This window comes from Nocardioides conyzicola, assembly GCF_039543825.1.
Taxonomy (GTDB): Bacteria; Actinomycetota; Actinomycetes; order Propionibacteriales; family Nocardioidaceae; genus Nocardioides; species Nocardioides conyzicola.
Window position 1 is genome coordinate 336719 of sequence record NZ_BAABKM010000005.1, and the last position, 111951, is coordinate 448669.

113 protein-coding genes and 1 tRNA gene (2 of these 114 only partly in view) are annotated in these 111951 nt (G+C 71.6%); 29 read left to right on the forward strand and 85 right to left on the reverse strand.

Going from position 1 to position 111951, the window contains the following annotated elements:
* On the reverse strand, positions 1-282 hold the beginning of the coding sequence (gene polA / locus ABEA34_RS23275; protein ID WP_345524147.1) for a DNA polymerase I. 2385 nt of this gene lie to the left of the window's left edge; only the first 282 of its 2667 coding nucleotides appear in the window; it begins with the start codon at positions 280-282; its stop codon lies off the left edge, out of view.
* A gap of 42 nt (positions 283-324) precedes the next feature.
* On the opposite strand from polA, the gene ABEA34_RS23280 reads away from it, so the two are divergent.
* Positions 325-765: a PaaI family thioesterase gene (locus ABEA34_RS23280; protein ID WP_345524148.1), complete on the forward strand. Its 441-nt coding sequence runs from the start codon at positions 325-327 to the stop codon at positions 763-765.
* Here the strand turns inward: ABEA34_RS23280 and ABEA34_RS23285 are convergent.
* Positions 762-1337 carry a GNAT family N-acetyltransferase gene (locus ABEA34_RS23285; RefSeq protein ID WP_345524149.1) on the reverse strand — a complete coding sequence of 192 codons (576 nt, stop codon included), beginning with the start codon at positions 1335-1337 and terminating at the stop codon, positions 762-764. The two genes, ABEA34_RS23280 and ABEA34_RS23285, sit on opposite strands and share 4 nt — an antisense overlap.
* Before the next feature lie 138 nt (positions 1338-1475).
* Between ABEA34_RS23285 and ABEA34_RS23290 the strand changes: the two genes are divergently transcribed.
* Together ABEA34_RS23290 and ABEA34_RS23295 are read left to right on the forward strand one after the other, a co-directional pair.
* Positions 1476-2198, forward strand: a complete 723-nt coding sequence (locus tag ABEA34_RS23290) for a DUF554 domain-containing protein (RefSeq protein WP_345524150.1) — start codon at positions 1476-1478, stop codon at positions 2196-2198.
* 150 nt (positions 2199-2348) lie between these two features.
* On the forward strand, positions 2349-3698 hold the full coding sequence (locus ABEA34_RS23295) for an ABC transporter substrate-binding protein (protein WP_345524152.1): 1350 nt from the start codon (positions 2349-2351) through the stop codon (positions 3696-3698).
* 175 nt (positions 3699-3873) lie between these two features.
* On the opposite strand, the gene ABEA34_RS23300 is transcribed toward ABEA34_RS23295, so the two are convergent.
* The 6 genes from ABEA34_RS23300 to ABEA34_RS23325 form a co-directional block, all read right to left on the reverse strand.
* A complete protein-coding gene (locus ABEA34_RS23300; RefSeq protein ID WP_345524154.1) occupies positions 3874-4659 on the reverse strand; it encodes an ABC transporter ATP-binding protein in 786 nt (261 codons plus the stop codon).
* Positions 4656-5642 carry an ABC transporter ATP-binding protein gene (locus tag ABEA34_RS23305; protein ID WP_345524155.1) on the reverse strand — a complete coding sequence of 329 codons (987 nt, stop codon included), beginning with the start codon at positions 5640-5642 and terminating at the stop codon, positions 4656-4658. The genes ABEA34_RS23300 and ABEA34_RS23305 overlap by 4 nt, the downstream gene beginning before the upstream one ends.
* Positions 5635-6810, reverse strand: a complete 1176-nt coding sequence (locus ABEA34_RS23310) for a branched-chain amino acid ABC transporter permease (protein WP_345524156.1) — start codon at positions 6808-6810, stop codon at positions 5635-5637. The genes ABEA34_RS23305 and ABEA34_RS23310 overlap by 8 nt, the downstream gene beginning before the upstream one ends.
* A gap of 15 nt (positions 6811-6825) precedes the next feature.
* On the reverse strand, positions 6826-8145 hold the full coding sequence (locus ABEA34_RS23315) for a branched-chain amino acid ABC transporter permease (RefSeq protein WP_345524157.1): 1320 nt from the start codon (positions 8143-8145) through the stop codon (positions 6826-6828).
* Positions 8146-8296: 151 nt separating this feature from the next.
* Positions 8297-8890, reverse strand: a complete 594-nt coding sequence (locus ABEA34_RS23320) for an ANTAR domain-containing response regulator (protein WP_345524322.1) — start codon at positions 8888-8890, stop codon at positions 8297-8299.
* Positions 8891-8959: 69 nt separating this feature from the next.
* Positions 8960-9148, reverse strand: coding sequence for a hypothetical protein (locus ABEA34_RS23325; protein WP_345524158.1), 189 nt, complete (start codon positions 9146-9148; stop codon positions 8960-8962).
* 108 nt (positions 9149-9256) lie between these two features.
* Between ABEA34_RS23325 and ABEA34_RS23330 the strand changes: the two genes are divergently transcribed.
* Positions 9257-9329: transfer RNA gene (locus tag ABEA34_RS23330), tRNA-Leu, on the forward strand.
* Positions 9330-9367: 38 nt separating this feature from the next.
* Positions 9368-9559 carry a PLDc N-terminal domain-containing protein gene (locus tag ABEA34_RS23335; protein ID WP_345524159.1) on the forward strand — a complete coding sequence of 64 codons (192 nt, stop codon included), beginning with the start codon at positions 9368-9370 and terminating at the stop codon, positions 9557-9559.
* A gap of 39 nt (positions 9560-9598) precedes the next feature.
* Here the strand turns inward: ABEA34_RS23335 and pyk are convergent, their stop codons facing one another.
* The 8 genes from pyk to trpC form a co-directional block, all read right to left on the reverse strand.
* Positions 9599-11068 (reverse strand): pyruvate kinase, encoded by a 1470-nt coding sequence (gene pyk / locus ABEA34_RS23340; protein ID WP_345524160.1) that lies wholly within the window; start codon positions 11066-11068, stop codon positions 9599-9601.
* Between the two features lie 63 nt (positions 11069-11131).
* Positions 11132-12598: a glutamate synthase subunit beta gene (locus ABEA34_RS23345; RefSeq protein WP_345524161.1), complete on the reverse strand. Its 1467-nt coding sequence runs from the start codon at positions 12596-12598 to the stop codon at positions 11132-11134.
* Entirely contained in the window at positions 12591-17141 is a 4551-nt protein-coding gene (gltB, locus tag ABEA34_RS23350) for a glutamate synthase large subunit (RefSeq protein WP_345524162.1), read from the reverse strand. Before gltB ends, ABEA34_RS23345 begins: the two co-directional genes overlap by 8 nt.
* Positions 17142-17332: 191 nt before the next feature.
* Positions 17333-18295 carry a prolipoprotein diacylglyceryl transferase gene (gene lgt / locus ABEA34_RS23355; RefSeq protein ID WP_345524163.1) on the reverse strand — a complete coding sequence of 321 codons (963 nt, stop codon included), beginning with the start codon at positions 18293-18295 and terminating at the stop codon, positions 17333-17335.
* Entirely contained in the window at positions 18292-18894 is a 603-nt protein-coding gene (locus ABEA34_RS23360) for an SCO family protein (RefSeq protein WP_345524164.1), read from the reverse strand. Before ABEA34_RS23360 ends, lgt begins: the two co-directional genes overlap by 4 nt.
* Positions 18887-19663, reverse strand: coding sequence for a tryptophan synthase subunit alpha (trpA, locus tag ABEA34_RS23365; RefSeq protein ID WP_345524166.1), 777 nt, complete (start codon positions 19661-19663; stop codon positions 18887-18889). Before trpA ends, ABEA34_RS23360 begins: the two co-directional genes overlap by 8 nt.
* Complete coding sequence (trpB, locus tag ABEA34_RS23370) at positions 19660-20907, reverse strand: tryptophan synthase subunit beta (protein WP_345524167.1); 1248 nt, start codon at positions 20905-20907, stop codon at positions 19660-19662. Before trpB ends, trpA begins: the two co-directional genes overlap by 4 nt.
* Positions 20904-21686, reverse strand: a complete 783-nt coding sequence (trpC, locus tag ABEA34_RS23375) for an indole-3-glycerol phosphate synthase TrpC (RefSeq protein ID WP_345524168.1) — start codon at positions 21684-21686, stop codon at positions 20904-20906. The genes trpB and trpC overlap by 4 nt, the downstream gene beginning before the upstream one ends.
* A 130-nt stretch (positions 21687-21816) precedes the next feature.
* Between trpC and ABEA34_RS23380 the strand changes: the two genes are divergently transcribed.
* The gene (locus tag ABEA34_RS23380) at positions 21817-22161 is read left to right on the forward strand and encodes a DUF4190 domain-containing protein (RefSeq protein WP_345524169.1); all 345 of its coding nucleotides are present in this window, start codon (positions 21817-21819) and stop codon (positions 22159-22161) included.
* A gap of 15 nt (positions 22162-22176) precedes the next feature.
* On the opposite strand, the gene ABEA34_RS23385 is transcribed toward ABEA34_RS23380, so the two are convergent.
* From ABEA34_RS23385 to ABEA34_RS23410, 6 genes are read right to left on the reverse strand one after another with little or no spacing between them, the layout of a single operon-like run.
* Positions 22177-22620 carry a DUF2752 domain-containing protein gene (locus ABEA34_RS23385; RefSeq protein WP_345524170.1) on the reverse strand — a complete coding sequence of 148 codons (444 nt, stop codon included), beginning with the start codon at positions 22618-22620 and terminating at the stop codon, positions 22177-22179.
* Between the two features lie 7 nt (positions 22621-22627).
* Positions 22628-22834, reverse strand: a complete 207-nt coding sequence (locus tag ABEA34_RS23390; RefSeq protein ID WP_345524171.1) for an HGxxPAAW family protein — start codon at positions 22832-22834, stop codon at positions 22628-22630.
* 41 nt (positions 22835-22875) lie between these two features.
* A complete protein-coding gene (locus tag ABEA34_RS23395; protein ID WP_345524172.1) occupies positions 22876-23421 on the reverse strand; it encodes a Trp biosynthesis-associated membrane protein in 546 nt (181 codons plus the stop codon).
* Between the two features lie 22 nt (positions 23422-23443).
* Positions 23444-23812: a phosphoribosyl-AMP cyclohydrolase gene (gene hisI, locus ABEA34_RS23400; RefSeq protein ID WP_345524173.1), complete on the reverse strand. Its 369-nt coding sequence runs from the start codon at positions 23810-23812 to the stop codon at positions 23444-23446.
* Complete coding sequence (locus tag ABEA34_RS23405; protein WP_345524174.1) at positions 23809-25629, reverse strand: ABC transporter ATP-binding protein; 1821 nt, start codon at positions 25627-25629, stop codon at positions 23809-23811. The genes hisI and ABEA34_RS23405 overlap by 4 nt, the downstream gene beginning before the upstream one ends.
* Entirely contained in the window at positions 25626-27428 is a 1803-nt protein-coding gene (locus tag ABEA34_RS23410) for an ABC transporter ATP-binding protein (RefSeq protein WP_345524175.1), read from the reverse strand. Before ABEA34_RS23410 ends, ABEA34_RS23405 begins: the two co-directional genes overlap by 4 nt.
* A gap of 112 nt (positions 27429-27540) precedes the next feature.
* Between ABEA34_RS23410 and ABEA34_RS23415 the strand changes: the two genes are divergently transcribed.
* Together ABEA34_RS23415 and ABEA34_RS23420 are read left to right on the forward strand one after the other, a co-directional pair.
* Positions 27541-28170 carry a TIGR03085 family metal-binding protein gene (locus ABEA34_RS23415; RefSeq protein WP_345524176.1) on the forward strand — a complete coding sequence of 210 codons (630 nt, stop codon included), beginning with the start codon at positions 27541-27543 and terminating at the stop codon, positions 28168-28170.
* Between the two features lie 25 nt (positions 28171-28195).
* A complete protein-coding gene (locus tag ABEA34_RS23420) occupies positions 28196-28363 on the forward strand; it encodes a hypothetical protein (protein WP_345524177.1) in 168 nt (55 codons plus the stop codon).
* 15 nt (positions 28364-28378) lie between these two features.
* On the opposite strand, the gene hisF is transcribed toward ABEA34_RS23420, so the two are convergent.
* From hisF to hisD, 7 genes are read right to left on the reverse strand one after another with little or no spacing between them, the layout of a single operon-like run.
* Complete coding sequence (hisF, locus tag ABEA34_RS23425; protein ID WP_345524178.1) at positions 28379-29140, reverse strand: imidazole glycerol phosphate synthase subunit HisF; 762 nt, start codon at positions 29138-29140, stop codon at positions 28379-28381.
* Entirely contained in the window at positions 29137-29871 is a 735-nt protein-coding gene (gene priA, locus ABEA34_RS23430) for a bifunctional 1-(5-phosphoribosyl)-5-((5-phosphoribosylamino)methylideneamino)imidazole-4-carboxamide isomerase/phosphoribosylanthranilate isomerase PriA (protein WP_345524179.1), read from the reverse strand. The genes hisF and priA overlap by 4 nt, the downstream gene beginning before the upstream one ends.
* Before the next feature lie 15 nt (positions 29872-29886).
* The gene (locus ABEA34_RS23435) at positions 29887-30210 is read right to left on the reverse strand and encodes a hypothetical protein (protein ID WP_345524180.1); all 324 of its coding nucleotides are present in this window, start codon (positions 30208-30210) and stop codon (positions 29887-29889) included.
* Positions 30207-30842 carry an imidazole glycerol phosphate synthase subunit HisH gene (gene hisH, locus ABEA34_RS23440; protein ID WP_345524181.1) on the reverse strand — a complete coding sequence of 212 codons (636 nt, stop codon included), beginning with the start codon at positions 30840-30842 and terminating at the stop codon, positions 30207-30209. Before hisH ends, ABEA34_RS23435 begins: the two co-directional genes overlap by 4 nt.
* On the reverse strand, positions 30839-31438 hold the full coding sequence (hisB, locus tag ABEA34_RS23445) for an imidazoleglycerol-phosphate dehydratase HisB (protein WP_345524182.1): 600 nt from the start codon (positions 31436-31438) through the stop codon (positions 30839-30841). The genes hisH and hisB overlap by 4 nt, the downstream gene beginning before the upstream one ends.
* A complete protein-coding gene (locus ABEA34_RS23450) occupies positions 31435-32529 on the reverse strand; it encodes a histidinol-phosphate transaminase (protein ID WP_345524183.1) in 1095 nt (364 codons plus the stop codon). Before ABEA34_RS23450 ends, hisB begins: the two co-directional genes overlap by 4 nt.
* Positions 32526-33827, reverse strand: a complete 1302-nt coding sequence (gene hisD, locus ABEA34_RS23455; protein ID WP_345524184.1) for a histidinol dehydrogenase — start codon at positions 33825-33827, stop codon at positions 32526-32528. Before hisD ends, ABEA34_RS23450 begins: the two co-directional genes overlap by 4 nt.
* 71 nt (positions 33828-33898) lie before the next feature.
* On the opposite strand from hisD, the gene ABEA34_RS23460 reads away from it, so the two are divergent.
* Both ABEA34_RS23460 and ybaK read left to right on the forward strand, forming a co-directional pair.
* Positions 33899-34564 (forward strand): LON peptidase substrate-binding domain-containing protein, encoded by a 666-nt coding sequence (locus tag ABEA34_RS23460; RefSeq protein WP_345524185.1) that lies wholly within the window; start codon positions 33899-33901, stop codon positions 34562-34564.
* The gene (ybaK, locus tag ABEA34_RS23465; RefSeq protein WP_345524323.1) at positions 34564-35049 is read left to right on the forward strand and encodes a Cys-tRNA(Pro) deacylase; all 486 of its coding nucleotides are present in this window, start codon (positions 34564-34566) and stop codon (positions 35047-35049) included. The genes ABEA34_RS23460 and ybaK overlap by 1 nt, the downstream gene beginning before the upstream one ends.
* A gap of 2 nt (positions 35050-35051) precedes the next feature.
* Here ybaK and ABEA34_RS23470 read toward each other — a convergent pair whose 3' ends face one another.
* The 26 genes from ABEA34_RS23470 to mraZ all read right to left on the reverse strand — a co-directional run bounded on the left by ABEA34_RS23470 (position 35052) and on the right by mraZ (position 62371).
* Positions 35052-36734, reverse strand: a complete 1683-nt coding sequence (locus tag ABEA34_RS23470) for a DUF3352 domain-containing protein (RefSeq protein ID WP_345524186.1) — start codon at positions 36732-36734, stop codon at positions 35052-35054.
* Between the two features lie 52 nt (positions 36735-36786).
* A complete protein-coding gene (locus tag ABEA34_RS23475) occupies positions 36787-37329 on the reverse strand; it encodes a hypothetical protein (RefSeq protein ID WP_345524187.1) in 543 nt (180 codons plus the stop codon).
* Complete coding sequence (gene dnaE, locus ABEA34_RS23480; RefSeq protein ID WP_345524188.1) at positions 37326-40880, reverse strand: DNA polymerase III subunit alpha; 3555 nt, start codon at positions 40878-40880, stop codon at positions 37326-37328. Before dnaE ends, ABEA34_RS23475 begins: the two co-directional genes overlap by 4 nt.
* Positions 40881-41116: 236 nt before the next feature.
* A complete protein-coding gene (locus tag ABEA34_RS23485; protein ID WP_345524189.1) occupies positions 41117-41572 on the reverse strand; it encodes a GNAT family N-acetyltransferase in 456 nt (151 codons plus the stop codon).
* Positions 41562-42455, reverse strand: a complete 894-nt coding sequence (locus ABEA34_RS23490; protein WP_345524324.1) for an RluA family pseudouridine synthase — start codon at positions 42453-42455, stop codon at positions 41562-41564. The genes ABEA34_RS23485 and ABEA34_RS23490 overlap by 11 nt, the downstream gene beginning before the upstream one ends.
* A gap of 41 nt (positions 42456-42496) precedes the next feature.
* Positions 42497-43087, reverse strand: a complete 591-nt coding sequence (gene lspA / locus ABEA34_RS23495) for a signal peptidase II (protein WP_345524190.1) — start codon at positions 43085-43087, stop codon at positions 42497-42499.
* Positions 43060-43971, reverse strand: a complete 912-nt coding sequence (locus tag ABEA34_RS23500) for a TraR/DksA family transcriptional regulator (protein WP_345524191.1) — start codon at positions 43969-43971, stop codon at positions 43060-43062. Before ABEA34_RS23500 ends, lspA begins: the two co-directional genes overlap by 28 nt.
* A gap of 154 nt (positions 43972-44125) precedes the next feature.
* Positions 44126-44869, reverse strand: a complete 744-nt coding sequence (locus tag ABEA34_RS23505; protein WP_345524192.1) for a DivIVA domain-containing protein — start codon at positions 44867-44869, stop codon at positions 44126-44128.
* 91 nt (positions 44870-44960) lie between these two features.
* Complete coding sequence (locus tag ABEA34_RS23510; RefSeq protein ID WP_345524193.1) at positions 44961-45254, reverse strand: YggT family protein; 294 nt, start codon at positions 45252-45254, stop codon at positions 44961-44963.
* Between the two features lie 12 nt (positions 45255-45266).
* Complete coding sequence (locus tag ABEA34_RS23515) at positions 45267-45764, reverse strand: cell division protein SepF (RefSeq protein WP_345524195.1); 498 nt, start codon at positions 45762-45764, stop codon at positions 45267-45269.
* Positions 45765-45822: 58 nt separating this feature from the next.
* Positions 45823-46524: a YggS family pyridoxal phosphate-dependent enzyme gene (locus ABEA34_RS23520; RefSeq protein ID WP_345524196.1), complete on the reverse strand. Its 702-nt coding sequence runs from the start codon at positions 46522-46524 to the stop codon at positions 45823-45825.
* On the reverse strand, positions 46521-47207 hold the full coding sequence (locus tag ABEA34_RS23525) for a purine nucleoside phosphorylase YfiH/LACC1 family protein (RefSeq protein WP_345524197.1): 687 nt from the start codon (positions 47205-47207) through the stop codon (positions 46521-46523). Before ABEA34_RS23525 ends, ABEA34_RS23520 begins: the two co-directional genes overlap by 4 nt.
* A complete protein-coding gene (ftsZ, locus tag ABEA34_RS23530) occupies positions 47204-48373 on the reverse strand; it encodes a cell division protein FtsZ (protein ID WP_345524198.1) in 1170 nt (389 codons plus the stop codon). The genes ABEA34_RS23525 and ftsZ overlap by 4 nt, the downstream gene beginning before the upstream one ends.
* 287 nt (positions 48374-48660) lie before the next feature.
* On the reverse strand, positions 48661-49473 hold the full coding sequence (locus ABEA34_RS23535) for a cell division protein FtsQ/DivIB (protein WP_345524199.1): 813 nt from the start codon (positions 49471-49473) through the stop codon (positions 48661-48663).
* The gene (locus ABEA34_RS23540; protein WP_345524200.1) at positions 49466-50821 is read right to left on the reverse strand and encodes a UDP-N-acetylmuramate--L-alanine ligase; all 1356 of its coding nucleotides are present in this window, start codon (positions 50819-50821) and stop codon (positions 49466-49468) included. The genes ABEA34_RS23535 and ABEA34_RS23540 overlap by 8 nt, the downstream gene beginning before the upstream one ends.
* The gene (murG, locus tag ABEA34_RS23545; RefSeq protein WP_345524201.1) at positions 50818-51903 is read right to left on the reverse strand and encodes an undecaprenyldiphospho-muramoylpentapeptide beta-N-acetylglucosaminyltransferase; all 1086 of its coding nucleotides are present in this window, start codon (positions 51901-51903) and stop codon (positions 50818-50820) included. Before murG ends, ABEA34_RS23540 begins: the two co-directional genes overlap by 4 nt.
* Before the next feature lie 11 nt (positions 51904-51914).
* Positions 51915-53177 carry a putative lipid II flippase FtsW gene (ftsW, locus tag ABEA34_RS23550; protein ID WP_345524202.1) on the reverse strand — a complete coding sequence of 421 codons (1263 nt, stop codon included), beginning with the start codon at positions 53175-53177 and terminating at the stop codon, positions 51915-51917.
* Positions 53178-53309: 132 nt separating this feature from the next.
* Positions 53310-54275, reverse strand: a complete 966-nt coding sequence (locus ABEA34_RS23555; protein WP_345524203.1) for a Mur ligase family protein — start codon at positions 54273-54275, stop codon at positions 53310-53312.
* Between the two features lie 10 nt (positions 54276-54285).
* A complete protein-coding gene (gene mraY / locus ABEA34_RS23560; RefSeq protein WP_345524205.1) occupies positions 54286-55356 on the reverse strand; it encodes a phospho-N-acetylmuramoyl-pentapeptide-transferase in 1071 nt (356 codons plus the stop codon).
* Entirely contained in the window at positions 55353-56741 is a 1389-nt protein-coding gene (locus tag ABEA34_RS23565; RefSeq protein WP_345524206.1) for a UDP-N-acetylmuramoyl-tripeptide--D-alanyl-D-alanine ligase, read from the reverse strand. Before ABEA34_RS23565 ends, mraY begins: the two co-directional genes overlap by 4 nt.
* Entirely contained in the window at positions 56738-58252 is a 1515-nt protein-coding gene (locus tag ABEA34_RS23570) for a UDP-N-acetylmuramoyl-L-alanyl-D-glutamate--2,6-diaminopimelate ligase (protein ID WP_486348348.1), read from the reverse strand. The genes ABEA34_RS23565 and ABEA34_RS23570 overlap by 4 nt, the downstream gene beginning before the upstream one ends.
* Before the next feature lie 26 nt (positions 58253-58278).
* Entirely contained in the window at positions 58279-60036 is a 1758-nt protein-coding gene (locus ABEA34_RS23575) for a peptidoglycan D,D-transpeptidase FtsI family protein (protein ID WP_345524207.1), read from the reverse strand.
* Between the two features lie 50 nt (positions 60037-60086).
* A complete protein-coding gene (ftsL, locus tag ABEA34_RS23580; protein WP_345524208.1) occupies positions 60087-60635 on the reverse strand; it encodes a cell division protein FtsL in 549 nt (182 codons plus the stop codon).
* Positions 60632-61591, reverse strand: a complete 960-nt coding sequence (rsmH, locus tag ABEA34_RS23585) for a 16S rRNA (cytosine(1402)-N(4))-methyltransferase RsmH (RefSeq protein ID WP_345524209.1) — start codon at positions 61589-61591, stop codon at positions 60632-60634. Before rsmH ends, ftsL begins: the two co-directional genes overlap by 4 nt.
* Before the next feature lies 1 nt (position 61592).
* Positions 61593-61766 (reverse strand): hypothetical protein, encoded by a 174-nt coding sequence (locus ABEA34_RS23590; protein WP_345524210.1) that lies wholly within the window; start codon positions 61764-61766, stop codon positions 61593-61595.
* A 173-nt stretch (positions 61767-61939) separates the two neighbouring features.
* Complete coding sequence (gene mraZ, locus ABEA34_RS23595; RefSeq protein ID WP_345524326.1) at positions 61940-62371, reverse strand: division/cell wall cluster transcriptional repressor MraZ; 432 nt, start codon at positions 62369-62371, stop codon at positions 61940-61942.
* 367 nt (positions 62372-62738) lie between these two features.
* Here mraZ and ABEA34_RS23600 point away from each other — a divergent pair, with 367 nt between their 5' ends.
* The 3 genes from ABEA34_RS23600 to ABEA34_RS23610 are packed head-to-tail and all read left to right on the forward strand — an operon-like array spanning position 62739 to position 67424.
* The gene (locus ABEA34_RS23600) at positions 62739-63770 is read left to right on the forward strand and encodes an AAA family ATPase (RefSeq protein ID WP_425576908.1); all 1032 of its coding nucleotides are present in this window, start codon (positions 62739-62741) and stop codon (positions 63768-63770) included.
* A gap of 1 nt (position 63771) precedes the next feature.
* Positions 63772-65037 carry a DUF58 domain-containing protein gene (locus ABEA34_RS23605; protein WP_345524211.1) on the forward strand — a complete coding sequence of 422 codons (1266 nt, stop codon included), beginning with the start codon at positions 63772-63774 and terminating at the stop codon, positions 65035-65037.
* Positions 65034-67424: a transglutaminase TgpA family protein gene (locus ABEA34_RS23610; protein ID WP_345524212.1), complete on the forward strand. Its 2391-nt coding sequence runs from the start codon at positions 65034-65036 to the stop codon at positions 67422-67424. Before ABEA34_RS23605 ends, ABEA34_RS23610 begins: the two co-directional genes overlap by 4 nt.
* Positions 67425-67437: 13 nt before the next feature.
* On the opposite strand, the gene ABEA34_RS23615 is transcribed toward ABEA34_RS23610, so the two are convergent.
* From ABEA34_RS23615 to ABEA34_RS23630, 4 genes are all read right to left on the reverse strand, one after another.
* Positions 67438-67878, reverse strand: coding sequence for a DUF3040 domain-containing protein (locus ABEA34_RS23615; RefSeq protein ID WP_345524213.1), 441 nt, complete (start codon positions 67876-67878; stop codon positions 67438-67440).
* 146 nt (positions 67879-68024) lie between these two features.
* Complete coding sequence (locus ABEA34_RS23620; protein ID WP_345524214.1) at positions 68025-68756, reverse strand: methyltransferase domain-containing protein; 732 nt, start codon at positions 68754-68756, stop codon at positions 68025-68027.
* Between the two features lie 17 nt (positions 68757-68773).
* On the reverse strand, positions 68774-69205 hold the full coding sequence (locus ABEA34_RS23625) for an SAV_6107 family HEPN domain-containing protein (RefSeq protein WP_345524215.1): 432 nt from the start codon (positions 69203-69205) through the stop codon (positions 68774-68776).
* An 86-nt stretch (positions 69206-69291) separates the two neighbouring features.
* The gene (locus ABEA34_RS23630; RefSeq protein ID WP_345524216.1) at positions 69292-69750 is read right to left on the reverse strand and encodes a hypothetical protein; all 459 of its coding nucleotides are present in this window, start codon (positions 69748-69750) and stop codon (positions 69292-69294) included.
* Between the two features lie 62 nt (positions 69751-69812).
* On the opposite strand from ABEA34_RS23630, the gene ABEA34_RS23635 reads away from it, so the two are divergent.
* Together ABEA34_RS23635 and ABEA34_RS23640 are read left to right on the forward strand one after the other, a co-directional pair.
* Entirely contained in the window at positions 69813-70286 is a 474-nt protein-coding gene (locus ABEA34_RS23635; protein ID WP_345524217.1) for a YbaK/EbsC family protein, read from the forward strand.
* On the forward strand, positions 70283-71587 hold the full coding sequence (locus ABEA34_RS23640; protein WP_345524218.1) for a phytoene desaturase family protein: 1305 nt from the start codon (positions 70283-70285) through the stop codon (positions 71585-71587). The genes ABEA34_RS23635 and ABEA34_RS23640 overlap by 4 nt, the downstream gene beginning before the upstream one ends.
* 7 nt (positions 71588-71594) lie before the next feature.
* Here ABEA34_RS23640 and metF read toward each other — a convergent pair whose 3' ends face one another.
* The gene (gene metF / locus ABEA34_RS23645; protein ID WP_345524219.1) at positions 71595-72485 is read right to left on the reverse strand and encodes a methylenetetrahydrofolate reductase [NAD(P)H]; all 891 of its coding nucleotides are present in this window, start codon (positions 72483-72485) and stop codon (positions 71595-71597) included.
* A gap of 65 nt (positions 72486-72550) precedes the next feature.
* Here metF and ABEA34_RS23650 point away from each other — a divergent pair, with 65 nt between their 5' ends.
* Positions 72551-73618, forward strand: coding sequence for a polyprenyl synthetase family protein (locus ABEA34_RS23650; RefSeq protein WP_345524220.1), 1068 nt, complete (start codon positions 72551-72553; stop codon positions 73616-73618).
* Here the strand turns inward: ABEA34_RS23650 and ABEA34_RS23655 are convergent.
* The 4 genes from ABEA34_RS23655 to ABEA34_RS23670 all read right to left on the reverse strand — a co-directional run bounded on the left by ABEA34_RS23655 (position 73615) and on the right by ABEA34_RS23670 (position 78014).
* On the reverse strand, positions 73615-74259 hold the full coding sequence (locus ABEA34_RS23655) for a response regulator (RefSeq protein ID WP_345524221.1): 645 nt from the start codon (positions 74257-74259) through the stop codon (positions 73615-73617). The genes ABEA34_RS23650 and ABEA34_RS23655 overlap by 4 nt on opposite strands.
* On the reverse strand, positions 74256-75425 hold the full coding sequence (locus tag ABEA34_RS23660) for a sensor histidine kinase (protein WP_345524223.1): 1170 nt from the start codon (positions 75423-75425) through the stop codon (positions 74256-74258). Before ABEA34_RS23660 ends, ABEA34_RS23655 begins: the two co-directional genes overlap by 4 nt.
* Positions 75426-75428: 3 nt before the next feature.
* Positions 75429-77549 (reverse strand): MMPL family transporter, encoded by a 2121-nt coding sequence (locus ABEA34_RS23665; RefSeq protein WP_345524224.1) that lies wholly within the window; start codon positions 77547-77549, stop codon positions 75429-75431.
* 93 nt (positions 77550-77642) lie between these two features.
* Positions 77643-78014, reverse strand: a complete 372-nt coding sequence (locus tag ABEA34_RS23670; protein ID WP_345524226.1) for an Rv2175c family DNA-binding protein — start codon at positions 78012-78014, stop codon at positions 77643-77645.
* Positions 78015-78135: 121 nt separating this feature from the next.
* Between ABEA34_RS23670 and pknB the strand changes: the two genes are divergently transcribed.
* From pknB to ABEA34_RS23700, 6 genes are all read left to right on the forward strand, one after another.
* Entirely contained in the window at positions 78136-80145 is a 2010-nt protein-coding gene (gene pknB / locus ABEA34_RS23675) for a Stk1 family PASTA domain-containing Ser/Thr kinase (RefSeq protein ID WP_345524227.1), read from the forward strand.
* A 42-nt stretch (positions 80146-80187) separates the two neighbouring features.
* Positions 80188-80733 carry a 2'-5' RNA ligase family protein gene (locus tag ABEA34_RS23680; protein WP_345524228.1) on the forward strand — a complete coding sequence of 182 codons (546 nt, stop codon included), beginning with the start codon at positions 80188-80190 and terminating at the stop codon, positions 80731-80733.
* A gap of 94 nt (positions 80734-80827) precedes the next feature.
* Positions 80828-81712, forward strand: a complete 885-nt coding sequence (locus tag ABEA34_RS23685; RefSeq protein ID WP_345524230.1) for a deoxyribonuclease IV — start codon at positions 80828-80830, stop codon at positions 81710-81712.
* On the forward strand, positions 81709-82602 hold the full coding sequence (locus ABEA34_RS23690) for a DMT family transporter (protein WP_345524231.1): 894 nt from the start codon (positions 81709-81711) through the stop codon (positions 82600-82602). The genes ABEA34_RS23685 and ABEA34_RS23690 overlap by 4 nt, the downstream gene beginning before the upstream one ends.
* A 221-nt stretch (positions 82603-82823) precedes the next feature.
* The gene (aroF, locus tag ABEA34_RS23695; protein WP_345524232.1) at positions 82824-83873 is read left to right on the forward strand and encodes a 3-deoxy-7-phosphoheptulonate synthase; all 1050 of its coding nucleotides are present in this window, start codon (positions 82824-82826) and stop codon (positions 83871-83873) included.
* A gap of 40 nt (positions 83874-83913) precedes the next feature.
* A complete protein-coding gene (locus tag ABEA34_RS23700) occupies positions 83914-84855 on the forward strand; it encodes an NADase-type glycan-binding domain-containing protein (protein WP_345524233.1) in 942 nt (313 codons plus the stop codon).
* A gap of 7 nt (positions 84856-84862) precedes the next feature.
* Here ABEA34_RS23700 and ABEA34_RS23705 read toward each other — a convergent pair whose 3' ends face one another.
* From ABEA34_RS23705 to ABEA34_RS23715, 3 genes are all read right to left on the reverse strand, one after another.
* The gene (locus tag ABEA34_RS23705) at positions 84863-85162 is read right to left on the reverse strand and encodes a hypothetical protein (RefSeq protein ID WP_345524234.1); all 300 of its coding nucleotides are present in this window, start codon (positions 85160-85162) and stop codon (positions 84863-84865) included.
* A 9-nt stretch (positions 85163-85171) separates the two neighbouring features.
* A complete protein-coding gene (locus tag ABEA34_RS23710; protein WP_345524235.1) occupies positions 85172-86164 on the reverse strand; it encodes a threonine aldolase family protein in 993 nt (330 codons plus the stop codon).
* 189 nt (positions 86165-86353) lie between these two features.
* Complete coding sequence (locus tag ABEA34_RS23715) at positions 86354-87694, reverse strand: class II 3-deoxy-7-phosphoheptulonate synthase (RefSeq protein WP_345524236.1); 1341 nt, start codon at positions 87692-87694, stop codon at positions 86354-86356.
* Positions 87695-87820: 126 nt separating this feature from the next.
* Here ABEA34_RS23715 and ABEA34_RS23720 point away from each other — a divergent pair, with 126 nt between their 5' ends.
* Entirely contained in the window at positions 87821-88978 is a 1158-nt protein-coding gene (locus ABEA34_RS23720) for a hypothetical protein (protein WP_345524237.1), read from the forward strand.
* Between the two features lies 1 nt (position 88979).
* On the opposite strand, the gene ABEA34_RS23725 is transcribed toward ABEA34_RS23720, so the two are convergent.
* Genes ABEA34_RS23725 through ABEA34_RS23745 form a run of 5 tightly spaced genes read right to left on the reverse strand, consistent with a single transcriptional unit; the run spans position 88980 to position 94227 of the window.
* A complete protein-coding gene (locus ABEA34_RS23725) occupies positions 88980-90434 on the reverse strand; it encodes an APC family permease (RefSeq protein ID WP_345524238.1) in 1455 nt (484 codons plus the stop codon).
* Positions 90435-90489: 55 nt separating this feature from the next.
* On the reverse strand, positions 90490-91398 hold the full coding sequence (locus ABEA34_RS23730; RefSeq protein ID WP_345524240.1) for a hypothetical protein: 909 nt from the start codon (positions 91396-91398) through the stop codon (positions 90490-90492).
* On the reverse strand, positions 91395-91916 hold the full coding sequence (locus ABEA34_RS23735; RefSeq protein ID WP_345524242.1) for a SigE family RNA polymerase sigma factor: 522 nt from the start codon (positions 91914-91916) through the stop codon (positions 91395-91397). The genes ABEA34_RS23730 and ABEA34_RS23735 overlap by 4 nt, the downstream gene beginning before the upstream one ends.
* A 42-nt stretch (positions 91917-91958) precedes the next feature.
* Positions 91959-92987 (reverse strand): 6-phosphofructokinase, encoded by a 1029-nt coding sequence (locus ABEA34_RS23740; protein ID WP_345524243.1) that lies wholly within the window; start codon positions 92985-92987, stop codon positions 91959-91961.
* A 34-nt stretch (positions 92988-93021) separates the two neighbouring features.
* Positions 93022-94227: a pyrophosphate--fructose-6-phosphate 1-phosphotransferase gene (locus ABEA34_RS23745; protein WP_345524244.1), complete on the reverse strand. Its 1206-nt coding sequence runs from the start codon at positions 94225-94227 to the stop codon at positions 93022-93024.
* A gap of 96 nt (positions 94228-94323) precedes the next feature.
* On the opposite strand from ABEA34_RS23745, the gene ABEA34_RS23750 reads away from it, so the two are divergent.
* Entirely contained in the window at positions 94324-95166 is an 843-nt protein-coding gene (locus tag ABEA34_RS23750; protein ID WP_345524245.1) for a DUF1028 domain-containing protein, read from the forward strand.
* A complete protein-coding gene (gene glpK, locus ABEA34_RS23755) occupies positions 95163-96629 on the forward strand; it encodes a glycerol kinase GlpK (RefSeq protein ID WP_345524246.1) in 1467 nt (488 codons plus the stop codon). Before ABEA34_RS23750 ends, glpK begins: the two co-directional genes overlap by 4 nt.
* 67 nt (positions 96630-96696) lie before the next feature.
* Here the strand turns inward: glpK and ABEA34_RS23760 are convergent, their stop codons facing one another.
* From ABEA34_RS23760 to ABEA34_RS23770, 3 genes are read right to left on the reverse strand one after another with little or no spacing between them, the layout of a single operon-like run.
* Positions 96697-97596, reverse strand: a complete 900-nt coding sequence (locus ABEA34_RS23760; protein ID WP_345524247.1) for a hypothetical protein — start codon at positions 97594-97596, stop codon at positions 96697-96699.
* Positions 97596-98105, reverse strand: coding sequence for a flavin reductase family protein (locus ABEA34_RS23765; RefSeq protein ID WP_345524248.1), 510 nt, complete (start codon positions 98103-98105; stop codon positions 97596-97598). Before ABEA34_RS23765 ends, ABEA34_RS23760 begins: the two co-directional genes overlap by 1 nt.
* Positions 98102-98824, reverse strand: a complete 723-nt coding sequence (locus tag ABEA34_RS23770; protein WP_345524249.1) for a lysophospholipid acyltransferase family protein — start codon at positions 98822-98824, stop codon at positions 98102-98104. Before ABEA34_RS23770 ends, ABEA34_RS23765 begins: the two co-directional genes overlap by 4 nt.
* A gap of 83 nt (positions 98825-98907) precedes the next feature.
* On the opposite strand from ABEA34_RS23770, the gene ABEA34_RS23775 reads away from it, so the two are divergent.
* From ABEA34_RS23775 to ABEA34_RS23785, 3 genes are read left to right on the forward strand one after another with little or no spacing between them, the layout of a single operon-like run.
* The gene (locus tag ABEA34_RS23775; RefSeq protein WP_345524250.1) at positions 98908-99678 is read left to right on the forward strand and encodes an alpha/beta hydrolase; all 771 of its coding nucleotides are present in this window, start codon (positions 98908-98910) and stop codon (positions 99676-99678) included.
* Between the two features lie 35 nt (positions 99679-99713).
* Positions 99714-100217, forward strand: a complete 504-nt coding sequence (locus ABEA34_RS23780) for an NADH dehydrogenase subunit 6 (protein ID WP_345524251.1) — start codon at positions 99714-99716, stop codon at positions 100215-100217.
* 30 nt (positions 100218-100247) lie between these two features.
* Entirely contained in the window at positions 100248-101492 is a 1245-nt protein-coding gene (locus ABEA34_RS23785) for an ornithine cyclodeaminase, nickel-pincer nucleotide-dependent (protein WP_345524252.1), read from the forward strand.
* Here the strand turns inward: ABEA34_RS23785 and ABEA34_RS23790 are convergent.
* The 10 genes from ABEA34_RS23790 to ABEA34_RS23835 form a co-directional block, all read right to left on the reverse strand.
* Positions 101425-102390, reverse strand: coding sequence for an ROK family protein (locus tag ABEA34_RS23790; RefSeq protein ID WP_345524253.1), 966 nt, complete (start codon positions 102388-102390; stop codon positions 101425-101427). The two genes, ABEA34_RS23785 and ABEA34_RS23790, sit on opposite strands and share 68 nt — an antisense overlap.
* A gap of 4 nt (positions 102391-102394) precedes the next feature.
* Positions 102395-104215 (reverse strand): pilus assembly protein TadG-related protein, encoded by a 1821-nt coding sequence (locus tag ABEA34_RS23795; protein ID WP_345524254.1) that lies wholly within the window; start codon positions 104213-104215, stop codon positions 102395-102397.
* Positions 104212-104880 (reverse strand): TadE/TadG family type IV pilus assembly protein, encoded by a 669-nt coding sequence (locus tag ABEA34_RS23800; protein ID WP_345524255.1) that lies wholly within the window; start codon positions 104878-104880, stop codon positions 104212-104214. Before ABEA34_RS23800 ends, ABEA34_RS23795 begins: the two co-directional genes overlap by 4 nt.
* A gap of 117 nt (positions 104881-104997) precedes the next feature.
* Positions 104998-105606 (reverse strand): hypothetical protein, encoded by a 609-nt coding sequence (locus tag ABEA34_RS23805; protein ID WP_345524256.1) that lies wholly within the window; start codon positions 105604-105606, stop codon positions 104998-105000.
* A complete protein-coding gene (locus ABEA34_RS23810; RefSeq protein WP_345524257.1) occupies positions 105606-106124 on the reverse strand; it encodes a SigE family RNA polymerase sigma factor in 519 nt (172 codons plus the stop codon). The genes ABEA34_RS23805 and ABEA34_RS23810 overlap by 1 nt, the downstream gene beginning before the upstream one ends.
* A gap of 108 nt (positions 106125-106232) precedes the next feature.
* On the reverse strand, positions 106233-107492 hold the full coding sequence (locus ABEA34_RS23815) for an HNH endonuclease signature motif containing protein (protein WP_345524259.1): 1260 nt from the start codon (positions 107490-107492) through the stop codon (positions 106233-106235).
* A gap of 741 nt (positions 107493-108233) precedes the next feature.
* Positions 108234-109175, reverse strand: a complete 942-nt coding sequence (locus tag ABEA34_RS23820; protein WP_345524260.1) for an ROK family glucokinase — start codon at positions 109173-109175, stop codon at positions 108234-108236.
* A complete protein-coding gene (locus ABEA34_RS23825; protein ID WP_345524261.1) occupies positions 109172-109558 on the reverse strand; it encodes a hypothetical protein in 387 nt (128 codons plus the stop codon). The genes ABEA34_RS23820 and ABEA34_RS23825 overlap by 4 nt, the downstream gene beginning before the upstream one ends.
* A 1-nt stretch (position 109559) precedes the next feature.
* A complete protein-coding gene (locus ABEA34_RS23830) occupies positions 109560-110753 on the reverse strand; it encodes an ArsA family ATPase (RefSeq protein ID WP_345524330.1) in 1194 nt (397 codons plus the stop codon).
* Positions 110750-111187, reverse strand: a complete 438-nt coding sequence (locus ABEA34_RS23835) for an SRPBCC family protein (RefSeq protein WP_345524262.1) — start codon at positions 111185-111187, stop codon at positions 110750-110752. Before ABEA34_RS23835 ends, ABEA34_RS23830 begins: the two co-directional genes overlap by 4 nt.
* A gap of 85 nt (positions 111188-111272) precedes the next feature.
* On the opposite strand from ABEA34_RS23835, the gene ABEA34_RS23840 reads away from it, so the two are divergent.
* Positions 111273-111951, forward strand: the 5' end (the start) of a protein-coding gene (locus ABEA34_RS23840; protein ID WP_345524263.1) for an AMP-dependent synthetase/ligase. 1121 nt of this gene lie beyond the right edge of the window; the window shows 679 of its 1800 coding nt (coding positions 1-679); its start codon is at positions 111273-111275; its stop codon lies off the right edge, out of view.

Consider the following 111951-nt stretch of genomic DNA (forward strand, 5'->3'; position numbering starts at 1 on the left):
CTCCTCGATCAGCGGCAGCTGGCTGCTGAACTCGCTCGGCGTCTTGTTGCGCTTCGCCTTGTACTCGGAGTACTCGGCCAGCCGGAACGTCTGCCGGGAGACGTCGAACGCGACCCCGACGTGGGTCGGCTGCTCGTCACGCAGCACGTTGATGAGCATCGAGGTGAAGCCGTAGACGGCGTTGGTGTGCTGTCCGGTCGTGGTCGAGAAGTTCTCGACCGGGAGCGCGAAGAACGCGCGGTAGGCGAGCGAGTGACCGTCGAGAAGCAGGAGGCGAGGCACCCCGCGACTCTATAGGCGTCCGCCGACAGGCAGGATGGCGCCATGAGTGAGCGCAACGACGAGATGAGCGTGGACGACTACATCGCCTCCATGCCGCAGGGCATGGGCGGACTCAACGAGAAGATGGGCATCGAGCTCGTCGAGATCTCGGCCGAGCGGGTCGTCGGGACGATGCCCGTCGAGGGCAACACCCAGCCCTACGGGCTGCTCCACGGCGGCGCCTCGGTGGTGCTCGCGGAGACCCTCGGCTCGGTCGGGTCGGCGGTGCACGCCCACCCGGACCGGCTCTCGGTCGGCATCGACATCAACGCCACCCACCACCGCTCGGCGACGTCCGGCACCGTCACCGGCGTCGCGACGGCCATCCACCTCGGCCGCACGACGGCGGCGTACGAGATCGTGATCACCGACGACCGCGGCAAGCGGGTCTGCACGTCGCGGATCACCTGCGCGTTGCTGCCGCGCGAGCGGTTCGACTCCTAGCCCTCGACGCCGGCCCGGCTCTTGCGCAGGGACCGGCGGGCGGCCAGCACCTGGGTGAGCTGGCGGCCGTTGCCGGCGCTGACCGGGCGTCGGTGCGCGCTGAGCCGGCTGCGGACGGCGTGGGTGGTGGCGACCCGGAGGACGGCGTACGGCCCCAGCGCGATGCGGGCCATGAAGCGGTTGGCGTCCCGGGACCCGGCGACCGCGGCCGTGGCGACGTGCGCGACTCCGAGCTCCTCGGCCCAGGTCACCGCCGAGTCCATCAGCGCGGTGCCGATCCCGTGGCGTCGGTACGGCGCGAGCACGTGCGGTGACAGCGCGCGTACGACGGGCTCGCGGTTGATCGCGGACATCGTCGTGTGCTCGAGGTGGACGGCGCCGGCGAACGTGCCGTCGTACTCCGCCACGACGATCCGCTGGCAGTCGGACGCCAGCACCTCGGCGATCACGGACTCCATGTCGAGGGCCTGGTCCTCGGGCCCGACCCGGCGGATCACGTCGTTCCAGACCTCCGCCAGGTGGCTCGCATCGTTGGGGCTCACCGAGCGGAGCGACACCAGGGAGCGGTTCATCGCACCATGCCTAAGTCCGACCTTCCACAGGTCTGCCGTGCCTCCGTGTCCCCCGAACGCGGCTTCCAGCGGTAGAGACTACGCTCAGCGTCCCCGTCCTGTCAGAGGAGTCCTGTGATCCCCGGTCTCGGCACCGTCGTGAACGTCGCTACCGTGCTGACCGGCAGCGTCATCGGCGTGCTCCTGGGCAACCGGCTGCCGGTGCGGACCCGGGACGTCGTGACCGACTCGCTGGGCCTGGTGACGCTGCTGATCGCCGCCACGTCGGCGATGGCCGTCCTGGACGACGACCTCTCGGACGCGGTCGGCGACAGCGCCCCGATGCTGATCGTGCTGGGCGCCCTCCTGGTCGGCGGCATCGTGGGCTCGTTGCTGCGCCTCGAGTCGAGGGTCGAGTCCCTGGGGGGCTGGCTGCAGGGTCGCCTGTCCGGCGCGGCCGACTCGGCGGAGCGGCACCGGTTCATCGAGGGCTTCGTGGTCTCGTCCCTGATCTTCTGCACCGGGCCGCTGACCATCCTCGGCTCCCTCAACGACGGGCTGGGCAACGGAGCGGACCAGCTCTTCCTCAAGTCGGCGCTCGACGGGTTCGCCGCGATCGCGTTCGCGGCGTCCTTCGGCTGGGGTGTGGCGGCCAGCGTGGTGACGATCATCGCCGTCCAGGGCAGCCTGACGCTGCTCGGGCTCGGGCTCGGGGACGTGCTCCCCGACGCGCAGCTCGCGGCCATCACGGCCACGGGTGGGCTCCTCCTCGTCGGCGTCGCCATGCGGCTGCTCCGGATCCGCGAGGTCCCCGTCGCCGACCTGCTGCCCGCGCTGCTCGTGGCACCGCTCCTCGTGACCGTCGTGGCCGCCCTCAACTGACTGTGCAGCATTGACGTAACGGTTCGCTAACGACAGGGTGCCGTACAACCCTGCGCCCTACGGCCAGACCTACGGTGGCATGGCTATGCCCAACCTTTTCGGGAGGGCGGGCGCGGTGTACTGCATCAACGCGACAGAAAGGTTCACCCCGTGAATCGAACCAAGACCACCTGGGTACGGCTGATGGCGGGCACAGCCGTCCTCGGCCTCGCCCTGACCGCTTGCGGCTCCGACTCTGAAGGCGACGCCAAGCCGGAAGCGAGCGACACCCCGACGGCGTCCGACTCGGCCCCTGCTGCCGACGCGTTCACCGACGACAAGTGCGCCGCGAACCAGACCAGCGCAGACTCGTTCCGCGTCGGTGGCATCCTGCCGCTGACCGGTTCGCTCGCGTTCCTCGGACCCCCGGAGATCGCCGGTGTCGGCCTCGCCGTCTCGGACATCAACGCGGCCGGCGGCGTCAACGGCAGCAAGGCCTGCCACGACGTCCAGGACTCCGGTGACTCCAGCGACATGTCGGTCTCGACTGCCTCTGCCGGCACGCTCGTCGCCAGCAAGCCGTCCGTGGTCATCGGTGCGGCTTCGTCCAGCGTCTCGCTGAACGTCGTCGACACCTTCGCCGACAACAAGATCACCGAGGTCTCCCCGGCCAACACGGCCGTCGACCTCAGCGGCTACTCGCCGTGGTACTTCCGCACCGCCCCGCCGGACGGCGTCCAGGGCAACGCGCTGGGCACCCTCATCTCCACCGACGGCTACACGAAGGTCGGCTTCCTGGTGTTCGCGGACACCTACGGCACCGGTCTGCGTGACGTCGTCGAGAAGACGGTGAAGGCCGCTGGTGGCTCCTGCACCTACGGTTGCAAGGGTGACGGCGACGAGTTCCCGCCGGGACAGACCACCTTCTCGTCCGAGGTCAGTGGCGTCATCGCCTCGAAGCCCGACGCGATCGTCATTCTGGCCTTCGACGAGACCAAGTCGATCGTTCCGGAGCTGAAGTCGCAGGGCTGGGACATGTCCAAGACCTACTTCACCGACGGCAACACGTCGGACTTCAGCAAGGACTTCGCCAAGGGCACCCTCAAGGGCGCTCAGGGCACCATCCCCGGTGCCGACCCGGACGCCACCTTCAAGGAGCGTCTCAGCGGTTGGGCCGAGGTCGGTGAGGGCGCTGCCCTGAAGGACTACTCGTACGGCGCTGAGTCCTACGACGCGACCATCCTGGCGGCCCTCGCGGCGGTCAAGGGCGGCGCGACCGACTCGCAGACGGTCCGCGACAACTACGCGGCCGTCTCGGGTGCCACCGACGGCAAGGAGTGCAAGACCTACGCCGACTGCGTCGCCCTGCTCAAGGACGGCTCGGAGATCCACTACACCGGTCCTTCGGGCATCGGTCCGATCGACGACGAGAACGACCCGTCGTCGGCGTTCGTCGGCATCTACACCTTCAACGCCGACAACAAGAACGAGCTCACCAGCACGGTCGAGGGCTCCAAGTGACCCTGATCCACTGATCAGCTCAACCGCGTGATGCGGAGGGCCCCGGACCTCGGTCCGGGGCCCTTCGTCGTTCTCACCGACGCCGCCACCGTCGTCGAGTGACGTGAAAAGGCCCCTGGGAGCTGCTCCCAGGGGCCTTTTCACGTCACTCGACGCTCCGTGCGTCGCCAGCTGCTCAGTGCGAGTCGCGCTCCTCGTCGACGTCCTTGGCGAGCGTGCCGAGGTAGAGCTCGATCACCTTGGGGTCGTTGGCCAGCTCGCGACCGGTGCCGCTGTAGGCGTCCCGGCCCTGGTCGAGGACGTAGCCGCGGTCGCAGATCTGCAGGCAGCGACGCGCGTTCTGCTCGACCATCACGACGCAGACGCCGGTCTTGTTGATCCGCCGGGTGCGCAGGAACGTCTCGTCCTGACGGACCGGGGACAGGCCGGCGGACGGCTCGTCCAGGAGCAGCACCGAGGGCTCCATCATCAGCGCCCTGGCCATGGCCAGGGACTGGCGCTCACCACCGGAGAGGGCGCCCGCGCTCTGGTTGCGGCGGTCGTGGAGGACCGGGAAGAGGTCCCACATCGCGGCCAGGCGCTCGCGGGCCTTCTTGGGCCGCAGGTACAGCCCCATCCGCAGGTTCTCCTCGATGCTCAGCGAGGGGAAGACGTTGTTGGTCTGCGGCACGAAGCCGACACCCATCTCCACCAGCTGGTTGGTGCGCAGGTTGGTGATGTCACGCTCGCCGAGCATCACCGTGCCGGAGTGCACCTTGACCAGGCCGAACATCGCCTTGAGCAGCGTCGACTTGCCGGCGCCGTTCGGGCCGATGATGCCGATCATCTCGCCCGGGTACGCGACGAGGCTGCAGCCGTTGAGGATGTTGACCCCGGGGATGTAGCCCGCGACCACGTCCTTGGCCTCGACGACCGGCTTGCGCGTGTCCGTCACGGGCTCGTCCTTCTGCAGCGACGTCATCGCAGTCCCTCCGCCTCTTCGTCGGCCTGGCGTTCGGCATCCTCGGCGGCCACCTCTTCGGCGATCTCCTCGAGGGCCTCGTCGGTCAGCAGCGCGTCGTCGCCGAGGTCGGTGTCGTGGTGCGCGCCCAGGTAGGCGTCGATGACGGCCGGGTTGGACATGACCGTGTCGGCGGATCCCTCGGCGACGAGGCGACCCTCCGCCATCACCGCGACCCAGTCGGAGATGTGGCGTACGACGTGCATGTCGTGCTCGACGAACAGCACGGTCATGCCCTCGTCGCGCAGCGACTGGATGTGGCCCAGCAGCGACTGCGTCAGGGCCGGGTTCACGCCGGCCATCGGCTCGTCGAGCATGATCATCTTCGGGTCGCTCATCAGCGCACGCGCCATCTCGAGCAGCTTGCGCTGGCCGCCCGACAGGCTGCCGGCGTAGTCGTGCTTCTTCTCGTAGAGCTTGAAGCGCTGGAGCAGCTCGTCGGCCTTGGCCTCGATCTCACGCTCCTGCTGACGCCACACGGGATGGAACATCGACTTGAAGAGGTTCTCGCCGGCCTGGTTCTGGGCGCCGAGCATCATGTTCTCGATGACGGTCATCCGGCTGAGCGCCTTGGTGAGCTGGAAGGTCCGGACCATCCCCGCCTGGGCCACGCTCGACGCCGAGGTCTTGTCGAGCTTGCGCCCGTCGAAGGACCAATGCGCCCCGGTCTTCGCCGACGTCGGCCGGTCGAAGCCCGTGATCAGGTTGAAGAACGTCGTCTTGCCGGCACCGTTCGGCCCGATCAGGGCGGTGATCAGGCCGCGCTGCACCTCGAGGTGACCCACGTCGACCGCCGTCATGCCGCCGAACTGGCGGACGATGTTGTCGACGACCAGGATCGGGTCGGGCTTGGCGGCGCCGGGGTCGGGGTCGAAGCCGGCGGTCATCGCCTGCCGGGCCGCCGGGTCGGCGAGGCCGGTCGGCGCGATCGTGTGCTCAGACATCGAATCTCAGCTCCCTCTTGTTGCCCAGGATGCCTTGTGGTCTGAAGATCACGATCAGCATCAGCGCCACACCCACGACGATGTACGAGAACTGCTCCGTCTGCTGGTTGTTCATCCAGTCGGACGGGACGTACGCCGAGAGGGTGTACTTGATGCCGATCCGGGCGGTGTAGAAGATCACCGCGCCGAGGACCGGGCCGAAGATCGTGGCCGCGCCACCGATCAGGAGCGCGGTGTAGCAGAAGAACGTCAGTGTGCGACCCATCGAGTCCGGCTGGGTGCTGGCCGGGAGCACGTAGATCATGCCGCCGATCGCACCGAAGAGACCGCCGATGACCAGCGCCTGCATCTTGATCGAGAAGACGTTCTTGCCCAGCGAGCGGATCGCGTCCTCGTCCTCGCGCACCCCTCGCAGGAGACGTCCCCACGGGCTGCGCACCAGCAGGAACACGACGAACGTCGAGATGGCCACCAGCGTCCAGGCGACCACCCGGACCCACCAGCCGTTGACGCCGGTCGACTGGCCCGGGACCGGGAAGAGGAAGAACAGCAGGAACACGCCGACGACGCTGATGACCGTGGCCGCACCGATCTTCGCGCCTCCGGCCAGGCCGGCCCTCCCCCGCAGCACGAGGACGAGCGCGACGATCAGGGCGACGAGCAGGAGCCAGCCGATGATCCGCACCCAGGCGGCGCCGTCGGCGACGTCTGCGTAGTTGAACGGGATCAGCGTGAAGCTGCCGCTGCCGAAGATCGAGAGGTTGGTGAACGGCTCGCGGTACTGGCTGCCGGGGATGCCCTGCGCCGCACCGGTGAAGTCCGACAGCAGGGACGATCGCCCGATGTATCTGAGGATCTCGGCAGCCGAGATCGTCACGATGGCCAGGTAGTCACCGCGCAGCTTCAGCGTCGGTACACCGAGCACGAGGGCGAAGATCAGCGCCGCGGCGAGCCCGAGCAGGATGCCGAGCGCGAACGGCAGGCCGTGCCACACCGAGATCGCCATGCCGTACGCGCCGAGCAGCATGAAGCCCGCCTGGCCGAAGTTGAGCAGCCCGGTGAACCCGAGGTGGATGTTGAGGCCGATGACGGCGATCGCGACAGCGGCGGTCTGCGGCGAGATCGCCTCGCGCATCATGCCGTTGAGAATTCCCTGGAGAGTGTCCATTGCCCGTCCCCTTCCTCAGCCGACCCGCTGCGGCTTGCCGAGCAGGCCCTGGGGCCGCACGAGCAGGAGCAGGATCAAGATCAACAGCGCGGTCGCGTACTTGAAGTCACCCGGCATGCCGACCACCGGCGAGACCTCCACGACCAGTCCGATGATGAGCGCGCCGATCAGGGCGCCGAACGCCGTGCCGAGACCGCCGAGCGTGACCGCCGCGAAGAGCAGCAGCAGGATCTGGAGGCCGGAGTCCCACTTGACGCCGTTGACCACCAGCGCGTAGAGCAGGCCGGACAGACCGGCGAGGCCCATGGCGACCGTCCACACGAGGCGGATCACCTTGTCGGTGTCGATGCCCGACGCCGACGCGAGCGCCGGGTTGTCGGACACGGCCCGGGTGGCGCGGCCGACGCGGGTGCGGAGCAGGGCGTAGCCGACGGCGAGGAGCACGACGATCGAGATCGCCATCGCCACCAGGGACTGGTTGGTGATGGTGACCGAGCCGAACTCCCTCACCGAGGGGTTGTCCTGCACCACGCGGACCGTGCCGGCGCCGACCAGGTACTGGTAGACGTACTGGAGCGCCAGAGAGAGACCGATGGTGACGATGATCATCTGGGTCAGACCCAGGCCGCGGCGGCGGAGTGGTTGCCAGAGCACGCGGTCCTGGAAGTAGCCGCTGAAGGCACACAGGATCACCACCAGCAGGCCGCCGAGCCAGATGTTCAGCCCGTGCACGTTGATCAGGAGGTAGCCGAGCATGCCGCCGAGCGTCACCTGCTCGGCGTGCGCGAAGTTCGACAGCCCGGTGGTGCCGTAGATCAGCGACAGGCCGACCGACGCCAGCGCGAGCAGCAGGCCGAGGCGCAGTCCGTTGACGGTGCTCTGGAGCAGCTGGTCGAACTTGCTGGTCGAGTCGCTGTACGACGCCGTACGGACCGTCAGCAGGGCCGGCATCGTCGCGCCGAACTTCGCCTTGACGGTCACGTTGTCCTTGACGACGTCGAGGTCCTTGGGGAGCGACGCCTCGTCGATCTTGACGACGTACGGACCCTCCTTGTCGACCTGGACGTTCCACTTGCCGGTCTCGCCGGTCGTGACCTCGGTGACGGTGCCGGCCTCGTCGGTGACGGTGAGCTTCACGTCGGCGAGGGGACCGTCCTCGGTGCGGATGGTGCCTGCGATGCAGGCTTTGTCCGGGCCCGGTAGACACAGCGTGTCCACGGCGTGGGCAGGGCCCGAGGAAATCAGCGCGAGCAACGGCGCGAGCAGCAGCGTGAGGATCAGCCCCGCCACCCCTCTGTGCACCGACCGCTCGCGGACGACGTGTCGAGACTTCAACTCGGTCCTCCCATCCAGAACCCGGCTGGGCTCGGACGGCAGTCTAGGGGTGAACGGTGAGTGAAGCGCCACAAGGTGGGTGTGTCCGGCCTGGTCGGCGCGAGGCTTTACCGAAGCGTGATCTCGTGGAAACGTGGAGCCGGCCGCGGCGCTAGCCCGCGAGGCCCGGGCCGTGGTCGATGACGCCCTCCGCGACCTGCCGCATCGACAGCCGCAGGTCCATCGCGGTCTTCTGGATCCAGCGGAAGGCCTCGGGCTCGGAGAGCTTGAGCTGCTCCTGCAGGACGTTCTTGGCCCGGTCGACGGCCTTGCGGGTCTCGAGCCGCTCGGAGAGGTCGGCGACCTCGGCCTCGAGCAGCGTGACCTCGGCGAACCGGCTCACCGCCATCTCGATCGCCGGCACCAGGTCGGTCTTGCTGAACGGCTTGACGAGGTAGGCCATCGCGCCGGCGTCACGCGCCCGCTCGACCAGGTCGCGCTGCGAGAAGGCGGTCAGGATCACGACGGGCGCGATCCGCTGGCTCGCGATCCGCTCGGCGGCGGCGATGCCGTCGAGGACCGGCATCTTCACGTCCAGGATCACCAGGTCGGGCCGGAGCTCCTCGGCCAGCTCGATCGCCTTGGCGCCGTCGCCGGCCTGGCCGACGACGTCGTAGCCCTCCTCGGAGAGCATCTCCGCGAGGTCCATCCGGATGAGGACCTCGTCCTCGGCGATGACGACGCGGCGGGTGGCGGTCCCGGGCATCGGCTGGTCGATCGGCTGCGTCACGGCAGCAGGCTATCGGCCCGACGCCGTCGTACGCCGTCCGGTCCGTCAGGCTGGACGCGGGGCGGCCCCGGACACGGGCAGCTCGTGCCCGTGCCGGGTCCGCACGTAGAGGTCGACCTCGTCCCGCTCGACCCGGCGGCGACTGAGCACCGTCGTGGCCGTGCGCGCGTTGCCGATGGCTCGTTCGTTGCTGGCGCGGCCCCATCCGCTGACCTGCTGCCACGGCTTCCACATGTCGACCTCCACTGCCCGAGTCCCCCGTGGACGAAACTGTAGTAGTTCGATCGACTTTAGCCAAGACCTGCACTCGGTCGGGGTCGGCTAAGGTTCTCGCGCTGTCCGGCCCCGGTATCCCAACGGCAGAGGAAGCGGTCTCAAACACCGTCCAGTGTGGGTTCGAATCCCACCCGGGGCACTGCCGGTCAACCCGACCGCACACATAGAGGAGTGGTCATGGGAACAGTCATTGGGATCATCGGTCTGATCGCGGCCATCTGGGTGATCATCGAGGTCGTGCGCTCCTCGGCGAGCACGGTCGCGAAGATCGTCTGGATCGTCTGCGCGGTGCTCTTCTCGATCATCACCGCCATCGTCTGGGCGGTCTGGGGTCGCAAGGAGTTCGGCGGCCAGAAGGCCGTCGTCTGACGCTCTGAGGTCGGGCCCGGAGCACCTCCCGGCCCGACCTCAGAGGTGGCGCTTGTACGCGGGCGCGACCTCGTTGATGGCATCGCCCATCCGGTGGATGCGCAGCGCGTTGGTGGAGCCGGGGATGCCGGGCGGGGCGCCGGCGATGATGACCACCAGCTCCCCCTCCTTGACCCGTCCGATCTGGAGCAGCTGGTCGTCGACCTGACGCACCATCTCGTCGGTGTGCTCGACCATCTGGGTCAGGAACGTCTCGACGCCCCAGCTCAGCGCCAGCTGGGAGCGGACCGCCGGGACCGGTGTGAAGGCGAGGACCGGCACGGAGCCGCGCAGCCGCGACATCCGGCGGGCGGAGTCGCCGCTGGTCGTGAAGGCGACGACGTACTTCGCCTCGACGCGCTCGGCGACCTCCTCGGCCGCCTTGGCGATGACGCCGGAGCGGGTGTGCGGGTCCCAGTCGATCTTGGCGAAGACGCCGGCACCGTCGCCGGAGGCGATGGCGTGCTCCTCGGTGGAGGTGATGATCCGGGCCATCGTCTCGACGGTGTGCACGGGGAACTCCCCCACGCTGGTCTCGCCGGAGAGCATCACGGCGTCCGCGCCGTCGAGCACCGCGTTGGCGACGTCGGAGGCCTCGGCGCGGGTCGGCGCGGGGCTCGAGATCATCGACTCGAGCATCTGGGTCGCGACGATGACCGGCTTGGCGTGCAGGCGGGCCTTGCGCACGATCTGCTTCTGCAGGAACGGCACGTCCTCGAGCGGGCACTCCACCGCGAGGTCGCCGCGCGCGACCATGAAGCCGTCGAAGGCGCTGATGACCTCGTCGAGGTTCTCGATCGCCTGCGGCTTCTCGATCTTGGCGATGATCGGGAGGTGGATGCCCTCCTCGTCCATGATCTTGCGGACGTCGTCGGCGTCCTTCGCGTCACGCACGAAGCTCAGCGCGATGAAGTCGACGGTGAGGTGCAGCGCGAACCGCAGGTCCTCGATGTCCTTCTCGGACAGGGCCGGCACCGACACCGCGACGCCGGGCAGGTTGATGCCCTTGTTGTTGGAGACCTTGCCGCCGACCAGCACCTCGGTGTGGACGTCCGTGCCGTCCACGACCCCGGTGACCCGGAGGCGGATCTTGCCGTCGTCGATGAGGAGGGGGTCGCCGACGTTGACGTCGCCGGGCAGGCCCTTGTACGTCGTGCCGCAGATCGTGTCGTCGCCCGGCACGTCGCGGGTGGTGATCACCCACGGCTGGCCGCGACGGAGCACGACCGGCCCGTCCGGGAACGTCTCGAGGCGGATCTTGGGGCCCTGGAGGTCGGCGAAGATGCCGACCCCGTGGCCGCTGGCGTCGGAGGCCTCCCGCACGAGGCGGTACGCCTCCGCGTGGTCCTCGTGGGATCCGTGGCTCATGTTCAGCCGGGCGACGTCCATCCCGGCGTACACGAGCTCACGGATCCGACGCGGCGACGAGGTCGCGGGGCCGAGGGTGCAGACGATCTTTGCTCTACGCACGTCCCTCAGCCTACCGCGACTTTGATCGTTCAAAGACCTAACTCCGGCCCCGTTACCGACTGTTCAGACGACGAGCGGCCGTTCGGTCGGCTTGATCGGCGCCGGGAGGGTCGTGGAACCGGTCAGGAAGGTGTCCACGGCGGCCGCGGCGGCCCGCCCCTCGGCGATCGCCCAGACGATGAGCGACTGGCCGCGGCCCGCGTCGCCGGCGACGAACACACCGGGCACCGAGGACGCGTAGGTCAGGTCGCGCTTGATGTTGCCGCGCTCGTCGAGGTCGACGCCGAGCTGCTCCACGAGGCCCGACTTCTCCGGACCCAGGAAGCCCATCGCGAACAGCACCAGCTCGGCCGGGATGTCGCGCTCGGTGCCCTCGATCTCGGTGAGCTTGCCGCCCTCGAAGACCACGTCGACGAGCCGCAGCGCGCGGACGTTGCCGTCCTCGTCGCCGAGGAACTCCTTGGTGGAGACGGCGTAGATCCGCTCCCCCGCCTCCTCGTGGGCCGAGGACACCTTGAAGGTCATCGGGTACGTCGGCCAGGGCTGGCCCGCCGGCCGGGACTCCGGCGGCTCCGGCATGATCTCGAGCTGCGTGATCGACGCCGCGCCCTGACGGGTGGACGTGCCGAGGCAGTCGGCTCCGGTGTCGCCGCCGCCGATGATGACGACGTGCTTGCCGGTCGCGAGGATCTGGCCCTCGACCTCTTCGCCGAGCGCGACCCGGTTGGCCTGCGGGAGGAACTCCATGGCCTGGTGGATGCCGCCGAGCTCACGGCCGGTGACGCCGAGGTCGCGGGGCTCGGTGGCGCCCATGGCGAGCACGACGGCGTCGTACCGCTCCCGGAGCTTGTCGGCCCCGAGGGCGGAGCCCACGTCCACCCCGGCCCGGAAGACGGTGCCCTCGCGACGCATCTGCTCCAGACGCTTGTCGAGGTGCTTCTTCTCCATCTTGAACTCGGGGATGCCGTAGCGCAGCAGGCCGCCGATCTTGTCCGCACGCTCGTAGACCGCGACGGTGTGGCCGGCGCGGGTGAGCTGCTGGGCGGCGGCCAGTCCGGCCGGGCCGGACCCGATCACGGCCACGGTGCGGCCCGAGAGCCACTCCGGCGGCTGGGGCCGGACCAGGCCGGACTCCCACGCCTTGTCGATGATCGAGACCTCGACGTTCTTGATCGTCACCGGGTCCTGGTTGATGCCCAGGACGCAGGCGGTCTCGCAGGGCGCCGGGCAGAGGCGACCGGTGAACTCAGGGAAGTTGTTGGTCGCGTGCAGGCGCTCGATCGCGCCCTCCCAGTCGTCCCGCCAGACCAGGTCGTTCCACTCGGGGATGATGTTGCCGAGCGGGCAGCCCTGGTGGCAGAACGGGATGCCGCAGTCCATGCAGCGGCCCGCCTGCTGCGTGATGATCGGCAGCAGGGCGCGCCCGGCGCTGCCGGGGTAGACCTCGTTCCAGTCGTGGATGCGCTCCTCGACCGGGCGGCGGTCCGCGACCTTGCGGCCTTCCTTCAAGAATCCGCGGGGATCAGCCATGGAGCGCCTCCATCATCGCGTGGGCGGTCTCGTCCTCGTCGAGGCCGGCCTCCTCGGCCTTGGCCTTCGCCTCGAGGGACTTGCGGTAGTCGGACGGCATGACCTCGGTGAACCGCGTCAGGGCCGTGTCCCAGTCGGCGAGCAGCTCCTCGGCGACCGTGGATCCGGTCTCCTCGAGGTGCGCGCGGACCAGCCCCTCGAGCTCGACGGCGGCGTTGCCGCTCACCGGGCCGAGCTCGACGAGCTCCGTGTTGACGCGGTGCGCCTTGAGGTCGAGCACCCAGGCGACGCCGCCCGACATGCCGGCCGCGAAGTTGCGCCCGGTCTTGCCGAGGACGACGACGCGGCCGCCGGTCATGTACTCGCAGCCGTGGTCGCCCACGCCCTCGTTGACCAGCCACGCGCCGGAGTTGCGGACGGCGAACCGCTCACCGACCCCGCCGCGCAGGAAGATCTGGCCGGAGGTCGCGCCGTACGCGATCGTGTTGCCGGCGATGATCTGCTCGTTGCTGTGGAATGTCGCCTTGCGGTCGGGGCGCACGACGATCCGCCCGCCCGACAGCCCCTTGCCGACGTAGTCGTTGGCGTCGCCCTCGAGCCGCAGGGTGATGCCCCGGGGCACGAACGCACCGAACGACTGGCCGGCCGAGCCGGTGAACGTGATGTCGATGGTGCCGTCGGGCAGGCCGTCGGCGCCGTACTTCTTGGTGACCTCGTGGCCGAGGATCGTGCCGACGGTGCGGTTGACGTTGCGGATCGCGACCTGGGCACGGACCGGCTCGCCGCTGTCGATCGCCGGCTGGGCCAGGGGCACCAGCTGGGTGACGTCGAGCGACTTCTCGAGTCCGTGGTCCTGCGACCTCGTGCGGTAGAGGTCCTGGTCGGGGAACGCCGAGCGGTCCGGCTGGTGCAGCACCGGGGACAGGTCGAGACCCGCGGCCTTCCAGTGGTCGACCGCGGAGCGGGTGTCGAGCGCGCCGACCTGTCCGATCGCCTCCTCGATGGTGCGGAAGCCCAGCTCGGCCAGGATCTCGCGCACCTCCTCGGCGATGAACTGGAAGAAGTTCACGACGAACTCCGGCTTGCCGGAGAAGCGCTCGCGCAGGACGGGGTTCTGCGTCGCCACACCCACGGGGCAGGTGTCGAGGTGGCAGACCCGCATCATGATGCAGCCGGAGACGACCAGCGGTGCCGACGCGAAGCCGAACTCCTCCGCGCCGAGCAGCGCGGCGATGACGACGTCACGGCCGGTCTTGAGCTGGCCGTCGGCCTGCACGACGATCCGGTCGCGCAGCCCGTTGAGCAGCAGGGTCTGCTGGGTCTCGGCGAGGCCGAGCTCCCAGGGGCCGCCAGCGTGCTTGAGCGACGTCAGCGGCGCGGCACCCGTGCCACCGTCGTGCCCGGAGATCAGGACGACGTCGGCGTGCGCCTTCGAGACGCCCGCCGCGACCGTGCCGACACCGACCTCGGAGACCAGCTTGACGTGCACGCGGGCCTGCGGGTTGGCGTTCTTGAGGTCGTGGATCAGCTGCGCGAGGTCCTCGATCGAGTAGATGTCGTGGTGCGGCGGCGGGCTGATCAGCCCCACGCCCGGCGTCGAGTGCCGGGTCTTGGCCACCCACGGGTAGACCTTGTTGCCGGGCAGCTGGCCGCCCTCGCCGGGCTTGGCGCCCTGCGCCATCTTGATCTGGATGTCGTCGGCGTTGGTGAGGTACTCCGACGTGACCCCGAAGCGGCCGGACGCGACCTGCTTGATCGAGCTGCGGCGCTCGGGGTCGTAGAGCCGGTCCGGGTCCTCGCCGCCCTCACCGGTGTTGGACTTGGCGCCCAGCCGGTTCATGGCGATCGCGAGGGTCTCGTGCGCCTCCTTGCTGATCGAGCCGTAGGACATCGCGCCGGTCGAGAACCGCTTCACGATCTCGGAGACCGGCTCGACCTCCTCGATCGGGATCGGCTGCCGGCCGGACCCGTCCGCGTCCTTGAACGCGAACAGGCCGCGGATCGTCATCAGGCGCTCGGACTGGTCGTTCACCCGCGCGGTGTACTGCTTGAAGATGTCGTAGCGGCCGCTGCGCGTGGCGTGCTGCAGCCGGAAGACGGTCTCGGGGTCGAACAGGTGCGGCTCGCCCTCGCGGCGCCACTGGTACTCGCCGCCGATCTCGAGCTCGCGGTGCGCCGGCAGGATGCCACCGCGGGGGTACGCCGTGGCGTGGCGACGCGCGACCTCCTCGGCGATCGTGTCGAGCTCGATGCCGCCGAGCTTGGAGGTGGTGCCGGTGAAGTACCGGTCGACGACCGCCTGCGACAGGCCGACCGCCTCGAAGATCTGCGCGCCGGTGTAGGACGCGACCGTGGAGACGCCCATCTTGGACATCACCTTCAGGACGCCCTTGCCGAGCGCCTTGATCAGGTTCTTGACCGCCTGCTCCGGCTCCGCGCTGACGTAGTAGCCCTCCCGGGCCAGGTCCTCGACGGACTCCATCGCCAGGTAGGGGTTGACCGCGGCCGCGCCGTACCCGACGAGCAGGGCGACGTGGTGCACCTCGCGGACGTCGCCCGCCTCGACCAGCAGCCCGACCTGGGTGCGGGTCTTCTCGCGCACCAGGTGGTGGTGCACGGCGCCGGTGAGCAGCAGCGACGGGATCGGGGCGTGCTCGGCGGTGGAGTGCCGGTCGGACAGCACGATGATGCGGGCGCCGTCGGCGATCGCGGCGGAGACCTCCGCGCAGATCTCGTCGATCCGCTCGGCCATCGCCGCTCCCCCGCCCTCGACCGGGTAGAGGCCGCGCGAGACGTGGGTGATGAAGCCCGGCATGTCGCCGTCACGGTTGATGTGACGGATCTTGGCCAGGTCGTCGTTGGAGATCACCGGGAAGGGCAGCACGACCATCCGGCAGGACGCCGGGGCCGGCTCGAGCAGGTTGGCCTCCGGGCCGATGCTGCCGGCCAGCGAGGTCACCAGCTCCTCGCGGATCGCGTCGAGGGGCGGGTTGGTGACCTGGGCGAAGAGCTGGCTGAAGTAGTCGAACAGCAGGCGCGGCTTCTCGCTCAGCGACGCGATGGGCGTGTCGGTGCCCATCGAGCCGAGCGGCTCGCCGCCGCCGTTGGCCATCGGCGTGAGGATGACCCGCAGCTCCTCCTCGGTGTAGCCGAAGACCTGCTGCCGACGCGTGACGGACGCGTGGGTGTGGATGATGTGCTCGCGCTCGGTGACGTCGGCGAGGTCGATCAGGCCAGCGTGCAGCCACTCGTCGTACGGGTGCTCCGAGGCGAGCTGGGTCTTGATCTCCTCGTCCTCGATGATCCGGTGCTCGTCCGTGTCCACGAGGAACATCCGGCCCGGCTGGAGCCGGCCCTTGCGGACGATCGTGGCCGGGTCGAGGTCCAGGACGCCGACCTCGGAGGCCAGGACGACGAGGCCGTCGTCGGTGACCCAGTAGCGCGACGGGCGCAGGCCGTTGCGGTCCAGCACGGCGCCGATCTGCGAGCCGTCAGTGAAGACGACGGCGGCCGGGCCGTCCCACGGCTCCATGACGGTGGAGTGGAACCGGTAGAACGAGCGGCGCTTGGCGTCCATCTCGGTGTGGTTCTCCCACGCCTCGGGGATCATCATCAGCACCGAGTGGGGCAGCGAGCGGCCGCCCATGTGCAGCAGCTCGAGGACCTCGTCGAAGGACGCCGAGTCGGAGGCGCCCGGCGTACAGATCGGGAACAGCCGGTCCAGGTCGCCCGGGATGACGTCGGAGGACAGCAGGGCCTCGCGGGCGCGCATCCAGTTGCGGTTGCCCATGACCGTGTTGATCTCGCCGTTGTGGGCGATGAACCGGAACGGGTGGGCCAGCGGCCAGCTCGGGAAGGTGTTGGTCGAGAACCGCGAGTGCACGACGGCCAGCGCCGAGGCGATGCGCTCGTCGACGAGGTCGGGGAAGAACGTGTCGAGCTGGTTGGTCGTCAGCATGCCCTTGTAGGCGAGGGTGCGCGACGACAGCGACGGGAAGTAGACGTCGGTCTCGTGCTCGGCGCGCTTGCGCAGGCAGAAGGCCAGCCGCTCCAGCGCCATCCCGGTCACCCGGGTGCCCGCGCCGGCCACGAACAGCTGCGCGAAGGCCGGCATCACACCGAGCGCCATCTGGCCGAGGCCCTCGGGCTCGACCGGGACGTCGCGCCAGCCGAGGACGGTCAGGCCCTCCTCGGCGGCGATCTCCTCGATCCGGCGCCGGGTCTTGCCGATCTCCTCGGCGTCACCCGGCAGGAACGCGGTGCCGACGGCGTACGCGTGCTGAGCGGGGAGCTCGAAGTCCACGACGGCACGCAGGAACGCGTCCGGGACCTGCAGCAGGATGCCGGCACCATCGCCGGAGTTGACCTCCGCGCCCGCAGCACCTCGGTGGTCGAGGTTGCGGAGCGCGGTCAGTGCCTTGGCCACGATGTCGTGGCTGGCGACGCCGGTCAGGGTCGCGACGAAGGCCACACCACACGCGTCGTGCTCGTGGCGGGGGTCGTAGAGCCCTTGGGGCGGCGGGAATGCGTGCGAGTAGGGCACCGGGCATTCTCCCGTCGTCTTCAGCGCCGCGCGGACTCCACGACGTTGTCGAGGCCGGCGCCGGCGGTTCATCAGTGCAAGGTCTTGCAGGGGACGACATTGGCCCTAGCGGAAGGAAAAGGTTAACACCCGCGGGGCGGACTTCTCGCCGCAGTTACGGCCGTGGACGGCCCCCGGACGGGTGGGTCCGGTCACTCGGTCGAGGGACGGGTGCCGGGTGGGGCGTCCGCCTCCTCGGAGGGTACGTCGGGCTCCGGCGACTCGCCACCCGTCCCGCCGTCGGGACCGTCCTCCGCGGCAGGCCCGCGGCCGTCGACGTACACCTGCTCCTCCCGGCCCGGCCACCGCCGGGCGCTGACGACGAACCAGACCAGGCCCGCGACGAAGAGGACGATCGAGGTCCAGACGTTGAGCCGGAGACCCCAGACGTCGTTGAGCTCGACGTTGTCGATGCGCAGCATCTCGATCCAGCCGCGGGCGATCGTGTAGAGCATGATGTAGAGCGCGACGACGCGGCCGTGCCCGAGGCGGAACCTGCGGTCGGCCCAGACCAGGATCCCGAAGGCGGCCAGGCACCACAGGCTCTCGTAGAGGAACGTCGGGTGGAACGTCGTGCCCGGCGGGTAGCCGGCGTTGACCGCCGTCCTGTCGCTGACCGACAGGCCCCAGGGGAGGTCGGTCGGCTTGCCGAACAGCTCCTGGTTGAACCAGTTGCCCCAGCGGCCGAACGCCTGCGCGACGAGGACGCCGGGCGCCATCGCGTCCAGCACCGGCAGCAGCCTGATGCCCTTGCGGCGCGCGCCGATGATCGCGCCGACGGCGCCGAGCGCGATCGAGCCCCAGATCCCGAGCCCACCGCGCCAGACGTAGAGCGCGTCGATCGGGTGCTGGCCGGCGCCGAAGTAGAGGTCGTGGTCGGTGATGACGTGGTAGAGCCGGCCGCCGACCAGCCCGAACGGCACCGCCCAGATCGCGATGTCCTGGATGTCCCCCGGCTGGCCGCCGCGGGCGACCCAGCGCCGCTCGCCGATCCAGATCGCGGCGACGATGCCGGCGATGATCGCGAGGGCGTAGCCGCGCAGGGGGAACGGCCCGACGTACCAGACCCCGGAGTCGGGGCTGGGGATCGACAGCACGGTGGTCAGCACGCTCACGCGGGGTCCTTGTCGAGCAGGTGGTGGATGTCGGCGGCGAAGTCGGCGGAGGAGGTCGCCTCGCTCCAGTAGACCGTGCCCTCGTCGTCGGCGTCGATCCCGGTGATGGTGGTGCCGTGCGTGACGTCGTAGCCACCCGACGGGAGCTTCTCCCCCAGCGTGATCCCGACGCCCATCGGCTTGGCGACGGAGACGATCGTGTCGAGGTCGCCGGTGAGCCCGATGAAGGCCGGGTCGAAGTGGGCGAGGTACTTCTTCAGCACCTTCTCGGTGTCGCGTGCCGGGTCCGTGGTCACGAACACGACGTCCACCCGGTCCCGGTCCGAGTCGTCGAGGCGCGTCATCGCCGAGGCCAGGTTGGACATCACCGTCTGGCAGATGTCCGGGCAGTGGGTGTAGCCGTAGAAGACCAGGGTCAGCGGCTTGTCGGTGTCCTTGGTCAGCGAGAACGGCTGGCCGTCGGCATCCGTGAGCGGAGTCGCGGCGACCTCGAACGGCGGGTCCAGGGTGGTGCCGTGCAGCCCGCCCGTGGTGCCGCCGTCGCTGCCACAGGCCGCGAGCGTGAGGAGCAGAGCCAGGGCGACGAGCGCCCTACGCACGCCGTACCCCGGCGGCGAGCTCCTCGGTCAGCGCCGTCAGTGCGGGCAGGCCGGAGTCCAGCGCGCGGACGAAGGCGGTGCCCACGATCACCCCGTCGACGTGCTCAGAGAGCTCGGCCGCCTGGGCACCGGTGCTGACCCCGACGCCGACGCCGATCGGGAGCTGGGTGGTGAGCCGGGTCCGGGCGATCAGCGGCGCCACTCCGGCAGCGGTGGCCTGGGTGGTGCCGGTGACGCCCATGATGCCGGTGGCGTAGACGAAGCCGCGGCAGTTGCTCGTGGTCATCGCGATCCGCTCGTCGGTCGAGGAGGGCGCCACGAGGAAGACCTTGTCCAGGTCTCGTGCGTCGGCGGCCGCGATCCACTCGGGCACGACCTCCGGCGTCACGTCGGGGGTGATCAGGCCTGCGCCTCCCGCGTCGTGCAGGCGCTGGGCGAACCGCTCGACGCCGTGACGCTCGACGGGGTTCCAGCTGGTCATCACCAACGTGGGGGTGCCGGTCGCGGCGACGGCCTCGACCACCCGGAACACGTCGTCGGTGCGCACGCCGCCCTCCAGCGCGTGCTGCACGGCGGCCTGGATGACCGGCCCGTCCATGACGGGATCGCTGTAGGCCAGACCCACCTCGATGACGTCGCACCCCGCGGCGACCATGGCCTTGAGGGCCTCGATCGAGCCGTCGACGTCGGGGTAGCCGGCCGGCAGGTAGCCGATGAGCGCGGCGCGGCCGTCGGCCCTGGCCTTCTCGAAGGCGGTGCTGACGCTCATTCCACGTCTCCGGTCTCGGCGTCGGCCTCGCCGAGGTGGAAGTACTCCAGCGCCGTGCCCATGTCCTTGTCGCCGCGGCCCGAGAGGTTGACCAGGATCGTCTGGCCCTGCCGCCCCTCGGCGAGCCGGAGCGCGCCGGCGAGCGCGTGGGCCGACTCGATCGCCGGGATGATCCCCTCGGTGCGCGCCAGCAGCGCCATCGCGTCCATGGCCTCGGCGTCGGTGACCGGCTCGTACGTCGCGCGCCCGATGTCGGCGAGGTAGGAGTGCTGCGGGCCGACACCCGGGTAGTCGAGCCCGGCGGAGATCGAGTGGGACTCGACGGTCTGGCCGTCCTCGTCCTGGAGCACGAACGTGCGCGCGCCGTGCAGGACTCCCCGCTCGCCGGCGTGGATCGTCGCCGCGTGCCGACCGGTCTCGAAGCCGTCTCCCCCGGCCTCGAACCCGTAGATCGCGACGTCCTCGTCCTCGAGGAAGGCGGTGAAGAGGCCGATCGCGTTGGAGCCGCCACCGACGCACGCGACGATCGCGTCCGGCAGCGCGCCGTACTGCTCAAGGACCTGCGCGCGCGCCTCGTCGCCGATCCCGCGGCAGAACTCGCGGACCATGGTCGGGAAGGGGTGCGGTCCGGCGGCGGTGCCGAAGAGGTACGCCGTGTGGTCGACGCTGGAGACCCAGTCGCGCAGCGCCTCGTTGATCGCGTCCTTGAGCGTGGCGCTGCCGGAGTCGACGGCGACCACCTTCGCGCCGAGGAGGTGCATCCGGGCGACGTTGAGCGCCTGGCGCTTGGTGTCGACCGAGCCCATGTAGACGGTGCAGTCGAGCCCGAAGTACGCCGCAGCGGTCGCGCTCGCGACACCGTGCTGGCCGGCCCCGGTCTCGGCGATCACCCGGGTCTTGCCCATCCGCTTGGTGAGCAGGGCCTGGCCGAGGACGTTGCGGATCTTGTGGGCGCCGGTGTGGTTGAGGTCCTCGCGCTTGAGCAGGATCCGGGCGCCGACCTTGTCGCTGAGGCGCTCGGCGAAGTAGAGCGAGCTCGGCACGCCGGCGTAGTCGCGCAGAATCGCGTCGAACTCCGCGAGGAACGCCGGGTCGGCCATCGCGTCCTGCCAAGCGACGGTGAGCTCGTCGAGAGCGGCGACCAGGGCCTCCGGCATGAAGCGGCCGCCGAAGCCCTCGGGCCCGCCGAACCAGCCGCGCGCGTCGGCGTCGTACGGCGTGGGCGCGTGGAGGTGGGTCGTCATGCCTGAACTCCTGTCATCGCGGCGACCGCTGCCTGCGGGTCACCGTCCTTCACCAGTGCCTCGCCGACCAGGACCGCGCGGGCCCCCTCGCCGACGAAGCGGCGTACGTCGGCGGGACCGAAGATGCCGCTCTCGGCGACCTTGACCCGGTCGTCCGGGATCAAGGGCGCGAGTCGCCCGAACGTGTCGTCGTGGATCTCGAGCGTCTTCAGGTTGCGGGCGTTGACCCCGATGAGCTCGGCGCCGAGGGCGACCGCACGCTCGGTCTCGACCTCGTCGTGCACCTCGACGAGCACGGTCAGCCCGAGCTCGCGGGCCTCGTCGTGCAGCCGGCGCAGGGTGTCGTCGTCGAGCGCGGCCACGATCAGCAGCGCGAGGTCGGCACCGGCGGCGCGGGCCTCGACGAGCTGGTAGCTGGTGACGATGAAGTCCTTGCGGAGCACCGGCGTGTCGACGGCCGCACGGACGGCGCGCAGGTCGTCGAGGCTGCCGCCGAAGCGACGCCGCTCCGTGAGCACGCTGATCGCCGCGGCCCCGCCGGCGGCGTACGCCGTGGCGAGCTCTGCCGGGTCGGGGATGTCGGCGAGGTCGCCCTTGCTGGGGCTGCGCCGCTTCACCTCCGCGATCACGCTGGATCCCGGCGCGCGCAGGTGCGGCATCGGGTCGCGCGGCGGGTCGACGTCGGCGAGCGCGGCCCGCAGGTCCGCGAGCCCGGTCTGCTCCTCGCGCTCCGACAGGTCGGCGCGCACACCGGCGACGATGTCGTCGAGCACGGACATGCTGTTCTCCCGCCGGATGGTCACCCTTGCGACGCCAGTGTTTCACGCGGCATGAAGCGGCCGACCGTGGGTAGTGTCCGCTGAACACGGCCCGGGAGACGGACCGGCCGACAATCGAAGGGCAACACCTGTGAGCTACTCCGAACCGCCTCCGCCGCCGCCGCAGTACGGCGCCCCGCCGCCGGCGTACGGCGGGGTCCCGCCGAAGAAGTCCGGCATGGCGGTCGCCGCCCTCGTGCTCGGCATCCTGGCCGTCATCCCCTGCTTCTGGGGCTGCTTCATCTTCGGCATCCTCGGCGTCGTCTTCGGACAGCTCGGCAAGAAGGACATCCGGGAGTCGGCCGGCGCGAAGACCGGCGAGGGCCTGGCCAAGTGGGGCTTCATCCTCGGCATCATCGGCATCGTGCTCGGCGTCATCTACTGGATCCTCGCCGCCAGCGGGGCGATCGACTTCAACTACAGCTCGGACATGTGAGCGACCCCTGCCGGGTCAGGGCGTGAGCCAGGACCCGGCGGGGAGGTTGCGCAGCACCGTGAAGACGGTCAGCAGCGCGAGAGAGACGTACGCGACCGGGGTGATCACGCTCATCGGCACCCGGACGGGCCGCCCCCGCCAGCGGCCGACGAACCAGACGGCCAGCCCGGCGACGATGAAGGGCAGCGCGACCACGAAGGCCAGGTTGCTGGACGCGGCACCCAGCAGGTCGCCGTGGGTGAGGTCGTTGACGGCCCGCAGACCGCCGCAGCCGGGACAGTAGAAGCCCAGCGCCGCGCTGGGGCACAGGCCCCAGCTGCCGTGCTCGTGCGGGTCCCTCAGCCGGAGGGCCAGGGTCGCGACCGCGAGGCCGCCGATCACGAAGGTCGGCGTGCGCAGGCGATCCCACCGGCTGGCGTCGGAGGTGACCCCGGGTGGCGACGGCGCGGTGGTGGTCATCGGTGGGTCAGTGCGTCGACGACGACTCGTGGTAGCCGAGCTTGGCCATCACCGCGAAGATCACGAGCGAGGCGAGGGCCAGGGCCACACCGACCCAGAAGATCGTCCAGTTGACGGGGCTGAGCAGCATCCCGACCCCGCCGACCACGAAGCCCAGCATGGCGACGGTGACGAACGTCCAGGCAGCGGGGGTGTTGCCGTGGTTGTCAGACATACAGGCTCCTCGAGCACGGGGGATGACAGTGCGGGCGCAGTCTATTCGGTGGGGTCGCGCCCCTCGTCCAGCGCCTTCCACAAATCGAGGCTGGTCTGCTCCTCGACCGGCACGACCGAGGCCGGAGCGGCACTGCCGGGCGCGTCGTAGCGGGTGCCCATCTCGGGCCAGGCCGGCGTCCACGCGACGGCGAGCACCCCGGCGACCGTGGCCAGGACGGCGCCCAGCACGGCTGCCCAGTACCACGCGGTATGACCGACGTCGGCGCCGCTGATGCCGACCAGCGCGAGCTCGTCGCGGAACTGGTCGGGGACCTGGGAGTACGCCGCAGCGGCCGCCACCAGGGCTCCGACCGCGGCGACGCTGCCGAGCACCGCGACGGCACGGCGGACCCGGCCCCGGGTCACCAGCACCACGCCCCAGCACGCCAGCACGACCAGCCCGAGGGCGGTCACGAGCGGCAGGTGGGCGTCGAAGGACACCATCTGGCTGCTGACCGCCCGGCCCGCGTCGCCCGAGCCCTCGACCGCCGGCTTCTCGCCGGCGACGGCCGTCAGGGTGCCCGCGGCCAGCCCGAGCAGGACCACGGGCCCGAAGGTACGGCGGCGATCAGCCATCGGAGGGCTGGCCGTCGGGGGCCGGGGTCAGCAGGTCGGCGTCGAAGCAGGTCCGGTCGCCGGTGTGGCAGGCGGCGCCGACCTGGTCGACCTTGACCAGCAGGGTGTCCCCGTCGCAGTCGAGGCGCACTTCCTTGACCCACTGCACGTGGCCGGACGTGTCGCCCTTGGCCCAGTACTCCTGCCGGGAGCGGCTCCAGTACGTCGCCCGCCCCGTGGTCAGCGTGCGGGAGAGCGCCTCGTCGTCCATCCAGCCCAGCATCAGCACCTCGCCGGTGTCGTGCTGCTGCACCACGGCGGCCACCAGGCCGTCGTCGGTGCGCTTGAGCCGGGCGGCGATGTCGGGGTCGAGGGTGGTCACGACCCGATTGTCCCCTGTTGCGACACCCAGCTGGCGTGCAGCCCGGCGTACACGGACCCCTCCTGCTGGACGAGCACGGCGTGCGGGCCGCGCTGGACGATGCGGCCCTGGTCGACGACGACCACCTCGTCGGCGCTCTCCGCGGTGGACATCCGGTGCGCGATGGTGACGCTGGTGCGGCCGGTCATCAGCCGCTCGAGCGCCCGGCCGATCCGCATCTCGAGCGAGGGGTCGACCGCGCTGGTGGCCTCGTCGAGGACCAGCAGGTCGGGGTCGGCCAGCTGGGCCCGCAGCAGGGCCACGAGCTGACGCTCGCCCGCCGAGAGCGACTCGCCGCGCTGCCCGACCTGCGTGTCCAGGCCCGCCGGCAACCCGGCCAGCCAGTCACCGAGACCGAGCTCGTCGGCGCCGGCGAGCATCTCCTCGGCGGTGGCGCCGAGGCGCCCGTAGCGCACGTTGCTGGCGAGGGTGTCGTCGAAGAGGAACCCCTCCTGCGGCACGAGCACGACGCTGCGTCGCAGCGAGGCCTGGGCGATCTCGCGCACGTCGATGCCGTCGAGCAGCACCGCGCCGTCGGACGGGTCCATCAGCCGGGTGAGCAGCTTGGCGATCGTGGACTTGCCGGAGCCGGTCTCGCCGACCACGGCGATCCGGGTGCCGGCCGGGATGTCGAGGTCGATGTCGCGCAGCACCGGCGGCCCGCCGGGGTAGGCGAAGGAGACGTCGCGCAGGGACACGTCGATCGGCCCCCGCGGCAGCACCTGCCCGTCCTCCCCCAGGTCGACCAGGTCGGCCGGGGTCTCGAGGATGCCGATGACGCGGCGCCAGCTGACCAGCGCGTTCTGGGCGTCGGTGAAGATCTGGGTGCCCATCTGCACCGGCCCGACGAACAGCGTGACCAGGAACGCGAACGCGAGCACCTTGCCGGCGGTGATGTCCTCGGCGAAGCCCCAGACGTTGAGCCCCAGCTGGATGCCCACGATCAGGACCGCCGCGTTGGCGAGCCCGGCGGAGATGCCGCCCAGCGAGAACGACACGACCGTGAACTGCTGGGCGCGCACGCTGGCGTCCTTGTACTCGTCGATGGCCTCGTCGATCCGCGCCTGGGTGCGGCCCTCGATCGCGTAGGACTTCACGACCGCGGCGCCGACGACCGGCTCCGAGATGGCCGAGAGCATCACGCCGACCTGGCGCCGGACCACGCCGTACGCCTGGGAGAGCTTGCGCTGGAAGTAGCGGATGGAGAGGAAGAGGGGCGCGAAGCACACCCACACGACGATCGCGAGCTCCCAGCTGTAGAAGAGCATCACGATCGTCGCGATGATCACCTGCCCGACGCTCACGATGAGCAGCAGCCCGCCGAAGACGAGGAACTGGCTGACCTGGTCGACGTCGCTGGTGACGCGCGAGACGAGGGCGCCGCGGCGCTCGGTGTTCTGCGTCAGCACCGGCAGCTCGTGGACGTGCCGGAACGCCTTGACCCGCAGCGTCGCCAAGCCGCGCTCGGAGGTGGTGAACAGCCGGGTGGTCATGGCGTACGACGCCCAGCTCGCCAGGATGATCGCCGCAGCCGCGGCGAGCCCCATCAGCACCGTGAACGAGACATCCGGGCCACCGTCGCCGTTGATGCCCCGGTCGAGCGTCTGCTGCACCGCGATCGGCACCACGACCTGCCCGGTCGCGGCCAGGAACGCGAGCGCGATCGTCCAGCCGAGGCCTTCCTTGAGCTCCGGCGAGACCTGCACGCCGCGACGCACGGTGTCGATCGCGCCGATGTCCTCGCCGGTGTCCATGCCGGTCGTCTCGGTGGTGCTCATACCGGGTCCTCCAACAGCTCGCCGGGGGCGGCCTGGTGCTCGTAGGCGTTGACGAGGCGGGCGTACGCCGGGTTGCGGTCGAGCAGCTCGGCGTGGGTGCCGCGGTCGGCGATCCGGCCGTCCTGGAGGTGGACGACCTCGTCGGCCAGCCCGATCGTGGCCTTGCGGTAGGCGACGACGACGAGGCTGCTGCCGCGCTCGGAGGCGCGCAGCGCGGCCAGGATGCGGGCCTCGACCTCCGGGTCGACGGCGGACGTCGCGTCGTCGAGCACCAGGAGGCGCGGCTTGCGCACCAGGGCTCGGGCGAGGGAGATCCGCTGCCGCTGACCGCCCGAGAGGGAGGTGCCGCGCTCGCCGAGCCGGCTGTCGAGGCCGTCGGGCAGGGCCGCGACGAAGCCGTCGGCCTGCGCGGCGCGCAGCGCGGCCCAGACCTCGTCGTCGGAGATGTCGGCGTCGAGGGTGACGTTGCCGCGGACCGTGTCGTCGAAGAGGAACGCCGTCTGCGGCACCAGGGACACGACGTCGGCGAGCGCACCGGGGGCGAGGTCCCGGACGTCGGTGCCGTCGAGGACGACCCGGCCCTGGTCGGGGTCGACCAGGCGCGTCATCAGCGTCGTCAGCGTGCTCTTGCCGGACGCGGTGGCGCCGACCAGCGCGATGGTGCGGCCCGGCTCGACCGTGAACGAGACGCCCTCGAGCAGCGGCTGCTCGGCGTCGTACCGGTAGCCGAGGCCCTCGATCTCGAGCCGCGCCCCCGTGGCGAGGTCGGGGTCGACCGTGGCGTCGCCGTACCGCATCTCGCCGGTGGCCCGCAGCACGGAGCGCACCCGCTCGTAGCCGACGACGCTGCGCGGGAACTCGCCGAGCAGCCAGCCGATCGCACGGATCGGGAAGGAGACGATCGTGAGCAGGTAGGCGACCGTGACGACGTCACCGGGCAGCGCGGCTCCGTGGAGGACGCGCTCGACGCCGACCACCAGCACGACGAGGACGCCGAGGTTGGGCAGCGCCGCGAGCGTGGGGTCGAACGCGGCACGGATCCGGCCGGCGCGGATGTTGATGTCGCGCAGGAGGTGGGCCTTCTCGGCGAAGCGGGCCGTCTCCTCCGCCTCGCGGCCGAGCGTCTTGACCACCATGGCGCCGTCGAAGGACTCGTGGGCGACCTCGCTCAGCTCGGCGCGCAGCTGCTGGGCCTTGGTCATCAACGGCGAGGCCAGCCGCTGGTAGGCGAGGTTGGCGATCACGACCGCCGGGAAGACGAGCAGCCCGACCACGGCCATCACCACGTCGGCGAAGAACATCTGGGCGACCGCGATCACCATCATGACCAGCACGCCGACCGCCATCGGCAGCGGCGCGATCGGGCCCCAGGCGGCCTCGACGTCGGAGTTGGCGTTGGAGAGCAGCTGCCCGGTGGGGTGCCGGTGGTGCCACTCCATCGGGAGTGCGAGGTACTGCCGGGTCACGGCGCGGCGGGTGTGCGCCTGCATGCGGTACTGCATGACGCCGGCACCCAGGCGGCGCGCGACGATGCCCACCGCGCGGAGCAGCGCGACGCCGAGGAAGAGCGCCAGGACGGCGACCAGCAGGCCCGCGCCGATCTCGCCGTCGTCGAACGCCGGCAGGACGACGTGGTCGGTGGACCAGCCGAGCACCCAGGCGTCGGCCACGGTGAGCGCGCCGAAGAGCACACTGCCGAGCGTGGACAGGGTGAAGATCCACGGCTCGCGCCGGATCGCCACCCCGAGGACCCGGAAGCCGTCGACCGACGTCCCCCGTCTGTTGCGCGTGTTGCTCACTGCCTACCCGTCACCCTCGGTCGTCCATCGCAGTACTGCCCGCGGGGAACCCCGCCGTCCGGTCAGGCTATTCCCCCGTTCCGACATCGGGCCGTCCCATATTGTCTGCCGCGTGACCGCACCTCTGTCCCGTCGTGAACGCGCCGACCTCTGCGACCTCGCGCTCGAGGTGGGCGCGGACTCCCCGACGCTGGGCTCCGGCTGGACCGCCCGGGACCTCGTCGTCCACCTGCTCGTCCGCGAGCGGAGCGCTCTCGGCGCCGCGGGCATCACGATCTCCCCGCTCGCCGGCCTCACCGAGCGCGCGAGCCGGCGCTACGAGGGGCGGGAGTACGCCGACCTCGTCGAGCGGCTGCGCTCCCCCGGCGGGATGTTCGCGCTCCCCCCGGTCGACCGGCTCGCCAACACCTTCGAGTACGTCGTGCACCACGAGGACCTGCGCCGCGGCCTTCCCGGCTGGACGCCGCGGACCCTGGACCCCGCCGACGTCGACCTGCTGTGGACCCAGCTGCGCAAGGGCGTGGCGTTCGTCGCTCGCAAGCTCCCCGTCGCGACGGTCCTCAGGCGGGCCGACACCGGTGACGCGGTCGTCGCGAAGAAGGGACCGGACCCGGTCACCATCACCGGTGACGTGGTCGAGCTCGTCCTCTTCCTGTTCGGCCGCGACGCCGCCCACGGCCTGGTCCTCGAGGGTCCCGACGAGGCCGTCGCCGCCGTGCGCGCGGCGGACCTGGGCGCATAGCGCTCGCTCGCGCTACCGTCGGGCCATGTGGATCTGGATCGTTGTGGCGGTCGTCGTGGTGGCGGCCGGCGTCTACGCCTTCTGGCCCCGCGCCGACCACCTCGGCTCGCGGGTCAACCGGGCCTCGGCCATCGCCCAGGGGCGCGCCGAGAACTACGACAACGAGGGCGGTGGAGGCTACGGCGGGCCGTGAACCGACCCCGGCCGCTCAGCGCACCGGGTGACCGGTCTCCGCCAGCGACTGCTTGACGTCGGCGATCCGCAGCGTGCCGAAGTGGAAGACCGTCGCCGCGAGCACCGCGTCGGCGCCGGCGTCGACCGCAGGCGGGAAGTGCTCGACCGCGCCCGCGCCGCCGGAGGCGATCACGGGGACGGTCACCTCACGGCGTACGGCGCGGATCAGCTCCAGGTCGAAGCCGTCCTGGGTGCCGTCGGCGTCCATCGCGTTCAGCAGGATCTCCCCCGCGCCGAGCTCGGCGGCGCGCACCGCCCACTCGACGGCGTCGAGACCGGCGGACTTGCGACCGCCGTGCGTGGTCACCTCGAAGCCCGACCCCGTGCCGGCTGCCCGGCGGGCGTCGACGGACAGCACCAGCACCTGGTTGCCGAACCGGTCGGCGATCTCGGCCACCAGCTCCGGGCGGTGGATCGCGGCGGTGTTGACGGCGACCTTGTCGGCGCCGGCCCGCAGCAGCCGGTCGACGTCCTCGACCGACGACACTCCCCCGCCGACGGTCAGCGGGATGAAGACCTCCTCGGCCGTGCGCGAGACGATCTCCATCGTCGTGGCGCGACCCTCGTGGGAGGCGGAGATGTCGAGGAAGGTCAGCTCGTCGGCGCCCTCGGCGTCGTAGAGGCGCGCCAGCTCGACCGGGTCGCCGGCGTCGCGCAGGTCCTGGAAGTTGATCCCCTTGACCACGCGACCCGCGTCGACGTCGAGGCACGGGATGACGCGTACGGCGAGGCTCATGCCCTGCCCTGTGTGAGCGCGAGCGCGTCCTCGAGCGTGAAGCGGCCCTCGTACAGCGCGGTGCCGGCGATCGCGCCCTCGACGCCCTCGGCGACCAGGCCCATCAGCGCCTCGATGTCGGCCAGCGTGGTGACGCCGCCGGAGGCGACGACGGGCGCGTCGGTGACCGCGCAGACGTCGCGGAGCAGCTGCAGGTTGGGGCCTTGGAGCATGCCGTCCTTGTTGACGTCGGTCACGACGTAGCGGGCACAGCCCTCGGAGTCGAGACGGGCCAGCGTCTCGTAGAGGTCGCCGCCCTCCTGGGTCCAGCCGCGGGCCGCGAGGGTGGTGCCGCGGACGTCCAGGCCGATCGCGATCCGGTCGCCGTGCTCGGCGATGATCCGCGCGCACCACTCCGGCTGCTCGAGCGCCGCCGTGCCGATGTTGACCCGGCGGCAGCCGGTCGCCAGGGCGGCCTCGAGCGACTCGTCGTCGCGGATGCCGCCGCTCATCTCGACCTGGATGTCCAGCGCTCCGACGATCTCCGCCTGGAGCTCACGGTTGGTGCCGCGGCCGAACGCCGCGTCGAGGTCGACCAGGTGCAGCCACTCGGCGCCGGCGTCCTGCCAGCGCATCGCGGCGGCGACCGGGTCGCCGTACACGCGCTCGGAGCCGGCGACGCCCTGGGCGAGCTGGACGGCGCGGCCCTCGGTGATGTCGACGGCGGGGAGGAGCTCGAGGTAGGCGGACATGTTCGTGTTCTCCGGTCAGTTCGTCATCAGGATCAGGAGGATCGGGGCGATCAGCACGCTCAGCGCGAGGGCGAGCATCCGCACGGCCCAGTCGCCGGAGGCGACCCAGACCAGCACGTTGAGCACCAGCACCGACACGACGAGCATCCGCGTGCGGGTCCGGTTGCGGGCCGCGATCACGCCGGTGGGAGTGGTCCGCCGCTTCGGCAGCCACCGTGTCAGCGTCGAGACCCGAGCATCGCGACGCGCCTTGCGCTCGGCCTCCGCCGCCCGGGCGGCAGCGGCCGCGGCGGTCTCCGCCTCCCGCTCCGCTCGGCGCTGCGCGCGTTCCTTGCTCACAGCGACTGCACCCAGTTGCGCAGCAGGGCGGCGCCGGCGTCGCCGGACTTCTCGGGGTGGAACTGGGTGGCTGTCAGCGGGCCGTTCTCGACGGCCGCGACGAACCGGTCCCCACCGTGCTCGGCCCAGGTGACGAGCGGCGGGCGGGTGCGGTCGTTGGTCTCGAGCGTCCAGTCGCGGACGGCGTAGGAGTGCACGAAGTAGAAGCGCTCGTCCTCGATGCCGTCGAAGAGCGTGCTGCCGGTGGGGACGTCCACGGTGTTCCAGCCCATGTGCGGCACGACGGGCGCCTGGATCCGCTCGACGACGCCGGGCCACTCGTCGCAGCCCTCGGTCTCGACGCCGTGCTCGACCCCGCGCTCGAAGAGCACCTGCATGCCGACGCAGATGCCCAGCACCGGACGACCCCCGGCGAGCCGGCGGCCGATGATCCGCTCGCCCTTGACCGCGCGCAGGCCGGCCATGCAGGCGGCGTACGCGCCGACGCCCGGGACCAGCAGACCGTCGGCGTTGAGCGCCGCGTCGAAGTCACCGGTGAGCGTGACCTCGGCGCCGGCGCGCTCGACCGCGCGCACGGCGGAGCGGAGGTTGCCCGACCCGTAGTCGAGCACCACGACGTTCGGAGTGCTCAAAGAGAACCCTTGGTGGAGGGGACGCCCGTCTCGCGCGGGTCGAGCGCGACCGCGTCACGGAAGGCCCGGGCGAACGCCTTGAACTGCGTCTCGACGATGTGGTGCGGCTCGCGCCCGGCGAGCACGCGCACGTGCAGCGCGAAGTGGCCGTGGAAGGCGATCGACTCGAAGACGTGCTGCGTCAGCGAGCCCAGGTAGTCCGAGCCGAGCACGACGTACTGCTGACCCTCGGGCTCGCCGGTGTGCACGCAGTAGGGGCGGCCGGAGACGTCGACGACGGCCTGCACCAGCGCCTCGTCGAGCGGCACGGTGGCGTCGCCGAAGCGGCGGATGCCCACCTTGTCGCCGAGTGCCTGGCGCAGCGCCTGGCCGAGCACGATCGCGGTGTCCTCGACCGTGTGGTGGGCGTCGATGTGGGTGTCGCCCTCGGTCTGCACGGTCAGGTCGAGCAGCGCGTGCCGACCGAACGCGTCGAGCATGTGGTCGAAGAAGCCGACACCGGTCGAGACGTCGGTGCGGCCGCTGCCGTCGAGGTCGACCTCGACGATGACCTTCGACTCCTTGGTCTGACGCTCGATGCGCGCAGTCCTGCTCATGACACGTCCTGTTCTACGACTTCGGTCAGTGCGTTCTTGAAGGCCATCATCTCGTCTGCCGTGCCGATCGACACCCGCAGCCACCCGTCGGGGCCGGTCTCCCGGATCAGCACCCCCCGGTCGAGCAGTCCCTGCCAGACAGCATGACGGTCCGCGAAGGTCCCGAACAACGCGAAATTGGCGTCGGAGTCCGCGACCTGCAGACCCTGGGCCCGCAGCCAGTCGACGGTCGTGTCCCGCTCCGCGCGCAGCTCGTCGACCTTGCCGAGCAGCTCGGGGGCGTGCCGGAGAGCAGCGAGCGCGGCCGCCTGGGTGACGGACGAGAGGTGGTAGGGCAGCCGGACGACGCGGATCGCGTCGCAGATCGCCGGGTCGGCGGCGAGGTAGCCGAGCCGGAGGCCGGCCGCAGCGAAGGCCTTGCTCATCGTCCGGGACACGACCAGGTTGCGGTGCTCGGGCAGCAGCTCGACCGCGCTCGGCACGCCGGTGCGCCGGAACTCGCCGTACGCCTCGTCGACGACCACGATGCCGTCCCCGGCGGCCTCGCAGAGCATCCCGACCGCCTCCGGCGGGAGCGCGGTGCCGGTCGGGTTGTTGGGGCTCGGCAGCAGGATGACGCTCGGCTGCCGCTCCTTGACCAGGTCGCGAGCGTGGTCGAGGTCGAGGGAGAAGTCGCTCTCCCGGTGCCCGACGACCCACTCCGTGACGGTGTCGCGGGCGTACTCCGGGTACATCGAGTACGTCGGCGCGAAGCTGAGCGCCGTCCGGCCCGGCCCTCCGAACGCCTGCAGCAGCTGGAGCATCACCTCGTTGCTGCCGTTGGCCGCCCACACCTGCTCGGGCGCGATGCCGTGGGGCGTGTCGCGGGAGAGGTACGCCGCGAGCGCGGTGCGCAGCTCGGTGAACTCGCGGTCCGGGTAGCGGTGGAGCGTGGTCGCGGCGGTCGCGACGGCGGTCGCGATGTCGGCCGTGCAGGCGAGCGACGGCCCGTAGGGGTTTTCGTTGACGTTGAGCTGGACGGGCACGTCCAGCTGCGGGGCGCCGTACGGTTCGATGCCCCGCAGCTCCTCGCGGAGCGGCGGCCAGCTCATTGCTGGAACCGGACGGACACCGCGGCGCCGTGACCGGGCAGGTCCTCGGCGTTGGCGAGGGTGACGACGTGGTCGGCGACCTCGGCGAGCGCGTCGCGGCTGTAGTCGACGACGTGCACCGACTTGGTGAACGCGCGCACCGACAGGCCGCTGCTGTGGCAGGCGCAGCCCGCGGTCGGCAGGACGTGGTTGGAGCCGGCGCAGTAGTCGCCGAGGCTGACCGGGGCGTGCTGCCCGACGAAGATCGCGCCGGCGTTGCGCACCCGGGCGGCGTACGACGACGCGTCCGCGGTGTGGATCTCGAGGTGCTCGGCGGCGTACGCGTTGACGACGTCGAGGCCCTGCTCGAGGTCGTCGACGAGCACGATCCCGGACTGGTTGCCGGTCAGCGCGGTGCGGATCCGCTCGACGTGCTTGGTCGCCGAGACCTGCTTGTCGAGCTCGGCGTCGACGTCGTCGGCGAGCCGCTCCGACGTCGTGACGAGCACGGCCGCGGCGAGCGGGTCGTGCTCGGCCTGGCTGACCAGGTCGGCGGCGACGTACGCCGCCTCGGCGGTGTCGTCGGCGAGGATCGCGATCTCGGTCGGGCCGGCCTCGGAGTCGATGCCGACCTGGCCCTTGAGCAGCCGCTTGGCGGTGACCGTGTAGATGTTGCCCGGACCGGTGACCAGGTCGACCTTGGCGCAGGAGCCCACGCCGTACGCGAACATGGCGATCGCCTGGGCGCCGCCGACGGCGTACACCTCCTCGACGCCGAGCAGCGCGCACGCGGCCAGGATCGTCGGGTGCACCTGGCCGCCGAACTCCCGCTGCGGCGGGCTGGAGAGCGCGATCGAGCGGACGCCGGCGGTCTGCGCAGGGACGACGTTCATCAGCACGCTGGAGACCAGCGGCGCGAGACCTCCGGGCACGTAGAGGCCGACCCGGTCGACCGGCACCTTGCGGTGCGTCACGCGGGCGCCGGGCCCGAGGTCGGTGACGGCGTCGTGCTCCAGCTCGTTGGCGCAGGTCAGCCGCAGCCGCCGGATCGACTCCTCGAGACCGGCCCGGATCGCCGGGTCGAGCTGCTCCAGAGCCTCCGCGGTGGCGCCGGGCGGGACCCGGATGTCGTCGACGGTCACGCCGTCGAAGCGCTCGCCGTACTCGCGGATCGCGTCCAGGCCACGGGTGCGCACCGCCTCGCAGATCGCATGCACCGCCGGCACCGCCGCCTCGACGTCGAAGTCGGCACGGGGCACGGCTGCGCGGTAGTCGACCGCGGTGCGGTCGGCTCCTCGCAGGTCGATGCGCTGGATCATGCATCGATTCTACGAGCGCGCGCCTGTCGCGGCGGATCGGCGACAGTGGCTGGACCGACTAGGTTGGAGGTGTGAGCGACACGCTGCCGATGTTCCCGTTGAACGCGGTGCTGTTCCCCGGGCTCAGCGTGCCGCTCAAGGTCTTCGAGGACCGCTACCGGGCGCTGGTGCACCACCTGCTGCGCATCGAGGACCCGATCGGGCGGACGTTCGGGTCGGTCGGGATCCGCGAGGGCTACGAGGTCGGCGACCACGGCGCGCAGTCGCTCTACCGGATCGGCTGCCGGATGCAGCTGACCGAGGTCGAGAGCCACCCGGACGGGACCTTCGACGTGGTCGCGGTCGGCCTGGAGCGGATCGAGCTCGAGCGCCTCGACACGTCGGGCACGTTCCCGGTCGGCCACGTCGCCGACCGGCCGGACACCTCGACGCCGGTGCCCGAGGAGGTGCTGGAGCGTGCCCGGGCGGCGTTCACGGCCTACCGGGTCGCCCTGGCGGACCTGCGCAGCGACCCGTACGACGGCGCGCTCCCCCGCGACCCGACGTACCTCTCCTGGACCCTGGCCGCCGTCGCGCCGCTGCCGATGTCGGAGCGCCAGTCGCTCCTGGAGGCCGAGGACGCCACCGACCGGCTGGTCCTGCTCACGGACCTGCTGCGCGCCGAGCTGCGCGCCATGAACGTCATCCCGTCGCTGCCGGCCACCGAGGTGGCCCGCACGCGGTGGTCGCCGAACTGATGGCCAGGAGACCCACCGGCGGGACGCCGGCGACCGTCGCCCTGTCGCGCGCGGGCATCGAGTTCACCCTGCATGAGTACCACCACGACCCGCGTGCGGAGTCCTACGGCCTGGAGGCCGCGGAGGCGCTCGGGGTCGAGCTGGGCCGCGTCTTCAAGACCCTGATGTCCAGCGTCGACGGGGTCCTCACCGTGGGGATCGTCCCGGTGTCCGGCCAGCTCAACCTCAAGTCCCTGGCCCGGGCCGTCGGCGGCAGCAAGGCCGCCATGGCCGACCTGGCCGCCGCCGAGCGGGCGACCGGGTACGTCGCCGGCGGGATCTCGCCGATCGGCCAGAAGCGCGCCCACCCGACCGTGCTCGACCGGTCGGCGTCGACGCACGCCACGATCTTCGTCTCGGCCGGTCGCCGGGGGTTGGATCTCGAGATCTCCCCCGACGACCTGGTGCGCGTCACCCGCGCGATCGTCGCCCCGATCGGGCGTTAGCGTCAGTCGGTCGTGATCTTGAGGACGGCATGCGCGGTGTCGTCGTCGACCCAGGCGCTCATGCCCAGGGCCTCGAGAGGCTTGAGGTTGTCGCGGACCTCGGCGTCGTCCCCGGCGAGCTCGGCGAGCCAGTGGTCGCCAGCAGCGAAGTTGACGTACAGGATCGCGGCCGCGTCGTCCGCGTGCTCGACGACGGTCTTGAACGGGTCGGAGTCGCCCAGACCACCGTTCTCGAGCAGCACCTTGCGGTAGTCGGCGTCCGGGCCGATCGCGACGACGTCGCCGTCGGAGTCGCTGTCGAGGACACCACCGTCGGCACCGCCGGCCGAGGCGCGCAGCTTGTCGAGGACTCCCTCGATGTCGTCGGCCTCTCCGATGACCTTGACGCCGATGCCGCTCGGGCCCGCGTTGCCGTCGACCCCGGGGAGCCCGGTGATCGACGACGGGTCGAAGTCACCGTCGACGGCGAGCGTCAGCGACTCCCCGACGAGGGTCTCGACGTCGCCGGGCAGCTCGATGCCGAGCTGCTCACCCGCCTCCGCCAGCAGGTCGTCGGACGACTCCCCCGACGCCTTCGCGAACTGGTCGACGAGGTCGGTCAGCCACCCCTTCTCGAAGCTCAGCCCGATCGCCGCGGCGGTGTCGTCGGGCAGCGCCGAGACGGCCTCCGCGCCGTCGTCGCCACCGGTCACGGCCTGGCCGGTGGCGGCCGGGTCCGCGGCCAGCTCGAGCTCGAGCCCGCCGTCGTCGAATCGGATCGTGGCGGCCGCTCCCTTGAAGTCCTTGAGCGCGTCGGTCACCTCGTCGGGGGCCGTCTCGCCGTCGGTCAGCGAGACCCCCGAGCACGGCGCCGGGCAGGCGAGCGCGCTGGACCCCAGCGCGAGGCCGCCGAGGCCGCCGAGGTTGTCCGCCAGGACCTTGCCGGCTGCCGGCGCCGCGTACATCGACACGATGCCGGAGTCACCCGCGGCGTCGGTCCACTGCTGGTAGTCGTCGTCGTCCGCGAGCGAGGAGTCCGCGGCGTCGTCGGCGATCCCGTCGACGGTCTTCTGGTCCTCACCCAGCAGAGCCCAGTCGCCGTCGATGTGCCACGCGACGTTGTCGGAACCGCCGGCGCACTCGCGCAGCTTGCCCAGGCCCTGGTCGGCGGCGTCCGCGTCGGACACCTGCACCACGAAGACCGGGGTCGGCGTGTCCCCACCGGTGTCGACCGCAGCGACGGCGAACCGGTCGCCCAGCCAGGGCGCGATGTCGTCGTCGTAGTCGAGGTCGGCGCACCCGGACTCGTCCTGGATCTGGTCGAAGATCCACTCGCGGACGTCGTCGTCGGTGTCGAGGCCGACCTGGTCCTCGAACGCCGGGAACTTCTTGAGCGTGCGCAGCGCCTCGATCTTCTGGCCACCGCTGGGGTCGAGGTCCACGCTCGCGTAGGCGATCGTCTTCGCCGGGAGGGCCTCGGCCGGCTGTGCCCCCGTCGAGAGGAACGACCACGCCGCCCAGGCGGCACCGCCGACGGCCACGACGCCGAGCGCTCCGACGACAGCGATCACGGCCGTACGCCGTCCGCGGACCGGCGCCGGGCCCGTCGACGACGTGAGCCGAGCACCCCCACGGCTGTCCAGGGTCTCCGGTCCGCTCCCGGGCGGGTCGGTCGGCGGCGGTCCGGGCGGAAGGTCGTAGGACACGTCTATCCCTCACGATCGATGCGCCGGCCCGTGCCGACGAGGTGGCAGCAGACTACCCAGCAACGGCGTCGTCGGTGACCGACTCCGCCCGCGGCGCCGGATGCCGGGGCGACAGCCCGATGAAGACCAGCACCAGACCGATCAGGGCACCGCTCGGCAGCGAGATCCACGGGCTGCGCCCGGAGACGGTCAGCTGCATCGGCAGCTTGGTGCCGTCGGCGGCGGTCTTGGCCAGGACGGCCGGGTCGGCGGGTCCGAGGGCGGTGCCGACCGTCAGCATCAGCCAGGCCGCGACGACCGAGCCGATGACGACCGCTGCCAACGTGAGCAGCGGCACCCGGTCGGCGACCAGCGCGATGACGATGCCCGCCAGCAGCCCGGCGGCTGTGCCGACCACGACGTACCAGCCGGTCCCCGAGAACTCGTGCTGGAGGCCGAGCGCGTCGCCGGCCGTCCAGCGGTGGTCGACCACGACGCCCGCCGTGGGGGTCCAGATCCACTGCCAGACCACGCCCGCGAGCGCCCCGACCGCGGCCAGGGCAGCGACGACGAGACCGAGCTGGAGGGCGATCCGTCCGGTGCTGGGGGTGCTCATCCGGCCAGGCATCCGGGTCCGAGCAGCTGTTTGAGGTCCGCGAAGAGCGCCGGGCTCGGCGTGACGCGGTGGTGGTCACCGATCCGCATGACGAGGGTCTTCTCCCGCATCAGCACCTTCAGGTGCACCTCGGTCACCCCGGGATGGGTCCGGAGCACCTCCTTGAGGTGGTCCACGGTGTCGGCGTTGACCCTGGTCTGCGGGAGCTTGATCACGACCGGTCCGGAGGGTCCGTCGGACAGGTCCGGGAGGCTGACCTCCTGGCCCATGATCTCGGGCTGGTCCTTGCTGCGGGAGAGCCGGCCCTTGACCGTGATGATCGCGTCCTCGGAGATCATGTGGCCCGACAGCTGCCACGAGCTCGGGAAGAGCAGCACGTCGATCGCGCCGTCGAGGTCCTCGAGGGTCACCATCCCCCAGGCGTCGCCGCGCTTCGTGATCTTGCGCTGCACGCCGGTCACCAGGCCGGTGATCGTGATCGGGCTGCCGTCGGCACGGTCCTCGTCGAGCATCAGCTGGCCGACGGTGCAGTCCGAGCTGTTGGCCAACAGGTGCTCGAGGCCGAGCAGCGGGTGGTCGGACACGTAGAGGCCGAGCATCTCCCGCTCGTGGCCGAGCAGGGTCATCTTGTCCCACTCGTCGAGGTGATCGGGGACGTCGACCCAGGTCGCGGCGGAGCCGATGTCCGCGGCGTCGAGCATGTCGAACATGGAGTCCTGACCGGTGTCGGTGTTCCGCTTCGAGTCGACGTACTTGTCGACGGCCTCCTCGTGGATGGCGATGATCGCCTTCCGCTTGTGCTTCATGTCGTCGAAGGCGCCTGCTCGCGCCAGCGAGTCGATGAGGCGCTTGTTGCAGACCAGGGCCGGCACCTTCTCCATGAAGTCGTTGAAGTGCTCGTAGCGGCCCTTCTCCTTGCGAGCCTCGACGATCTTCTCGACCACGTTCGCGCCGACGTTGCGGACGGCGGTCAGCCCGAAGCGGATGTCGTTGCCGACGGGCGTGAAGTTCGCCGACGACTCGTTGACGTCGGGCGGCAGCACCTGGATCTTCATCCGGCGGCACTCGTTGAGGTAGATCGCGGACTTGTCCTTGTCGTCCTTGACCGAGGTCAGCAGGGCCGCCATGTACTCGGCGGGGAAGTTGGCCTTGAGGTAGGCGGTCCAGTAGGAGACCAGGCCGTACGCCGCGGAGTGGGCCTTGTTGAACGCGTAGTCGGAGAACGGCAGCAGGGTGTCCCACAGCGTCTTGATGGCGCCCGCGGAGTAGCCGCGCTCGGTCATGCCCGCGGAGAAGCCGGCGAACTGCTTGTCCAGCTCCTCCTTCTTCTTCTTGCCCATGGCGCGCCGCAGGATGTCGGCCTGGCCGAGCGTGTAGCCGGCGAGCTTCTGCGCGATCGCCATGACCTGCTCCTGGTAGACGATCAGGCCGTAGGTCTCGCCGAGCACGTCCTCCAAGGCCTCGGCGAGCTCCGGGTGCAGCGCCTCGACCGGCTCGCGGCCGGTCTTGCGGCGGGCGTACTTGTTGTGGGAGTCGGCGCCCATCGGTCCGGGGCGGTAGAGCGCGCCGACGGCGGAGATGTCCTCGAACGAGTCCGGACGCATGCTGCGCAGCAGGGCACGCATCGGGCCGCCGTCGAGCTGGAAGACGCCGAGGGTGTCGCCGCGCTGGAGGAGCTTGTACGTCGCCTCGTCGGTGAGCTCGAGCTCCTCGAGGACCACGGTCTCCCCGCGGTTGGCCTCGATGTTGCGCACCGCGTCGTCGAGGACGGTGAGGTTGCGCAGGCCGAGGAAGTCCATCTTGATCAGCCCGAGGGCCTCGCAGGTGGGGTAGTCGAACTGCGTGATCATCGCGCCGTCGGCCGGCCGCTTGAGCATCGGGATGATGTCGAGCAGCGGCTCGCTGGACATGATCACGCCGGCGGCGTGCACGCCCCACTGGCGCTTGAGGCCCTCGATGCCGATGGCGGTGTCGACGACGCGCTTGACGTCGTTGTCGGCGTCGTACAGCGCCCGGAACTCGCCGCCCTCGCCGAACCGCTTGTGCTCGGCGTTGAAGATCTCCTGGAGCGGGACGTCCTTGCCCATCACGGCGGCGGGCATCGCCTTGGTGATGCGGTCACCCATCGCGAACGGGTAGCCGAGGATCCGCGAGGAGTCCTTGACGGCCTGCTTGGCCTTGATGGTGCCGTAGGTGACGATCATCGAGACGCGGTCGTCGCCGTACTTGTCGCTGACGTAGCGGATGACCTCGCCGCGCCGGCGCTCGTCGAAGTCGATGTCGAAGTCGGGCATCGAGACGCGGTCGGGGTTGAGGAAGCGCTCGAAGATCAGGCCGTGGACCAGCGGGTCCAGGTCGGTGATGCGCATCGCGTAGGCGACCATCGAGCCGGCGCCTGAGCCGCGGCCGGGGCCGACCCGGATGCCGTTGTCCTTCGCCCAGTTGATGAAGTCGGCGACCACCAGGAAGTAGCCCGGAAAGCCCATCTGGGTGATGACGCCGACCTCGAAGTCGGCCTGCTTGCGCACGTCGTCGGGGATGCCGGCGGGGTAGCGGTAGTGCAGCCCCTTCTCGACCTCCTTGACCAGCCAGGAGTCCTCGTTCTCGCCCTCCGGGCAGGGGAACCGCGGCATGAAGGTGCCGTTGCCCTCGGTGAAGGAGACGTCGCAGCGCTCGGCGATCAGCAGGGTGTTGTCGCAGGCCTCGGGGAAGTCGCGCCACAGGTCGCGCATCTCCCGCGCGGACTTGATGTAGTAGCCGTCGCCGTTGAACGCGAACCGCTGCCCCGGGCCGTCACCGGCCGGGATGTCCATCGTGGAGCCGGAGTTGATGCAGAGCAGGTGCTCCTGGCTCTTGGCATCCTCCCTGTTGACGTAGTGCGAGTCGTTGGTCGCGAGCAGCGGGATCTCGAGGTCCTTGGCCAGGCGCAGCAGGCCGTCGCGGACCCGGCGCTCGATGTCGAGCCCGTGGTCCATCAGCTCGAGGAAGTAGTTGTCCTTGCCGAGGATGTCCTGGAAGTCGGCCGCCGTCTGGCGAGCGGCGTCGTACGCCCCGTGCCGGAGGTGGACCTGCACCTCGCCCGACGGGCACCCGGTCGTGCCGATGATGCCCTTGCCGTGCCGGGACAGCAGCTCGCGGTCCATCCGCGGGTGCTTGAAGAAGCCGTCGCGCCAGGCGCCCGTGGAGAGCCGGAAGAGGTTGTGCATGCCCTCGGTGCTCTCCGAGAGCAGGGTCATGTGGGTGTAGGCGCCACGGTTGGAGACGTCGTCAGGACCGCCGCCGTAGAAGTTGACGCCCTTGCGCTCGAAGCGCGAGATGTTGGGCGCGAAGTAGGCCTCGATGCCGATGATCGGCTTGACCCCGGCGTTCTTCGCCTTCTTGTAGAACTCGTAGGCGCCGAACACGTTGCCGTGGTCGGTCATCGCGATCGCGGGCATCCCCAGCTCCGCCGTACGGTCCGCCAGCGCGCCGAGGCGGGCCGCCCCGTCGAGCATCGAGTACTCGGTGTGGACATGGAGGTGGACGAAGGAGTCCTGGGAGCCTGAAGCCATCGGCGCGGGCCACTCCTCGGCTGGTCTGTACGGCGGTGTCGGGCGGGTCGTGCGGGCGTGCAAGAACGGGGCCACGATCACGTCGTGGCGGCGCCTTGGGGAAGGACGCCAGACTACGCGACCGCAGGGGACGATGGTGGCACCCACCGCCGACACCCGGTGGCGGCGGTGGGTGCGCAGCCTTCCGGACGCGTGACGGCGCTGCGTAGCCTCCGGGACGGGTCGACTGACCGGCGCTACGAGCCGGCGCCGGTCCACTCCACGCGGAGGTCGGGAGCGCGCTCCTCGTTCTCCGAGCCGTCGGTGTGCTCGCGCTCGACCAGTCCGTGGCGGGCGTAGAACGCACGGGCGGGCGCGTTCGTCTCGAAGACCCACAGGCTGAAGCCGGCCGGGCGCTGGGCCTTGACCACCTCGAGGAGGGCGGATCCGACCCCTTGGCCGGCGTACGCCGGGAGGACGTACAGGTCGTCGAGCCAGGTCTCGGTGAACCGGGCGTAGCCCACCGGCACGCCGTCCGTCTCCGCGACCCAGACGTCGTCCAGCTCCAGGCGTCCGGCCAGCCACGCGCCGACCTCGGCGTCGGTGTGGATGCCCGGCGGCATCGGCGCCGCGGCCCGCGAGGCGAGGTGCACGGTCGTCACCGCAGCGGCGTCGTCCGCGGTGGCCGGCCGCAGGGTCAGCTCAGTCGGCATCTCGGATGACCTCGAGCGCGTGCTCGAGGTCGGCGGGGTAGGTCGACTCGTACTCGACGTGCTCCCCCGTGTCCGGGTGCTCGAAGCCCAGGCGCATGGCGTGCAGCCACTGACGCTCGAGCCCGACCCGCTTGGCGAGCGTGGGGTCCGCGCCGTACGTGAGGTCACCGACGCACGGGTGCTTGAGCGCGGCCATGTGCACCCGGATCTGGTGGGTGCGGCCGGTCTCGAGGTGGACCTCGAGCAGGCTGGCGAAGCGGTGCGCCTCGAGGGTCTCGTAGTGGGTGACGCTGTGGCGGCCGTCCGCCATCACCGCGAACTTCCAGTCGGACTTCGGGTGCCGGCCGATCGGGGCGTCGATCGTGCCCTCGAGAGGATCGGGGTGGCCCTGCACGAGAGCGTGGTAGACCTTGTCGACCGTCCGGTCACGGAAGGCCTGCTTGAGCACCGAGTAGGCGTGCTCGGACTTGCAGATCACCATCACGCCGGACGTGCCCACGTCGAGCCGCTGCACGATGCCCTGGCGCTCGGAGGCGCCGCTGGTGGAGATCCGGAAGCCCGCGCCGGCGAGGTGCCCGACCACGGTCGGGCCGGACCAGCCGGGCGAGGGGTGCACGGCGACGCCGACGGGCTTGTCGATCACCACGATCGCGTCGTCGTCGTGGAGGATCCGGATGCCCTCCACGACCTCCGGGACGACCTCGAGCGGGTTGATCTCGACCGGGATGCGGACGTCGAGGACCGCGCCTGGGAGCACCCGGTCGCTCTTGGCGACGGAGGCCCCGTCGAGCTCCACGTGCCCGGCGGCGATCAGGTCGGCGGCGCGGGTGCGGGACAGCCCGAACAGGCGCGCCATGGCGGCGTCGACGCGCTCGCCGGCCATCGCCTCGGGGATCGTCAGGACCCGGTGGTCGGCCTGGCCGCTCACTCGGCACCCGTCCCGGGCTGGGCCTCGGGCGCGTGCGCGGCACGGGTGCCGTCGAGGCGTACGCCGCGGAACACCTGGATCAGGATGAGTCCGGCCGCGATGTCGATGCTGATGTCGGCGACGTTGAAGACCGGCCAGTGCGGCAGCATGAAGAAGTCGATGACGTGGCCGCGCAGCGGACCCGGCCCCCGCACGAGCCGGTCGGTGAGGTTGCCCGCGACACCGGCGAGCAGGAACCCGAAGGCGAAGGCCCAGCCGAGGCTGCCGATCCGGCGGGCGAAGTAGCAGATCACCACGATCGCGACGATCGCGAGGCAGCTGAACACCTGGGTGTAGCCGGTCCCGGTGCTGAACGCGGCGCCCGGGTTGCGGACCAGGTGGAGCACGAGCAGTTCACCGACGACCTGGACGTCCGGACGGTCGGTCAGTCGGTCGACGGCGATGATCTTGGAGACCACGTCCACGGCGTACATCGTGGCGGCGACCAGCCCGAAGACCGCCAGCAGGCGGGCCCGTGAGCTCCGGGGTCGGGCGGGTGGGTCTACCTCGTGGTCGCCGGTCAGCGACGCTCCTCGCGCTGCTTGCATGTCATGCACAGTGTGGCACGCGGGAAGGCCATGAGCCGCATCTTGCCGATGGGGTTGCCGCACGACTCACAGACCCCGTAGGTGCCGTCGTCGATGCGCGCGAGCGCCCGCTCGATCTGGGCCAGTTTGTCGCGCTCGCTGTTGAGCACCATCAGCTCGTGGTCGCGCTCGAAGCTGCTGGCGCCCACATCGGCCTGGTCCTGTCCGGCGCCGTCGCCGGAGTCGCGCATCAGGCCGTTGAGGTCGCTGTCGAGGCCCTCGACGACCTCGCGGCTGTGCGTGCGCTGCTCGTGCAGCTCGTCCAGCACCTCCTTGAGCTCGGCCTTCGTCCAGGCTGCCTCGCCGGCGCCGACGACGAGCGCGCTGGGCGCGGTCTTGCGGGCGGGCGCCTTCTTGGCGGGGGCCGCCTTCTTCGCGGGGGCTGCCTTCTTGGCGGGTACGGCCTTCGTCACGGGAGCTGCCTTCTTGGCGGGAGTGGCCTTCGTGGCCGGGGCGGCCTTCTTCACGGGCGTCTTCTTGGCCGGCGCTGCCTTCTTCACGGGCGTCTTCTTGGCCGGCGCTGCCTTCTTCGCGGGGGCTGCTTTCTTGACCGGGGCTGCCTTCTTCGCGGGGGCCGCCTTCTTCGCGGGAGCTGCCTTCTTGATCGGGGCTGCCTTCTTCGCGGGGGCTGCCTTCTTCGCGGGGGCTGCCTTCTTGACCGGCGCTGCCTTCTTCGCGGGAGCCGCCTTCTTGACCGGAGCCGCCTTCTTCGCCGGCGCTGCCTTCTTCGCGGTCGAGCTGGAGCTCGTGGTCGCCGCCGCCTTCGCGGGCGCCCGCCGGGACATCACGGTGCGGGCTGCTGCCTTCGCCGTACCGGCGATCGACTTCCTCGTGGAGCGTGCCATGAGCGGGCCTCCTCGGCCGTTCGAGCGCCTGTGGTTCGTGCCACAGTGGGTGCAGGGAGGGTAGCCGCTGACCGGTGGCCGCTCCAATCCGCCGCACCGTAGACGACGACACCGGCCGTCCCCGAGGGAACGGCCGGTGTCGAGGTGGATCGGATCAGGCGTCGTCCTCGCCGAGGATCGAGCGCAGGCGCTTGGGCGCCGGCGCCTCGTCACCGCCGGAGGCCGGGGCCTCCGAGCCGGTGTTGAGCGACTCGAGCTGCTGGCTGAAGTAGCTCTTCAGCCGGGAGCGGTACTCGCGCTCGAACGACCGCAGGTTCTCGACCTCGCCGTTGAGCTTGTCGCGCTCCTTCTCGAGATCGCCGAACATCTGCCGGCGACGCTCGGCCGTCTCGGAGTCGAGCATCTGCGCACGCGTGCGAGCGTCGGCCTCGAGCCGGTCGGCCTTGGTACGGGACTCCACGTCGAGACGCTCGGACTTGGTCCGGGCCTCGGCGATGATCTTGTCCGCTTCGTTCTTCGCTTCCTCGACCAGCTCGTCGGCGTTGCGAGTCGCGATCTCGAGCAGTCGCGCAGCCGCGTTGGAGGCCTGCGGGACCGTCTCGACCCGGATCGTCTCCACCGGCGTCGCAGCGACGACCGGCTCGGGCGTCGGAACCGGCGTGGGCTCCGGCTCGGGCTCGGGCGTCTTCTCGACCACGGGCTGGGGCGCTGCGGGCGCCGGAGCACCGGACTGCGCGGCGGTGAGCTTCGACCTGAGGTCGTCGTTCTCCTTCGTGAGCCGCGCGAGCTCTGCCTCCACCTCGTCGAGGAACTGATCGACCTCACCCATGTCGTAGCCCTCGCGGAGCCGGACGGGAGTAAAGCGCTTGTTGCTCACGTCCTCAGGCGTCAGCGGCATGACCTCACCCATTCATTCTCGTCGAGTAACTGTCCGTCGAACAATAGCGCCTGTGCTGGTCACCGAAGCATCCAGCACCGCGCGTCCCAGGTCAGCCGAAGAAGATCTGCCGGTTGACCTGGAGCAGTACATAAGCAGCGATCATCACGATCAGGAAGCTCAGGTCGAGCGTGACGCTACCGATACGCAGCGGCGGGATGACCCGCCGCAGCGCCTTGATCGGCGGGTCCGTGATCGAGTAGACGACCTCGAGCGCGACCAGCAGGACCCCGCCAGGGGTCCAGGAGCGCGCAAAGATCTGCACCCAGTCCACGACGAAGCGGATCCACAGGAGCGCGATAAAGAACCACAGCAGCCCCTCGATGAGGCCTCCGGCAACTTCCACGTACGACGCGTCCTAGCTTTGGTTGAAGAACCCGCCCTCGGCGATGCGCTGCTTGTCCTCGGCAGCGACCGAGACGTTGGGCGGTGAGAGCAGGAAGACCTTGTTGGTGACGCGCTCGATGGTGCCACGGGTGGCAAAGACGAGTCCTGCCGCGAAGTCCACCAAGCGCTTGGCGTCAGTGTCGTCCATGTCGGACAGGTTCATGATCACCGGGGTGCCGTCGCGGAAGTTCTCACCGACCGTGCGCGCCTCGTTGTAGGTGCGCGGGTGCAGCGTCGTGATCCGGGACAGCTCGGCCACGACCCCGACCGGGCCGGGCGTCGTACGCCGCCGCTCGGACAGGTCGGCGACCGGAGCCGACCGACCCTCCCGCTTCACGGGTCGCGCTGAGACCGGCATCGTCTCCTGGGTGTCGTACTCGCCCTCGTAGGACCCGTACTCGTCGTCGTACCGACCGGTGTCCTCGAGCAGGCCGAGGTACTCGCCGATCCTGCGCATTCCGCCGCTCATGACCTGTGTCCTCCGGTACTCCGCACCCGTTGCAGGGCGCACTCTTGGTAGTTGGACCCTACTTGAACTGAGGCCTCGAACCGAGAACCGCGGACCCGACACGCACGTGTGTCGCGCCGGCCCGGACGGCGTGCTCGAGATCGCCGCTCATCCCGGCCGAGAGCCAGGTGGCGTCCGGCCGCTCGGTGAGGAAATCACGCTGGATCGCGGCGAGCCGGTCGAAGGCCGCCGCGGGCTCCTCCCCGAGGGGAGCGACCGCCATCAGGCCGCGCAGCCGCAGCAGGCCTGCCTCCTCGACCGCGGCCGCGAGCGCCGGCAGGTCGCCGGGGTCGGCACCGGCCCGGCCGTCGCGTCCGGGCGGGTCGAGGCTGACCTGGAGCAGCACGTCGATGGCGTGCGACCGCGTGTGCGCGCCGGCCGCGAGCGGACGCACCAGCTTGGCGCGGTCCACGGACTCGACGACGTCGGCGTACGCCGCCACGGCGGCCGCCTTGTTGCTCTGGAGCCCGCCGATGAAGTGCCAGGCGAGGTCGAGGTCGGCGCACTCGGCGGCCTTGGCCTCGGCCTCCTGGTGGCGGTTCTCCCCCACGTCGGTGACGCCGAGGTCGGCGAGCAGCCGGACGTCGCTGGCGGGGAAGAACTTGGTCACCACCACCAGCCGGACGTCGTCGTCGGGGCGCCCGGCATCGGCGCAGGCGCCGGCGATCCGCTCCCGGACGGTCGCGAGGTTGGCGGCGAGCTCGTCGCGGCGGCCGCTCACGGGCTTCTCCACACGACGCCGGCCAGTCTCCCGGCCGCGGCGCCGTCGCGCCGGTAGGAGTGCAGGGACTCGTCCTCGCGCGTGCAGCCGCCGACCTCGGTCACGGCGACCCCCGCCGCCTCCAGCTGCGCGACGACGCCGGCCCCCAGGTCGAGCGCCGGCGTGCCCCAGCTCGTGGTCGCGCTGGTCGCGGGCACGACCGCGGCGACCTCGGCGCGCAGCTCCTCCGGCACCTCGTAGCAGGCACCGCAGATGTGCGGCCCGACCCACGCACGCACCCCGGTCGACCCGAGCGCGCACATGCTGTCGAGCGCAGCGGTCACGACGCCACGGCGTACGCCCTCGCGGCCGGCGTGGACGGCCCCGATCAGTCCGTCGTCCGCGACCAGCAGCACCGGGACGCAGTCGGCGGCCCGGGCCAGCAGCGCGACCCCGGGCCGGGCGGTCAGCAGCCCGTCGGCGTGCGGCCGCTCGTCGCCGGCGTCCTCGACGAGCACCACGTCGGTCCCGTGGACCTGGTGCATGAGGTACGGCGTCGCGCCGGTCGCCGTCGCCACCTCGGCGAGCGCTGCGTCGCGGGCCGCGGGCTCGGCCAGGTCGCCCAGGTCGAGGCGCCGGTCCGTGAACGCGACCGAGACCGTGCCGGTGGTCACCGGCACGGTCTCGCTGAAGAAGAAGGTCACTTCAGGAAGTCGGGGATGTCCAGGTCGTCGTCGTCGAACTGCACCTGGGTCGGCGCCGGCCGAGGTGCGGACGGCTGGGCGGCCTGCGGGGTGGAGGACGGGCGCGCCGCCGGGGCGGCGTTGGCCGGGACCGGCGCCTTCTCGGCGGGAGCCGACGCGGGCTTGGGCTCCTGCGCCGGCGTACGGCGCAGCACGTTGCCCTCGTCGCGACGCTTCGGCATGCCGCCGTCGAAGCCGGCCGCGATGACGGTGACCCGGACCTCGTCGCCGAGCGCGTCGTCGATGGTGGCACCGAAGATGATGTTGGCCTCGGGGTGCACGGCGTCGGCGACCAGCGCGGCCGCCTCGTTGATCTCGAAGAGGCCGAGGTCGGAGCCGCCGGCGATCGAGAGCAGCACGCCGTGGGCGCCGTCGATGCTCGCCTCAAGCAGCGGGCTGGAGACGGCCATCTCCGCGGCCTGGACCGAGCGGTCGTCGCCCCGGGCCGAGCCGATGCCCATCAGTGCCGAGCCGGCGTTGGCCATGACCGACTTGACGTCGGCGAAGTCGAGGTTGATCAGGCCGGGGGTGGTGATCAGGTCGGTGATGCCGGAGACACCCTGCAGCAGCACCTGGTCGGCCTGCTTGAAGGCGTCGAGGACCGACACGTTGCGGTCGCTGATCGAGAGCAGGCGGTCGTTGGGGATCACGATGAGGGTGTCGACCTCCTCGCGGAGCTGCGCGATGCCCTCCTCGGCGGAGTTGGCGCGGCGACGACCCTCGAACGCGAACGGCCGGGTGACGACGCCGATGGTCAGCGCACCCAGCGACCGCGCGATCCGGGCGACGATCGGGGCGCCACCGGTGCCGGTGCCACCACCCTCGCCCGCGGTCACGAACACCATGTCGGCGCCCTTGATGACCTCTTCGATCTCGTCGGAGTGGTCCTCGGCCGCGCGCGCACCCACCTCGGGGTTGGCGCCGGCGCCGAGGCCGCGGGTGAGCTCGCGACCGATGTCGAGCTTGACGTCGGCGTCGCTCATGAGGAGTGCCTGCGCGTCGGTGTTGATCGCGATGAACTCGACGCCCTTGAGTCCGACCTCGATCATCCGGTTGACGGCGTTGACACCACCACCACCGATACCGACGACCTTGATGATGGCCAGGTAGTTCTGTGCTGCTGCCACGGCGACTTCGCCTCTCGCTGCTCGATGGATGCTGCTGGTCGTGTGCTGCTGTCCGGTGCTGCTGCCCGGGGAAGCTGGTCCGGCGTGTCCCTCAACTCTGACCCTCAGCCTGAGGGTTATAGTTATGTCAACCTCGCCGTGGTCACGACAGTAGGCACCGGCGGCACCCAGATCGTGGCGACACGCCCACGTCCGACGGGGTTGTCGGGTGAATCCCGCACGACACGCCGATCGACCCCGGCGTGTCGCGCGGGTTTCACCGGGCAGCCGGTGAAACCCGCGCTCCCCTACGGCTTCGTCGTCGGCTGCCCGGGCACGCTGACGTCGTAGTGCTGGGCCTTGACGGCGGTGAGCAGGTCGGCGAGGACGGCGGCCTTCTGCTCGGACTCCTCCGCGCTCCCCCACTCGACCTCGCGGCCGTCGCGCAGCTCGAGGGAGATCTCGTCGATGGTCTTGACGTCGACGTGGTCGACCTTGACGGCGAGGCTCTTGGGGAGCGTGGCGACGACCAGCGCCCCCTCGCGCAGCGCCTCGGTGCCGGTGTTGGCGGAGGTCGTCACCCGGGGCAGGTCGGCGGGCGCCCTGGCGTAGTCACGGAAGACGACGCCCTCGGCGTCCATGCCGCGCAGCTGGTCGCCGATCTGGACGACGGCCACCGGCTCGCGCTCGACGATCGCGATCCGGACCTTGTCCGGCCACTGCCGGGTCACGTCGGCGGACTTCACGGCCGCCAGCGACTCCACGCGCGTGCGGATCCGGTCCAGGTCGACGCGGGCGAGCGGGTCACCCTCCGGTACGGCGGCGGCGCGCTCGATCTCCGCGGGACGCAGGTGCTCGGTGCCGGTGATCTGGACGCCCTGCACCGCCAGGAAGGAGGAGAAGAAGACCAGCCAGATGCCGCCCACCAGCAGGCCGACGAGAAGCGCCACGGCCAGGACCGGCTTCCAGGCCAGCCAGCGGCGGGCCCACTGACGGCGCGCGAACCGGCGCCGGCTGCGCAGCACGGCCGGGTCGGGAGCGGGCACGTCGTGGTCGGGGGCGAGCGCGTCGAAGCCCTGGGTCGCGTCGGGGTCGCCCGACTGCGTGGTCCGTCTAGCCATCGGCAGACCCACCGGCGAGCAGGTCCAGCACCCGCGGGGCGATCTCGGTGACGGTCCCTGCGCCGAGGGTCAGGACCAGGTCGCCCGGGCGGGCGCGGGCGACCAGCTCGCCGGCGACCGCGTCGAAGTCCGCGACGAACGCCACCCGCTCCGCAGGGAGAGGTACGGCGTCGGCGACCAGCGCGCCGGTCACGGCCGGGTCGGCGTCCTCGCGCGCGAGGTAGACGTCGAGGACGACCACCTCGTCGGCCGCGCCGAGCGCCTCGCCCATCGCCGTGCCGAAGATGCGGGTGCGGGAGACCAGGTGGGGCTGGAAGGCGACGACCACGCGGCCCTCCCCCGCGACCGCGCGGGCCGCGGCCAGGTCGCCGGCGATCTCGGTGGGGTGGTGTGCGTAGCTGTCGTAGACACGCACCCCTCCGACCTCGCCCTTGCGCTCCATCCGGCGCTTGGTGCCGGTGTAGGACACCAGGCCGCGGACCAGGTCGTCCTCGGCGAAGCCCAGCTCGCGCCCGGCGGCCAGCGCGGCGAGCGCGTCGGCCAGGTAGTGCTCCCCCGGCGACCACAGCGTGACGCCGGCCAGCGCACCCGGCTCGCGCGCGGAGACCGTGACGACCCGGCGCCCGGCCGCCCGGTGCCGCTCGGCCAAGGCCGCGGCACCCGGGTCGTCGACCACGCACACCAGGAAGCCGTCGGGGTCGAGGGTGTCGGCGAACTCGTCGAAGGCCGCGACGTACGCCGCCTCCGTGCCCCAGTTGTCCAGGTGGTCGGCCTCGACGTTGGTGACGATCGCGGCGTACGGCGAGTAGTGCAGGAAGGCGCCGTCGCTCTCGTCGGCCTCGGCCACGAAGAGGTCACCGGAGCCCGCTGCCGCGTTGACCCCGGTCGCCGCGAGATCGCCACCGATGGCGTACGTCGGGTCGGCGCCGGCCGCCTGCAGCGCGATCGTGAGGAGGGAGGTCGTCGTCGTCTTGCCGTGGGTGCCCGCCACGGCCATCACCCGGCGGTCGGCCATCACCGCGGCGAGCGCGGCCGAGCGCGGCAGGATGCGGAGGCCCTGGTGGACGGCCTCGACGTACTCGGGGTTGTCCTCGCGCACAGCGGTGGACACGACGAGCGTGTCGACGTCGTGCACCTGGTCGGCCGCGTGGCCGAGGTGGACGGTCGCGCCGAGGTCGCGCAGGGCCTGCAGCGTCGGGGAGTCCGTGCCGTCGCTGCCGCTGACGGCGACGCCGCGGGCGAGCATGATCCGGGCGATGCCGGAGAGCCCCGCGCCGCCGATGCCGACGAAGTGCACGCGGCCGAGCTGCCCGACGGGCAGCAGCTCATCCGGGACGGGCACCTTCACGGGCGCGCCGCCTCGAACACCATCCGGGCCAGCTTCTCGTCGGCGTCGCGCGGGACCAGCGCCGAGGCGGCGGCGCCCATCGCGGCCAGCCGCTCGGGGTCGGTGGCCAGCGCCGGCACGGTCCGCGCGACCCAGTCGGCGGTGAGGTCGGCGTCGGTCACCAGGAGCGCGCCGCCGGCCTCGACGATCGGCCGGGCGTTCTGGCGCTGCTCGCCGTTGCCGATCGGCAGCGGCACGAAGATCGCCGGGAGGCCGACGGCCGCGGCCTCGGTCACGCTGCTCGCGCCGGCGCGGCACACCACGAGGTCGGCGGCGGCGTAGGCGAGGTCCATCCGGTCGACGAAGTTGACGACGACGTACGGGACGTCGCCCGTCTCGGGTGCGGCGTCGCCCTGCGGGCCGACCACGTGCAGCACCTGCACCCCCGCCGCCGCCAGGGCGGCGGCAGCGCCGGAGACCGACTGGTTGAGCTTGCGAGCTCCCTGCGAGCCACCGGTGACCAGCAGCGTCGGCCGGTCCGGGTCCAGGCCGAAGAACTCCCGCGCCTCGGCCCTCAACGCCGCCCGGTCGAGGCCCGAGATCATCGTCCGGATCGGCAGGCCGACGTACTCCGCCTTCGGCAGCGGGGTGTCGGGGAAGCTCACCGCGACGCGCTGCGCCACCCGGGCGCCCGCCTTGTTGGCCAGGCCCGGGACAGCGTTCTGCTCGTGCACCAGGAGCGGCAGCTTGCGGCGCCGGGCCGCGAGGTAGGCCGGCATCGAGACGTAGCCGCCGTAGCCGACCACGACGTCGGGCCGGACCCGGTCGAAGACCGCGAGCGTCTCCGTGACGGCCGCCCGGAGCCGCAGCGGCACCTTGAAGAAGTCGGCGTTGGGCTTGCGCGGCAGCGGGACCGGCGGGATCAGCTCGAGCGGGTAGCCCGCCTCGGGGACCACCCTGTTCTCGAGGCCGCGGGGCGTGCCGAGACAGGTGATCTCGACCTCGATGCCGAGGTCCGGGGCGAGCCGTCGGATCGCGTCGGCGGTGGCGAGCAGGGGCGAGGTGTGTCCGGCGGTGCCACCGCCGGCGAGGAGTACGCGCATCGCGGACAAGACTAGTGAGCGGACCGACCGGCCGAGAGGCCGGCCGACCGGGCCTTCTTGCGCTGGGCCAGCGCGCGGGCGGCCTCCGGCTCGCGGCGGGCGAAGCCGATCAGCAGGCCGAGCGCGACCAGCGACGGCACGAGCGCGGAGCCGCCGTACGAGACCAGCGGCAGCGGGATGCCGATGACGGGCAGCAGGGTGAGCACCATGCCGACGTTGAGGATCATCTGGCCGAGCAGCCAGGCCACGATGCCGAAGGTCAGGTAGCGCACGAACGGGTCGACCGTGTGGGTCGCGACGCGGATCGCGGCGTACGCGATCGTCAGGAAGAGGCCGATCACGAGCAGGGTGCCGACCAGGCCGAGCTCCTCGCCGAGCACGGCGAAGATGAAGTCGGTGTGGGCCTCGGGCAGGTCGCCCCACTTCTGCTGGCTGGCGCCGATGCCCTGCCCGAAGACGCCGCCGGACGAGAGCGCGTAGAGACCGTGGGCCGGCTGCCAGCCGGCGTGCTCGAAGTCCTTGAACGGGTCGGTGAAGGTCTTCATCCGGTCGAGGCGGTGCTGGCTGGTCGTCGCGAGGTAGAGCGCCACGACGCCGCTGATCACCAGGGCCGTGGTGAACAGCCGGCCGGGCGCGCCGACCACCCACAGCATCGCGAGCAGGATCGCGACGATGACCAGGGCGGTGCCGAGGTCCTTGCCGAGCATCACCAGCACGATCACCAGCCCGATCCCCAGCACCACCGGGAAGAACAGCTCGTGCATGCTGTGGAGCCGCTTCTCCTTGCGGGCGTAGATGTGCGCGGACCACAGCACGATCGCGAGCTTGGCCACCTCGGCGGGCTGGATCTGGACCGGGCCCAGCCCGAGCCAGTTGGTGTTGCCGTTGACCTCGACGCCGAGGCCGGGCACCCGGATCAGCGCGAGCAGCACGATCGCGAGCAGGATCGCCGGCCACGCGAACCGGCGGACGACGCCCAGCGGCAGCCGCGAGGCCACCCAGGCGCACGGGATGCCGATCGCGACCCACATCAGCTGGCGGGTGACGACGGCGTAGGAGTTGCCGTCGTTCTTCTCGTACGAGTACACGCTGGACGCGCTGAGCACCATGATCAGGCCGATGGTGAGCAGCAGCGCGGAGGTGCCGAGCAGCAGGTAGTAGGCCGTGAGCGGCCGGTCGAGCGCGTCGCGGGCGACGGCGTACCAGTGCCGGATCGCCGACGGGCGCCGGTCGGTCCGGTGAGGTGCGTCGTCGAGGGGGTTCGCGGTGGTCATCGCGGTCCCTCCCGGTCGGTGGCTAGGCGGCTACGGCGTACGGCGTCGGCGCAGTCGGCTCCAGTCTCGTCCGCGAGGAGCGCCAGGCCGGGAACATCCAGGGGCGTGTCGCGAAAGCGACGGGATCGACGTTCAGGCGCTCTCGGGCCGGAAGGCCCGCAGCCCGTCGCGCACCGCGGCCTGAGTGACGCCGTGCGCCCGGGCCAGGGCGGCGGCCGCCAGCGCGTGGGCGACGAAGGCGGGCTCCGGCGACGCCAGGTCGGCGATCGTGCACAGCTCGGCGGCACTGTTGTCGCGCTGCTCGATGAAGGCGCGGTCGGCCAGGATGTCCTCGACCAGGCCGACCATGCCGACGGCGGGCATGCCGAGGGTGAAGCCGATCGCGCGGGCGCCCTCGACGACGTCCGCCTCGCGCACGAGCCGCTCGGTCTCGGGGTCGGCGACGTTGTAGACGCAGGCCCGCTGCACCTGCTCGTAGACGCGCCCGCGCTCGGCGGCGTCGTCCTCGGCGGCGAGCACGGCGGCCGACTCGGCGCTCATCGAGCCGGTGTGGCGCAGCTGGGAGCCGGAGAGCCCGACCGCGAGCACGTCGTAGGGCTCGGGGTCCATGACCGCCTCGACGATCGGCAGCCCGGCCTGGCCGACGGCGATGCTGCGCCTGCCCGCCGCCCGCAGGATCGCGTCGAGCATCTGCACCGTCGTGGTCGTGCCGTCGGAGCCGGTCACGCACAGCCAGGGCGTGTCGTGCTGGGGGTCGCGCAACCGCCACGCCAGCTCGACCTCACCCCACACCGGGACACCACGGGCGACCGCCTGGGCGAGCAGCGGCGTGGTCGGCCCGGGCGAGACGACCAGCAGGTCGACGTCGTCGGGCAGGGTCGCGGTGGCGCCGGGACCGAGGCGTACGTCGGCGCCGAGCACCTCGAGCAGCTCGGCCTTCTCGGCCCGGTCGCCAGCGTCGGACTCGTCGAGCGCGACGACGTGGGCGCCGAGGTGGTTGAGGTTGTCGGCCGCGGCGAAGCCGGACGCGCCGAAGCCCGCCACGACCGCGCGGACGCCCTCCCAGGAGTCGTGGCGACCGAGACCGTCCGGCGTCACAGCGGGGTGCTCACAGCCGTGCGACCCACTCGGCGTAGAAGATGCCGAGGCCGCCGGCGACGCAGAGCCCGGTGATGATCCAGAACCGGATCACGACCGTGACCTGCTCCCAGCCGAGCATCTCGAAGTGGTGGTGCAGGGGCGCCATCCGGAAGATCCGTTTGCCCTTGGTGAGCTTGAAGTAGCCGACCTGCAGCATCACCGACAGCGTCTCGACGAGGAACAGGCCGCCGAGGATGACCAGCAGCAGCTCGGTGCGGGTCAGGATCGCGAGGCCGGCGAGCGCGCCGCCGAGCGACAGCGACCCGGTGTCGCCCATGAAGATCGAGGCGGGCGAGGCGTTCCACCACAGGAAGCCGAAGCAGGCGCCGGTCAGCGCCGCCGAGACGATCGCGAGGTCGAGCGGGTCCCGGACGTCGTAGCAGGACGTCGTCGGCGTCGGGCCGCAGAGCTGGTTGCTCTGCCAGATGTTCACGATCATGTACGCCGCGAACACCATCGTGCAGGCCCCGGTGGCGAGGCCGTCGAGGCCGTCGGTGAGGTTCACGCCGTTGCTGGTGGCGACGATGATCAGCCAGATCAGCAGGACCGCGAGGAGCATCGGCAGCGCCAGCCAGCTGATGTCGCGGAGGAAGGAGATCTTCTCCGAGGCGGGCGTGACACCGTCGCCGTCCTCGAGCCACGGCGAGAGGGCCAGCGCACCGAAGACCACGGCAATGACCGTCTGGCCGATCATCTTGGCCTTGCTGCGCAGGCCGAGGCTGCGTTGCTTGGAGATCTTGATGTAGTCGTCGAGGAAGCCGACCAGGCCCATCCCGACGAAGAGGAAGAGCAGCAGCAGCGCCGACGCCGACGGCGGCGTCTGCGTGATCAGCAGCGAGCCGAAGTAGCCGACGACGGTCGCGAGGATGATGACGACCCCGCCCATCGTGGGCGTGCCGCGCTTGGTGTGGTGGCTGGTCGGTCCGTCGTCGCGGATCTCCTGGCCGTAGCCCCACTTCGTGAACAGGTTGATCGCCACCCGGGTACCGAGCAGCGAGAACAGCAGGGCGAGACCGCCCCCGAAGAGAATGGCTCTCACGGCGTGCTCGTCCCTCCCTCCAGGTCCTGGACGACCAGCTCTTCAGCGATCACCCACAGCGCGACGCCGTTCGACGCCTTGACGAGGACGACGTCCCCGGCCGCGACATTCTCCCGTACCCAGTCCTGTGCCTCGTCGCGCCCCGCCGTGACGATCGCCTCACCGTCCCAGGCCGGGTCGGCGGTGCGGAGGCCGTCGACGATGCCGCGGGCGGCGTCTCCGACCACCACGACCACGTCGATCCCGAGCGCTGCGGCGGCGGCGCCGACCTCCACGTGCCCGGCATACGCACTGTCGCCGAGCTCACGCATCTCGCCGAGGACCGCGACCGTACGCCGCCCACGCCGACGCCCGATCACCGCCAGCGCCTCGATCGCGGCCGTGGTCGAGGCGGGGTTGGCGTTGTAGGAGTCGTTGATCACGACGAGGCCGTCGGCGCGCTCGTGGACCTCCATCCGCTTCGGGGACGACTCGGCAGCGGAGCTGAGCCCGGTCGACACCTGCTCGAGCGGGAGGCCCACGGCGAGCGCCATGGCCGCGGCGGCCAGGGCGTTCTCGACCTGGTGCGCGCCGCTGTGCCGCAAGGTCACCGGCTGCCACTCCCCGGCGTGGCCGAGCTGGAAGGACGGCCGGTCGAGGTCGTCGACCTCGACGTCGCGGGCGGAGACGTCGCCGCCGCGGCCGAAGGTCAGGATGCGGGCGTCGGTCCGGCCGGCCATCGCGGCGACCAGGTCGTCCGCGGCGTTGAGCACGGCCACCCCGTCGGCCGGCAGCGCCTCGACGATCTCGCCCTTGGCCCGCGCGATCGCCTCGCGCGACCCGAACTCGCCGATGTGCGCGGTGCCGACGTTGACCACCGTCGACACCTGCGGCGGCGCGATCTCGCAGAGGTAGGCGATGTGGCCGACGCCGCGGGCGCCCATCTCCACGACGAGGTAGCGGGTGTGGGCGTCGGCGGCGAGCACGGTCAGTGGGACGCCCAGCTCGTTGTTGTGGTTGCCGAGGGTCGCGACGGTGGTGCCCTCGGTGGCGAGCAGCTGGGCGAGGTAGTCCTTGGTGCCGGTCTTGCCCTGCGATCCGGTCAGCGCCAGCACCGTGGCGTCCAGCCGGTCGACCACGTGCCGCGCGAGCCGGCCCAGCGCGACCACCGCGTCGTCGACGACGACGGTCGGCGCGCCGGTCGGGCGGCTGCCCAGCACCGCGTGGGCACCGTCGGCGTAGTCGTGGCCGTCGACGCGCTCGCCGACCACGGCGACGAAGAGCCCGTCGACGACGGCCGCGCGGTTGTCGACGTACGCCGGTCCGCTGACGACGACGTCGGCGACGTCCGGGCTGACCGTCCCGTCCACGGCGGCCGCGATCTCCTGCAGGGTCATCGGGATCATCCGAGTGCCTCGCGAACGACCTCGCGGTCGTCGAAGGGGTGCACCACGCCGTTGATCTCCTGCCCTGTCTCGTGTCCCTTGCCCGCGACCAGCACGATGTCGCCGGGCTCCGCCCGACGCAGCGCCTCCCGGATCGCCTCCCGGCGGTCGCCGACCTCGAGCACCTCGGCGGCCGGGTCCGTCACGCCGGCCAGCATCGCGGCGCGGATCGCCGCCGGGTCCTCGGTCCGCGGGTTGTCGTCGGTGACGACGAGGACGTCGGCCAGCCGGGCCGCGATCTCGGCCATGATCGGCCGCTTGCCGGGGTCACGGTCGCCGCCGGCCCCGAGCACCACGATCACCCGGCCCGCGGTGAGCGGACGGAGCGTGCCGATCGCCGCCGCGACCGCGTCCGGCTTGTGGGCGTAGTCGACGACCACCACGAAGTCCTGGCCGGCGTCCACCCGCTCGAGCCGGCCGGGGACGCCCCCGCCGTCGGCGATGCCGGCGGCGACACGGACCGGGTCGAGCCCGGCCTCCCCCGCCGCGGCGACCGCAGCCAGGGTGTTGGAGACGTTGAAGTCGCCCGGCAGCGGGCAGCCGGCCGCGATCCGGTCGCCGGTGGGCGTGGTGATGACGAACGTCGACCCGACGGCCGTCAGCTCGACGTCGGAGACCCGCCAGTCGGCGTCGGCGCCCTCGCTCGAGAAGGTGCGCAGCGGGACCGTGGCTCGCTCCAGCAGCAGCCGCCCGTGCTCGTCGTCGACGTTGACCAGCCCCAGCCGGGCGCGCTCCGGGGTGAAGAGCGACGCCTTGGCGTCGAAGTAGTCGTCGACGTCGCGGTGGAAGTCGAGGTGGTCGCGACCCAGGTTGAGGAAGACGGCGACGTCGAAGACCACCCCGTCGACCCGGCCCATCACCAGCGCATGGCTGGAGACCTCCATCGCGCAGACCTCGACGTCGCGCTCTCGCATCATCGCGAAGAGCCCGTGCAGATCGGGCGCCTCGGGCGTCGTGAGGGACGTCTTCACGTCCACCCCACCGACCCGGGTGCCGACGGTGCCGATCACGGCGGCGCGGATCCCGGCGAGCTCCAGGCCGCTCTCGGCGAGCCGGGTGGTGGTGGTCTTGCCCTGGGTGCCGGTGACCCCGATCATCCGCATCCCGGCGGCGGGGTCGCCGTACACCCGGGCGGCCAGGCGCCCGAGCACCGCACGCGGGTGGTCGACCACGACCAGGGGTACGTCGACCGCGGCCAGGTCGGCGCCGGCCTCGTCGGTGAGCAGCGCGACCGCACCCGAGGCGACCGCCGCCTGCGCGAACTCGGCTCCGTGCCGGCGCGCGCCGGGCAGCGCGGCGTACAGGTCGCCCGGGAGGATCCGCTGCGAGCTGAGTGAGATGCCGGTGACGGTGGGATCGAGGGGTCCGTCGGGGGCGCCCACCACGTCGGCACCCAACCAGGCGGCGAGGGCCGTGAGAGGGGTGTGCGCAGGCTTCGCGGGCCGGGTCGCGGCCACCTCGTCGTCGCTCACCACGTGAACCTATCGCTGCGCGACCGTCACCACTCGACGGGGAGGCGCGAGGGCTGGGTCCCGGTCGGCGGGACACCGTAGCGGCGCAGCGCGTAGCTCATGATCTTCGAGAACGCCGGTCCGGCGACCGAGCCGCCACCGCCGCCGTTGGACGGGTTCTGCACGACGACGTAGATGGTGAACTTCGGGTCGTCGGCCGGCGCGAAGCCCGCGAAGGAGACCGTGTCCGTGCCGTCGTAGCAGCCGCACTCGGCGCCGACGCGCTGCGCCGTACCGGTCTTGCCGGCGACCCGGTAGCCCGGCACCGCGGCGCCCGGCGCCACGCCCACCTCGGGGTCGATGACGCGCTCCATCATCAGCATGGTCTGGTGCGCGGCCTTCGCGCTGACGACCCGCTCGCGGGTGGCGTGGTCGGTGCCGACGGACTGGCCGTCGTCGGTGGTCGCGGAGCCCTGGATCACGCTGGGCGAGATCCGCACGCCGCCGTTGGCGATCGTGTTGACCGCCGCCGCCATCTGCACCCCGTTGACGGACACGGACTGGCCGAAGGCGATGCGGTCCTGCATCTGGTGGGTCCAGGTGCTGCCGTCCGGCAGCAGGCCCTGGGTCTCGCCGCGGACGCCGATGTTGGTGCGCTGGCCGAGACCGAACTTCTTGAGGTAGGCGTCGAGCTGCCCCTGCTTGAACTTGTCGGCCGCGAGGACGGTGCCGATGTTGGAGGACTTCGCGATCACGCCGGCGAGGGTCAGGCGGATGTCGCCGTGCGGGAACCAGTCGTTGATCGGACGGTCCTCGCGGCGCAGCTGCGGCGGCACCGCGATCTTGGTGCGCGGCGAGATGACGCCGAGGTCGATCAGCGAGCTGACGGTCAGCACCTTCTCGACCGAGCCGGGCTCGTAGACGTCCTGCAGCGCGCGGGAGCCCAGGTCGGCCTTCGGCGAGGCGGTCGGGTCGTTGGCGTCGTACGTCGGGTCGTCGGCGACCGCCAGCAGGCCACCGCTGCGGGTGTCCATCACGATCGCGAAGCCGGACTCGGCGCCGGAGTCCTCCACGGCCTGCCGCACCACCCGCTGGGCGTACCACTGCAGGTCGAGGTCGAGCGTGGTCTTGAGGTCCTTGCCGTCGCGCGGCTTGGTCACGGTGCTCTCGCCGAGCGGGATCCGGTTGCCGCCGCCGACCTCGTAGGTCGACGACCCGTCCTTGCCGGAGAGGGACTTGTCGAAGGTGCGCTCGAAGCCGGCCAGCGGCTCGTCGGTGCCGATGAAGCCGACCAGGTTGGCCGCGACGTCGCCAGCGGGGTAGTCACGCACCGGGTCGCGCAGGGTGCTGAGCCCCTTGAACTTGTGCGCCTTCGCCTCGGCGAGGACCTCGGTGGCGATCGTGGACGGGACCCGGCGGGCGATGTACTCGAACCGGCTGTCGGCGCGCAGCTTCTTCAGCGTCGAGGCGTAGTCGACGTCGAGCTTCTTGTAGAGGAAGGACGCCAGCGCGGCCGCCTTCTCCGAGGTCAGGGCGGGGTCGGCGATCACCATCATGCCGTCGACGGAGTCGGCGAGCGGCTCACCGTTGCGGTCGAGGATGTCGCCGCGCTCGGCGGGCAGCACGACGTCACGCAGGTTCTCGGCGGTCGCCATCTGCGCGTACGAGTTGGGGTCGAGCCCCTGCAGCTGCACCAGCCGGGCGCCGAAGACCGACAGGGCGATCGCGATCACCAGGAAGCCGAGCCGGAGCCGCAGCTGCGGGGACCCGCGCCGGGTGCCACGGGGCGACGTGGTCGCGGGCAACGGCTGCTCCTCGGTCGTTGTCGGTGAGTGACGGGTGGGACGGCTGTGAACTAGCGGTTCTTCTTTTTACCGTCTCGACCGGCCCGGTCCGCGTTGCCGCTCGCCGTGTCGGCCGACGAGTTGGCCGGGACGCGGACGATCTTGGTCCGCGGGTTGAGGATCGCGGGCTTGGCCGGGGGGTTGGGGTTGACCCGCAACGGGTTCGGGTCCGAGCAGGGGGCGCCGGTGACCTTGCCGCTGCCGAGCTGGAGGAAGGCCGGGCTGCAGGCCTGGACCATCCCGAGCCGCAGCGCCGCCTCGGCGATCCGCTGGGGGTCGCGGAGCCGGTCGAGGTCCATCGAGAGGCTCTGCTCGCGGGCGGCGAGCCGCGTCGACTGCTGCTCGAGGGCCGTGGACGCGAACGACGCCTGCTGCATCGAGGTGTTGAAGAGCAGCAGCCCGACGACGCCGCCGAGCAGCACCATCGACACCAGGGCGAGGAACGGCGCCCGCCCGGCCGTCGTACGCCGACGCGGGACGACCGTGAGGCGGGCCCGTTCGACCGCACCCTCGGCGAACCGCGGGATCCGTGACCGGATCTGAAAGGCCGGACTGCTCATGCCGCTCCCCTGTCTCGCACTCGCTCGATCACACGAAGCCGCACCGAGGCGGCTCGCGGGTTCTCGGAGATCTCCTCCGCGCTGGCCTTCTCGCTGCCCCGGGTGACCAGGCGCAGCGTGGGCTCGTGCCCCTCCGGCACGAACGGCATGTCGACCGGGACGTCGCTGCGGGTCGCGGCGACGAACGCCTGCTTGACCAGCCGGTCCTCGAGCGAGTGGTAGGCCTCGACCACGACCCGGCCCCCGACGTTGATCGCGTCGATGGACGCGGGCATCGCGCGGCGCAGGACCGCGAGCTCGTCGTTGACCTCCATCCGCAGCGCCTGGAAGGTGCGCTTGGCCGGGTGTCCCCCGGTACGGCGCGCCGGCGCGGGGATCTCGACGTACAGCAGCTCCACCAGGCGGCCCGAGCTCGTGAACGGCTCCTTGGCCCGCTCGCGCACGACCGCAGCGGCGATCTTGCGGGCGAACTTCTCCTCGCCGTAGTCGCGCAGGATGCGGGTCAGGTCGCGCGCCTCGTAGGTGTTGAGCACCTCGGCCGCGGTGATGCCGACCGTGCCGTCCATCCGCATGTCGAGGGGCGCGTCCTCGGCGTACGCGAAACCGCGCTCGCGGACGTCGAGCTGCATCGAGGAGACGCCGAGGTCGAAGAGGACGCCGTCGACCCTCGACAGGCCGAGGTCGGCGAGCACGTCGGGGATCTCGTCGTAGACGGCGTGGACGCCGGTGAAGCGGTCGCCGTACGGCGCCAGGCGCTCGCTCGCGAGCTCGAGGGCCTGGGGGTCGCGGTCGATGCCGATGACGCGGGTCGCCTCGATCCGCGAGAGCACCGCCTCGGTGTGGCCGCCGAGGCCGAGCGTCGCGTCGACCATGACGGAGCCGGGGCGGTCGAGCGCGGGCGCCAGCAGAGCGACGACCCGGTCCAAGAGGACCGGGACGTGGGAGGGGCTGGACATGTCAGGCCTGTCGTGCCGCGACTGCGAGGAGCAGGAAGACCGCGGCGACCCCGAGGGAGGTGGCGGCGGAGAACGCCATCAACGTGGCGGCGTCCCTGGCCTGGTGCCGCACCCGGGGCGCGGTGTCCGCCGGCTCGGCGTACTGCGGCGACGTTGCCGCTGGCGCGATGCTCATCTGGTTCTCGACCCTCGATGTGGTGGTGCTGGGGAAGTACTCGAGTGAGGTGCTGTGCGATCCGCCTGACCAGGTCCCTGCCCGCTCCCGAAGGAAGGTGACATCTGGAACCGGGGAAGGTGCCCCAGATGTCGCGGGAGCGGGCTCGAGACCTCGTCCTGCGGATCGCTTGTTCAGTTCGGTGAAGCGGGTTGCTCGTCGAGCTCGGCGAACTTCTCCTGCGCTCCGGTGGAGTACTCGCGCCAACGGCTCGGGTCCCAGATCTCGATCCGGTCCATCACTCCGATGACGACGACGTCGCGCTCCAGCGCGGCGTACTCCCGCAGCGTGGCCGGGATGCCGATCCGGCCCTGCTTGTCCAGCGATCCCTCGTCGGCCCCGGCGAAGAGGATGCGGGCGTAGTCACGCGCGCCGCGCACCGTCATCGGCGTGGCCTGGGCTCGCCGGGCCTCCTCCATGAAGACGTCGGTCGGCCACACCACGAGGCAGTTCTCCTGTCCCTGTGTGACCACGAGCCCCTCCGCCAGTCGATCCCTGAACTTGGCCGGGAGGAAGAGCCGCCCCTTCTCGTCGAGCTTCGGGGTGTAGGTGCCCATGAAGAACATCTGGCACCTCACTCCCCTGACCCGACCGGATCCGTACCGCTTCCTCCACTGCGCTCCACTCTACTCCACAATCCACCACCGTCAACCACTTCACGCGTGTCGCGGCGCCCGTTTGCGGCGGTACGGCGACCTCCGGCGCCCCGACCGGCTCGGTCGCACCCGGCCGTACGCGCGACGTTTGTGCAGGTCAGCGGTGGTATGGCGGCGTCCCGGCCGCACGGGTGGTGCGCGGGTGGGGGGAACTGGGGCGCCTGGTGGGGGGTGGTGGGGCGTCGGCGCGCAACCAGGTGCGCTTCGTGAGAGTCAGATGCGTGTAGCCCATCGGGCCACGTAGGTTTCCCTCCACGACTTACGGTGGGGGCAAGCGATGACCGGCTCACGGGAGCCGGCCGGGCAACGGGGAAGGGACGACGTGGACAGTTCGGCGGGCGGCACAGTGACGGGCGGGGCCGATCTCGAGACGCTGGCACGGGTGGTGGGCCGGGTGCGCACCAACATCGAGCGCGTCATCGAGGGGAAGCCCGACGTGGTCAACTCCGCGCTGACCGTGCTGATCGCCGAGGGTCACCTGCTCATCGAGGACGTGCCCGGGGTGGGCAAGACGATGCTCAGCAAGGCCCTGGCCCGCAGCATCGACTGCTCCGTGCGCCGGATCCAGTTCACCCCGGACCTGCTGCCCTCCGACGTCACCGGCGTCTCGGTCTTCAACCAGAACACGCGTGAGTTCGAGTTCCGGCCGGGCGGCATCTTCGCCAACATCGTGGTCGGCGACGAGATCAACCGGGCCTCGCCCAAGACGCAGTCCGCGCTCCTGGAGTGCATGGAGGAGCGCCAGGTCACCGTCGACAACTCGACGTACTACCTCGAGCAGCCGTTCATGGTGATCGCGACCCAGAACCCGATCGAGATGGAGGGCACCTACGCCCTCCCCGAGGCGCAGCGCGACCGCTTCATGGCCCGGGTCTCCGTCGGCTACCCGGTCGAGGCGGCCGAGATCGCGATGCTCGACTCCCACACCGGAGCCAACCCGCTCGACGACCTCGAGCCGGTGACCGACGCCGCCGAGATCCGCAAGCTGATCGGGATCGTCAACCAGGTCCACGTCTCGCACGCGGTGCAGCGGTACGCCGTCGCGATCACCGCGGCCACTCGCCGCTCGGAGGAGCTGTCGCTGGGAGCCTCGCCGCGCGCGACGCTGCACCTGGTCCGGGCGGCGAAGGCCGTGGCCGCCATGGACAACCGCGACTACGTGCTCCCCGACGACGTGCACCGGCTCACCCGTCCGGTGCTCGCGCACCGGCTGCTGCCGAGCGTCGAGGCCGCGATGAGCGGCCGGTCGACCACCGCGATCCTGGACGCGATCGTCGCCGCCGTCGCCGTCCCCGAAGGCACCCGCTGACGTGCGAGAGGCATTGGCCGGTCTCACCGTTCGCGGACGGGCGTTCCTGACCGCCGGTGTGACCGCCGTCGTGTGCGCCGTCGTCCTCGACCAGTCGACGCTGGCCCGGGTCGGCGTGCTGCTGCTGGCCCTGACCCTCATCACGGTGGGTGTCCTGGCCCGCAACCGCTACAGGCTCACGCTGGTGCGCACCGTCACCCCCCAGCTCGTCGCCGCTGGCCAGCCGGCCCGGGTGACGCTGACCCTGGCCAACGACGGCCTCGCGCCCAACGGCGTGCTGCTCCTAGAGGACCAGGTCCCCTACGTGCTCGGCACCCGCCCGCGGTTCGTGCTGGAGGGGATCAGCCAGGGCTGGCGGCACTCCGTCAGCTACCAGGTCCGCTCCGACGTCCGCGGCCGCTTCGAGATCGGTCCGATGTCGGTGCGCGTCAGCGACCCCTTCGGGCTGGTCGAGCTCGGCCGCACCTTCCGGACCACGGTCCCGCTCACCGTCACCCCGCGGACGGTGCCGCTCCCCCACATCCCGCTCGGCGGGGCGTGGACGGGCTCCGGCGACAACCGGCCGCGGGCGTTCGCGACCGGCAGCGCCGAGGACGTGACCGTCCGGGAGTACCGCCAGGGCGACGACCTGCGCCGCGTTCACTGGCGCAGCTCGGCCAAGCTGGGCGAGCTGATGGTCCGGCGCGAGGAGCAGCCGTGGCAGTCGCGCGCGACGCTCTTCCTCGACAACCGGGTGATCGCCCACCGGGGCCAGGGCATCGCCTCGTCCCTGGAGGCCGCGGTGTCGGCCGCCGCCTCGATCGCGGTCCACCTGACGCACCGCGGCTTCGCCGTACGCCTCGTCACGGCGACCGGCGAGGAGCCCGGCAGCGCGTGGCACGTCCGCGGCGCCGCGCTCAACACCGGTCCCCTGCTCGAGTCCCTGGCCGTCGTGCAGCCGGTCTCGCAGCCCCGACTGGACACCAGCTGGCTCGGCGAGGGCGCCCACGGCGGCCTCACGGTCGCCGTCTTCGGCGCGGTCGAGCCCTCCGACCTGGCCGTGCTGCGTCGGATGCAGCACCACGCGGGCTCAGCGGTCGCGATCGCGGTGGACGTCGACGCGTGGATCGGCGCGCCCCCGGGCGACAGCACGCCCCGGCTGCTCGGCCAGCAGGGCTGGCGCGCCGCTGCGCTACGGCCCCGTGACCGGCTCGAGTCGGTCTGGCAGGAGCTCGCCCACAGCAGCACCCAGAGCTCACGGTCGCAGTCGACGGGGGTCACGACATGAACCGGTCCCGGGGCCGCCTCACCTCCAACCTGCTCGTCGCTGCGGTGGCCGCCGGCACCACGTGGCTGGCGATGTCCGCCTGGCGTGACCTGACCGTCACGCCCGGCAGCTTCCTCAACCCGTTGCTCCTGCTGGCGCTGGTGGTCGCCGGCACCGGGACGGCCGCACGCTGGTGGCGGTGGCCGGGACCCCTGGTCGTGCTCTTCCAGGTCGCCGTCACCGGCATGCTCGCCTGCCTCTTCCTGACCGGCTCGCCGCTGCCGATCGGCGGCGCCTGGGGCGAGCTGACCGAGGCGATCACGGACGCGGTCGACAGCGCACAGGGGTACGCCGCCCCGGTGCCTGCCGAGGCGCCCCCGGTCGACCCGCTCCTCATCGCCGGCGGGCTGGCGTGCCTGCTGCTGGTCGACCTGCTCGCCTGCACCCTGCGCCGGGCCCCGCTCGCCGGCCTCCCGCTGCTGGCGGTCTTCACCATCCCGGTCGGGATGGTCGGCGACGCCGTCAGCTGGTGGATCTTCGCGGGCACCGCGGCCGGCTTCCTCGGCCTGCTCTTCCTCCAGGAGAGCGACCAGGTCTCCCGCTGGGGTCGCCCGCTCGGCCTCGACCAGGAGACCGGCGACCCGATCTCCTTCGGCGCCGGCGCCCACGTGGTGCGCGGGACCGCCGGGCTGGTCGGCGGCGCGGCGACCGCGCTGGCGGTGCTGATCCCCGTGCTGATCCCCGCGACGGGCCTGCACGTCTTCGACTTCGGCCCAGGCTCCGGCGGCGGCGACGACATCCGCGTCGACAACCCGACGGCCGACCTGGTCCGCGACCTCAAGCGGGGCGACGACCAGCCGTTGGTCCGGGTGACCACGAACGACCCCGACCCGTCGTACCTCCGGATCCTGGCGCTGACGCGCTTCAGCGACGCGGAGTGGAGCCCGGGCAACCGCGACGTGCCCGCCGACAACGAGGCCGACGGCCTGATGCCGCCCCCGGAGGGCGTGGCGACGGAGGTGAGCCGCAAGGAGTACCCGTACACCGTGACCGCGCTCCCCGCGTTCGACTCGCGCTGGCTGCCCACCGAGCCGCCCGTGAGCCGGGTGGTCGCCGACGGCAACTGGCGCTACGACGACAACACGATGGACTTCATCGCGGGAGACGACGACCTGAGCACCGCGTCGCTGCAGTACTCGATGACCGCGGTGCACCTGGAGCTCTCCGCCGACCGGCTCGCCGACGCCGGACCGCCGACCGGCAAGGTCAGCGACATCTTCACCGACCTGCCCGACGACCTGCCGTCGATCGTGCACGACCTCGCCGCCCAGGTGACCGCGGACGCGACCACGCCGTACGAGGAGGCCGTGGCGCTGCAGAACTGGTTCCGCGAGGACGGTGGCTTCACCTACTCCCTCGACCGGGCGCAGGGCAACGGCAGCGACGCGCTCGTCGAGTTCCTCTCCGACGGCCCCGGTGGCCGCACCGGCTACTGCGAGCAGTTCGCCTCGGCGATGGCCGTGATGGCGCGGGAGCTGGGGATCCCGGCGCGGGTCGCGATCGGCTTCCTGAAGCCCGAGCCGGACGGGCCCAACACCTGGGTCTACAGCAGTCGCGACATGCATGCCTGGCCCGAGCTCTACTTCGACGGCGCCGGCTGGGTGCGGTTCGAGCCGACGCCGGCCGGTCGGGCCGAGGAGGTGCCGGGCTACACCGTCCCCGGGTCGGGCGAGGAGAAGCCGACCACCGCTCCGTCGGCGTCACAGAGCGCGTCGGTCACCGCGGCGCCGTCGCGGCCCCGCGACTCCGAGTCGGTCGCCGCGGCGACCGAGGACTCCGACACCGGCTCCGGCTTCCCGTGGCTGCCGGTCCTGGGCGGCCTCGGTGCGCTGGTGCTGGTGGCGTGCGGGCTGCTGCTCCCCCGCGGCCTCCGGTCCCGGCGTCGCGAGCGACGCCTGTCGTCGGGCGGCGCGGAGGCGGTCTGGGCCGAGCTGCGCGACACCGCCGTCGACCTCGGGGTGCCCTGGCCGCGGGACCGCTCCCCGCGAGCGACCCGGGCGGTGCTGGTCGACCACTTCGGCGCGCCGGTGGGGCCCGACACGGTCGAGCGCCCGGCTCACGGCCCCGGCGTCGCCCTCGAGGCGGTCAGCGCCCTCGACCGCCTCGTCCACACGCTCGAGCTCGACCGCTACTCCCGGTCCGGCACCACGCTCGACCCGACGCGCCTGCGCGCCGACGGCGAGGCCTGCGTCGCGGCGCTCGCCGGCGGGGCTCCGCGGTCCGCCCGACGCCGGGCCACCTGGTGGCCGCGCACGGTGCTGTCGTCGCGCCGGCGGCGTGCCTCGGTCGGCACCTTCGAGGCGAAGTACGGCGGGGTCGTCGACCAGATCGCCTCGTCGGGCCCCTGACGCGGATCCGCCGCTAGAACCCGCCGGTCTCGCGGCGGCGGTTCCAGCGCTCGTTCATCCGGTCCATGAAGGACCCGTGGGAGCCCGAGCCGGCGCCGGAACGCTTGGTCCGGCGGCCGCCGTCGATGACGGTGAAGCCCCCGCGGCTCGGGTGGCTGGCCCGCGGGTCGGCCGCGGCAGGGCCGTGCTGACCGCGCATCGCGGCGAGCGCCACGGTGGCGGAGCCGAGCATCACGACGAACCCGGCGATGCCGAGCACCGTGATCCGTGCGACCGCACCGGTCATCAGGACCGCGACGCCGATGGCGAATCCGACCCCCGCGATCACGGCGCGGCGACGGGCGGATCGGCGGAACGCCGTGCCTCGCAGCGTCGACGCGAACTTGGGGTCTTCCTCGACGAGGGCGCGTTCCATCTGCTCGAGCAGTCGGAGCTCCTCTTCCGAGAGTGGCACCGTTCCTCCCCATGGGTCGTCGCCGGACAGATCTTCTCCGGCAGAGCAAGTCTAGGCAGCCGCTGGGCATCCCGGTAGCCGGGTTGGGGAAATTCCCCGACCGAACGGTTCGGCGCACCGTCCGGCGTGCTCGACGGGCGGTGGGTTCAGCGGGCCAGCAGGTGCAGCTGGGCGGCCAGCGGCAGGTACTCGGCGCGCTCCGCGACCGCGCGCTCCAGCTCGACCAGCGCCGCCGTCGCACCGGGCTCGAGGTCGAGCAGCGACCCCGGGACCAGGTCGGCGAACACGCGGACGCCGTGGACCGACTCGACCGTGAAGCCCGCGTCGCCCGCGAGCGCGGTCGCCTCCGCGACGGTGAACCGGTGACCCGCCCGGCCGTCGCGGTCGCCGGGGCCCGCCTCCAGCAGGGCCAGCGCCTGGGTGAAGTGGCCGGCCATCGCCCGGGCCACGACGGCCGCGTGCCGCTGGGCGACGAGCACGCTGAGCACACCACCGGGACGCAGCACCTGACGCAGGGTCGCCAGCGCGGCGGCCGGGTCGTCGACGACCTCGAGCACCCCGTGGCAGAGCACCAGGTCGGCGCTGGCGGGTCCGGGGACGTCCAGCACCGTCGACAGGTCGCCCTGCACCGCGGTGACCTCGACGGCGAGCTCACGGGCCCGGCGGGCCAGCGACGCCAGCGCGTCCGGGCTGGGGTCCACGACCGTCACCCGGGCGCCGAGCTCGGCGACCCGGACCGCGAAGCCGCCCGTCCCGCCACCGATGTCGAGGACGTCGGTGCCGGCCCGGACATGGGGGCGGACGACGTCCCAGACCACGGAGGTGCGGGCGGCGGTACGACGTTCGCTGGGCCGTTCGCTGGGCCGGTCGGTGGGCATGCCCCAACCCTAGGGGCTCAGCCCGCGCGAGCGGCCGTCGACCGGACGTCCAGCGGCAGGTGCGGCACCAGCCCGAGGGACCGCTCGATGACCGCCAGGAAGCGGTCCGCGTCGCGGACCATGTCGTCGGCCTCGCGCTCGGCGACCGCCCGGCTCGAGCCGGCCTCGGCGGCGGCACGCTTCGAGGCGCCGGCCGCGAAGAAGGTCGCCCACTCCCCCAGCTCGGGCGCGACGTCGGCGAGCAGCACCCACGCGTTCCGCTGGGGACGGCGGCCCCGGGCGGTGGGTCGGGCGCGGGCCGACAGCAGCGCGGCCGCGGCCCGCAGCGCCGCGACGTGGGCGCTGGCGTAGCGGGTCGGCGCGTCGGTGGCGGCGACGGCCTCGCTCAGCGACTCGGCCGCGCGGGCGAGGTAGGAGTGGGTCGTCGCGGGCAGTGCGTACGGGTTCATCGAACACCTCTCCTCCGTGTTCGAACAACTGTTCGAACACGGTCCAAGGTACACCCGGGCGCCGACACCCCGTCAAGGGCGAGCCGTCAGCGGCCGGTGGGCAGCGTCTTGTGCGCCGGGTCCGCCTGGAGGAAGACCGAGGTGTCCCGGCGCCACAGCGCCACCAGCACGGCGGCCTGGAGCAGCAGCGCGACCACGCAGAGGACGACGAACAGCGCCGGCGGCCCGATGTTGAGGGTGGCCGCGGTGCTGAGCGCCATCAGCACGATGGTGACGGTGAGAGCGGCGCGGGCCCAGCCGTGCCGGGCCCGGAGGAACTCGACCAGGACGAGCGCGACCAGCGCGACCACGATGAGCATCACGACCGTGACGGGCACGATCGAGGGCGGCTCCACCGAGCCGGCGTCCACCCGGCCGGTCTCCCACGCCCTCTTGAGCTCGTCCTTGAAGACGACGGCGAGCACGGATGTGATGCCCGACAGCACGACCAGCGCCCAGGTCAACCACACCGCCGCCCGTACCGATGCAGGCCGGTCCTGAGTCATGCGTCTCCTCCTCATCACGGGCCAGCCTCCCGAGGGCAGCAGGCTGCCCTAGGGTCTCGACCATGAACACCGAACACCCGACGATCACGCGGTTCCGCGACGACCACGCGCGACGTGGCGGCACCGGTGAGATCGTCATCCTGCCCGACTCGGTGCACACCGCGGCGCTCGCGGCCGAGGCGCTGGGGTGCGAGGTCGGTGCGATCGCGAACAGTCTGCTCTTCGACGCCGACACGACGCCGGTGCTCATTCTGACCTCGGGCGCCCACCGCGTCGACACCACGAAGGTCGCGGCGGCACTCGGTGTGAGCAAACTCAAGCGGGCCAGCCCGGAGTTCGTGCGCGAGCACACCGGGCAGGTCATCGGCGGCGTGTCCCCCATCGGCCACCCGGCCCCGGTGCCGACGTACCTCGACCCCTGGCTGCGCCGGTACGACGTCATCTGGGCCGGCGCCGGGCACCCGGCCGCGGTCTACTCCACGACGTACGACGAGCTCGTCTCGATGACCGGGGCGCCCGAGATCGAGGTCGAGTGACCGTCTCGCGGGTCGTCGTGGTCGGGGGCGGGTTCGGCGGCCTCGCGGCGGCGCTCCGCCTGGCCAAGCTCGGCCACGACGTCACCCTGGTCGAGCGCTCCCCCGGCCTGGGCGGCCCGCTGGCGGAGATCACCGCCGGCGAGTTCGCCTGGGACGCGGGACCGACGTACACCCTGCTCCCGGCCGTGGTGCGCGACCTCTTCCGCAAGACCGGGCGGCCGGTCGAGCGGGAGCTGGAGCTGGTGCCGCTGGACGTGGTCCGCGAGCACCGGTTCGAGGACGGCTCGGCGGTGCGGCTGCCGACCGGGCGCGCCGCGCAGCTCGCCGCCTTCGACGAGCTCGGGCCCGGGCTCGGCCAGCGGTGGGTCGACCACGTCGCGTCGTACGCCGACGACTGGGACGTGCTGCGCCGCGGCTACCTCGAGAACCCCTGGCAGCCCGACGACCTCCCCCGCGACCTGGCTGCGCGCCTGGACAGCCGCGAGACGATGCACAAACGGCTGCGGAAGACGTTCAAGGACGAGCGGCTGCGGCTGGTGGCCGGGCACCCGTTCGTCGCCGAGGGGCACGAGCTGCGCAACGTGCCGGCCTGGGCCGGCTCCACGGCGTACGTCGAGCAGCGCTTCGGCGCCTGGACGGTCGAGGGCGGCATGACCCGGCTGGGCAGCGCCCTGGTGGACCGCCTCGCGACCCGCAACGTGACGACCCTCGCCGGCACCGAGGCCACCGACCTGGTGGTGCGCGAGGGCCGCGTCGTGGCGGTGGAGACGACCGCCGGCACCCTGGACGCCGACGTCGTGGTGTGCGCGATCGACCCGCGCCGGCTGCCCGCACTGGCGGCGTACGTCGTGCGCACGATGCCCGCGATCCCGCCGGTGGTGGCCTACCTCGGCCTCGAGGGCGACGCCCCGGAGCTGCCGCACGAGCTGGTGCTGCACGGCGACCCGATGCTGGTGGTGCGGACCGGTGGCCGGGCCCCTGCGGGCGCGTCCACGCTGACCGTGCACGGGCGCGGGCGGCTCTCCGAGGACCTCCTGCGCGCGCTCGCCCGGCACCGGATCGACCTGCGTGCCCAGGTGGTCGAGCGGATCGACCTCAGCCCGCGCGACCAGGTCGACCGCTGGGGCGGCTCCCCGATGGGCGTGCTGTGGCAGGGCCGCGCGACCGTGCGGCAGCGGCTGGGTCCGCGGACCCCGATCGAGGGCGTGTACGCCGCCGGCGCGCACGCCACCCCCGGCTCCGGGCTGCCGTTCGTGGGGCTGTCCGCTGCGCTGGTGGCGGCGGAGGTGGGAAGCGCCTGAGGGGTCGTCAGACGCTCATGTTGAGCGCGGCGAAGATCTCGCGCGTCGCCTTCGACCGGTTCAGCGTGTAGAAGTGCAGGCCCGGTGCGCCGCCGTCGAGCAGCTCCTCGCAGAGCTCGGCGGCGATCGCGATCCCGGCGGCCCTCATCGCGACCGGGTCGCCCTCGTGGGCGGCGATCCGCTCGACGACCGACGCGGGCACGTCGGTGCCGATCAGCTCGCCCTGGCGGCGGATGTTGGCGAGGTTCAGGATCGGCATGATGCCCGGCAGGATCGGCAGGTCCGAGCCGCGGGCGCGCACCCGCTCGACGAGGTCGAAGTAGTCGGAGGCGCGGAAGAACATCTGGGTGACCGCGAACTCCGCGCCGGCCCGGCCCTTCGCGACCAGCACGTCCGCGTCGGCGTCCAGCGACGCGGCGGACGGGTGTCCCTCGGGGAAGGCGGCGACGCCGATGCTGAAGTCACCGCGACCACGGGTCAGCGCGACGAGCTCCTCGGCGTACGTCAGCCCGCCCTCGGTCGGGGTCCAGGGCGCCCGCGGTCCAGCCTCGGGGTCGCCGCGCAGCACCATGACGTTGCCGATGCCGACCTCGGCGTACGAGTCGAGGACGCCCTCGAGCTCCTCGCGGGTGTGGGACACGCAGGTCAGGTGCGCCATCGGGGTCAGCGACGTCTCCGCCGCGATCCTCCCGGTGACCCGGACCGTGGTCTCCCTCGTCGACCCGCCGGCGCCGTACGTCACGGAGACGAAGGTCGGCCGGTAGGGCTCCAGCTCGCGGATCGCCTGCCAGAGCTGCTCCTCGCCCGCCTCGTCCTTCGGCGGGAAGAACTCGAAGGAGAAGGACCGCTCGCCGGCCCGGATCAGGTCGCCGATCCGAGGTGCCTTCGTGTTCGCCATACGCAACAGTCTAAGGACGGGGACCGCGCGTCGGGCATCGACGTCCACTGGCTAGTCTCGTGGCCGTGACGGCGAACGGGTGGGACAGCGCCGGCTTCCGGGACCGCGTCCAGGTCGCGCTGGACGCCTTCCTCGACGACCAGGCCCGGCTGCTGGAGCCACTCGGCAGCGACGCCGCCCGGCTCGTCGCCGAGGCGCGTACGTCGGTCCGCGGTGGCAAGCGCTTCCGGGCCTCGTTCTGCTACTGGGGCCACCGCGCGGTCGCGCCGCCGGCCGACGAGGACTCCCTGGTCCGTGCCTGCGCCGCCCTCGAGCTGCTGCACGCCAGCGCGCTGGTCCACGACGACCTGATGGACGCCTCGGACACCCGCCGTGGTCGGCCGGCCACCCACCGCGCCTTCGAGCGCGAGCACCGGGCCGCCGGGTGGCGCGGCGACGAGGAGCAGTACGGCGCGGCCGCCGCGATCCTGCTCGGCGACCTGCTGCTGAGCTGGGCCGACGAGCTGCTGCGGCGCTGCGGCCTGCCGATCACCCAGGTCGCGCCGGCCCTCGAGGTCTTCGACCGCTGCCGATCGGAGGTCATCGCCGGGCAGTTCCTCGACGTCTCGGTGCAGGCCCGCGGGCGTGCCGACGTCGAGGCCGCGATGACCGTGCTGCGCTACAAGTCGGCGAAGTACTCCATCGAGCGCCCCCTCCACATCGGCGCCGCCCTCGCGGGTGCGCCGGCGGAGACGATGCGGGCGCTGTCGGAGTTCGGCCTGCCGCTGGGTGAGGCGTTCCAGCTCCGCGACGACCTGCTCGGCGTCTTCGGCGATCCCGCCACCACCGGCAAGCCCGCGGGCGACGACCTGATCGAGGGCAAGCGCACCGTGCTCGTCGCGCTCGCGCTCGACGCCGCCTCCCCGGGCGACGCCGCGCTCCTCGACCGGTCGCTCGGCACCGACCTCTCCCCCGACGACGTGGCCGAGCTGCGCCGGGTCATCGACTCCAGCGGTGCCCACGACCAGGTCGAGGCCGTCATCGACGAGCTCGCCACCCACGCCGTACGCGCCCTCGGCCGTGCAGATTTCGACGAGCACGCCACCGAGGTCCTCCGCGGGCTCGCGGCCTCGGCGACGCAGCGCGCGGTCTAGGCGAGCCCGGCTTCGTACGCCGCGATGACGAGGTGTACCCGGTCGCGGACACCCAGCTTCGCCAGGATCCGGGCCACGTGGGTCTTCGCGGTGAGCGGGCTGACGATCAGCTCGTCCGCGATCTCCTGGTTGCTCCGACCGGCAGCGACCAGGCGGAACACCTCGTGCTCGCGTGCCGTCAGGCTGGCCAGCCGTTCGGGTGCAGGCGCGTCGGGGCGACTCAGCGCACGCGTGATGACCGCCCTGGTCGCGCCGGGCGAGAGCAGCGCCTCCCCCGCCGCGACGGTGCGGATGGCGTCGAGCAGCGCATCCGGACGGGTGTCCTTGGGCAGGAATCCACATGCCCCCGCGCGAAGGCCGCGCAGGACATTGGTGTCCGTCTCGAACGTGGTCAGGATCAGCACCTTGCTGCCGCTCGATCCATCGTGAGCGGAGATCTGCCGAGTCGCCTCGATGCCGTCGGTGCCGGGCATCCTGATGTCCATCAGCACGACGTCGGGATGCAGGTCCCGGGTCATCGTCACCGCTTCGTCGCCGGTGCCGGCCTCTCCGACGGCCTGCATGTCGTCAGCTGAGTCGACCAGCAGCGCGAACGCGCCGCGCACCAGGGTCTGGTCGTCGGCCAGGAGGACGCGGATCACGACGGCACCCGCCAGATCTCCGGCAGGGGCAGGCTCGCCCGCACCTCGAACCCGCCGGACTCCCCGGGGCCGGCGGACAGCTCGCCGCCGACGGCCTGCGCCCGCCCGGTCATCCCGACGATCCCGAAGCCGGCCGACGCCACCGACGAGCTCGGTCGCGCGGGACCGTGGTCGACGACGGCGATCCGCAGGCGGCGGCCGTCCTGGCCGAGGCTGACGGTCGCGTTCGTGGCCGTCGAGTGTCGGATGACATTGGTGAGCGACTCCTGGATGATCCGGTAGGCCACGACCGACACCGTCGACGGCAGCTCGTCCGACGGCCCGTCAGCCTCCACGTCGACCTGCACTCCGGCCGCCTCGGCCATCTCCACCAGACGCTGCAGCTCGCCGAGGTGGGGCGCCGGCTCGGTCGGCTCGGCCTCGCCACCGTGCAGCACGTCCAGCACGGCACGCAGCTCGTGAAGCGTGGCCCGGCTCGTGTCCGACAGGCTGTGCAGCGTGGTCGACAGCTCCCGCAGCGACGCATCCTCGCGCGTCGGCAGCTGGTCGATCAGGTGCGCGGCGACGGACGCCTGGACGTTCGCGACCGCGAGGCCGTGCGCCAGGACGTCGTGCACCTCGGCAGCGATCAGCACCCGCTCCTCGGCGACCCGCCGCTCGACCTCGTCGGCCCGCTCCTGCTCGAGCCGCGCGGCAACGACGTCCTTCCAGTTCTGGTGGAAGCGGACCGCCAGCCCGGCACAGAAGGCCATGGCCAGCCAGCCGACGCCGAGGACAGCATCACCAGGCTCCCCCGAAGCGGCCACGACCTGCACGGTCACGGCGGCCACCGCCACCAGCGCGGCGACGGCTCGCCGCGGCGGCTCGCCGTAGCGCGCCGCCGCGAACCCCGCCACCAGCGAGGCCGGCATCGTGGCCTCATGGGGATAGTCGAGCAGGTGGTACGGCGTTGCCACCACGAGGACCGCGAGGACGACGGGGATCGGCCAGCGCCGGCGGACCAGCAACGGCGCTGACATCGCGGCCAGGAGCATGAACGCCCCCAGGTCCAGACCTCGCTCCCCCTCGACGTCGACCGCCTCGAGCGTGAGCGCGACGACGACGCCGAGCACGAACGACCCCGCCGCCAGCAGCCGATCGGCCACCGGCGGACGGAGCGCCGTCATCGTTCACACAGCGTCATCGACACAGTCCTCACTCGCCCGTGAGAGCTTGCTGGGCCACCAGATCCGCGAGCCCAGCGACATCGTCAGTGCGGGAACCACGATGGACCGCACCAGCAAGGTGTCGATGAGCACGCCGACGGCGACCAGTATCCCCATTTGGATCAGCATGACGAGCGGCAGCGTGGCGAGCACCGCGAACGTCGCCGCCAGCACGACACCGGCCGAGGTGATCACGCCGCCGGTCACCGCGAGCCCACGCTTCGTACCCTCGACGGTGCCGTGCCGTGCGGCTTCCTCACGGACCCGGGTCATCAGGAAGATGTTGTAGTCGACACCGAGGGCGACCAGGAAGAGGAACCCGATCAGGGGCACCGACGACTCCCAGCCGGCGAAGCCGAGCACGTGGTCGAACAACAGGTTGCACAGTCCGAGTGCTCCGAAGAACGACACCACCACGGTGGCGACCAGGACCAGCGGAGCGACGATCGCCCTCAGCAGCAGCCCGAGGATGACGAGCACCACCAGCAGGACCAGCGGCATCACCAGGTTGCGGTCGCTCGTGTTGGTCTCGTCCGTGTCCAGCAGCTCGGCGCTCGGTCCGCCGACGAGTGCGTCCTCGCCGGCGACCTCGTCCAGGTGTGTCCGCAGCCGCTTGATCGTGGCCGTCTCACGCGCACTCTCCGGCGAGTCGACGGGGATCGCCGAGATCTCCACCCAGTCGTCACTCGCCCGGCGGATCTCGGCGCTGGCGACCCCCGGCGTGCTCCGCACGGCGGCCAGGACCTCGTCGCGCCGGTCCGGTCGGCTCATCACCCTGACCGGCTGACCGCCTTGGTCGGGGAAGCGCTCGTCGATCGTCTTCGCCCCGATCACCGAGTCCGGCGTCGCACGGGCGAACTGGTCCAGCTGCGGGAGAGAGCCGCTGGCACCCACAAGGCCGAACGCGAGACCGCCGAGGACCACCAACGGCACCACCCAGCTGACGATGCGGCGGCGATCGATCGCCTCGCCGAGGCGAGCCCACCGGGATGACGCTGCGTGCGCCTCGGCCCCGAGCCGCGGCACGAACGGCCAGAAGACCCGGCGCCCGAGCACGACCAGCATAGCCGGGAAGAACGTCAGCATCACCAATAGCGCCGAGCCGATGCCCGCTGCCCCCACGGGGCCGAGACCGCTGGTGCTGTTGAGATCCGCGACCAGGAGGCACAGCAGACCGGCGACCACCGTTGCCGCCGAGGCGAGGATGGCCGGGCCGGCCCCTCGTAGCGCCGCCAGCATCGCGTCGATGGGCCGCTCGTGGTGGTGCAGCTCCTCGCGGTAGCGAGACACGAGGAGCAAGGCGTAGTCGGTGCCCGCGCCGAAGACCAGGACGATCAGCAGCGCCGAGCTCATGCTGGTGATGGTGAAGTCGAAGACCTGGGTGAGGACGTAGACGGCACCCATCGACAGCACCGCCGCGACCCCGACCGCCGTGAGCGGGACCAGCCACAACAGTGGACTGCGGTAGGTCAGGATCAGCAGGACCGCCACCACGACGGCCGTGGCCAGCAGCAGCTTTGCGTCGACGCTGTCGAAGACCTCGTCCATGTCGGCCCCGATCGCTGACGGACCGGTGACATAGGCGTCCAGACCGTCCGGTCGGTCGGCGAGCAGGTCCCGTGCATCGGCCACCGAGACGGCCTCGGCCTCGTCGTCGACCCACTCGCGGTCGAGCGGCAGCCCGAACATCAGGGCCGTGCCGTCGTCGGAGTCGACGATCTGCGGAGGTGCGTCGGTGTCGATGCCGAATCGCTCCGCCAGCGCGGTGTAGCCGCGTGCGGCCGCCTCTCGATCACCCGGTTGGAGGCCGCCGGCGCGTTCGTACACGACCACGAGCAGGCCGTCCTCCCCGCCGGGCAGACCGGCCGTGGCCTGAAGCACCTTGGTCGACTGAGCGCTGGCCGGCAGGTAGTCGGCCTGGTTGTCGCGCGTCACCGAGTCGAGCCGGCCGGCCAGGGAGAAGCTGCCCACCGCCAGCCCGATCCACACAGCCAGCACGAGCCACGGCAGCACGGTCTTCGTCCGTGATCTCTTCGGTCTCGGGTCCGCACCGGAGTGGTCCGGCGCCAGCAGCTCAGAAGTCATGGCGATCACGCTCCCAAGCCAGCAGGGCCTGGCGCGTCCGGCCACAGCAGACACTTCGTCGTACTCCAAGCGGAGTACGACGAGCCGGGTGAGCTACAGCGAGATGGCCTGCGCGCGCCGCTTGACCTCGGAGCCGCGGTTCTCGCGCAGCGCGTCGATCGGGCGCCCGGGGTAGTCGTCGTCGGTGAAGATCCAGGCGATGCACTCGCGGTCGTCGTAGCGACCGTCGTGGAGAATGGTCAGCAGGCCGGGCAGCCCCTTGACGACGAGGCCGTCCTGGATGAAGTCGGCCGGGACCTGCTGACCGGCGCCCGGCGACGGGACCGCCGCGGCGAGCTCGTGGTCGCGGATCATCGTGCGCACCTTGCCGACCGTCACGCCGAGGGCCTCGGCGGTGGCGGCCCAGTCCAGCCACTCGGGCACCAGGGCGGCGAGGTCGGCTTCGGCGAGTCGCGAAATGTCCATGGGTCCAGTGTTCCACCCGAGGCCTCGCCACGCCGCACCGACGTCAAGCGGGCCAGCGGCGTGCGCCGTCCGTACGATTGAGGTCCCGGATCCTTCCCCGTCCGGTCACAGGAGGGTCGCTGTGCAGCACGACGAGCACGGAGATCGGCACGCCCGCGCCGGCGGTGCCGACGCTGTCGCCGACCCCATGACCGGCCGGGTCCTCGAGCGTCGCTACCGGATCGGGCCGCGTATCGCCCGCGGCGGCATGGCCAGTGTCTACGAGGCCACCGACCTCCGCCTCGACCGCACCGTGGCCGTGAAGGTGATGCACCCCGGACTGGGCGACGACAACGAGTTCGCCGAGCGGTTCGTGCGCGAGGCGCGGTCGGCGGCCCGTCTCTCCCACCCCAACGTGGTCGCGGTCTACGACCAGGGGGACGACGACGGCATCGTCTTCCTGGCGATGGAGCTGATCCCAGGCCACACCCTGCGCGACGTGGTCCGCAAGGAGGCCCCGATGTCGCCCGCGCGGGCGCTGGCCCTGATGGAGCCGGTCCTCTCCGCGCTCGCCGCCGCCCACCGCGCCGGGCTCGTGCACCGCGACATCAAGCCCGAGAACGTCCTCATCGCCGACGACGGCCGGGTCAAGGTCGCGGACTTCGGGCTCGCCAAGGCGATCAGCACCGACACCCAGCACACCGCGACCGGCGGCGTGCTCATCGGCACCGTCTCCTACCTGGCCCCCGAGCTCGTCGTCAGCGGCCGCGCCGACGCCCGTGCCGACGTGTACGCCGCGGGCGTGGTCCTCTACGAGCTCCTCACCGGCGCCAAGCCGCACGAGGGCGAGACCCCGATCCAGGTCGCCTACAAGCACGTCCACGAGGACGTGCCGCCGCCGTCGCGGCTCGAGCCCGGCATCCCGGCGTACGTCGACGCACTGGTCGCCCGCGCGACGGCGCGCGACCGCGAGCTGCGGCCCGCCGACGCCGCCGTGCTGCTGCACCAGGTGCACCGGGTCAGCCACGCGCTCGCCGAGGGCGTGCTCGACGACGCCGACCTGACCGCCGACCTGACGCCGCTGCGCCTGCAGGTCGAGGCCGTCGAGGCACCGTCGCCCGACGACACGGCTCCCGAGCCGTTCGACCACGTCGAGCTCGCCGCGATGACCGCGCCGATCCGCACGATGGACCGGCCCCCGCCCGACCGTCCCCGCCCGGCCCGGCCGGCGCCGCCGACGGACCAGCCGCCCGTGGGCCGCCGCTCGCGCAAGGGCCTCGTGCTGCTGCTCGTCGCCCTGCTGCTCATCGTCGGCGGGGGCGTCGGCGCCTGGTGGTTCCTCGACGGCCGCTACACCTCCACCCCCGGCGTGCTCGGGATGACCCAGAAGTCGGCCGAGCGCCAGCTCGACGCCGCCGGCCTCGACACCGAGGTCGGCGACCCGGCGTACTCCGAGACCGTCGCCGCGGGTCGCGTCGTCAGCACCGACCCCGAGCCGGGCTCGAAGGTGCTCACCGGGGGCACGGTCACGATCGTCCTGTCGCTGGGCAAGGAGCGGTACGACGTACCGAAGCTCAAGGGCCTGACCGAGGACGAGGCGCAGGACGCGCTCACCGCGACCCACCTCGGCTTCGGCTCCACCACCGAGAAGTGGTCGGACACCGTCGCCGCCGGCATCGTGCTGTCCAGCTCGCCCAAGGTCGGCACCACCCTGCGACCCGACTCCCCCGTCGACCTCGTCGTCAGCAAGGGACCGCAGCCGGTCAAGCTCCAGGACTGGGTCGGCAAGGACGCGGACGACGCGCTGGCCTGGTTCAAGGCCAAGGGGCTCAAGGGCAAGGTCACCAAGGAGGAGTACTCCGACGACGTGGCTGACGGCGACGTCATCTCGATGGACCCGCCCGGTGGCACCACCGTGCACCGCGGCGACGCGGTGTCGATGGTGGTCTCGAAGGGACCCGAGCTGGTCGAGGTACCGTCCGTCCGCGGCGAGGGTGTCGAGGCCGCGACCCAGAAGCTCGAGGGCCTCGGCTTCAAGGTCGTCACGCAGAACGCCTCGGGGTCGCTCGGCCTCGGGTTCGTGTGGTCCCAGAGCCCCGGCGGCGGCGACATGGTGGCCCCCGGCTCGACCATCACCCTCTCGCTGATCTGAGGCAGGCCCGGAGAAGCCGTGCACGAGCCCACCCAGACAGCGGTGATCATCCCGGTCGGTGCGGCTGAGGCAGCGGTTTCCAAGCACCGGATCCGCCTCGACCTCGCCGCGAGCTGGGGAGTGCCCGCCCACGTCACCGTGGTGTTCCCCTTCCTTCCTCCGTCGGAGGTGGACCACGACGTCGTGAGCCGTCTGGCCGGAGTGTTCGCAGCAGCGTCCACCTTCGTCTGCTCGTTCGAGACGTGTGAGTGGTTCGGCGACGACGTGCTGTGGCTGGCGCCGGATCGCGATCAGCAGTTCCGCGACCTCACTGTCCGTGTTGTCTCGGAGTTCCCGGACTATCCGCCGTACGGCGGCCAGTTCGATGACGTGGTCCCGCACCTGACCGTGGGTGAGTCGCAGTACGGCACCGTTGCCGAGCTCAGGGCTGCTGCCGCCGACGTCAGCAGCCAGCTTCCGATCGCAGCACGCATCGACCACGCCCTGCTCGTCGCGGGCACGGACCGGCCGGGAACGTGGCACACCCTGGCCCGACTGCCGCTCGGCGCCGCCAGCCGGGCGTCCGTGGTCCGATCGGACTGTGGTTGATCCGACGCACCCAGTGCATCGGATCAACCACACTCCCGACGAGGAGGCTCGACCCGCCGCGTGGCCCCGGGCAGGTCGAGGATATTTTGCAGCTGTGTCCGATCCCGCTGCTCGCAACCCGATCGGAACCCATGTCCTGGTCGGCAAGGGGCTCGTCGACGGGGCGGTGGCGAACGCCGACGACGCCGGCTGCGAGACCTTCCAGATCTTCGTGGGCAACCCGCGCGGCTGGGCGCTGAGCGCCGGGAAGCCCGCCGAGGACGCCCGCTTCCGCGACCTCATGGCCGAGCGCGGCACGCGGGTCTTCATCCACTCGCCCTACCTCGTCAACCTCGGCTCGCCGACCCCGGCGACGTACGAGCGGTCGGTCGCCTCGGTCGCCCACAACCTGAAGCGGGCCGCCGAGATCGGGGCCGAGGGCGTGGTCGTGCACACCGGCTCGTACGTCTTGCCTGGAAATGGGCCGAGCGCTGACGACTCGCAGGCGATGCGGCAGGTGCGCGAGGGACTGCTGCCGATCCTGGACGCGATCGCCGACGACGCCGCCCCGTGGCTGCTCCTCGAGCCCACCGCCGGTCAGGGCCGGTCGCTGTGCGCCGGCGTCGAGGACCTCGCGCCGTACCTCGCCGCCCTCGACCACCACCCCAAGGCCGGGATCTGCCTCGACACCTGCCACGTGTTCGCGGCCGGCGCGCCGCTCGACGAGCCCGGCGGCGCGACCGCGACGGTCGACCGCATCGTCGAGATCGGCGGGCCGGGACGGCTGCGGCTGATCCACGCCAACGACTCGATGGACGTCCGTGGGGCGTTCAAGGACCGGCACCAGAAGATCGGTGACGGCTACATCGGCACGGAGGCGTTCGCCGAGCTCTTCGCCCACCCGGCCACCGACGGAGTGCCCTTCATCCTCGAGACACCCGGCTCCCGCGGCGCCGACGACCCGGACATCCCGCTGCTCAAGAAGCTCCGCGCGCAGTGACCGCGTCGCGCCGTACCTCTCTGCTCGCGACCGCCGCCCTCCTCAGCGTCACCGCCTGCTGGGGCAGCACCTTCTTCCTGATCCACGACCTGGTCGAGCGGGTGCCGCCCGTCGACTTCCTGGCGCTGCGGTTCTCGATCGCCGCCGTCCTGCTGCTCCTCGTCGCACCGAAGGCGCTGCTGCGCCTCTCCCCCGCGGCACGCCGGCGGGCGCTCGTGCTCGGCGCTCTGTACGGCGTCGCGCAGATCATGCAGACGGTCGGCCTGGCCCACACCCCGGCCAGCGTGTCCGGCTTCATCACCGGGATGTACGTCGTGGCCACGCCACTCCTCGCCGCCGTGCTGCTGCGCAACCGGATCACCCGGCTGACGTGGGCGGCCGTGCTGCTGGCCTTCGCGGGCCTGGCCGTGCTGACGCTCGACGGGTTCTCGATCGGGTACGGCGAGGCGCTCACGTTCGTGGCCGCGCTGCTCTACGCGCTGCACATCGTCGGGCTCGGCGCCTGGTCCCAGCCCGGCGACGCGGTCGGGATGTCGATCCTGCAGATCATCGTGGTCGCCGTGATCTGCCTGGTCGCCAGCGCGCCGCACGGCATCGTGCTGCCCGACAACGGCCGGGACTGGGCCTCGGTCGTCTACATGGCGGTCTTCCCGGCCGCGCTCGCGCTGCTGGCGCAGACGTGGGCGCAGGCGCACCTGCCGGCGACGCGGACCGCGATCGTGATGAGCATGGAGCCGGTGTTCGCGGCGCTCTTCGCGGTCTGGTTCGGCGGCGAGTCGATGACGGTGCGCATGGTGTCGGGCGGCCTGATGGTCCTCGCCGCCATGCTCATCGTCGAGATCGGCCCGCGTCGCAAGATCGAGGCCGAGGTCCCGCACATCGCGGTGTGACGCATCCGCATCGCGGGCGGATGCGGGGTGCCACCGCCGGGGCGCGTATGCTCGCCACGTGGCACTCACCTATTCGTTTGGACACCTGCCGGGAGCACCCGTGCAGGCCGTCGTCGTCTAGGCAGCCTCCACACCGTCCAACGCCCCCGGTCACTCCGCGGGGCGTTCTGCATGTCTGGGCCCCTCGGCGTGGCCGACTCTGCACCGAAAGAGGAACCATCATGGTCGTCGTCATGTCCCCCGAGGCCACCGAGGAGGACGTCGCCCGCGTCGTCGCCCGCGTCGAGGCCGTCGGCGGGGAGGCCTTCGTGAGCAAGGGGGTCGTCCGCACCATCATCGGTCTGGTCGGCGACCTCGACTCCTTCCACCACCTCAACCTGCGCGCGATGCACGGCGTCGCCGACGTGCACCGCATCTCGGACCCATACAAGCTCGTCAGCCGCCAGCACCACAAGGACCGGTCGACGGTCTGGGTCGGTCGTCCCGGCCACCAGGTGCCGATCGGCCCCGACACGGTGACCTTCATCGCCGGCCCGTGCGCCGTCGAGTCCGCGCAGCAGACCCTCGAGGCCGCGCAGATGGCCAAGTCGGCCGGCGCGACCATCCTGCGCGGCGGCGCCTACAAGCCGCGCACCTCGCCGTACGCCTTCCAGGGCCTCGGCGTCGCCGGGCTGGAGATCCTCGCCGACGTGCGGGAGGCCACCGGCCTGCCGGTCGTCACCGAGGTCGTCGACGCGCGCGACGTCACCGTGGTGGCGGAGTACGCCGACATGCTGCAGATCGGCACCCGCAACATGGCCAACTTCGGGCTGCTGCAGGCGGCCGGCGAGTCCGGCAAGCCGGTGCTGCTCAAGCGCGGCATGACCGCGACCATCGAGGAGTGGCTGATGGCGGCGGAGTACATCGCCCAGCGCGGCAACCTCGACATCGTGCTGTGCGAGCGCGGGATCCGGACCTTCGAGCCCGCGACCCGCAACACCCTCGACATCTCCGCGGTGCCGGTCGTCCAGGCGACCAGTCACCTGCCGATCATCGTCGACCCCTCGCACGCGGCCGGTCTCAAGGAGCTCGTGGTGCCGCTGTCGCGGGCCGCGATCGCGGTCGGCGCCGACGGCGTGATCGTCGACGTCCACCCCAACCCGGAGGCCGCGCTCTGCGACGGCCCGCAGGCACTGGAGGGACCGGAGCTGCGCGAGCTGGCGCAGGCGATGCGGCTCTTCCCGAAGCTGCTCGGCCGGGAAGCGGCTCGGGCGCCGGAGCCCGCCGTCTGAGGCATGCCCTAATCTGTCGCCCGGAACCGGAGGTAGACGGATGACGGACTGCGCCCAGTGCGGCCACGAGCTCGGCGTCGGCCGCTACTGCACCAACTGCGGTCACCCGGTCGACGCCCCCGCCGACACCGCCGTCGCGCCCGCTGCACCGGACGAGTGGCGCACCGACACCGCCGAACGCCCCACCTCGCCGGCGGCAGCGCCGCCGCCACCGGCAGCACCACCGGCACCGCCCCCCGCCTGGACGCCACCGCCGGCACCCCGGTTCCCGTTGTTCGCCGACGAGGTGGACGAGCCCGACCGGCCCGTCGCGCCGTCGACGCACCGCCGCCGCTCGCGGCTGGGCGCCGGCTGGGCGGCGTTGCTGGTCGTGCTGGCGATGGCCGTCGCGCTCAGCGCCTGGCTGCTGCTGACCGCCGACGACGACGAGCCGATCGGGGCGTCGGACCCGACGAGCAGTGCGCCCGCCACCAGCGAGAAGCCGGACCCCACCCCGGACAAGCCGTCGTCCGCAGCGCCCACCGGGCTCACCGCCGAGAGCCAGGTGACGGTCCCCGAGGTGGCCGCCCCGGGCAAGGACGTCTCCGGCAAGCCGGTCGACTACGAGGGCACCAACATGCTGGACGGCGTGCCGGAGACCTGCTGGCGGATGCCTGGCGACGGCACCGGCGAGGAGATCGTGGTGACGCTGCCGACGGAGACGCGGCTGCGCTCGGTGGGCCTGATCAACGGCTACGCCAAGAAGGGCGGCGACGTCGACTGGTACCACGGCAACCGGCGCATCGAGCAGGTCGAGTGGGTCTTCGACGACGGGACGACGGTCCCGCAGACGCTCGGCGACACGCCCGCGGTGCAGTCGCTGGACGTCGACGTCACGACCACCACGATCACGCTGCGCCTGGTCAAGGTCACCGCGCCGGGCACGGGATCCTCGCGGCGCGACTTCACCGCGATCAGCGACCTGGTGTTCGTGCCCCGCTGACGCGGCGTCAGCAGCCGAGGTCGTCGCGCAGCTTCTTCTGCTGCTTGTCGTAGCTGTCGTCCCCGGAGCTCTCGGTGTCGTCGTAGAACGCGCAGTAGATCGTCTTCGTCTGGCCCCGGTCCTGGTGCGTCTCCCAGGCGCCGACCCCGCTGAAGACCGCCGTCGCCACGGCCGCGACCGCGATCACCTGCAGGAGCAGACGCTTGGACCGTTCCGGGTCCTGCGGCCTCGCCGCCTTCGGCGGCCTGGGCGGCTTCGCCGACCCGATGCTGTCCTCGACCGACATTCCGTCCCGAGCGTCTTCCATGACTGGAGGCTAGAGCCCCCCGAGCACCGTGGCCGCCTTTTCCGCGTCGGCGCGCGTGATGTCGAGGTGCGTGACCAGGCGGACGGCCGTCGGGCCCACCAGCGACACGATGACGCCCTGCTCGCGGGCGGCGACGACGTACGCCGCGGCGTCCGAGCGCTGGACGACCACGATGTTGGTGTCCACCCCCGCCGGGTCGACGCCGCAGGCCTCGGCGATCAGCCGGGCGTGGGCGTGGTCGTCGGCCAGCCGCTCGACGTGGTGGTCCAGCGCGTGCAGCCCGGCGGCGGCCAGGATGCCGGCCTGCCGCATGCCGCCCCCCATCCGCTTGCGCCAGATCCGGGACTCGGCGATCGCGTCGGCCGAGCCGACCATCAGCGAGCCGACGGGGGCGCCCAGGCCCTTGGACAGGCAGACCGCCAGCACGTCGGCGACCGCGCCGTACTCCGCGAGCGGGGTCCCGGTGGCGACGTGCGCGTTCCAGATCCGGGCGCCGTCCATGTGCACGGCGACACCGACGCCCGTGGCGTACTCGCGCAGGTCCCGCAGGTCCTCGATCGGCAGCACCGCGCCGCCGGCGAAGTTGTGGGTGTTCTCGACGGCGATCGCGGCTGTCTGCACGAAGAACGGGCCCATGTCGGGGGCGAGGATCGTCCGGATGGTCGTCAGGTCGACCTGCCCGCGCGGGTGGATCCAGGTGCGCATCGTGACGCCGGAGTAGGCACCGTGGGCGCCGAGCTCGGCTCGCGCGATGTGGGCGCTGGCCTCGCAGAGCACCTCCTGACCGGGTGCGACGAGCGAGCGGACGGCGAGCACGTTGGCCATCGAGCCGGTCGGCGTGAACATCGCCGCCTCGTGGCCGAACAGCCCCGCCACCCGCTCCTCGAGCAGCGTGACGGTCGGGTCCTCGCCGTACACGTCGTCGCCCACCTCGGCGCGGGCCATCGCGGTCCGCATCGCCTCGGTCGGCTTGGTCAGGGTGTCGCTGCGCAGGTCGATCACGTGGTCTTGACTACCACGACGGGCGACCAGACCGACGTGGCGGACCCCCGACGGTGCGCCCCGCGTCGACCCGTGGCAGCCGACCTTGGACGATGGAGCTCACGCTTGGACGACAAAGCTTCATCGTCCGAGCGGGAGTTTCATCGGCCGGCCGATGAAACTCCCCCGGAAGCCGCCCCTGCCGGGCCGCTAGGCCTTCCGCAGCATCCCGGCCACGAGGAACGCGAGCTCGAGCGACTGCACCCGGTTGAGGCGCGGGTCGCAGACCGACTCGTAGCGGTTGGCGAGGTCGAGGTCGGTGAGCTCCTCGCCGCCGCCGACACACTCGGTGACGTCGTCGCCGGTGAGCTCGACGTGCAGGCCACCGGGCCAGGTGCCGAGCGAGCGGTGCACGTCGAAGAAGCCCTGGACCTCCTCGATCACGTCGTCGAAGCGGCGCGTCTTGTAGCCCGAGCTCGCCTCGAACGTGTTGCCGTGCATCGGGTCGCAGATCCACGCGACCTGGACGCCCTCGGCGGTGACCTTCTCGATCAGCGGCGGCAGGCCGTCGCGGATCTTGCCGGCGCCGAAGCGGGTGATGAACGTCAGCCGGCCGGCCTCGTTCTCGGGGTTGAGCCGAGCGGCGAGCGCGAGGGCGTCGTCCGGGCTCGTCGACGGGCCGAGCTTCACGCCGATCGGGTTCTTGACGTGGCGGAGCAGCTCGACGTGCGCGCCGTCGAGCTGACGGGTGCGCTCGCCGATCCACAGGAAGTGCCCGGAGACGTCGTACGGCTGGTCGGTGCGGCTGTCGATGCGCGTCATCGCGTGCTCGTACTCGAGCACCAGCGCCTCGTGGCTCGAGTGGAAGTCGACCCGGTGGAACTCGTCGGGGTCGGCGCCGATCGCCTTCATGAACGTCAGGGCGCGCTCGATCTCGGAGGCCATCACCTCGTACTGCTGGCCGACCGCGGACTCACGGACGAAGTCGGTGTTCCAGGTGTGCACCTGGCGCAGGTCGGCGTACCCGCCGGTGACGAAGGCGCGGACCAGGTTGAGCGTGGCCGCGGACGAGTTGTAGACGTCGACCAGGCGCTGCGGGTCGGGGACGCGGGACTCGGGCGTGAAGTCGTAGCCGTTGACGGCGTCGCCGCGGTACGCCGGCAGCGTGACGCCGTCGCGGGTCTCGAGGTCGGACGAGCGGGGCTTGGCGTACTGGCCGGCGATCCGGCCGACCTTGACGACCGGCACCGACGCGGCGTACGTCAGCACGACGGCCATCTGCAGCAGCACGCGGAGCTTGTTGCGGACGTTGTCGGCGGTGACGCCCTCGAAGGTCTCGGCGCAGTCGCCGCCCTGGAGCAGGAAGGCCTCACCGCGGGCCACGGCCGCGATCTTGGTCTTGAGGTCGTCGCACTCCCCTGCGAACACCGGCGGCGGGACCGACCGGAGCTTGGCGACGACGGCGTCCACCGCGGACCGGTCGGGGTAGGCCGGCTGCTGCGCCGGGTGGAGGGCGTGCAGTGCGGCGAGGTCGGGGACGGTGCTGCTCACCCCGCAAGCGTACGGCGCGGGGCGTCCTCGACCGACTCGGCGGGTGGGCGCGAGACGCGGTGAACACCTCGTGAACAGCGCGCCGGGCGAGCCGGTGACCGGTCGACCTCGACCTACGATCGCGCCGTGCGACAGATCTCGGTGGCCGCGACGGCGCTCCTGGTGCTCCTGACCCTCAGCGTCTCCCCGGCTCGGGCCGACTCGGTCGTCGTCGCCTCCGTCGACCTGCCGTCGTCCATGCACGCGGTCCAGGCCGCGTGCGACGACCAAGGGCGTCCGTCCGGCGCGCCGGAGCCTGCGACGGCTTGGCTCTCCGTCGAGATGCCGTCGGCCCCTCTCGGATCGAAGAGCCTGGTCATCCAGCCCGAGCCAGGAACCCTCGGCGGACTGGAGATCCATCTCGCGTCGGCCGACCAGCTCGCGACCCTCGGGGTCGCGAGCTACGACACGCGGTTCCTGAGCGTGCAGCTCGGCTCGGGAGGTCCGCACCACAGCATCATCGGGACCCACGACAGCACCACCGGCTGGTACGCCTTCCACGCCGACGGCGCCGGGGACGGACTCGGCGACGGACCGCTCGACGTCTACCTGTGGTTCGGGGACTGCAGCGACTCCGGCCGATCGGTCCACGTCGATGCGCTGTCGTTCGGCGCAGCCGGCGACGTCACGACCTACGACTTCGAGTACCCCTCAGTCCATGCCGGGAGCCCGGGGAACTGGTGGGCCACCGGTGTCGCGTGGCGTGGCGTGAACTGCACCCTGAACGACAGCACCTCGCACGGCCTGCCGCTGACGATCGAGGGCGAGCGCCTCGTCGTCGAGGCGAGACCGCACGGTTCAGGAGCCTTCAGACGAATCGGGGCCGGGGCCACAGACCAGTACGGGCAGGTGGCGGTGCGGGACCGCCCGACGCGCAACACCGACTACCGGTGCCGCTACGCCGGCAACCCGGCCCGCGGCTTCCCCGCGAGCGTCAGTGACCCGACGGCGCTCGCCGTGGCGACCTACCTGACCATCCACGCCCACCGGACGAACCACGGGCGGCGCGTCCTCGTGACCGGCACCGCCACGCCGCGGCACCCCGGGACGCCGGTCGCCCTCCATCTCCGGCGCATCACGTGGGACATCGGACGCAGTCGGACCATCGACCGCGGCCGGCTCTCGAGGCACGGCGACTACCGGCTGACCGCACCTCTGCGGCCGGGCACGTGGGAGCTGTTCGTCTCCGTCGCGAAGGCTCCGGGCAACGCCGCCGGCCCGTCCGTGTCCCGCTACGTGAAGTAGCTCAGTCCTCGAGGTGCTCGATGTCGCGGAAGCCGGTCTTCTGCGCCCGGATGCCGCGGTTGGTCAGCCAGGTGCACGCCCACAGCAGGATGCCGAGGCCCAGCAGCCCGCCCGCGACCTGGTACTGGATCCAGTCGTCGCGGTCGCGCGCCCAGGGGCCGGCCAGGAAGAGGCAGGCCGCCGCACCGACGAACGGGGTCCAGCTCGGTGCGGAGAAGCCGCCCTTGGCGGCGGGGTCGCGGCGCAGCACCACGCACGCGATGTTGACGACGGAGAACACGCAGAGCAGCAGCAGCGCGGTGGTCCCGGACAGCGCGCTGATCACCGAGGTGTCGGCGAAGAAGGTCACCACGACGATCAGGCCGAGCGCGAGGACGGTCGAGAACGCGATCCCGGCGTACGGCGTGCGCCGGCCCGGCAGCACCTTGCCCAGCGTCCGCGGCAGCACGTCCTGGTGGGCCAGGCCGTAGAGCAGGCGGCTGGCCATCAGCATGTTGAGCAGCGCGGTGTTGGCGACCGCGATGACGGTGAGGAAGGGGAACACCTTGCCGATCGGCAGGCCCGGTGCGCCGATCTCGACGACCGACAGCAGCACCTTGCCCTCGTCGGCGACCACCGACTCGATCTGGCCCTCGGGGATCACGGCGATCACCGAGATCGCGACGAGCACGTAGAAGATCACCGCGATGCCGAGACCGGTGAGCATCACCTTCGGGAAGATCTTCACCGGGTCCTGCGTCTCCTCGACCATGTTGACCGAGTCCTCGAAGCCGACCATCGCGAAGAACGCGATCGCGGTCGCGACGGTGACGGCGAGGAAGAGCCCGCGGTCCGAGCCCGAGTCGAAGACGACGATGCGGCCCATGTCGGCGTCGCCCTTGGCCATCACGTAGAAGCCGATGCCGATCACGATGACCAGGGCGGACATCTCGATGAGGGTGAGCACGACGTTGAACTTCACGCTCTCGCCCACCCCGCGCAGGTTGATCCCCGCGAGCAGCACCATGAACGCCATCGCCACGACGGTGATCGCGGTGTTGCCCTGCGAGACGTGCCACCCCAGCCCGTCGAGACCGGTGAGCAGGTTGGTCGCCAGCAGGTTGGACGACGTCGAGGCGCTGGTGATGCCGGAGCAGACCACCGCGAACGCGACCAGGAACGTGACGAAGTGGATGCCGAACGCCTTGTGCGTGTAGAGCGCGGCACCCGCGGCCTGCGGGTACTTCGTCACCAGCTCCAGGTAGGAGAACGCCGTGAGCGTCGCGACCGCGAAGGCGACCAGGAACGGCACCCACACGACCCCGCCGACCTCGAGCGCCATCTCGCCGGTGACGGCGTAGATGCCGGCGCCGAGGACGTCACCGACGATGAAGAGCAGCAGCAGCTTGGGGCCGAGGACCCGCTTGAGGTCGGGGGTCGGACCATTGACGTCGGGATCGGCGGTCTGGGTCGTCATGGCGCCAGCCTGCCCCCACCCGGACCCCTCTAACCAGAGGGGCGGACGTCGAGCGTCAGCGGACCTCGCACCGCGGACGGTCGTCGCACGCCTCGACGTGGTGGTCCTCGAGGACGTCGCCCGCTTCGTCGTACGCGATCACGCGGGCGACCGTGCCGGGCACCCGTCCCCACAGCAGCGTCTGGTGCGCCACGACCGTGCCCGCCTCGACGTGGCCGGCGACGGTCTCGCCGGTCGTGCTGACCAGCTCGACAGAGGCGACGTCGGTGCCGTGGAGCCCGGCCACCACGAGCTGGCCGGCCGCGCCGGTCGAGTAGTCGTCGAAGGTGAAGACGCCCATCCCTGCGCCGGGATCGGTGAAGTCCGCGAAGGCCATGGCGCCCTCGTAGTAGCGCGTGCCGCGCTCGTCGGACAGCACGGCCGGCGAGCAGACCGGGAAGTTGCGGCGCTCGGCCACGCACGCGAGCTCGGCGTCACCGGACTCGACGACGACGCCGGAGGTGGCTCCAGCGTTGAGCCACGCGGGAAAGGCCGAGGGCGGGTAATCGCCGACCTCGGCGTACGTCGCGGTGCCGAGCGGGACCGCGGCGACGATGCGGTCCCGGTGCCCGACCCGGGAGCCGAGCGGCCGCGGCGCGTCCGGAGCGGGGATCACGACCTGCCAGTCCGACACCTGCACGGCGCCGGGGATCTCGGTCAGGGCGCGCTCAGCGACCGGTGAGAGCTGGTGCGGGTGGCCGGCCGGCGGCGGGTCGACGGCACCGATGCCCGGCCCGAAGGACCCGCTCAGCACCAGGCCGAGGGCGACGGCGGACGCGAGCACGCCGCCGCCGGCGACCAGCGCCGACCGGTGACGACGCCGCCTTCCGGCGGCCCGGATGGCGCTCAGGTCGGGTCCACCCGGCCCGACGTGGTCGTCGCCGTGCAGCTCGTGCTCGAGCTGGTCGATCGTGCGTGTGCTCATCGGAGGCCCTCCTGGACGAACGTGGCGGCGTCGGCGGTGACGCGCAGCTTGCGGAGCCCCCGCGACAGGGCGCTCTTGACGGTGCCCGGCGCGATCCGCAGCTCGCGGGCGACCTCGGCCTCGGACAGGTCGAAGTAGTGGCGCAGCACGACGACCCGGCGCTCGCGCTCGGTCAGCCCCGCCAGCAGACGCACGATCTCGTCGCGCTCGTCGGCGATCTCCGGTCCGGCGGTGCCGGTCGGCCACCCGTCGATCAGCCCGTCGGCCCCCGGGCCGCCGAACTCGGAGAGCCGTCGGCGCCGCAGCCGGTCGATGTTGGCGTTGACCAGGACCTTGCGGGCGTAGGCGAGCGCGTCGGACCGGCGGACCCGCCGCCAGCTCGCGTAGGTGCGGGCCAGCGCCGTCTGGGCGAGGTCCTCGGCGAGGTGGTGGTCACCGGTGAGGAGGTACGCCGAGCGGCGCAGCCGCGGCCATGCAGCTGCGGCGAACTCGTCGAAGTCCTCGTCGTGTGTCGTCACACCCACCCTTACGCAGGGAGTCGGGAGTCGGTTCCGTCGCGACTACCCGAAGAAGACCTGCGCCTCGGCGTACTCCGCCTCGCTGACCAGCTTGAGCTGAGCGGTGCCCTCGGCGAGCGGCACCCGGGCGATGGTGGTGCCGCGCAGCGCCATCATCGTCCCGAAGTCGCCCTCGGCGACCGCGTCGATCGCCTGCAGCCCGAAGCGGGTCGCGAGCCAGCGGTCGAACGCGGTCGGCGTGCCGCCGCGCTGGACGTGGCCGAGCACGACGGCCCGGGCCTCCTTGCCGGTGCGCTTCTCGATCTCGGCGGCGATCCGGTCGCCGATGCCGCCGAGGCGGACGTGGCCGAAGTCGTCGACGTCGCCGGACACCAGCGTCATGTCGCCGCCCTCGCGCGGGACCGCGCCCTCGGAGACGACCATGATCGGGGCGTAGCGCGACTCGAACCGGCTCTCGATCAGGCGGCAGACCTCCTCGATGTCGAAGGGCTGCTCGGGGATCAGCACGATGTTGGCGCCGCCGGCGATGCCGGAGTGCAGCGCGATCCAGCCGGCGTGCCGGCCCATCACCTCGACGACGAGGACCCGGTGGTGGGACTCGGCGGTGGTGTGCAGCCGGTCGATCGCCTCGGTCGCGATGTTGACGGCCGTGTCGAAGCCGAACGTGAAGTCGGTGCCGGACAGGTCGTTGTCGATGGTCTTCGGGACGCCCACGACGTCGACCCCGAGCTCGGCGAGCCTGGTGGCGACCCCGAGGGTGTCCTCGCCCCCGATCGCGACCAGGGCGTCGACGCCGTCGCGGGCGAGGTTCTCCTTGATCCGCTCCACGCCGTTCTCGAGCTTGAACGGGTTGGTCCGCGAGGAGCCGAGGATGGTGCCGCCACGCGGCAGGATGCCGCGGCACTGCTCGATGCCGAGCTCCATCGTCACGCCCTCGAGCGGGCCGCGCCAGCCGTCGCGGTAGCCGACGAACTCGAAGCCGTGGCTCTTGACTCCCTTGCGCACCACCGCCCTGATGACGGCGTTCAGTCCGGGGCAGTCCCCGCCTCCAGTGAGCACTCCGACGCGCATGACGGCCAGTCTGGTCCGTCAGCGTCGTCCCCTGCTAGTGCTGCGGCTGACCGATCTCGTGCAGCAGCTCGCGGAACCACGGGACGGACGGGTCGAACGCCTTGCCGCCCTTGATCCGGGAGAACTCGCAGACCCGGAGCACGTCACCGGCCTCCTCGTCGTGACCGACGACCCCGCTCTCGCCGCGCAGCGCAGCGTCGGCAGCGAGGTCGGCGCACGCCCGGATCAGGGCCAGGTCCTCGGCGTTGGCCGGTGCGGACCGGGAGAAGTAGCCGCTCTTCTGCACCATGGTCTTCTCGGCGCCCACCATGCCGGCGAACTGCTTGGCGAACCACGAGCCCGGGTTGACGGTGTCGAGCTTGACGTGCCCGAAGGCGTCGCGCTTGGGCTCCTCGCCACGGGCGAGCATCTCCTCGACGATCGTCGAGACGCCGGCGCCCTCGGAGAGGAAGACGTTGACGCAGCCGGTCTCGTCCATGACCGCCTTGAGGCGCTCGGCCTCCGCGGCGACGTCGAAGTCGGCCTCGGGGACGTAGACGCCATGGATCTCCCAGCTGCGCCGGGTGTTGTCGCCGAAGCCGGAGAACTCCTGGGCGTCGAGCCACTCGCGGTACTTCGCGGCGGTCGCGGCCGTCAGCCAGCCGCAGTGCCGACCCATCACCTCGTGGACGATCAGCATCCGCGGGTTGGACGAGTGCTCGGCGATGACGTTGCGGGCGAAGAGCGCCCCCTGCTCGGCGGCCGTCCACGCCCCCAGCGACTGCCGGATCGGCACGACGTCGTTGTCGATCGTCTTGGGCAGGCCGACGACGGTCAGCTCGTACCCGTTCTCGTGCAGGTACGCCGCGAGGTCGGCCGCGGTCGTGTTCGTGTCGTCGCCGCCGATCGTGTGCAGCACGTCGACGCCGTCCGTGGTGAGCCGCTCGGCGGCGACGTGGAGGGGGTCCTGCCCCTCCGCCACGAGCCCGCGCTTGACGCAGTCCTTCACGTTGGTGAGCTTGACCCGGCTGTTGCCGATCGGGCTGCCGCCGAACGCGTGGAGGAGGTGCGCCCGCTCGCGGTCCTCCGGGGTCACCGTGACGTGCTCGCCGCCGAGGAGACCGGCGTACCCGTTGAGGTAGGCGATGATCTCGATCTCCGGGTCGAGCAGCGTATAGCGCTCGATGAGGGCGCCGACCGCCGAGGAGAGGCAGGGGGCGAGGCCGCCTGCGGTGAGGAGGGCGACGCGGCGGACGGTCATGTGTCGGTGCTTCTTCCTGGTTCGAGCGTGATCGGGCATCCCTTTGGCCCTTCAAAGACTAAAGGCTCTCCGGGTGGTTGTCGCTAATGTCGCGCCATGACGTTCTCGATCGTGGCCCGCTCCGCGGATGGTGAGTCCTGGGGCGTCGCCGTCGCCTCCAAGTTCCTGGCCGTGGGGTCCGCCGTACCCGCCGCCGTCGCCGGGGTCGGCGCCATCGCGACCCAGGCCAGCGCCAACGTGGCCTACAAGGGCCTGGCCCTCTCCCACCTCGACGACGGCGCCACCGCGGCGGTGGCGCTGCAGCGGCTGCTCGAGGAGGACGAGGGGCGTGACCACCGCCAGGTCGGCATCGTCGACGTCGACGGCAACGCGGCCAGCCACACCGGGGAGGCCTGCCTGGACTGGGCGGGCAGCGTCATCGGGGACGGCTACGCCATCCAGGGCAACATCCTCACCGGGTCCGAGGTCGTCGAGGCGATGGAGGCGGCGTGGCTGGACTCCTCGCCCGAGGCGCCTCTCGCGCACCGGCTGCTCGAGGCGCTCACGGCCGGCGACGCCGCGGGGGGCGACTCCCGCGGGCGTCAGGCCGCCGCGCTGCTGGTGGTGAAGGACGAGGCGGGGTACGACGGGCTCGACGACATCGCGGTCGACCTGCGGGTCGACGACCACCCCGACCCGGTCACCGAGCTCGCCCGGCTCCTGGCGCTCAGCGACCTCTACCTGACCGCCTCGACGGAGGAGGAGAAGGTGCCGGTCACCGCCGAGCTGCTCGAGGAGCTCGAGGGCCTCGCCCGGGCCGGAGGCCACCGCGACTTCGCCGCGTGGGTCGGCACCGAGAACTACGAGATGCGCGTCGCCGCCGACAGCTCCTGGATCGACGTGCGCATCCTCGAGATCATCCGCGACACCGAGGCAGACATAACCGAGGCAGACATATGAGCGTCCTCGCGATCGACGCCGGCACCACCGGCGTGACGGCCCTGGTGGTCGAGCACGACGGCGTGATCTCGGCACGCGGCTACGAGGAGTTCGCGCAGCACTTCCCCAAGCCGGGCTGGGTCGAGCACTCCCCCGAGGAGATCTGGCAGGCGACCCTCCAGGCCACCCGGGAGGCCCTCGACCAGACCGATATGGAGGAGATCCGGGCGATCGGCATCACCAACCAGCGCGAGACCGTGATGCTCTGGGACCGGGAGACCCTCGGCTCCCCACGCCGGGCGATCGTCTGGCAGGACCGGCGTACGGCGGACCTGTGCACCGGCCTGCGCGACGACGGCCACGAGGACCGGGTGCGCGAGCTCACCGGGCTGCGGCTGGACCCGTACTTCTCCGGCACCAAGCTGATGTGGCTCGCCCAGAACGAGCCGCACACCTGGGCGCTGGTCGAGTCGGGTCGCTACGCGATCGGCACGGTCGACTCCTACCTGATCGCCCGGATGACGCGCGGCACCTACCACGTCACCGACGTCTCCAACGCGTCCCGCACGCTGCTCCTCGACCTGGAGACGGGCGACTGGTCCGACGAGCTGTGCGAGCTCTTCGGCGTGCCCCGCGACGCGCTGCCCGAGCTGGTCCCCAACTGGGGCGAGATCGCCGTCACCGACCCGAGGTCGTTCCTCGGCCTCTCCGTGCCGATCTCCGGTCTGGCCGGCGACCAGCAGTCGGCGCTCTTCGGGCAGACCTGCTTCGACGAGGGTGACTCGAAGTGCACCTACGGCACCGGGTCGTTCGTGCTCACCAACACCGGATCGACCATCCAGCGCTCCGACGCGCTGCTCGCTTCGGCGGCCTGGAAGTCGCCCGACGGCGACATCACCTACGCGTCCGAGGGGTCGATCTTCGTGACCGGCGCGGCCGTGCAGTGGCTGCGCGACGGCATCCAGATCGTCGGCTCGGCCAAGGAGAGCCAGGCCGTCGCGTCGGCCGTCGCGGACAGCGGCGGCGTGGTCTTCGTGCCGGCCCTGACCGGGCTCGGCGCCCCGCACTGGGACCCGCAGGCGCGCGGCCTGATCGTCGGCCTCACCCGCGGCACCACCCGGGCGCACATCGTGCGCGCGACGCTGGAGGCGATCGCCTTCGAGGTGCGCGACGTACTCGACGTGATGCCGCAGCTCTCGTCGCTGCGGGTGGACGGCGGGGCCGCCGCCAACGACCTGCTGTGCCAGCTGCAGGCCGACGCCGTCGGCGTACCCGTCGAACGACCGAAGGTCGTCGAGACCACCGGCCTCGGTGCCGCGTTCTTCGCCGGTCTGGGCGTCGGCGTGTGGGAGTCCACTGACGACCTCCGCCACACCTGGAGCCTCGACCGCCGCTTCGAGCCCTCGTCGGACCGGGCGACGGCCGACGCCGCCCATGCCCGCTGGTCCCGGGCCGTCGAGCTGGCGAAGGGGTGGGCTGAGTAGGCACGGCGGCATACCCACGGACGAGATGGCTGTCTGCCGGCGGTCCGCACGACCAACTCGCCCGTGGCTATCCCCTCAGCTTGGCCAGAGCAGCCGCCGCGGCATCACGCGCGCGGGTGGCGGCGGCGAGCTCGGACTCCGTCTCGGCGCGGGCGTCCTCGGCCTCGGAGAGCTCGTCGTCGGTCTCCTCGGCCGACGACTCGAGCTCGTCGATCTTGCTCCGGAGCTCGGCGATCTCGGCCTGGAGCTGCAGGCTGCGGGCCTCGAGCTCCTCGACCGCGGAGGTCGTCTCGCCGTGCGCGGCGGCAGCCTCCTCGACCGCGGCCTCGGCCTCCTCGAGGGCCTCGGTGGCGGCGGCGAGCGCCTTGGTGTCGGCCTCGGGGTCGGGTACGACGCGCAGGTCGGGCCGGGCGGGTGGCTCGGCGTCCCGCGACGGGGCGGCGAAGCCCAGCGCGTCGGGCACGGCGACCGCCGCCTCGACGTCGGCCGGGTCCAGGCCGGTGCTGGCGAGCGCGGCGGTCAGCATGCCGCTGCGCAGGGCCAGGCCGCAGCGCTCGTCGACCATCGCGGCGGTGAGCGTGGCCTCGACCTGGTCGGCGACGGCCTGGGTGACCTTGGTGCCCTCCTCGCGGGCGATCCGCCGGGCGCCGGTGGTGACCGCTGCGGTCAGCTGGCGGCGCTGGCGGCTCAGCGCCCGGAGCTCCTCGGCCGACATCGCGGCCTGGGCCTCGCGCAGCGCGGCGCCGACGGTGAGGACCTGCTCGACCTGCTCGGTGTCGCGGCGGACCAGCAGGTTGACCACCCAGGCCGCCGTCGACGGCTTGCGCAGCGCCTTCACCTGCGCGGCGAGCGGCGTGCCCTTGAGCGCCTTCGCCCGGGCGTCCCGAGCGGGGGTGAACTCCGGCAGCGGCAAGCCGTAGAGCTCGTCGGCGATGCTCAGCAGATCCGTGGGCACGTCGGCGGCCATCAGCCCGCCGGCCTCACGTACCGACCCCGCCGGTGCACCAGGGGGGCCTCGTCGTCGCCGACCGTGAGCTCCTGCACGACGCAGGTCAGCAGGGTCGACCAGCCGATGTCCACGGCCGACTCCAGGGAGACCGCCGCCCAGGTGGTCGCGTCCGCCAGGCGGGGTCCCCACAGGCTGTCCACGAACGACGCCATCCGCCACGGCCCGCCGGGCGCCGGTGCGGTGCCCGCGAACGCCTCGGCCAGGTCGCGCTGGGGCCAGGTCAGCAGCTGGACGATCGCACGCCCGGTGCGGGCGACGACGTCGGCCAGGTCACTGTCGGGATCGACCAGGAGCAGCACGTGGGCGGGCTCCCCGTGGGCGACCATGAGCGACGAGACGGTCAGCCCGGCGCGCCCCGCGTCGTCACCCGCGGTCACGAGCGCCACCGCGCCGCCGAGCCGGCCGCGGAGACGGCGTACCGGGTCGGGATCGGGGTCCGCGAACGGATGGGTGTCGTGGATGGTCACGACGCGAGCTTCGACTCGCCGCCCTGGTCGCCGTCCTTCTCGGACTTGGACAGCTCCTTGGCGCGGGTGGCGTACATGTCGACGTACTCCTGGCCGGACAGGCGCATGATCTCGTACATGATCTCGTCGGTGATCGAGCGCAGGATGTAGCGGTCGTTCTCGAGGCCCTCGTAGCGCGAGAAGTCCAGGGGCTTGCCGAAGCGGACTACCGGCCGGGTGAACCGCCCGAAGGTCTTGCCCGGCGGGGCGACGACGTCGGTGCCGACCACGGCGACCGGGATCACGGGCACCTTCGACTCGAGCGCGAGGCGGGCGACGCCGACCTTGCCGCGGTAGAGCTTGCCGTCGTGCGACCGGGTGCCCTCGGGGTAGATCCCGAACAGCTCCCCGTCGGCCAGCAGGCGCTTCGCGGAGATGATCGCCCCCTCGGAGGCGTTGCCCCCGGACCGGTCGATCGGCACCTGGCCGGAGCCGGAGAAGAAGCTCTTCTGGAGCCAGCCCTTGAGGCCCGGCGTCGTGAAGTACTCCGCCTTCGCCACGAAGGTCACCCGACGCTGCAGCGTGAGCGGCATGAAGAGCCAGTCGGCGTACGAGAGGTGGTTGCTGGCGAGGATCGCGGGGCCTTCGACGGGGACGTTGTCGGCACCCGTGACGCGCGGTCGGAAGACCAGCTTGAGCCAGGGCCCGAGTGCGATCCACTTCAGGAACCAGTAGAACACCGCTACCTCCGCACCAGACGAGAGTCCGTCGGGTCGCAGCCTAGGGCATGCCGTGCGCGGCTCGGGTGGTGCACACTTCCGCCATGACGATCCACCCGCTCGCCTCGCCGCACTCCGCCCCCGCCCAGCCGGACCTGACCGGCGGCCGGCGCATCGGCGTGCTCCTGAGCCACGGCTTCACCGGACAGCCGGCGTCGATGACGCCGTGGGGGCAGCACCTCGAGGCGTTGGGGTACGCCGTGGAGATCCCCCGCCTGCCCGGACACGGCACCACCTGGCAGGAGCTCAACACCCTGCGGTGGGAGGACTGGTACGCCGAGGTCACGAAGTCCCTCGACAAGCTGGTCGCCGAGAACGACGCCGTCGTCGTCGGCGGGCTCTCGATGGGAGGCGCGCTCGCGCTCCGCCTGGCCGAGGACCGCCCCGATATCGCCGGCGTGGTCGTGGTCAACCCGGCCGTCGCCAGCAAGCGGCTCGACGTCAAGCTGCTGCCGGTGCTCAAGCACCTGGTCGGCTCGTTCCCCGGCATCGCCAACGACATCAAGAAGGAGGGCGTCGAGGAGCACGGCTACACCAAGACGCCGCTCAAGGCGATCCACTCCTTCATGCAGGCGTGGCCGGTGATCATCGCCGACCTGCCGAAGATCACGGTCCCGGTGCTCTACTTCCGCTCGACCGAGGACCACGTCGTCGACGAGGCGTCCCAGCCGCTGATCACCAGCGGCATCTCGTCGCGGGACGTCACCGTCGTACCCCTCGCGAACAGTTACCACGTCGCGACCCTCGACAACGACGCCGAGCAGATCTTCGCCGGGTCGGCCGACTTCATCGCGCGGGTGACTTCGGCCTCCTAGGAGCGGTTTCACCCGGTGGGGCATACGCTCGTGGTGTGCCTGAGCATCCCCACGACGACGAGTTCGACCTCGGGCCCGAGGCGGACGCCGCGATCTCGGCCGACGAGCGAGCGTGGCAGGCGATCATCGACAACTACGGTGACCGCGTCGAGCTCGACGACCCGCCGCCGACGGCGCCCCCGTCTCCCCCGGTCGGACCCGTCTCCGACGCCCCCTTCGCCGGGCGTTTCGGCGACCCGCGGGCGTTCATCGCTCCGGCCGACGAAGTCGACGACCTCCCCGATGACGTCGACGAGGTCGACGGCTTCATCCCGCCCGAGCCGCCGCCGCTGCCGACGGTGGCACCGGACCGAGGCCTCGCCTGGGCCGGCGTGTTCGGCTCGCCTGTCGTGCTGCTGGTGTGCCTGATCCTCTCGGTCTCGATCCCCGCCTGGCTGGGCTACCTGCTGGTCATCGGGTTCGTCGGCGGGTTCCTCTACCTGGTGCTGCACATGTCGCGCGAGCCCCGCGACCCCTTCGACGACGGCGCCCAGGTCTGACCCACCGATCCCGGGCGTTAGTGTGCACGCGTGAGTGCCCACGAGACCGTCGAGATCACCGGCCACCTGATGGACCACGGCATCCTGTCGCGGGTCCTGGACGACATCCGGGAGTACGCCGGCGACTACACGATCGACCGCTTCGACGTCGGCCGGGAGACCGATGACCCGTCGCACGCGGTGATCACCGTGATCGCCGAGGACGACGAGGCCCTGCAGCGGCTGCTGATGCGGCTGCAGACCCGCGGGGTCAACCAGGTCGACCCGGGCGTGGCGAGCGTCGCCGAGGCCGACCGGGACGGGGTGTTCCCCGACCACTTCTACTCGACCACCAACCTGGAGACCCGGGTCCGCGTCGACGGCACCTGGCTCGAGGTCGGCAACCCCGAGATGGACTGCGGCCTGATCCTCGAGCGGGACGCCGACGGCAAGCCGGTGCGGGTCTACACCCTGCCGATGTCCGACGTGCGCACCGGCATGCTCGTGATCACCGGCGCCGACGGCGTACGCGTCACCGTCCCGACGCCCGACGCCAGCGCCGAGGCGTTCGGCTTCATGGAGTCGGAGGTCTCCTCCGAGAAGCCCCAGGCGGTGCTGGTGCGCCAGGTCGCCGACGGCATGCGCGAGGCGAAGGCGGCCGGCAAGAAGGTGCTGTGGGTCGGTGGCCCCGGGGTCGTCCACACCGGCGCCGCGCCGGCGATGGTCGCGATGGTCAAGTCCGGGTACGTCGACGTGCTGTTCGCCGGCAACGCGCTGGCCACCCACGACATCGAGTCCTCGCTCTACGGCACCAGCCTCGGCGTCGACCTGGCCATGGGCCGGGGCGTCGAGCACGGGCACGAGCACCACATCCGGGCGATCAACACGATCCGCAAGGAGGGCTCGATCCGCGACGCCGTGGCGTCCGGCGTGCTGACCGGCGGCATCATGCACGCGCTGGTCACCCAGGGGAAGACGTTCGTGCTGGTCGGGTCGGTCCGCGACGACGGCCCGCTCCCCGACGTCTACACCGACGTGATCGACGGGCAGCGGGCGATGCGGGCCGAGCTCGACGGCGTCGGCTTCTGCCTGATGGTCGCGACCATGCTGCACTCGGTCGCCACCGGCAACATCCTGCCGGCCTCGATCCCGCTGGTGTGCGTCGACATCAACCCCGCGACCGTCACCAAGCTCGCCGACCGCGGGTCCTCGCAGGCCCGCGGCATCGTCACGGACGTCGGGCTGTTTCTCGAGCAGCTCGCAGTCGAGCTCGTGCCCGAGTACCGGCGCTCCTGAACCGCTGACGGGCGAGGTCGGCCGCCCCGACCGCCCCCGCCTCCGGGCCGAGGGCGGCCCGGACGACCGGGGGGACGGTGCGGTGCGCGGCGCCGACCAGCGACTCGCGCAGCGCGTGTCGAGCCGGTTCGAGCAGCAGGTCGCCGGCGGCCGACAGCCCGCCGCCGATCACCACGATCTGGGGGTCGAACGACGCGACCAGGTTGGCGACGCCGACCCCGAGCCACTCGCCGACCTCCGCGAACGCCGCCAGCGCGACCGGGTCCCCCGCCGCCGCGGCTGCGGTGATCGCCGGCCCGGCCAGGTCCTCGACGCCCTGGTCGCGGACGAAGCGGGTGAGGGCGTTGCCGCTGCAGTACTGCTCCCAGCAGCCCGTGCCGCCGCACTCACAGGGCCGCCCACCGGGCACGACCTGGTTGTGGCCGAACTCCCCGGCCATCCCGTTGTAGCCGCGCAGCACCTCGCCGTCGAGGATCAGCGCGCCGCCGATGCCGGTGCCGAGAGTGACCACGACCGCGCTCTCCGCGTCGCCGACCGCGCCGTACGTGAGCTCGGCGCGCGCGGCGCAGTTGGCGTCGTTGTCGAGCACGACCGGGGCGCTCCAGCGCTCGGCCAGCCGCGCCCGCACCCCCTCGTCCTGCCAGGGCAGGTGCGGCGCGAAGCGGACCCGCTCCCCCTGGGCGTCCACGAAGCCGGCGGCGGCGATGCCGATCGCGCCGACCCGTCGTACGCCCGCGATCTCCTGCACCGCCTCGGTCAGCGCGTCCTCGACCAGGCGGGCCTCGACGCGGCGGCCCGGCGTCGTACGCGTGGCGGTGCGCAGCACCCGGCCGGCCGAGGAGACCGCGGCGGCCAGGACCTTGGTCCCGCCGATGTCGACACCGATGAAGAGGGGCACCGGGCTATTCGATCAGACGCACCGGGTCTCCGTTGACCGCAGCCGTCCATGTCGTCGTGTCGTTGACCGCCGAGGTGAACGACACGCGCACCCGGAACCAGCACCCGCCCGAGCTCAGGTAGTTGCAGGAGTAGTCCGTCGGGATCGGGATGTTGATGGTCTCCGACTGCGCGTTCCAGCTGGGGTTGGCCGAGTTGCTCACCCCGGAGATCGAGCAGTTCGGCAGCGTGACCGTCTTGAAGCCGGTGCCGGTGCAGTTCTTGATCGGCGAGCCGATCACGTCGGTCGGCGCCAGCACGGTGACCGTGCCGCCGGTGTTGCCCGGCGCGTCGCCGACGTCGAAGAACTTGAAGACGACGGTCTTGCCCGCGGCGCCCGGGAGCACCCGGATCAGGTTGAAGGTCGAGCTGGCCGCGTCGCTGTTGGCGAAGATCGGCATCCGCCCGTACGACGCCACCGAGACCGCCTGCGAGATCGTGGGCGTCGTGCCGTACACCCGGACCGCGAAGCGGTTGCTGCTCCCACCGTGCACGGACGTGTCGTCGGCCTCCCCCTGCTTGAACATCGCGCTGGTCGCCGCGTCGGGTGGGACGTAGCTGCCGTCGCCGCTCGTGGTGCCGCCGAGCTTCACGTTGGTGCGCACCTGCAGGTAGTAGTCGCCGGCCTGCGTCGGCGTGAACGTGCACAGCGTCCGCCACTGGTGGAACACCTGGGCGAGCTGGGAGTCGTACGCCGCGTTGGTCTTGTCGAGGTACTTCGCCATGAAGCCGTCGAGGTTCGGCTTCTGGTTGCCCCGGCTGTCCTTGCCCTCGTCCTTGTCGACGTAGTACCAGCCCTTGTACTGCCGCGTGCAGCCCGCCAACGGGGTCGCGTTCAGCGGGTTGTGGTCGTCCGAGGGCCCGCGCAGGCCGAACGACGTGACCGTCGCGGGCTGGCTCGTGTTGGCCTGCATGTCGCCCGTGCAGAACTCGTTGGGCGAGCCGCCGGTGTTCATCAGGTAGCGCGTCGTGGCGTCCGGTGCGTAGATGTTCATGTTGTTGGTGAGCGGCCCGTAGACGCCCTTCTCGCAGTAGTCGCCGGTGTGGACGGACGCCGGGTCGTAGAGCTGGAGGGTGATCGGCTTGGCGACCGCGGCCGGCAGCACCCGTACCAGCAGGAAGTAGCCCTCGGGCCGGAACTCGGTGTTGACCAGCCCCGAGGTGCAGGCCCACTCCGAGGCCGAGCCGCACCCGCGCACGGCGTACTCGTCACCGTTGCCCTTCGCGACGTCGGGGCCGTTCATGTTCATCCAGAAGTCGGGCGTCGAGGTGCACGAGGCGCCTGACGGTACGGCGAGCTGCGAGCCGGCCGGTCCGGCGTTGGCCGTGCCCGGGGGCTCGTCGCCCATGGTGTTGCAGGGGCTGCCCATCGGCTGCGGGCCGGTGTAGTCCGCGACCGCGTGCCGAGTGACCGTGGAGCTGCCGATCCCGAGGTACTTGGCGAAGATGTTGTCGATCTTGCTCGAGACCTTCACGTCGAGCTGGGTGGGCTGGCGTCCCGGGGCGACCGACACGGTCGTCGTACCGGTGTTGGGGAAGCCGTTGCGGCCGGAGACCTCGACCGCGGCCTTGGTCGCCTCGTTGAGGTCCTGCGGCATCCAGGTGACCCCGGCGAGCGCGGCGGCGTCGGCCGCCTTCTGCACGCGCTCCGCCTCGAGGTACATCCGGGCCAGGTCCACCGACACGGCGCACAGCGCGAAGAAGGTCGCCGAGATCACCACGGCCACGAGGACCGCCGCCAGGCCGCGCTCGTCGTCGCGCCGGCTGCTTCGTCGCTGGGTGCTCATGGGTGCGGGGTCACCGTCCCCGGCTTGCAGGAGTCGGGGTCCAGCGGCTCGAACTTCATCACCGCGCGGTCCTCCAGGCTGGCGCCGTCGCCGAGGAAGCCGGTCGAGAACTTGTGGGTGGCCCGGAGGTAGATCCCGAGCGTGTCGCCCTCGTTGACGCACGCGTTGACGGACGCGGAGTCCCAGGTGCCGCTGTCGTAGCGGAACGAGTCGGACGGAGCCCACCACTTGAACATCACGCAGGCGGTGATCCCCGAGCATGAGGTCGGCATCGTGGTCGTCGACTCGCCCCCGGGGAAGCCCTTCTTGTTCGCCTTGTAGATCAGGATGTACTTGATCAGGTCCTGCGGCATCGACTGACCCGCGTGCTGGATCGCGTCGGCCGCCGCCTGCGCGAACGCCGGGGTGCTCGTCGGCGTGCACACGGGCGCCCCAGCTCCCGACGGACAGGTGCCCGGTCCGGCATCGGCCGCCGCCGACGCCACCCGCGCCCCCTGACGGGTCGCCGACGTGATCGCGACGTCGTCCTTCACCAGCAGCGTGATCTCCACGATGCCGAAGATGACGGCCATCAGGATCGGCAGCACGAGGGCAGCCTCGACGGCGACGGCGCCCCGCTGGTCGCGGGCCGTCCGTCGGTGCAGGCAACGCGGTCTCCCGGACACCGGTCTCCCTTCCACGGGTGACCGGACGCTAGTGACAGAGCCGTGCCCGGCACATCACCTGCGGCCCGAAAGGGTCCGATCCGACCACGAGGTCTGACCGAACGGCCGACACGCAGGTCAGGGAGCGACGTACGCCAGGTCGAGGGTGTCCGTGCTGTCGCCCCACCGCAGTGCCAGGTGCCAGCACCCTGCCTTCGGCAGGTCGATGATGGAGGGACCGGGTCCACCGTCGACCACCCGGGTCGTGGTGTCCGAGCCGTCCGCGAGCGTCGCGGTGATGTGGAGCGTCGAGCTCTTGTCGTCGCGGGAGACCCACAGGATCTTGTTGTTGTGGTCGGCCGCGGGCGGACTCGCCAGCGGGTCCGCGAAGAGGATCGCGACGATCGCGCCGTCGTCGCCCAGCACGTACGGCATGCGCGGGCGAGGGTCCGAGAACCCCGACCGCGCCCACTCCGGTATGACCCGGTTCGGGACCGGGTCCACGCACGATGCGCCGGGCGCGGTCGTCGTGGGGTCTGTCCCTCCAGACCCCTCGGAGCTGAGGACTACCGGCACCACTGCTGCGGTGGCCGCCACGACCGCGGCCGTCGCGAGGCCCGCGACGCCCCAGCGACGATGGCGTCGACGGTTGCCCGCGGCGGCGAGATCCCGCGCAGGCGCCACCGGTACGGCGATGTCGTCGGTCGCCGCTCGCAGCAGCTCGGCAACCTGGTGTTCGTCGATCATCACTTCTCCTCGTGTGCTCGCGTGATGAGGTCACGCAGTGACGTGTCCTCGGAGAGCGCGGCGATGGCCCTCGACGCCCGGCTCTTGACCGTGCCGGGCGCGATCCCGAGCACGCTCGCGATCTGGGCCTCGGTCAGGTCGGCGAAGTAGCGCAGCACCAGCACCTGGCGCTGCTCGTGACCGAGCCGCCCGAGCGACGACCGGATGCTGTGGCTCAGCGACACCTCGGTCGCCGGGTCGCCCGTCGGCGGAGGCTCGGGCAGGTCCTGGTAGGGAATCTCCCCGCGCCACTTGCGGCGCCTGCTGCGGCCGATGCCGTTGACCAGCACCCGGTAGACGTAGGCGTCCCGGTCGTCCGCGGCCGACACCCGGCCCCACGCGGCGTAGCACCGGATCAACGCCTCCTGCACCGCGTCCTCGGCATCCTGGTCACCGCAGCCGAACAGGATCGCCGCGCGCACCAGGCGCGCGTAGCGGGCATCCACGAATGCCCGGTAGTCGTCCTCGTCTGGCTTCACGATCGTCCTTCGTCAGGTGCTCTCCTACCCCTAACGAGCACCTGGGCCATCCTCCCGGTTCCCTCAGGACGTGCGAATCACCCCGTCGGCGGTGCCGGCGGGGTGGTTTCAGTGGGTATGTCGGGTGTGCGTGGTGTCCCAGGTGTAGGAGTACCCGTACGGGGTGGTCCAGGTGAACGTGGTCGGGCTGGTGCGGGTGACGGTCCAGCCGCCGTGGGTCTTGTAGCGGTGGTGACCCCGGCACAGGGGCGCGAGGTTGGGGGACTCGGTGTTGGTGCCGTCGAAGTTCTCGAGATGGTCCAGGTCGGCCGGCCGTGCTGGTCTCGTGCAGTGCGGGAACACGCAGGTCGCGTTGGTCAGCACCGCCTGCTCCCGCATCGCCTCGGTCGGTCGGTAGGCGTCCGTCGACAGGTGCTCGTTGAGGTCGATGACCGGACGGATCGTGACCCGGGTGTTGGTGCCGGCGCACCAGCCCTTCACCTGCTCCACGGACACCGACGACCGAGTGTTCTCGACACCGGCGACTCCTGCCTCGGAGAGGTGGACGTAGATCACCAGCTCCCGCTTGCGCTGAGGCCGCGGTTCATCCTGGGTGCCTAGGTCGAGGGTCAGCTCCCGGCGGGCGAGCGCTCCGGCGGCCATCGACCGGCGGACGTTGAGCGACTCGGTGGAGCCGAGGTCGGCGAGCTCTTTGGCGCCGGCGGCGATCGCGTCGTTGAAGTCGATCGCATCCGCCAGGTCGAGCTCCCCGTCGACGTGGACAGTGCCGTTGAAGGACACCTGGTCCAGGTCCACATCCAGGCACCTCTCGTCGGCGGCCTCCCGGCGCCGCTTCTCCGCCAGCTGGGGGTCGAACCGGCGGATCGCGTCCTCGACGGCCCGGTCGATCTGCGCGAACGAGCACCGCCCGATGTGATGCGCGAGGTGGGCGTCCACGTAGCCGGCACCCGCCCGACAGAGCGGCTTGGTGGCCTGGGCGATCTTGCGGGCCTTCCACACCTGCACCCGACCCGACGTGACGGCGGCCCAGATCTTCGGGAGGCGGTAGCGGATCTCGACCGCGTCACCGAGGTACGTCCTGCCAGCGTCGGTCGACATCCCCAACGCGAGGGCGAGGTCACCGACGCAGAACTCCGCCACCAACGGTGCCCCCGGTCCGGCGACCGCGAGCTCGCCCTGGGTGCCGTCCACGGTGGCGGCGTCGTCCAGGGTGTCGGTGGGGTTCATGACCGCCCACGCAACGGCCAGCTCCAGCTTGTCGATCTCGACCTGGTTGCCGACGAGATGGCGGTCGTGGAGCGCGGCCAGCACCTGGTCCGGGGAGTCGTACGACTCCCCGGATCGGGTGGTGTCCTGGCCTTCGCTCATAGGTCTAGCCAAGCACTGGCCACCGACATTCAGACCCTGAAAACCCTTGTTTTGACCGGGATGTGGACAATTTCCAGAAGTATTTCCGCGGGTTTTTCGCGGCCGCCGGTGGGGTGATTGCCGGCGGCCGGAAACCCGGCCGCGGATCGCAACCCGCTGCCCGCCGTACCCGTCGTAGCTGCCTATCGGCGACCAACCCGAGTCGACCCGCAGCCAACGCACATCGCCCTGCCCACGCTGCGGGGGTCTCGACGACGCTCGCTGGCGCTCGCTGCTCGACCACCGAGGCAAGCCGCAAAGCCGGGCAGCGACCGCAACCCACCTGCCCGCCGTACCCGGCGTAGCTGCCTATCGGCGACCGACCCGCACGGACCCGCAGCCATCGCACATCGCCCCGCCTACGCTGCGGAGGTCTCGACGACGCTCGCTGGCGCTCGCTGCTCGACCACCGGGGAAGCCGAAAAGCCGGGCAGCGACGCCGACCCAAGACCGCCTCACCCGGCGTAGCTGCCTATCGGCGACCGACCCGAGTCGACCCGCAGCCATCGCACATCGCGCTGCCTACGCTGCGGGGGTCTCGACGACGCTCGCTGGCGCTCGCTGCTCGACCACCGAGGACCCGCAAAGCCGGGCAGCGACGCCGACCCGCGACCGCCGTACCCGTCGTAGCTGCCTATCGGCGAACAACCCCAGCGGACCCGCAGCCCGCGGTGACCGCACTACCTTCACTTCCACTGAGCGTCAGCGGCGGGAGAGGTCTGCGGCGCCGATGAGACCGGCCTTGTTGCCGAGGCGGGCCTTGCGGATCTCGGGGATCGGGCGGAAGCCACGGCCCACGAGCTGGCCGGCGAAGGCGGTGCGGGTGGGCTCGAGGAGCAGGTCCCCCGCCTCGCTCACGCCGCCGCCGATGACCACGACGCCCGGGTCGAGGATCTCGGTGAGGGACGCGATGCCCTCGCCGAGCCAGCGGCCGAGCTCGGCGAGCTGCTGGCGGGCGCCCTCGTCGCCGTGCTGTGCCGCCTCGGTGATGAGGGGGCCGGTGATCTTGTTGAGGTCACCGCCGGCGCGCTCGAGCATGCCGCGGGCGATCATCGCGCCGCTCATGGCGAGCGAGCGGGCCTCGCGCACGAGGGCGGAGCCGCTGGCGTACTGCTCGAAGCAGCCGTGCTTGCCGCAGCCGCACAGGATCCCGTTGGGCACGACCCGCATGTGGCCGATCTCGGCGCCGACGCCGTTGGCGCCGCGGTAGACCTCGCCGTCGAGGACGAGCCCTCCCCCGACACCGGTGCCGACCGTGACGAGCAGCAGGTCGTCGGCGTCGTGGCCGGCGCCGTAGACGAACTCGCCCCAGGCCGCGGCGTTGGCGTCGTTCTCGATGACCACGGGCAGGTCGACGCGCTTCTCGAGCTCGCCCTTGAGGTCCTCGTTGCGCCAGGCGACGTTGGGGGCAAAGAGCACGACGGCGCGGGCCTTGTCGACGTACCCGGCCGCGCCGACGCCCACGGTCGCGATGTCGTGACGCGAGCGCAGCTGCGAGACGAGGCCGGCGATGGCCTCCTCGATCGCCTCCGCGTCCGTCGCCGGCGACTCGACGCGCAGCTCCTCGACGATGGTGCCGTTCTCGTCGACCACGCCACCGGCGATCTTGGTGCCGCCGACATCGATCCCACAGGCCAGGCTCATCGGTCTCCCTCCTCGGGATCAGTCTGTACGTCGGGCTCGTCCGGCCAGTCACCGGTGTCGTCCAGGTCGATGTGCTCGACGCCGCCAGGGGCGGTCCGGCCGTCCGGCGACGCGGCCGAGAGCAGGCCGGCGAGGGCCTGGAGCGCTCCGGTCGCCGCCAGGGCGAGCTGTTCCTTCACCTCGGGGCGCAGGTCGCGCACCAGGTGCACGGTCCGGCAGATCGGGCAGTAGGTGCACTCCGGTGCACCCGTGGCCAGATGGCCCTCGAGGTCGGGCGTGGCGTCCTTGGCCCAGTCGGACAAGGCGCCCAGCAGCTTGACGGCCTCCTCGGCCACCGTGCCGACGTCCGGCGCGTGGCCCGGCTCGTTCGTGTCCCCGCTCATGTCACCTTCCAGCCTCGTCCACGGGGTCCTCGACGAACCGCACCTGCAGTTCCCCCTGCTCCACCCGGGCCCCGGCGATGCGATAGCGCGCCAGACCGGAGGGGAGCGTGATCAGTCGACGATACGATCCCACGGTCACGACCAGATCGTCGCCATTGCGCGCCAGATCGACCTCGGCGCGTGACACCAGCGGCAGCGAGAGCCGTAGCACGGCACCGTGCTCGCCGCTGCTGATCCGGAACGGACCCCGCGCCTTCGACGTCGCCAACGGGTCGGCGCCGTCGTACACCTCGCGGGCGAGCGCGGTCAGCGCGTCCACCCCGACGGGCTCGCGGGGGCGGTACGGCGAGCGCCAGATCGGCAGCCCGGCGAACGACTCCGCCACCCGCTCGAGCACCTCGTCCTGGGCGACCACCCAGCCCGCGCGCCAGTCGTCGGCGCCCTCGGCCGGGAAGATCCGGTTGGCGACGACCCCGTCCACGCGGTAGCCGAAGAGCGACAGCGTCGTGTACGCGCGCCGCGCCTCCGCCAGCACCACGTTCTCCGGGGTGAGCACGATCCGCACGCTGGCGTCCGGGCCGCTGAGCAGCGCGCGGACCTCCTCGAGCTCGGCGTGCAGCCGCTCGAGCGCGTCGAAGACCGAGTCTCCGGGCATCGGTACGCCGGCCGCGCGGCTGAGCACCGGGCGCAGCGCCTTGACCACGCGCCGCTCCACCGGCAGCACCCGCTGCATGTACCAGCCGAGCGCCTCCGGGAGCGCCAAGAGTCGGAGCGTCTCGGCGGTCGGCGCGCAGTCGACGACGATCACGTCCCAGGCACCCGACAGCGCCTGCAGCCGCAGCTCCAGGAGCGCCAGCACCTCCTCGGCGCCGGGGATGACCGTCAGCTCCTCGGCCGCCACCGGGTCCAGCCCCGCGACGTCGAGGATCGAGAGCAGGTAGCGCTGGATGTCGGCCCAGGACTGCTCGAAGCGCAGCTGGGCGTCGACCTGCTGCACGAAGAGCCGGTCGGCGACCTCGGTCGGCTCCGCGCCGATGGAGCCCGGTGTGCACCCGAAGGCGTCCGCCAGCGAGTGGGCGGCGTCGGTCGACAGCACCAACGTACGGCGACCCTCGGCGGCCGCGAGTGCCGCCGTACCGGCAGCGACAGTGGACTTCCCGACCCCTCCCTTGCCGGTGAGCAGGAGGATTCTCAGAGCGACTCCACGCGCTTCTTCAGACCCTTGAGCGCGGTGTCGATCAGGATCTTCTCGCCCTTGCGCTTCAGCATGCCGATCAGCGGGATCGAGACGTCGAGCGCCAGTCGGTAGGTCACCTCGGTGCTGCCGTCGCCCCGGTCGGTGAGCGTGTAGGCGCCGTCGAGCGCGCGCAGCATCTTGCCCTCGACCAGGGTCCAGGTGACCTCGTCGTACCCGTCCCACTCGTAGGCGAGCGTGTACTCGTCCTTGATCGGGCTCACGTCGAGTGCGAAGAACACCTGCTCGGCCCAGCCGTCGTCGCCGTCGACGGTGACCTCGGCCTTCGTCACGCCCTTGGCCCACTCGGGGTAGGCGGCGAAGTCACCGATCACCGCCATGATGTCGGCGGGGGCTGCGTCGATCACGATCGACGAGGTCGTCTGCTCGGCCATCGTGTCCCCCTGGGTGTCGTGGGCGGTTCGGGCAGCGAGCGTACCGGATCGACCCGGTCCCGGGCCCGCGCGGTAACCTCAGCCGGTGCGCGAGTTCTCGACCCCCCTGACGACCGAGATTCCGTCCACCGGCAATCTCACCGACGACGTGGTGACCAACGCCCGCGAAGCCGGTTCCGCTGTCCAGTTCAGCCGCCGCTCGGGCGCGCCCGACGCGGGCTGGGAGGACGTCACCACCGCGGAGTTCCTCGCCGAGGTCAGCGCCGTCGCCAAGGGCCTGATCGCGGCCGGCATCGAGGTCGGCGACCGGGTCGCCCTGGTCTCCAAGACCCGCTACGAGTGGACGCTCTTCGACTACGCGATCTGGTTCGCCGGTGCGGTCACGGTGCCGATTTACGAGACCTCCTCGGCCGAGCAGGTGCACTGGATCCTCAGCGACTCCGGCGCCCGCGCGGTCGTCACCGAGACCCCCGACCACCTCGCCCGGGTGCGTGAGGTCCGCGGCGACCTCGACGACCTCAACCACGTCTGGTCGATCGCGGACAACGCCGTCGACACGTTGAGCCGGCTCGGCGGGGACATCTCCGACGAGGAGCTCGAGAAGCGGCGTACGACGGCGACGCCCCTGGACCTGGCGACGCTGATCTACACCTCCGGCACGACCGGCCGGCCCAAGGGCTGCATGCTCACGCACGGCAACTTCATGTTCGAGCTCGGCGTGGCGGTCAACGAGCTCGACGAGCTCTTCCTCGACCACAAGGGCT

What these genes read in the sequence shown, in the direction of transcription:
- lspA (WP_345524190.1), bottom strand. Translation starts at nt 43,087, where the DNA reads ATGCAAGCAGCGCGAGGAGCGTCGCTGACCGGCGACCACGAGGTAGAC.
- ABEA34_RS23385 (WP_345524170.1), bottom strand. Translation starts at nt 22,620, where the DNA reads ATGACCACCACCGCGCCGTCGCCACCCGGGGTCACCTCCGACGCCAGC.
- ABEA34_RS23490 (WP_345524324.1), bottom strand. Translation starts at nt 42,455, where the DNA reads ATGGCCGGCGAGCGCGTCGACGCCGCCATGGCGCGCCTGTTCGGGCTG.
- trpB (WP_345524167.1), bottom strand. Translation starts at nt 20,907, where the DNA reads ATGACGACCCACCTCCACGCGCCCACGCCGTACGACGCCGACGCGCGC.
- glpK (WP_345524246.1), top strand. Translation starts at nt 95,163, where the DNA reads ATGAGCGTCCTCGCGATCGACGCCGGCACCACCGGCGTGACGGCCCTG.
- ABEA34_RS23320 (WP_345524322.1), bottom strand. Translation starts at nt 8,890, where the DNA reads ATGCCCGGGACCGCCACCCGCCGCGTCGTCATCGCCGAGGACGAGGTC.
- aroF (WP_345524232.1), top strand. Translation starts at nt 82,824, where the DNA reads ATGGTCGTCGTCATGTCCCCCGAGGCCACCGAGGAGGACGTCGCCCGC.
- ABEA34_RS23325 (WP_345524158.1), bottom strand. Translation starts at nt 9,148, where the DNA reads ATGTGGAAGCCGTGGCAGCAGGTCAGCGGATGGGGCCGCGCCAGCAAC.
- ABEA34_RS23670 (WP_345524226.1), bottom strand. Translation starts at nt 78,014, where the DNA reads ATGGACATTTCGCGACTCGCCGAAGCCGACCTCGCCGCCCTGGTGCCC.
- ABEA34_RS23485 (WP_345524189.1), bottom strand. Translation starts at nt 41,572, where the DNA reads ATGCCGACTGAGCTGACCCTGCGGCCGGCCACCGCGGACGACGCCGCT.
- ybaK (WP_345524323.1), top strand. Translation starts at nt 34,564, where the DNA reads ATGGCCAGGAGACCCACCGGCGGGACGCCGGCGACCGTCGCCCTGTCG.
- ABEA34_RS23285 (WP_345524149.1), bottom strand. Translation starts at nt 1,337, where the DNA reads ATGAACCGCTCCCTGGTGTCGCTCCGCTCGGTGAGCCCCAACGATGCG.
- ABEA34_RS23635 (WP_345524217.1), top strand. Translation starts at nt 69,813, where the DNA reads ATGAACACCGAACACCCGACGATCACGCGGTTCCGCGACGACCACGCG.
- ftsW (WP_345524202.1), bottom strand. Translation starts at nt 53,177, where the DNA reads ATGACCACCGCGAACCCCCTCGACGACGCACCTCACCGGACCGACCGG.
- ABEA34_RS23505 (WP_345524192.1), bottom strand. Translation starts at nt 44,869, where the DNA reads ATGCCGCTGACGCCTGAGGACGTGAGCAACAAGCGCTTTACTCCCGTC.
- ABEA34_RS23500 (WP_345524191.1), bottom strand. Translation starts at nt 43,971, where the DNA reads ATGGCACGCTCCACGAGGAAGTCGATCGCCGGTACGGCGAAGGCAGCA.
- ABEA34_RS23475 (WP_345524187.1), bottom strand. Translation starts at nt 37,329, where the DNA reads ATGAGCACCCCCAGCACCGGACGGATCGCCCTCCAGCTCGGTCTCGTC.
- ABEA34_RS23535 (WP_345524199.1), bottom strand. Translation starts at nt 49,473, where the DNA reads ATGGCTAGACGGACCACGCAGTCGGGCGACCCCGACGCGACCCAGGGC.
- trpA (WP_345524166.1), bottom strand. Translation starts at nt 19,663, where the DNA reads ATGAGCGTCAGCACCGCCTTCGAGAAGGCCAGGGCCGACGGCCGCGCC.
- ABEA34_RS23600 (WP_425576908.1), top strand. Translation starts at nt 62,739, where the DNA reads ATGACCGGCTCACGGGAGCCGGCCGGGCAACGGGGAAGGGACGACGTG.
- murG (WP_345524201.1), bottom strand. Translation starts at nt 51,903, where the DNA reads ATGCGCGTACTCCTCGCCGGCGGTGGCACCGCCGGACACACCTCGCCC.
- ABEA34_RS23750 (WP_345524245.1), top strand. Translation starts at nt 94,324, where the DNA reads ATGACGTTCTCGATCGTGGCCCGCTCCGCGGATGGTGAGTCCTGGGGC.
- ABEA34_RS23665 (WP_345524224.1), bottom strand. Translation starts at nt 77,549, where the DNA reads ATGACTTCTGAGCTGCTGGCGCCGGACCACTCCGGTGCGGACCCGAGA.
- ABEA34_RS23700 (WP_345524233.1), top strand. Translation starts at nt 83,914, where the DNA reads ATGACGGACTGCGCCCAGTGCGGCCACGAGCTCGGCGTCGGCCGCTAC.
- ABEA34_RS23625 (WP_345524215.1), bottom strand. Translation starts at nt 69,205, where the DNA reads ATGAACCCGTACGCACTGCCCGCGACGACCCACTCCTACCTCGCCCGC.
- hisD (WP_345524184.1), bottom strand. Translation starts at nt 33,827, where the DNA reads ATGATCCAGCGCATCGACCTGCGAGGAGCCGACCGCACCGCGGTCGAC.
- ABEA34_RS23390 (WP_345524171.1), bottom strand. Translation starts at nt 22,834, where the DNA reads ATGTCTGACAACCACGGCAACACCCCCGCTGCCTGGACGTTCGTCACC.
- ABEA34_RS23745 (WP_345524244.1), bottom strand. Translation starts at nt 94,227, where the DNA reads ATGACCGTCCGCCGCGTCGCCCTCCTCACCGCAGGCGGCCTCGCCCCC.
- ABEA34_RS23310 (WP_345524156.1), bottom strand. Translation starts at nt 6,810, where the DNA reads ATGGACACTCTCCAGGGAATTCTCAACGGCATGATGCGCGAGGCGATC.
- priA (WP_345524179.1), bottom strand. Translation starts at nt 29,871, where the DNA reads ATGTCCGCCTACCTCGAGCTCCTCCCCGCCGTCGACATCACCGAGGGC.
- ABEA34_RS23740 (WP_345524243.1), bottom strand. Translation starts at nt 92,987, where the DNA reads ATGCGCGTCGGAGTGCTCACTGGAGGCGGGGACTGCCCCGGACTGAAC.
- ABEA34_RS23825 (WP_345524261.1), bottom strand. Translation starts at nt 109,558, where the DNA reads ATGAGCGGGGACACGAACGAGCCGGGCCACGCGCCGGACGTCGGCACG.
- ABEA34_RS23725 (WP_345524238.1), bottom strand. Translation starts at nt 90,434, where the DNA reads ATGACGACCCAGACCGCCGATCCCGACGTCAATGGTCCGACCCCCGAC.
- ABEA34_RS23280 (WP_345524148.1), top strand. Translation starts at nt 325, where the DNA reads ATGAGTGAGCGCAACGACGAGATGAGCGTGGACGACTACATCGCCTCC.
- ABEA34_RS23335 (WP_345524159.1), top strand. Translation starts at nt 9,368, where the DNA reads ATGGGAACAGTCATTGGGATCATCGGTCTGATCGCGGCCATCTGGGTG.
- ABEA34_RS23815 (WP_345524259.1), bottom strand. Translation starts at nt 107,492, where the DNA reads ATGAGCGAAGGCCAGGACACCACCCGATCCGGGGAGTCGTACGACTCC.
- trpC (WP_345524168.1), bottom strand. Translation starts at nt 21,686, where the DNA reads ATGTCCGTGCTCGACGACATCGTCGCCGGTGTGCGCGCCGACCTGTCG.
- ABEA34_RS23305 (WP_345524155.1), bottom strand. Translation starts at nt 5,642, where the DNA reads ATGTCTGAGCACACGATCGCGCCGACCGGCCTCGCCGACCCGGCGGCC.
- ABEA34_RS23450 (WP_345524183.1), bottom strand. Translation starts at nt 32,529, where the DNA reads ATGAGCTGGCCGCCGCTCCGCGAGGAGCTGCGGGGCATCGAACCGTAC.
- ABEA34_RS23660 (WP_345524223.1), bottom strand. Translation starts at nt 75,425, where the DNA reads ATGACGGCGCTCCGTCCGCCGGTGGCCGATCGGCTGCTGGCGGCGGGG.
- ABEA34_RS23760 (WP_345524247.1), bottom strand. Translation starts at nt 97,596, where the DNA reads ATGGCCGCCGACGTGCCCACGGATCTGCTGAGCATCGCCGACGAGCTC.
- ABEA34_RS23805 (WP_345524256.1), bottom strand. Translation starts at nt 105,606, where the DNA reads ATGATCGACGAACACCAGGTTGCCGAGCTGCTGCGAGCGGCGACCGAC.
- ABEA34_RS23590 (WP_345524210.1), bottom strand. Translation starts at nt 61,766, where the DNA reads ATGAGCATCGCGCCAGCGGCAACGTCGCCGCAGTACGCCGAGCCGGCG.
- ABEA34_RS23300 (WP_345524154.1), bottom strand. Translation starts at nt 4,659, where the DNA reads ATGACGTCGCTGCAGAAGGACGAGCCCGTGACGGACACGCGCAAGCCG.
- ABEA34_RS23820 (WP_345524260.1), bottom strand. Translation starts at nt 109,175, where the DNA reads ATGAGCCTGGCCTGTGGGATCGATGTCGGCGGCACCAAGATCGCCGGT.
- hisF (WP_345524178.1), bottom strand. Translation starts at nt 29,140, where the DNA reads ATGAGCCTCGCCGTACGCGTCATCCCGTGCCTCGACGTCGACGCGGGT.
- ABEA34_RS23610 (WP_345524212.1), top strand. Translation starts at nt 65,034, where the DNA reads ATGAACCGGTCCCGGGGCCGCCTCACCTCCAACCTGCTCGTCGCTGCG.
- ABEA34_RS23705 (WP_345524234.1), bottom strand. Translation starts at nt 85,162, where the DNA reads ATGGAAGACGCTCGGGACGGAATGTCGGTCGAGGACAGCATCGGGTCG.
- mraZ (WP_345524326.1), bottom strand. Translation starts at nt 62,371, where the DNA reads ATGTTCTTCATGGGCACCTACACCCCGAAGCTCGACGAGAAGGGGCGG.
- ABEA34_RS23420 (WP_345524177.1), top strand. Translation starts at nt 28,196, where the DNA reads ATGTGGATCTGGATCGTTGTGGCGGTCGTCGTGGTGGCGGCCGGCGTC.
- dnaE (WP_345524188.1), bottom strand. Translation starts at nt 40,880, where the DNA reads ATGGCTTCAGGCTCCCAGGACTCCTTCGTCCACCTCCATGTCCACACC.
- ABEA34_RS23345 (WP_345524161.1), bottom strand. Translation starts at nt 12,598, where the DNA reads ATGGCTGATCCCCGCGGATTCTTGAAGGAAGGCCGCAAGGTCGCGGAC.
- metF (WP_345524219.1), bottom strand. Translation starts at nt 72,485, where the DNA reads ATGGCGAACACGAAGGCACCTCGGATCGGCGACCTGATCCGGGCCGGC.
- ABEA34_RS23565 (WP_345524206.1), bottom strand. Translation starts at nt 56,741, where the DNA reads ATGATCCCGATGACCCTGCAGGAGATCGCGGCCGCCGTGGACGGGACG.
- ABEA34_RS23515 (WP_345524195.1), bottom strand. Translation starts at nt 45,764, where the DNA reads ATGAGCGGCGGAATGCGCAGGATCGGCGAGTACCTCGGCCTGCTCGAG.
- ABEA34_RS23405 (WP_345524174.1), bottom strand. Translation starts at nt 25,629, where the DNA reads ATGAGCACCACCGAGACGACCGGCATGGACACCGGCGAGGACATCGGC.
- rsmH (WP_345524209.1), bottom strand. Translation starts at nt 61,591, where the DNA reads ATGTCCAGCCCCTCCCACGTCCCGGTCCTCTTGGACCGGGTCGTCGCT.
- ABEA34_RS23620 (WP_345524214.1), bottom strand. Translation starts at nt 68,756, where the DNA reads ATGCCCACCGACCGGCCCAGCGAACGGCCCAGCGAACGTCGTACCGCC.
- ABEA34_RS23775 (WP_345524250.1), top strand. Translation starts at nt 98,908, where the DNA reads ATGACGATCCACCCGCTCGCCTCGCCGCACTCCGCCCCCGCCCAGCCG.
- ABEA34_RS23835 (WP_345524262.1), bottom strand. Translation starts at nt 111,187, where the DNA reads ATGGCCGAGCAGACGACCTCGTCGATCGTGATCGACGCAGCCCCCGCC.
- ABEA34_RS23730 (WP_345524240.1), bottom strand. Translation starts at nt 91,398, where the DNA reads ATGAGCACACGCACGATCGACCAGCTCGAGCACGAGCTGCACGGCGAC.
- ABEA34_RS23795 (WP_345524254.1), bottom strand. Translation starts at nt 104,215, where the DNA reads ATGAGCACCCAGCGACGAAGCAGCCGGCGCGACGACGAGCGCGGCCTG.
- ftsL (WP_345524208.1), bottom strand. Translation starts at nt 60,635, where the DNA reads ATGAGCAGTCCGGCCTTTCAGATCCGGTCACGGATCCCGCGGTTCGCC.
- hisB (WP_345524182.1), bottom strand. Translation starts at nt 31,438, where the DNA reads ATGAGCAGGACTGCGCGCATCGAGCGTCAGACCAAGGAGTCGAAGGTC.
- ABEA34_RS23630 (WP_345524216.1), bottom strand. Translation starts at nt 69,750, where the DNA reads ATGACTCAGGACCGGCCTGCATCGGTACGGGCGGCGGTGTGGTTGACC.